This is a genomic window from Actinoplanes sp. CA-051413 (assembly GCF_050955795.1).
Classification (GTDB): Bacteria; Actinomycetota; Actinomycetes; order Mycobacteriales; family Micromonosporaceae; genus Actinoplanes.
In genome coordinates, this window is the sequence record NZ_CP192100.1 from 4,200,392 (window position 1) to 4,313,744 (window position 113,353).

Genomic DNA, 113,353 nt, shown 5'->3' on the forward strand with positions numbered 1-113,353 from the left:
GGCGATACCGGTGCTGTTCGGCGAGTGGAGCGAGGCCTGGGGCCGCCAGGCAGCCGGCCTGCTGCTGGCCGCCGGTGCGGACGTCGACGCGATCTTCTGCGGCAGCGACCAGATCGCCCGCGGCGTCGCCGAGGCACTGCGCGAGGCCGGCCGGGCCATCCCCGGCGACGTCGCCCTGGTCGGCTTCGACAACTGGGACGTCATGGTCGACGGCTGCCGCCCCGCGCTGACCAGCATCGACATGGACCTGGAGGGCATCGGCCGGTCGGCCGCGGAGCTGCTGCTCGCGGCGATCAACGGCGATCCGGTACGCGGCAAGCGCACCCGGCCCTGCCGGCTGGTCCCACGCGCCTCCACAGCCCGCTGACCCGCCGGCCGAAGCGGGATCAACTGATGTGCGGAGTGACCAGACCCGACTCGTAGGCCAGGACCACGAGCTGGGCCCGGTCGCGGGCATGCAGCTTGGCCATCGCCCGGTTGATGTGGGTCTTGGCGGTCAGCGGGCTGATCACCAGGCGCTCGGCGATCTGGTCGTTGGACAGCCCCTGCGCCACCAGGGCGACGGCCTCACGTTCGCGGTTGGTCAGCTCCTTGAGCTGCGCGCCGGCGCCGGCGCCGGCGCGGCGCGGTTCGGTGACGTAGCGGCTGATCAGCTTGCGGGTGATCGACGGCGCCAGCAACGCGTCCCCGCGCGCGGCCACCCGGACGGCGTGCAGGAAGTCCTCCGGCACGATGTCCTTGACGAGAAACCCCGCGGCGCCGGCCCGCAGCGCGTCGAAGACGTACTCGTCCAGACCGTAGTTGGTCAGGATGACCACGTGCACCCCGGCCAGATCCGGGTCCGCGGCGATGCGCCGGGTCGTCTCGATGCCGTCCAGCACCGGCATCTGGATGTCGAGCAGGACGATGTCCGGCCGGTGCTCGCGGGCCAGGGCCAGACCCTGCAGGCCGTCGGCGGCCTCGGCCACCACCTCGATGTCGTCCTCCACGTCGAGCAGCGCGCGGAACCCGCTGCGCAGCAACGGCTGGTCGTCGACCAGCAGGACCCGGATCACGCGGTCCGGTCCACGGGCAGCTCGGCCTGCACGGTGAAACCGCCGCCGGTGCGGGGCTCCGCGCGCAGCCGCCCGCCCAGGGCGGTGACCCGCTCGCGCATCCCGAGCAGCCCGACGCCGGGCGTCGGGGCGCTGCCCGGCGTGGCCCGGCCGTCGTCGTCGACCTGGATCGCCAGCCCGTCCGGGCGGTAGTGGATCCGGACCGACGCGGTCGCGGCGGCGGCGTGCCGGGCGATGTTGGTGAGCGACTCCTGCACGATCCGGTACGCGGTCCGGTCCACCGCCGCCGGCACGTCCTGCCGGGCTCCCTCGATCGTCAGCGTCGCGTCCAGCCCGGACGCCCGGGCCCGCTCCACCAGCTCCGGGACGTGACCGACACCCTGCGGCGGGGTGGTGCCGTCGTCGCGCAACGCCTCCAGGGTCGCCCGCAGCTCCCGGGTCGCCTCCCGGCCGGCCTCGCGGATCGCCAGCAGGGACTCCGGCACCTCCTCGCCCCGCTTGCGGGCCACGTGCACGGCGGCCTCGGCCTGCACCTTGATCACCGAGATCTGGTGGGTGAGCGAGTCGTGCAGCTCCCGCGCGATGTGCAGCCGTTCCTCGTCGGCGCGGCGCCGCGCGGTCTCCTCCCGGGTGCGTTCGGCCTCGTCGGCCCGCCGCTCGGCCTGCCGCAGCGCCTCACCGGCGGCGCCGGCCGCGATCAGCCAGGCCAGCTCCAGCGCACTGCGGGCCCGGGTGAACGCCTCACCCAGGTCGTGCAGGGACACCAGGGCCGCGAACGGCAGCGCGGCCAGCATGGCCACCGACACCACGATCGTGAGCCTGCGGCGTCCGGCCCGGACGGCGGCGTACACGGCGAACAGGTACGCCACGGCGGGCACGTCGAACCCGGCCGCCTGCCAGCCCACCGCGCACAGCCCGGTGACGACCAGCACCGCTACGGGAGCCCGCCGGCGCGCGGCCAGCGCCAGGCCGGCCACGACCAGCAGCACGTAGCCCAGCGGGTCGAGATCCGTGGCGGGCCGGCCGGACAGCCCGCCGGTCAGCAGCGCCCCCGCGATGCCGACGGCGATCGCCCAGTCGGTGACCGCGGCCCGTCTCCTGCTCATGGCCGCACCCTAACCGCAAAGTCGCCGCGAGCGAGTCCTGCCCGGGGACGAGCGGACGACTACCGCAGCCGCGGTACATGCGCCGTTTCTGCTGCGTCCGCGGCAGCCGGCTGCGGCATCGGTGGCACCGCGAAGCGTCTGCGGCTGCCGGACGATCCGCGCCGCTCCCGGCGACAGGATCAGGCCACACCCGCAGAACCCGAGGAGAGCGACGATGCCCACCGAGACCCCACCCGCGGACGGCGCCTTGGCCCGGCTGGCCCGCTTCTGTTTCCGGCGGCGCCGCCTGGTGCTGCTGACCTGGATCCTCGGGGTGCTCGCCGTGTCGGTCCTGGGCTTCGGCTTCGGCGCGGACGCCGACAACGCGTACTCCGGGGGTGGGTCGGACTCGGCCAAGGCCCAGCTGCTGATCGAGCGGCACTTCCCGCAGCAGCAGGGTGACACGCTCACGCTGGCTGTCCGGGCGGACCGGGGGATCGACGACCCGGCCACCCGGCAGCGGATCGAGCGGGTCCTCGCCGAGCTGGACGCCGCCGCGGTCACCGGGCCGGTGGTCTCGCCGTACGCCGACCCGGCGCTGGTGACACCGGACCGCCGGATCGCGCGCACGACCATCCCGCTGACCGGCCGGGAACTGCCCAAGGCCGACGTCGTGCCACTGGTGGACGCGGTCAAGGCGGCCTCCGGGGACGGCCTGACGCTGGGGCTGGGCGGCGAGGCGGCGGAGAAGGCCGAGACACCGCCGCAGGGCCCGGCGGAGGGCGTGGGCCTGCTGGCCGCGGCCGTGATCCTGTTCATCGCGTTCGGGTCGCTGGTCGCGATGGGCCTGCCGATCGTCACCGGGCTGCTGGCCGTGATCGGCGGCGTGGCCCTGATGAAGATCGTGGTACACGTGGTGCCGGCGCCGGACTTCACCGTGCTGGTCGCCGTGCTGATCGGCCTCGGCGTCGGCATCGACTACGCGCTGTTCATCCTGACCCGCTACAAGGACAGCCTGCACGACGGCGACGATCCCGAGCACGCCACGGTCAAGGCCATCACCACCGCGGGTCACGCGGTGCTGTTCGCCGGCACCACCGTGCTGATCGCGCTGCTGGGACTGATCGCCATGGGACAGCGGATGATGACCGGCGTGGCCATCGGCGCCTCGGTGACCGTGCTCGTGACGATGGTCGCCGCGGTGACCCTGCTGCCGGCATTCCTGGGCTTCACCGGCCACAAGATCAACTCATTGCGGCTGCCGCGCCGCACTCTGCGCACCCGCCGTGCCGCGGGTGTCCCGCCGCGGGAACGCCGGGCCCTCGCCGAGCGCTGGGCCGGCGTGGTGCAGCGCCGGCCGGTCGTCGCCGCGCTGTTGGCCGGCGCACTGCTGCTGGTGCTCGCCGCGCCCGCGCTGTCGATGCGGCTCAGCCTTCCCGACGCCAGTGTCCAGCCGCACGACCGCAGCAGCTACACCTCGTACGAAATTGTCTCGGAGGGTTTCGGCCCCGGCTACGGCGCACCCCTGATCTTCGCCACCCGGATCGGCTCGCCGGACACCGACCTGGGTCCCGTCGTCGCGGCGGTCCGCGCGACCGGCGGCATCGCCTACGCCACGCCGCCGCGGGTCAGCCAGGACGGGCAGGCCGCCACCTTCATGGCCTTCCCCCGGACCGGATACCAGGACGAGGCGACCACGGAGCTGGTGCACGAGCTGCGCGACGACGTCCTGCCCCGGGCATCCGGCGGCGGCGAGGTCTACATCGGCGGCCCGAACGCCGCCACCATCGACTTCGCCGAGGAGGTGAGCTCCCGCCTGCCCCTGATGATCGGCGTCGTCATCGTGCTGTCCCTGCTGCTGCTGATCGTGCTGGTCCGCTCGGTCACGATCGCCCTGCAGGCCGCGGTGATGAACCTGCTGTCCATCGGCGCCGCGTACGGCGTCCTGGTCGCAGTCGTGCAGTGGGGCTGGCTGGGCACCGCGCTCGGGTTCCCCACCGGCATGCCGATCACCACCTGGGTCCCGATGATGATGTTCCCGCTGCTGTTCGGCCTGTCGATGGACTACGAGGTCTTCCTAATCTCCCGGATCCGCGAGGAGTACGAGCGCACCGGCGACACCCGCCGGGCCGTGACCCGGGGCCTGGCCCGGACTGCGAAGGTCATCACGGCCGCGGCCGCCATCATGATCGCCGTCTTCACCACCGCCCTGCTCGGCCCGGACGTCTCGGTCAAGCAGATCGGCCTGGGCATGGCCGTCGCGGTGCTCATCGACGCCACCGTCGTCCGGATGGTCCTCGTTCCCGCGGTGATGGAGCTGTGCGGCAACGCCAACTGGTGGATGCCCGGGCGCCGGGCACCGCGGGCGGCCCCGCCGGCACCGGCCGGCATCCGTGAAGACGCCACAGTCTGACCGTCCTGACAGGAGTGATCCAGATGCGCAAGGTCTTCGTCATCAGCAGCGCGTTCGTCGTGATCGCCGTGCTGACCCAGTTCTACCTGGCCGGGGTCGGCGGATTCAGCCGGCCGGCCACCACCGACTCGTGGACGGCCCACCGCGCCGGCGCCCTGGCCGTCATGGGGGTGGTGCTGCTCAACATCGTCGTCGCGGCGCTGGCGCGGGCCGGTGGGCGGGTCGTCGCGTTCGCCGCGCTGCCGCTCGGGCTGGTCGTCGTGCAGTTCGTGCTGGTCGCGCTGAGCAACGCGCTGGGCGGCAGCCAGGACGACCGCACCGGCCTGCCGCTGTACGTGGTCGCCCTGCACGTGCTCAACGGCCTGGCCATCCTCGGCACCGCCGTCACCGGCCTGATGAACGCCCGCCGCCTGGCCGCCGGGGCGGTCACCGGCACCCCGCGGACCCACGCGGCATGAACGTGGTGCTGGTTCTCGACCTGCTCCTGCTGGTCGTCGCGGCCGGCCTGTGGGTGGCGGCCTGGCCGTTGCGCGACGCCCGGGCTGGCACCCCGCTGCTGATGGCGGCCGTGCTGGCCACGGTGGGGCGGGCCGCCGTGGTGGTCGCCCTCGGCCGGGCCGGCTGGTGGTTCCTGCCGGACCGGCTGGTGACCGCGGTCCCGCTGACGCTGCTGGCGGTGGTGGCCGGGATCGCGGTGACCCGCCGCCGGAAACCCGCGGTGCCGGTGCTGATCGCGGCGGCGTACCTGGCGGTCGCCGGCCTGGCGGTGCAGCTGCTGGTCGGATATCCGGTCACGGCCGGCGGGCTCGTGGCCGTCCTCGGCCCCGGCGCGGCGGCTCTGCTGGCCTGGCGGCTGCAGGCCCGAGCGGCCCGGATCGCGGTGGTGGCCGCCGCAGCCGTCGCGCTGCTGGCTGCGGGGGTCACGGCCGCCGCCGGCAGCCGGTTGCCCGACCGGCTCCACCACCATGCCGAGCACGGCGTGTCCGTCGCCGACCTGCGGGGCCCGGCCCGCCCGCCGACCCGCACGTTCACGCTCACCGCCCGCGCCGCGGTGGTCACGCTGCCCTCCGGGACGACGGTGGACGCCTGGACCTTCAACGGCTTGCTGCCGGGCCCCGAACTGCGGGTGACCCAGGGCGACGTCGTCGAGGTGGTCCTGCGCAACGAGTTGCCGGACACGGGGGTCACTCTGCACTGGCACGGCTACGACGTGCCGGCCGGCGAGGACGGCGTCGCCGGGGTCACCCAGGACGCGGTCCCGCCGGGCGGCACGTTCACCTACCGGTTCGTGGCCGAGGACGCCGGCACCTACTGGTACCACTCGCACGAGCTGTCCAGCACGGCCGTCCGCAAAGGGCTCTACGGCACCCTGGTGGTGGACCCCGCTGGGACCCGGCCGGCGGAGACGGATCTCGTCCTGCCCGTGCACCGATTCGACGGCGGCGTGACCGTCCTCGGCGGATCGGACCGGCGTGAGACCCGTGACGTGCCCGCGGGCCGGCCGGTCCGGCTGCGGCTGATCAACACCGACAACAACGCGCACCGGGTGGCGGTCAGCGGGACGTCGTACACCGTGGGGGCGATCGACGGCCGGGACCTCAACGGTCCGGCCTCGCTGACGGCCGAGACCACGCTGCGGCTGCCGGCCGGTGGTCGCTACGACGTGCTGTTCACCATGCCTGCGGGGGCTGTGCACGTCATGGTGGACGGGCGGGAGTCCGAGGGGCTGCTGCTGGGCGCCGGTGCCGCACCCGCGCACCCGGACGGGACCGAGCTGGACATCACCCGCTACGGCACGCCCGCCCGCGGACCGTTCGGCCGCTACGACAAGGACTACACGCTGGTGCTGGACCGGCTGATCCGGTTCCTGGACGGGGTGCCCGGGTACGCGTACACGGTCAACGGCGACGTCTACCCGGACATCGCGCCGCTGCTGGTGGATGAGGGTGATGCCGTACGCACCACCGTGGTCAACCGTGGCACCGACAGCCACCCCATGCACCTGCACGGCCACCACGTGCTCGTGCTGTCCCGCAACGGGCGCGCGGTGAGCGGCAGTCCGCTGTGGCTGGACACGTTCGACGTGCTGCCCGGCGAGGTGTGGCAGGTGGCGTTCCGGGCCGACAACCCCGGGATCTGGCTCGACCACTGCCACAACCTGCCGCACGCCCGGCAGGGGATGGTGCTGCACGTGGCGTACCGGGGAGTGACGTCACCGTTCGCCGTCGGCCGGCGCACCCCGAACCATCCCGAATGAGCCATCCCGGACCGTTACCGTGCGGGGGTGGATGTCGACTTCGCCGATCCCGGGTTCGTGCGCGACCCGTACCCGCGGCTCGCCCGGCTGCGCGAGCAGGCGCCGGTGAGCTGGCACGCCCCGACCGGCCGGTGGCTGGCCGCCGGGCACGCCGCCGTCGAGGGCGTGCTGCGCGACCGCCGCCTCGGCCGGTCCTGGCGCGATCGTGAGCCCGCCGCGGTCTACGAGCCGTTCAACCTGCTGCACCGCAACCAGATGATGGAGAACGAGCCGCCGGTGCACACCCGGTTGCGGTCGCTGGTCGCCCGGGCCTTCACCCGCGGGCACGTCGAGCGGCTCGGCCCGGCCGTCGCCGCCGAGGCCGCTGCCCTGCTGGCCGCCACCGGCCCGGAGTTCGACCTGCTGGCCGAGGTTGCCGAGCCGCTCGCCGTCACGGTCATCGCCGAGCTGCTCGGGGTGCCGCCCGCCGACCGGCACCGGCTGCGGCCCTGGTCGGCGGCGATCGTGCGGATGTACGAGGTGTCGCCGACCCCGCAGACCGAGGCGGCGGCCCTGTCCGCGAGCCAGGAGTCCGCCGACTACCTGCGCGACCTGGCCGAGCGTCGCCGGGCCGAGCCGCGCGACGACCTCGTCAGCCGGCTGGTGGCGGTCCGCGACGGCACTGACCGGCTCTCCGCCGACGAGCTGGTGGCCTCGGCGATCCTGCTGCTCAACGCCGGCCACGAGGCCTCGGTGAACGCGCTCGGCGGCGGCATGGTGGCCCTGCTGCGGCATCCGGACCAGCTCGCGCGGCTGCGCGCCGACCGGGGGCTGCTCCCGGCCGCGACCGAGGAGATGATCCGGTACGACCCGCCGCTGCACATGTTCATCCGCACCGCCGCGGCCGACGTCGAGCTGGCCGGAGTCACGGTTCCCGCCGGCGCCGAGGTGGCCGCGCTGCTCGGCGCCGCCAACCGCGACCCGGCCGTGTTTGCCGACCCGGACACGTTCGACGTGGGCCGCGACCCGAACCCGCACGTGGGCTTCGGCGCCGGCCTGCACTTCTGCCTCGGCGCGCCGCTGGCCCGCCTCGAGCTGCGTACGGCCGTGGCCGCCCTGCTCGACCACGTGCCCCGCCTGGAGCTGGCCGCGGAGCCGGTCCAGCGCCTGACTTTCGTCCTGCGCGGTTACACCGCCGTCCGGCTGACCAAGCGGCCGTAGCCGCACCTGAAGAGAACCGTAAGTGCGCCCGGACATGATCAGTAGGTCAGCACGGCACACCACTGATTCAGGAGAATTCCGATGCGCAAGCTCATCAACTCGACCTACGTCACCCTCGACGGCGTCATCGAGAACCCGATGTGGACCGGGCCCTACTTCGACGACGAGGCCGGCGCCTTCGCCGGCTCGCAGACCGAGCGGGCCGACGCGCTCCTGATGGGCCGGGTCACCTACGACGGCATGTCGGCGGCGTGGCCGGCCATGGACGAGAGCGACCCGAGCACCGGCGCGGCCTACTTCAACAGCGTCAAGAAGTACGTCGCGTCGACCACCCTGACCGACCCCACCTGGAACAACACCGAGGTGTTGCAGGGTGACCTGATCGCCGCAGTCACCGCGCTCAAGGCCCAGGACGGCCAGGACATCCTGCAGTACGGCTACGGCTCGGTCACCGCCCAGCTGGTCGCGGCCGGGCTGGTCGACGAGGTCCGCTTCTGGATCCACCCGGTGCTCGAGGGCGGCGACTCGCTGAGCAGCCCGCTCAAGGACGTCAAGACCTCGTTCGAGCTGATCGACACCAAGGTCATGAAGAGCGGCGTGATCATCGCGTCGTACCGGCCGAAGACGGTCGCCTGACTCAGGCCGCGATGAGGGCCCGGGCGTCGTCCGGGCCCAGCCGGCTGCCCTCGGCGAGCAGCGCCGAGAAGCGTTCCTGGCCCAGCGCGGTCACGACGCGGGCGGTGACCCGATCGGTCTCGTCGCGTTCCGCCGGGGCCGCGGGGGCCTCCAGTGCCGCCCGGGTCGCGGCCGCGGCACCCAGCAGCCGGGCGGCCACCTCCGGTGCGGCCACCGCCGACGCCATGCCCTCCAGGGCCATGACGGCGTCGCGCGGCGCGTCCATCGTCCGCGCGGCCGCGAAGGCCTCCAGGTGCAGCGCCAGCCCGGCCGCCGGGTCACCGCTCTGCTCGGCCGCGTAACCGAGCTCGACCAGGATCATCGGCAGGTACAGGGCCGGCTGCGCCTCGGCCCGGCCCCGCTCGGCGATGGCGCCGAGGTGATGCAGCGCCGGTGCCAGGTCGCCGGTGCGGCGGGCGGCCATGCCGAGGCTCATGCCGGCGAAGACCATCGCGGCCGGCGCGTCCTGCTCCGCCGCCAGCCGGTACGCGCGCTCGCCTAGCTCCCGGGCCCGCGCATAGTCGCGGTTCTGCACCGCCAGCCAGGCCAGCCAGGACAGCTTGCCGCCCACGTCCGGCCACAGCGCCAGCTCCTCGGCCCAGCCCAGACCCTGCTCGTGCAGGGCCGCCGCCCCCTCGTGATCACCCCGCATCTCGAGCAGGCCGCCCAGCCAGTCGTTGGCCTGCAGCTGACCCCAGCGGTCGCCCAGCTCGGCGAACAGCGCGCCGCTGCGGGTCCCGGTGCGCTCCAACTCGGCCAGGTCGCCGCGGACGTGGGCCAGCTTGGCCCGGGTGCTGAGCACCGCGGCCTCGGTCCACCGGTCCTCGAACACCGTGGGCAGCAGCTCCGCCGCCAGGGTGACCTCGCCGCGGTCGAGCACCGCGTTCGCCACGAACCACGCCGCCCGGTCGCCCGGGTGCGCGGCCAGCGCGGCGCGGATCTCCTCGGCCACAACCGGAGCCCCCTGCAACAGCGCGAACCCAACCCGCCAGGCCGCCGCCTGCGCCTGCTCGGCCGCGCTGCCGTCGTGAGCCAGGGCCCGGCGGGCCTCGGTGAGCCGGCCGCGCAGGATCCAGTACCAGGTCAGCGCGTTGGCCAGCCGCAACCCGCCGCCGTGGGCCAGGGCCGCGCGCAGGTTCGCCGTCTCGGCGTCCAGCCGGGCCAGCCACTGCTGCTGGTCGGCGCCGCGCAGGTGCGGGTCGGCCTGTTCGGCCAGTGCGGTGTAGTAGGCCGTGTGCTGGGCCCGTACCGCTTTCAGGTCCGGCAGGCGCTCCAGGCCGAACGCCGCGATGGACTCGAGCAAGCGGTAGCGCGGCTCGGCGCCGCTGTCGTCGGGCACCACCAGCGACCGGTCCACCAGCCGGGCCAGCGCGTCCAGGTCCGCCCCGCAGACCTCCTCGGCCGCCTCGGTCGTGCAGCCGTCGGCGAAGACCGCCAGCCGGGCCAGCACCTGCTGGTCCGCGGCGTCGAGCAGCTCCCAGCTCCAGCCGATCACCGCGGTCAGCGTCCGCTGCCGGTCCGGCCGGTCCCGCTGCGCGGTGCTGAGCAGCCGGAACCGGTCGTCGAGCCGGTCCACCACGCCGGTCACGCCGAGCGACCGCACCCGGGTGGCGGCCAGTTCCAGCGCCAGCGGCAGCCCGTCCAGGCGCCGGCAGAGCTGCGCGACCGCGGGTGCGGTGCGCTCGTCGAGCCGGAAGTTGCGCTGGTGGGCGGCGGCCCGCGCGGTGAAGAGCCGGGCCGCGGCGGACCGGCGGACCGCGTCCAGGTCCCCGCCGTCCGGTACGGCCAGCAGCGGCACCTCCCACAGCACCTCCCCGGTCAGCCCGAGGGGTTCGCGGCTGGTGGCGAGCACCGTGACCCCGGTCGCCTCCCGCAACACCCGGGCGACCAGCGCGGCGGCCGGCTCGATCACGTGCTCGCAGTTGTCCAGCACGATCAGCAGCTGCCGGTCCCGCAGCGCCACGGTCAGCCGGTCGTCGGGGGCGACACTGGCTCCGGTCGCCTCGTGCACACCCAGCGTGGCCAGCACCCGCTCGGCGATGCCCGGGTCACCGGCCGGCAGCGGCGCCAGCTCGACCAGGTGCACGCCGTCGGGGAACGTCTGCTCCCGGGCCACCTCGGTGGCCAGCCGGGTCTTGCCGACGCCGCCCGGCCCGATCAGCGTGACCAGCCGCTGCCCCGGGACGAGCGTGCGCAGCTCGGCGAGCGCCTCGGCCCGCCCGACCAGCTCGTCCAGCCGGGCCGGCAGGCTGTTGCGGATGATGGCGGCCTTCGGCGGCGGGCTCAGCGCGGAATCCTGCTCCAGGATCTTGCGGTGCAGGGCGGCCACCTCGGGGCCGGGGTCCAGCCCCAGCTCGTCGGCGAGACGTTCGCGCAGGTCGGCGTAGCTGTCCAGGGCCTCGGTCTGGCGGCCGGCGGCGTACAGGGCGCGCAGGTGCAGGGCCCGCAGGCTCTCGCGCAGCGGATGGCGGGCGACCAGCTCGGCCAGCTCGGCGGCGACCAGATCGTGCTCGCCGCGGGCCAGCCGCGCGTCGGCGAGCCGCTCGCGCACGGTGAGGCGCTGCTCGGTCAGCCTGGTGGCCTCGGCCCGGACGAACTCCTCGTCCGCCATGTCGGCGTAGGCGTCCCCGCGCCACAGCTTCAGGGCGGAGGTCAGCGTCTCCACGTCGCTCGCGCCGGCCAGCGCGGTGAAGTGGTCCGCGTCCACCTCCGCGGTCCGCAGCACGTATCCGGGGGAGCGGGACTCGACCAGGTCGCGGGCGCCGGGCTCGGCGTCGTTGAGCGCCTTGCGCAGTTGCGAGACGCGCACCTGCAGCGCGCCGAGCGGGTTGGCGGGCACGTCCTCGGCCCACAGGTCGTCGATCAGCCGGTCCGCCGACACCACCTGGTTGCGGTTGGCCAGCAGGTCGGCCAGCAGGACCCGCACCTTGGCGCCGGGCACGACAACCGGCTCGCCGGCGTCGGTGGTGACCGCCAGCGGCCCGAGCACGCCGAATCGCATGGCGCAAACCCTACAAGCGGGCAGCGGACCGCAAGTGAACCGTAGGAGCCGGCCGCCATCGTGAGGACATGGACATCTACCACGAGGAACACGGCGTCGCGGCGGGCCGCCCGGTGCTGCTGATCCACGGCGCGCTCTCCGGCATCGGCACCTCGTTCGGCGCGATTCTGCCGCTGCTGGCCCGTACCCGCCGGGTCATCGCCGTCGAGTTGCAGGCCCACGGCCGTACCCCGGACATCGACCGCCCGTTCACGGTGGAGAGCTTCGCCGCCGACGTGGTCGAGCTGCTCGACCGGCTGGGCATCGCCACCGCCGACGTGTTCGGCTGGAGCATGGGGGCGGCGGTCGCGCTGCGCCTGGGCACCGACCACGCCGACCGGGTCGGCCGGCTGGTCCTGGCCTCGGTGAGTTTCGACGAAGCGGGCCTGCACCCGGGCCTGCTGGACGGCATCCAGGACCTGCGGCCCGAGCACCTGCACGGCTCGGAGCTGCACGACGAGTACCTGCGGACCGCGCCGGACCCGGCGGGCTTCGCCACGCTGGTCACCAAGATGAAGGTGCTGGACGCGGACCTGCCGCGGTGGACCGCCGCGCAGATCCGGGCGCTGGCCGCGCCCACCCTGCTGGTGCTGGGTGACGCGGACATCGTGCGCCCGGAGCACGCGGTGGAGATGTTCCGGCTGCTCGGCGGCGGCGTCGCCGGCGACCTGACCGGCCTGCCGGCCTGCCGCCTGGCGATCCTGCCGGGCACCACCCACACCGGCGTCCCGCAGCGCGCCGAGTGGCTGGCCCCGATGATCGACGAGTTCCTCGACGAGAGCGAGCCGGCCTGTGCCGTGCGCCCGGCAGCCTGACCGGGCGCACGGCGAGGCCGGCCGGCGTCAGCGGCGGAAGGGCCCGGTGACGCAGTAGGTGATGCCGCCCGACGACGATCCGCTGGTGCCGCGCTGCGAGGAGAAGTACAGGCGGTCGCCGGCCGGGGTGAAGGCCGGGCCGGTGATCTCGGAGCCGCTCTGGCCGGTGATCCGCAGGAACGGCGAGACCTTGTCGTCCGGCGTGATCAGGCAGATGTCCATGCTGCCGCCGTCCTCGGCGACGTACAGGTCACCGGCGGTGGTGCCGGTGATGTTGTCCACCCCGGACAGCGGGGCCGTGCCGGGGCTGACGAGGTTGTCGTCGTACGCGAGCTCGTAGGTGCCGGCCGCGAGGTTGACCTGCCAGACCCGGTTGTCGCCCTTGGTGGTGAACCAGACGGTGTCGTCGGCGTAGTGGCAGCCCTCGCCGCCGTTGAAGGACTTGGCCCCGGACACCTGGTAGCGGGTGGCGGTGGGGGAGCCGTCCGGGTCCGGCACGGTCGCCCAGGTGAAGGTGCCGGAGGTGCCGCTGCCGGCCCGGAACACCTGCAAGGTGCCGGTGGACAGGTCACCCCAGGTGGAGGGGACGAAGCGGTAGAACTTGCCGTCGGTCTCGTCCTCGGTGAGGTAGACGACCCGGCGTACCGGATCGGCGGCCGCGGCCTCGTGCTTGAACCGGCCCATGGCCGGGCGGAAGACGGCCGTGCCGCCCAGGGGGTACGTCTCGAAGACCCGGCCCAGGCTGACCTCCTCACAGGACAGCCAGGTGTTCCAGGGCGTCCTGCCGCCCGCGCAGTTCTGGTTGGTGCCGGACAGGATCCGCGACGCGCCGACGACCGCCCCGGCGGAGTTGAACAGGATCCGCGAGGCGCCGCCGCCGGAAGAGGAGCTGACCTCGGAGTTGGAGACGTAGACCCAGCCGGTGCCGTTGGGGATGACCGCGCCGCCGTCGGGGGCGTCGTGCCAGACGTAGGACGTGCCGCTGACGACCTGCCGGGACCGGGCCACGACCGTACTGGTGAACCCGGCCGGCAGCTGGATGCCCCGGGCGTCGGCGCTCTGCAGCGGGCCGTAGGGCCCGGTGGCGTTCTGTGCCGGTGCGCCGTACGCCGCGGACCACGCGGTGAAAGGCAGCGCCATCGCTCCCGCGCTCACCACTGTCGCTCGCAGCATCGTTCGCCGATCCATGGAACCTCCTCGATGGGGTTCCTGGCAGCCTGCGAGCGGTGCGTTGCCGGTCACGATGCGGCGAGTGAACCCGCGGTGGATTCTGGACCGCGACTTGGGCTCAGCTGAACCGGGCGACCGCCCGCAGCGGCGCGTGGCGCATCACGAAGCCGACCGGCACCCACGGCCAGGCCGGCACCTTGGCCTGCGGGCGCTCACGTTCGATGGCCCGGACCATGGCCCGTACGCCCTGCTCGGTGGAGACCATCATCGGCTTGGGCTTGGCCGCCGGGTTCGCCTCCGAGACGATGTAGCCGGGGAAGACCGTGGTCACCTTGACCGCGGTGCCCAGCAGGTCGGCGCGGATGCCCTCGGCGAGCGCGGCGACCCCGGCCTTGGTGGCGGCATAGGTGGTCATCCCGCGGGGCAGGCCGCGCATCGCGCTCATCGAGGAGATCACCACGAGGTGCCCGTGGCCCTGGTCCCGGAAGATCTGCACGGCGGCCTCGCACTGCGCCAGCGCGGCGACGAAGTTGGTCTGGGCGCTGTGCAGGTTGGTGTCGAAGCCGCCGGTGCCGATCGGCCGGCCCTTGCCGCCACCGGCGTTGACGATCACCCGGTCCAGCGTGCCGAACTCGGCCCGGACGGCGTCGAACGCCGCGAAGACCTGGGCGTGCTCGGTGACGTCGAGCTGCCGTACCGTGATGGTGACGCCGGGATGGGCGGCCAGCAGCTCGTCCCGCAGGGCCTCGAGCCGGTCCAGCCGGCGCGCGCAGAGCGCGAGATCGCGGCCGCGCGCGGCGAAGTCGCGGGCCATCTGCTCGCCCAGCCCGGCACTCGCCCCGGTGATCAGGATGTTCTTCCGCACGCCCACGCGCCCGACCTTTCCTCGCCCTGGGTCCAGTCTCCAGCCTGCCGGATCTCCGCCGGTGGCCGGGGCGCGCGCACTGCTACCGAATTTGATCTCGCGCGATATTCGCGACAATGGATCAATGCGCAATGGACGCCGCTCAGTTCGCCCCATAACTCCACCGCAGCCCGGTGAGCAGCGACGATGCGGGTTTCACTGCTCCTTAAATCCCGGCCGGGAATTGTTGAACTGCCGGTCCGGGGGATCCGTGTCATCGGGAGGGTACCGACGGTGACGGCGGTGGGCTGGAGGACACGATCGTGGACATCAGGAGTCGTTCCGCGGCCTGGGCCGCCCGGGTCCGCGGCCGGCACGGCCTGACCGGTCGCCGCCCGTGGCCGGCCGTCCGGTGGTTGCTCGGCCGGGCGGCACCGATCCTCACCTTGCGCGGGCAGCCGCTGGCCCGGCGGCTCACGGTGGTGGCGTTGCTGCCGGCCCTGGTCGCCGCCGGCCTCGGAATTCTGCGGATCCGGGACGCGCGGGACGCCGAGCAGCCGCTGGCCGACGCGCAGCGGTACGCCACGATCAGCCAGGCCGCGATCCGGGCCACCGAGGCGCTCGACGACGAACGGGACGCGGCCGCGCCGGCGGTGGCGGACGAGCGCGCCCGGCCTGACCTCGCCGACGCGTACGCGGCCTCCGACCGTTACCTCGCGGCCCTGCTCACCGCCGTCGCCGAGGTCCGTGACCCGTCCCTGGCCTTCGCCCGCGACGAGCTGCGGACCCGGCTGGCGACGCTCGAGGAGCTGCGCCTCACCGCCTTCACCGACTCGCTGTCCGCGCTCGCGACCGTCAACCGTTACGGCCGGCTCATCCTCGACGTCATCGAGCTAGGCCGGCGCGCGGACAGCCGCGCGGTCCTGCTCGCCGGCGACCCGTCCGTAGCCGGTCGCACCCTGGGCGTGTACGACCTGCTGGTCGCGGCCGGCCTCAACTCGCAGCGCCGCGCCCTCGGTACGGCGCTGCTCTCCCGCGGCACCGAGGCGCGCGGCGAACGGGCGGTGCTCGGCGGCTACGGCATCCTGGTCACCCTGCAGACCGCGTCGTTCCGGTCGGTGGCCGGCCCGGACACCGTCGCCCTGTTCCAGGCGGCCGGGGTCGAGGCGGCCGGGGCCGAGGTCGAGGTGTTCGCCGAGCGCATCACGGCGGCGAGCGAGGCCGGCGCCACGGTCGACCTGCCGGTGCGGCAGTGGACGGAACTGACGACGCTGTATCTGGCCAAGGTCCGGCAGGTCCTGCGCAGTGCCGTCGACCGTGCCCTCGCCGACATCACCGCGCTGCGGGCCGACCGGGCCGCCGGGACCCGTACCGACCTGGCCCTCGTCATCGCCGTGCTGCTCGGCGTCACGTTGCTGGCCGGTCTCGTTGGGGGCGGGTTGACGGTCGAGCTGCGCCGGTTGCGGGACCGGATGTGCGACGTCGGCGAGCACCGGCTGCCGCGGCTGGTCGCGTCGCTGGCGGAGTCACCGGTCGAACGCCTGCCCGCGGTTCCCTTACCCGCCGCGAGCCCGGTGCCCGCCGGCCCGGACGAGATCGGCCAGGTCGCCCGGGCCTTCGAGACCGGGCACCAGCAGGCGATCCGGCTGGCGACCGAGCAGGCCGAGCAGCGGGCGACCACGGCCGGCATCGCCCGCACCCTGACCCGCCGGACCCAGGAGCTCATCGGCCGGCAGCTCAACCTGATCACCGAGCTCGAGCAGCGCGAACTGGACCCGGACAAGCTGAACCGGCTGTTCGGCCTCGACCACCTGGCGACCCGGATCCGGCGGCACGGCGACAGCCTGCTCGTGCTCACCGGCGGGCGGCCCGCGTGGCGCTGGCCCCGGCCCGCCTCCCTGACCGAGGTCGTGCAGGCCGCGGCGGCCGCCACCGAGCAGTACCGCCGGGTCGAGATCAGCCCGCTGCCCCAGACCGGCATCCGCGCCGCCGTCATCGTCGACCTGCTGCAGATCCTCGCCGAGCTCATCGACAACGCCACCCGCTTCTCCCCGCCGGACACCCCGGTGCGGATCACCGCGGGACCGCTCGCCGACGGCGGGCTGCGGGTCGAGGTCCGCGACCAGGGGTACGGGCTGGGCGAGCGCACCGCCGCGGAGCTCAACGCCCGGCTCAGCCGCCCCCGGCCGGACGGGATCGGCGACGAGCCGACGCTCGGACTGCACGTGGCCGGCACCCTGGCGGCGCGGACCGGCGTCGCGGTGCACCTGTTGCCGATCGAGCAGGGTTGTGTGGCGGCTGTGGTCGTACCCCCGCGCTTGCTGACCTCGGAAGCGGCGGAACCGGCCGTCGACCGCGCCGGGCTGCTACCCGCGACCTAACGGTTGATGGGTGCGGTGTCGTCGCGGCGGCGCGCGGCCTTGCCGGCGTACATGTCCGCGTCGGCCAGGCCGATCAGCAGGTCGCGGTCGACCGCCAGGCCCGGCCGGGCCTGCGCCAGGCCGATGGTCACGCCGACCGAGACCACGCCGGCCGGCAGCGGGAACGGCGCTCGGACGGCCTCGATGATCCGGGCGGTGAGCTCGGCCGTCCCGGAACCCAGCGCGCCCCGGCAGAGGATGAGGAACTCGTCGCCACCCAGGCGCCCGACCAGGTCCTCCCGGCGTACGGCGGCGGTCAGCCGGGCGGCCACGGCCTTCAGCACGGCGTCGCCGGCCGGGTGCCCGTACCGGTCGTTGACGGGTTTGAAGCCGTCGAGGTCGCAGAGCAGGATCGTGACCTCGTCGAGGGTGCCCCGGTCGACCTCGGCGAGCGCCCGGTCGATCTCGGCCGCGATGTGCCGGCGGTTGCAGAGCCCGGTCAGCTCGTCGTGGGTGGCGTGGTAGGCCAGGGTCTGCTCGGCGCGGTCGCGCTGGCCGGACAGGTGCCGGATGCGCAGCAGCACCAGCGGGACGACCAGCAGCGTCCCGACCGGAAGCAGCAGGCTGGCCGATTCGGTGCCACGCAGCACCTGCACCGCCGCGATCAGCGGGTTGGCGCTCAGCGCGGCGGCGAGCCAGCCGAGGCGCTGGCTCCCGGCGCCCGGCCCGGCGCTCAGCGGCAGGGTGATCGCCGGCGCGTCCGGATGCAGCGGCGCCGCCGCGAGCGTCAGGTACGCCGCCATCATCACCCCGGTGCTCCAGACGGTGCCCGAGCCGGTGGTCAGCGTGCCCGTGGCCGTGGCGGCCAGCGTCAAGACCCCGGTGACCAGCAGATATCCCAGGGTGCCGCGGCCGGGTTTGGCCATCATGCCGATCCGCAGCACGCAGCCGATGACGCCGCACAGCACCAGCAGGTCGGCCAGCAGCAGCACCTCACCGAAGGGCTGGGCCGCCGCGGGCAGGCGCGGCTGGATGACCCACTCCCAGACCGGGCCGCCCGCGCACAGCCCGAACAGGGTGGCGTCGATGATGCCGCCCGGATCCGAGCTGGCCCGCTTGCGGATCGCTGCGGCCACGCCGACCAGGAAGAACATGTGGGCGGTGGACTGCGTCAGGTCGAGCGCTGAGCCCTGCGCCCGGCCCAGGTGCGGCTCGTTGACCCAGCCGGGGAAGAGCAGCTGACCGGCGCAGAGCAGGACCAGGCCGACGACGGCGAGCAGCCAGGGCCGGCGGTCCGGCAGGTGCCCGCTGGCCAGGGCCGCGAGGAGGGTGAGGATCGGCAGCACCGAGACGAGGGTGTAGACCACCGGGCGCCCGTCCGGCCCGGCCAGGGCGTACGCCACGCCGGCGCCCAGCACGGCGGCCGCGGTCGCGGCGTGCACGGGCCAAGCCGGTGCTGTGGCTCGCGGCCAGCGCATCGGCAGGTCCCCCTTCTCGACGTGTCGCCACCCTGATCGGTCTCGCGCATGCGGATCTGAGCAGAACATGTCCGCGGGGGTCAGCGATACCCTTCGCGGGCCGATCCGGACGAAGAACCCCAGCCGGGCCCACCTTCGGCCGAATCGGCGTCGGTTTCGCGTCGCTTGCTGTCGCCGTACGGCGGGATGCGCGAGGCTGCCGGTATGGCTGATCCTCTGCTGGACCGCGACGCGGCGACCGCGGCGCTCGCCCAGGTGTCCGCGGCCGCCGGGCCCTACCTCGACTCCCTGGCCGAGCGACCGGTGCACGACCCCGCCGCCGCGAAACTGCTCGCCGGCCTGGCCGGTCCGCTGCCGGAGGCCGGTGACGGCACCGCCGCGGCCGTCGCGCGGCTCCTCGAGATCGGCACGGCCACCGCCACGGCGTCGTCCGGGCCCCGGTTCTTCCACTTCGTCACCGGCGGCAGCACCCCGGCCGCGCTGGCCGCGGACTGGACCGCCGGGCTGCTCGACCAGAACGCGTTCGCCCGGGTGTCGTCGCCCTTCGCGCACGAGGTGGAGACGGTGGTGCTCGACTGGCTGCGGCAGCTGTTCGGGCTCCCGGCCGGCTGGGGCGGGGCGCTGGTCGGCAGCGCGACCTTCGCCAACTTCACCTCCCTCGGCTGCGCCACCCAGTGGTGGGGCGAGCGCCACGGCGCCGACACCGTCCGCGACGGGCTGTCCGGGCTGCCGCGGATGCCGGTGCTCTCCGGGGGCTACGTGCACGCCTCCGCCCGCAAGGCCCTGCAGATGCTCGGGCACGGGCGGGACGCGGTCGAGGTCTTCGCCCGTGACGACGTGGGCCGCGTCGACCTCGAGGCCGTCGAGCGGCGGCTGGCCGGGCTCGGTGGCGCTCCGGCGGTGCTCATCGCCAACGCCGGCGAGGTCAACGCCGGCGACTTCGACCCGGTCGACGCGCTGGCTGCCCTGGCCGACCGGTACGGCGCCTGGCTGCACGTCGACGGTGCGTTCGGGTTGTTCGCCGCCCTGTCGCCGCGCAGCGAGCACCTCGTGCGGGGGATCGAGCGGGCGAACTCCATCGCCGCCGACGGGCACAAGTGGCTCAACGTGCCGTACGAGAGCGGGTTCGCGCTGATCCGGGAGCCGGAGCGGCTGGGCACCGCGTTCGGGATGCCGGGGGCCGCGTACCTGCCCGGACCGCAGGACCCGGGCGGCGGCTACGGCCTGTACGGGCCCGAGTCGTCGCGGCGGGCAAGGTCACTGCCGATCTGGGCGACGCTGACCGCGTACGGGCGGCAGGGTCACCGCGCCATGGTGGAGCGGCACCTCGACCTGGCCCAGCACCTGGCCCGGCGGGTCGACGAGGCGCCCGAGCTGGAGCGCCTCGCCGACGTGCCACTGTGCATCGTGTGCTTCCGGGTCGCGGACCCTGGCCTGGCCGAGAAGGTACTGGACCGGTGGAACCGGGCCGTCGGCGAAGCCCTGATCGCCGACGGCCGGGTCTTCTGCGGCACCACCGTCTACGGCGGCCGGGTGGCACTGCGGCCGGCGATCGTGAACTGGCGCACGACCGAGGCCGACATCGACCTGTTCGTCGAGGTGGTCCGGGAGCTCGCCGCCCGCACCCGGCCGGACGTGCCTTCCTCCTAGCGGGTGGCCGCCGCGCTGTCGCGGGCGATGCGGACCAGTTCGAGCAGGCCGTCCGCGTACTCCTGGGATTCGGCGTGGGCTTCGGTGAACGGGGGCTGGAAGCCGACGCCCTCCCACTGCTGGGTGTCCTCGTTCCAGATGTCGTTGCCGACCTCGAAGTCCCAGGCCGCGATGCCCAGTTCGTAGTAGAGCTGGTCGGCCGAGTTGCCCGCCGCCGAGTACAGGACGTCGGCGACCGGGCCCGTGTACGCCGGCCAGGTCACCGTGCCGCGTTCGGCGGAGATCGCCCCGACGATGCGGCGGGCGCTGTCCAGGAAGTACTTCGCCTCGTCGATCGACGGCCGGGGCAGGGTGACCCGGCCCGCCGCCTTGTACGCCCCCGGTGACCACATGAAGTAGCCGCCGTAGCTGTGCACGTTCAGGGCGTACTTGATGTGCGGGTTGGCCTTGGCCAGCGCGATCACGTTGTTGCTCTCGGCCTCCGACAGCTCGCCGGTGCCGGCGTACGTGCCGGACAGGCAGTTCGGGCTGCCACCCACGTAACCGTCGAAGTAGGAGCCGACCGTGTAGTTACGGTTGATGTCGACGCCCCACGAGTTGCGCAGGGCGGGGTCGCGGGATGCGCCCGTGCAGTGGTTGACCAGGTTCTTGCGCTGGAAGTTGAAGTCGTTGAAGGAGTAGTTCGCGCCGTCCGGGTTGACCGTCGGGATGACGAACACCTCGACCGAGTTCAGCAGCTCGCGGGTCGCCGGGTCGGTCGCGTAGTTGGCCAGCAGGCGCTCGGCGAACTCCAGCGTGACCAGCGGCGTCGCCCACTCACGGGCGTGCTCCTGCGAGTACGCCAGCACGCCGACCTTGGAGCCGTCGCGCACCGCGCCGATCCGCAGCGCCTGCACCGTCCACGGCCGTTGCGGCACCTCGCTGCCCGCCAGGCCGTCGTCGAGGCGGGCCGAGCCGGTGACCGGCATCGGCACACCCGCCGAGCCCTCCTCGACGAACGCGGTGAAGCGCTGCGGGTAGCGCGCGGTGATGAAGGCGGCCACGTCGTCGGTCGTGCTGATCACCTTGCCGCCGGCGTCGGTCGCCAGCGACACGGTCAGCACCCGGTCCCGGTACGTCGCACCGAGCGGCCTGTTCGCCCGCCCCGGATCCACCGTGCGCACCTGCACACCGTTCATGCCCTGGTCACCGAACTTGACCGACTCCACCACGACAGCCGCCGCGGCGGGGTCGCCGAGATACGCCGCCGCCGTGCGCCGATATCCCTGGGTGCGGCGCGGCAGGTCGACCACGTCGACCAGGTCGTCGTACTGCCGGCCCAGCCGCTGGATCCGCGCCTTGATGTCGATGGGCGTCATGTACGCGTCGATGAAGTCCTTCTGGTATCCCGTCGGCAGCGGCGGCGGAGTCGCGTTCGGCCAGGCCGTCGGCGTGACCACGCGGGACCGGCCGCCGAGGCTGGAGGTGGCGCTGACCTTGACCGGCTTCGCGGGCAGCCGCTGCGGCACCTCCACGTGGTACTGGTATTCGCCCGAGTCCTCGAAGCGGTAGAGCGGGTAGCTGCCGGTGGTGCCGTCGGCGGTCGTCCAGGTCACGGTGATCTCGACGTCCAGGTCGTCGGAGGCGGACGTGGCGACCTGGGTCTGCAGGAAGGTCCGCCCGTTGCTGGTCCACCAGTACGCCTGGAGGAACTGCAGGGTGTCCTCGCCGGCCAGGCCCGCCGACCGCCGGCCCTCGGCGAGCCGGCGGGCACCGTCGGCCTCGGTCTGGATCACCTGCACGGCCACCGCGCCGCGCCGGGTGAGCGCGGCCAGCTCGGCGGAGGTCACCACGACGTCGGCCATGACCTGCCCGTCGGTGGTGCGCGGCCGGGTGGCGACGTCCGCTCCGGAGGCGACGAGCTGCTGGAACGCGGCCTCGTCGGGCAGCCGGAAACGGATCAGGGCACTCCGGCCGGGGTCGAGGGCGATCACCGGCGCGGCGGCCGGTGCGCCCGGTGGGGCGGCGGCACTCGCACCGGGGTGGGTGAGTAGTCCGACGGTCAGCACGGCTGTAGCGGCGGTGGCCGCCCAGCGGCGTCTGGATGACATCGAGCCTCCTGCGACATCGAAGGATGATGACACCCAGACCAGTCCATCCATCGACCTGTGTCAACTGCCGCCGGCCCGCTCCCGGAAGTAGCCGCGGGCGCTGGCCGGGCGGCTCCCGTCCAGGTCGGTGAAGCCGTACTCCTCGGCGAGCTCGGCCGCCACCAGGCAATGTCCGGTGTGGCGGGTCACGGCGGGGTCGCCGGCCAGGGCCACCACCGCGCGCCCGACGAACTCCGGCGACTCCGAATTGGACAGGTCCATGAACTCCGCCGCGCTCAGGACGCCCTCGGTGCGGACCAGGCCGGGGTAGAGGCTCACGGCGGTGACCTGCCGCGGCCGCAGCTGCTCGGCCATCACCGCGATCATGCGGTCGTCCGCGGCCTTGGCCACGCTGTAAGCAACCTGATCCTCGCCGCTGAGGTAGCTGCCGGGGAAGAAGGACACCGTGACGACCAGGGCGCCCGGGCGCAGCACCGGCACGGCCAGCACGGTGGTGGCGTAGTGGGCGCGGACGCCGCCGGTGAACATGTCGTCCCAGACCGACAGCGGCTGCTCCCAGAACACGCCCTCCATGTCGGTGTGCCTGTCCTCGTGGTAGGGCCGGTAGCCGGCCCAGACGTTGTTGACCAGCAGGTCGAGGCCGCCGCTGCGGTCCCGGATGGCATCGATCACGGCCGCGACCTGGCTGTCGTCGGTGTGGTCGCACACCATCGGGACACCCCGGCCCCCGGCCGCCGTGACCTCCCGCGCGGTCTGCTCGACGCTGCCCCCGACGCGTGGATAGGTGATGCTGCCGTCGGTGGACCGGCCGGTGACGTACACGGTGTGGCCGGCCGCGCCGAGGGCCAGCGCGATGCCCTTGCCGACCCCGCGGCTGGCCCCGGTCACCAACGCGATGCGCTCATCGGTCATGCCGGGATCCTGCCGCGGGGGTACGACAACAACGGGCTATCCGACCGGCTCGGGGACAGCGGGCCGGCTGCCGCTGCGCAGCCTCAGGAACAGCCCGGCCGAGGCGAGCAGGACCACCGCGCTGATGGTGTAGCCGGCCTCGATGCCGTTGCGGGTGGCCTGCCAGCCGATCACCGGGATGACCACCGCACCCACCGCCTGCATGAGCAGTGACTGCACGGACAGCACCGTGGCGCGTTCGCCCGGCTCGACCCGCTCGTGCAGCAGGTGGGCCTGCGCCGGGAAGGCGGCGCCGAGCCCGATGAAGAGCACGCAGTACGCGATCCCGGCGAGCACCATGGCCAGAGTCCCGGACAGCGTCGCGCAGCCCGCCAGCCCGGCCAGGGCCAGCGCCGACACGGTCCAGCCGGCTGTCGCCGCCCGGGCGTGCGAGGCGAAGCGGCGTACCGCCCCGGCGGCGAGCATGCCGCCGATCGCGTCCGCGCCGAAGCCGGCCGCCGCGACCACCGCGTACGTGGCGGCGGCCCGCGGTCCCGTGGAGAGGCCGGCCAGCCAGGCGGGCGTGAGCAGCTCGATCGTGCCCAGGGCCACGCCCGCCCCGCCCGCGGCCAGCATGATCCGGGTCAGGGCCCGGTCGCGACCGGCCACCCGCAGCCCGGTGACCACGGTGGCCGGCACGCCCCGCAGCACGACACCGAGCGCCGGACGCACGTGCGGCGGCTCGGGCAGGCTGGTGGTGAGCACCGCCCGCAGCACCTCGACGCCGGCGGCCATCAGCACCGGCACGGCCAGGGCCGGCAGCGGACCGACCTTGCCCAGGGCCAGCGGCAGCAGCCCGCCGATCAGGGTGCCGGCGCCCAGGGCCAGCGACGCGGCGACCTCGCCGCGGGCCAGGCCGGCGGTCAGGTCGGTCTCGCGTCCCTGCTCGGCGTGCACAGTGTCGACGTACCAGGCTTCGAGCGGGCCGGTGGACAGAGCCCGGGCCGCCCCGCGCAGCACAGCGGAGGCCAGGAACAGGGCCACTGTGTTGGCCAGACCGAGCAGCAGCAGGCCGGCGGCGCCCGCGACCGCCGAGGCGATCAGCACCGGCCGGCGCCCGAGCACGTCGGCCAGCCCGCCGGTGGGCAGCTCCAGCAGGGCGATGGTGAGGCCGTAGGCGACGCCGACGACCGCGATCGTCGACACCGTCAGGCCGCGGTCGAGCATCAGCAGGACCAGCGGCACCAGGTAGAGCCCGGCCGGCAGCCAGAGCAGAGCGTTCAGCAACGCGTAGCGGCGCGCGGCCGCGACGGCGTTCATCGGTCCGCGGCGCGGGGGAACCCGGCCACCACTACTGAGACCACGGCGGTTGCCGGGTCGTCGGAGTCACGGGCGCGCAGTTCGTCGAGGTGGGCGTAGAAGCGGTCCCACAGCTCACTCAGGGACGTCTCGGTCAGCCGTACCTGAAGGTCGCCGATGCCCGCGGCCTCGACCCAGGCCGGGGTGAGCTGGTCCTGCTCGGCCTCGAAGCGTTCGACGTCGCCGATCAGGACCTCGACCTGGCGGCGGCGCATCATCGCGGCCGCTTCCCGGCCGGCGTCGGTGGCCGCGAGCTGGGTGTTGCTCCAGCCGGTGGTGCGGTGCACGGCGGCCCAGCGGCGTTCGCGGGGATGTCGGCGCTCCTGCGGCTCGGCCGGCGCCTCGGCGACGAACCCGTGCTTGGCCAGGATGCGCAGGTGGTAGCTGGTGGATCCGGTCTCGGTGTCGAGCCGGTGGGCCAGCTCGGTGGCGGTTGCCGGGCCGTGCCGGCGCAACAGCGCGAGCATGCGCACCCGCAGCGGGTGGGCGACGGCCTTGAGGTCGGCGGGATCGGTGACGTGGCGGTCCTGCTGGGGGTCGGTCATGGCCTCACCATAGACCATGCAGAGACTTTTATGCAGAGATTATTCTGCAGGGATTCCGACAGGGCGGTGCTGGGCCGCCCACCGCGTCACCGGTACGGTGGCCAGCCCGGCCGCCGCGATCAGGACGCCCAGGATCAGCCAGCCCGTGGCGCCGTACCCGAGGATCAGCCCGGTCAGCGCAGCCGGGCCCAAGATCCGGGCCAGCGGGATGCCGCTGTTGTACATGCCCTGGTAGAGGCCATGGCGTCCAGCCGGGGCCAGGCCGAAGCTGAGCTCCCAGCTCCCGGCGGCCTGCAGCATCTCGGCGAGCACCTGCAGCAGTCCGGCCACCACGAGGACCGCGCAGGTCAGCCCGGGGGAGGGGGTGCTGCCCGTGACCGCGAAGACAGCACAGGCGCCGAGCATCACCAGCCCGGCGGTACGGACGGTGCGCGCCGCCGACGACACATCGGTGACCCGGCGGGCCACCCGCATCTGCAGGAGCATCACGCTGACCGTGTTGAGCGCCAGCACGACCGCGGCCATCCACGTCGGCGCCTCGGTGGCCGCCACGATCCACAGCGGAATCACCAGGCTGAGCAGCGGCATGTAGAGCAGCATCACGGCGTTGAGCAGGGTCAGCACCGCGTACGGGCGGTCCCGCAGGACCGTCAGCGCCCGCTCGCCCCCGGCCACCGGCGCCGGCGCCGTGCCACTCGGCAGCCGGCTCAGCAGCAGCGCGGCGATCCCGAACGCGACGGCGTCGAGGGCCAGCACCGTCACGTACGCCGGCCGGGTGTCCAGGGCGAGAGCGATCGCGCCGACGACCGAGCCGAGGGCCAGCCCGCCGTTGATCCGCGACTGCAGCCGGGCCCGGACCCGGGTACGTTCCGCGGGTTCGACCAGCCGGGTCAGCAGTGCCTGACGGGCGGCGATCAGGCCGGACTGGCAGACGCCGTACGCGCAGATGACCACCAGGAAGGCGGGGAAGCCACGCGCCACGGGCAGCACCGCCACCGCCACCGCGGTGCCCGCCGCCAGGGCGACCGCGGCGCGACGAGGGCCGATCCGGTCGGCGAGGTGGCCCAGCGGCATGCTGGCCAGGAACCCGGCGCCCCAGGCGAGCGACATGCCCAGCCCGAACCGGGTCGCGGACAGCCCGACCACGTGCGTGAAGTACAGCGCGAAGGTGACGTAGAAGGCGCCGTCCCCAATCGCGTTGACCAGATGGGTCCGCGCCAATGTGGTGGCGACCCGGGCAGTGTCGGCGCTCATGGTCTCCACCTTCGGCGTGGATCGGTACGCCGCAGAAGTGCCAATGGCCGCCGAACCGTTCGGGCCAATCCGGCTCACGGGGTGAAGCAGCGGGTCAACCGGCGCAGTGCTTCGGGGAGGCGGTCGGTGGGGATGCTGCCGTACCCGATCACCAGGCCGTCACGTTCCGGCGGCGCCGCGCAGAAGTCCGCCAGGCTCTGCACGCCGACCCCGGCGCGTTCGGCCCGGGCGACCACGGTGGCGGCGTCCACCCCGGCGTCCGCGCGCAGGTGGGCGGTCAGGTGCAGGCCGGCCACCGAGGGCACCGGAACGAGCCGGCGGCCCAGGTCGCCGTCCAGCGCGGTGAGCAGCAGGGCGCGGCGGGCGCCGTACACCTTCGTGGCCGTGCGCAGGTGCCGGCCGAACAGGCCCTCCTCGATGAAGGCCGCCAGGGCCGCCTGGGTGCCGGTGTCGCCGTGCCAGTCGGCGACCTGCCGGGCCAGCCGCAGCGGCGGGAGCAGCGTGGCCGGCGCGACCAGGAAGCCCAGCCGCAGCGCCGGCAGCATGGTCTTGGAGAAGGAACCGACGTAGATGACGTGGCCGCCACGGTCGAGGCTCTGCAACGGCTCCAGCGGCCGCTTCTCGAAGCGGAACTCGCTGTCGTAGTCGTCCTCGACGACGGCGCTGCCGTGCCGTTCCGCCCACGACAGCAGCTCTCTGCGCCGGGCGTGCGACATCGGCACGCCCAGCGGGAACTGGTGCGACGGTGTGGTGTAGACGATCCGCGCCCGCGACGGCAGCGCGTCGACGACCAGCCCTTCGTCGTCCACGGGCACACCGACCACGGTGGCGCCGTGGGACCGGAACAACCGGCGGGCGGGCGGATAGCCGGGCTCCTCCACCGCCACGACGGCACCGGGCTCCACCAGCACCCGGGCGATGAGGTCGAGCGCCTGCTGGGCGCCGTTGGTGACCAGAACGTCGCCGGGCCCGGTGCGCACCGACCGGGAGATGCCCAGCCAGCGGGCCACCGCGGCGCGCAACGCGGGATGACCGGCCGGGTCGGCGTAGCTCCCCGCGGCCAGCGTGCCGGTGCGTAGCTCCCGGTTGACCAGGCGACGCCACGACGGCAACGGGAACAGTGCCGGGTCCGGGGTGCCCACCCGCAGGTCGTACCGGGGCTCCGGGCGCTGCGGAGGCGTCGTGGCGAGCTCCGGCCAGATCCCGCGGGGCTGGAGGCTGCCACCGGGCGCGGCGCCGGCGGGCCGGTCGAGGGCGGCCGTGCCGTCGACGAAGGTGCCCGAGCCGACCCGCGCCGTGACGAAACCCTCCGCCAGCAGCCGCTCGTACGCCGTCGAGACGGTGTTGCGCGACACCGCCGCGTTGCGGGCCAGCTCCCGGGTGGGTGGCAGCCGCTCGCCGGGTCGCAGCCGGCCGTCCAGGATGGCCTCCCGGAGCTGCCGGTAGACCTGGACGACAAGATCACCTGAACCGGTCAGGTGCACCTGGAAGCTCATCTGCCCCGCGATTGGTCTGCTCGGATGGCACCGGATTGGCCCTTGGGAGGTGCCACTCTACCGTCGTAGGCTCAACCGGCAACCAGAGAAGGAGCCGACTTGACCAGGGTGGATTTCTACTTCGACGCGGCCTGCCCGTTCGCCTGGATCACCTCCCGCTGGATCCTGGAGGTCCAGCGGCTGCGCGAGCTGGAGCTGCATTTCCGGCCGATGAGCCTGTACGTGCTCAACGAGCACCGCGAGCTCCCGGAGTGGTACCGCGAGCTGGTCGACCGGTCGCTCGGCCCGGCCCGGGTGGTGACCGCCGCGGCCCAGGAGCACGGCGAGCAGGTGCTGGGCGACCTCTACACGGCGCTGGGCACCCGCATCCACCAGCACCGCCGGCAGGACTTCGACGCGGTGGTCGTTCAGGCGCTGGCCGAGGCCGGACTGCCGGCGACCCTGGCCGCGGCCGCCACCAGCACCGACTACGACGAGGCCCTGCGCAAGAGCCACCACGAGGGCATGGACCCGGTCGGCGACGACGTCGGCACACCCACCATGCACATCGACGGGGTGGCGTTCTTCGGCCCGGTGCTGTCCAGCATCCCGCGCGGTGATCAGGCGGCCAGGATCTTCGACGGTGCCCTGGCGCTGGCGTCCTTCCCGGACTTCTTCGAGCTCAAGCGCACCCGGACCGGCGAGCTGTCGTTCGAGTGAGCCCCGGTCAGCCCAGCCGGTCGAGGATCTCGCGACAGGTCCCCGGCCGGGCCTGACCGAACGCCGTCCCGGCCCACAGGTGCAGCGCCCCGGCGTCACCGGCCCGGGCCGCGGCGGCCCGGATCGGCGCGGTCAGGTGGTGCACCGCCGGGTAGCCGATCGGCGCGTCCGCGGAGTACGTGTCCGTGAACCGGTTGCGCAGCCCGCGGGCCGGTTGCCCGGTGAACGCCCGGGTCACCACGGTCGAGGCGCCGTCGCTGCCCAGCGCCGCCCGATGCGCCTCCCGCGTGCCGGCCTCGGCGGCGAGCAGGAACATCGTGCCGACCTGGACGGCGGTCGCCCCGGCCGCGAGCAAACCGGCGACGTCCGTCGCGCTACCGACCCCGCCGGCTGCCACCACGGGTACGGACACCGCCGCCCGCACCTCGCGGACGAGATCGGCCGTGCCCCGGTCCCCGAGGTAGCTCGCGGGACGGGTCGTCGCGGAGTGCCCACCGGCACTGCCGCCCTGAGCCACCACCGCGTCGGCGCCCGCGGCCACGGCAGCTCCCGCCTCGTCCGCGTCGGTCACGGTGATCAGCACGGTCGAACCCGCCCGGCGCAGCGCGTCGACCACGGCCGCGTCCGGGATGCCGAAGGTGAAGCTCACCCACGCCGGTGCCGCGGCCACGGCCAGCTCGACCTTGGCCGCGAAGTGGTCGTCGTCGTGCAGGCGCAGCGGGGGCAGCTCGACGCCGTACCGCTCGGCCTCGGGAGCCAGCCGGGCGCGGTAGGCCTCCACCGCCGCGGCGTCGGGAGCGATCCCCGACGGCACGAAGATGTTGAGCCCGTACGGGTGACCGGCATCGCGCAGCTCCCGCAGGTGACCCTCGACCACCTCGGGCGTCAGGTAACCGGCGGGCAGGAATCCCGCTGTCCCGGCCTCGGCCGCCGCCCGCACCAGCGCGGTCGTGGAGACCCCGCCGGCCATGGGCGCGACGACGACGGACCGCTCGCAACCGTCCAGCATTCCGCCACTGTAGGACGCCGGGCTCAGGCGCGGTTGAGGAAGACGAGCACCGCCTGGACGCGGCGGTGGTTCTCCTCGTCGGCGGCCAGACCGAGTTTGGCCATGATGGAACCGATGTGGGTCTCCACCGTGCGGTCGGTCAGCCACAGCCGGCGGGCGATGCCGACGTTGGTCCGGCCCTCCGCCATCGCGGCCAGCACCTCACGCTCGCGGGGCGTGAGGGCGGCCAGCGGATCGCCGGCGCCGCGCCCGGCCAGCAGCCGGGTCACCACCTCCGGATCCAGCGCCGACCCGCCGGCCGCGACCCGGCGCAACGCGTCCACGAAGTCGTCCACGTCCAGCACCCGGTCCTTGAGCAGGTAACCGAAGCCGCCGCTGCTGACCAGCTCGACGGAGTGCCGGGTCTCGATGTGCTGGGACAGCAGCACGATCCCGGTCCGCGGATGCCGGGCGCGGACCGTCCGGGCGGCCCGGGCGCCGTCGTCGGTGTGGTCCGGCGGCATCCGGATGTCGATGACGGCGAGGTCCGGCTCGGTGGCGTCCACGGCGGCCACCAGCGAGGGTGCGTCGGCGGCCTTGGCCACGACATCGTGTCCGCTGTCGATCAGCAGGCTGGCCAGCCCCTCCCGGAACAGCGCGGAGTCCTCGCCGATCACGATCCGCACGGCAGTACCGCCTCCACCACAGTGCCGCTGCCCAGCGGGCTCGTCAGCCGCAGACCACCACCGGCGGCGGCGACCCGGTCGCACAGCCCGGCCAGCCCGGCCCCGGCCCGCAGGGTCGCGCCGCCCGGGCCGTCGTCGTGCACCCGTACGGTCAGCGCGTCCGCGTCCAGGGTCAGCCGCAGGCCGATGCTCGCGGCCCGGGCGTGCCGCATCGCGTTCACCACCGCCTCGCTGGCCACGTAGTAGGCGGTGGTCGCCACGACGTCGGGCAGGGTGTCGTTGCGCAGCTCCGGCTGCACGTCCAGGGTGATCGGCACGGGCACCCGGCCGACCAGCATGGTCAGCGCGTTGACCAGGCCGTCGTCCAGGCTGCTGGGGCGCAGGCCGTGGGCGATGCGGCGCAGCTCGGCGACGGCGGTGCCGAGCTCGGCCACCGCGGTGTCGAGCAGGCCGGTGACGTCGGTGCCGCCGTCGTCGAGGTGGCGCTGCCCGACCCGCAACGCCATGCCCAGCGCCACGAGCCGCTGCTGGGCGCCGTCGTGCAGATCCCGCTCGAGGCGGCGGCGTTCCTCGTACGAGACGGTGAGCAGGCGGGCCCGGCTGGACTCGACGTCGCGCAGCGCCCCGGAGAGCTCGATCCGCAGCCGGACCACCTCTACCAGCAGGGCGCAGGCCGTGGCGATCTCCCGGGACAACTCGCGCGAGCCGCGCCGGTGGAGGAGTTCGCCGATGTCCGTACCGCCGAGCACCACCGGGGTGCCCGAGCCCCGCAGCGGCTCGCCGCGGGCGTCGACCAGTCCGGGCGTACCCGGCAGCCGGTAGCCGATGCGCAGGTCCGGATCCCGCAGGGCGACCCGCAGCTCGGCCTCGAGCTGCTCGGGCTGGGCCGTGCCGTCGTGGGTGCGCCGGCGCAGGTCCTCGATCGCCGCCAGCGCCGCCCGGCGTACCGGATAGAGCCGCCGGTCCACCCGGCGCTGCAGCCGGGACCGCAGGGGAGCGAGCGCGGCGGCGCACACAGCGGTGGCCGCGGCGGCGGCCACCGCCGACTCCCGGCCCAGGGCGATGCCGGCCAGGAATGTCGCGGCGGTGTAGAAGGCGAGCAGCGCGGTGGTGACGATGCCGTACGTGACGGTGGCGCTCAGCGCCCGGTCCACGTCGTACAGATCATGGCGCAGCACCGCGATCGCCGTGGCCGCCGGAATGGCGATGTAGGTGGCCGCGAGCCCGAACAGCACCAGGTCCGGGCCGTCCAGGAACAGGTAGCTGACCCAGCACAGCACCAGTGTGGCCGGGATGAACAGGGCGCCCAGCGCGAACCACTTGATCTGGGCGCGGCGCACCGGATCGCTCTCGCGGCGGTGCCGGGTCACCATCGACACGGCGGTGGCGATCAGCAGGCCGAGGAAGACCGGCAGCAGCGCCAGGCCCGCGGCCATCAGCACCGGTTCGAGACCACCGGCGCTCAGCACGTGCGGCAGGCCGGTGAAGGGCGCCGGGAACGGCGCCGGGTCGAACGCCACCAGCACGGTGAAGGCGACGGGTACGGCGATCAGCCCGATCCCCACCCACCGCCACCGCCGGCCCGGCACCCGCCCGTCCGGGAAGGTCAGAGCGAGCAGGGCCGGCGGCACGTAGAGGAACATCCAGTCGCCGGCGTGCAGCGCGACCAGCAGAGCCGAGACCGGGACCACGTCCGGGCGCTGGGCCACCGCCTCGACGTAGACGTCACTGGCGGCCACCTCAATCGGCAGCAGCCCCACCCAGGTGAGCAGAGCACCGACGATGTTGCCGGGCCGCCGGGTGGCCACCACCACGCCGAGGCCCACGGAGACCAGCCCGAGGACCGTCGCGACGACGACATAGGCCACGGCGCCGGGGTCGCCGCTCAGGTGCGCGAAGACCCCGCCCGCCGCCGCCACGACACCGGCCACCCCGGCGATCCCGTACGCGATGAGCGGTCTGACCTGCATGTCCTCACCGTAGGGCCGCGGGGGCCGCAACGGATACGGGCCAGCACGGAGAAACGACCGGCGGCAGCACGGATCCGGCGTGGTGCGGCCCGGCCGGAGACTGCTGGGCATCGCATCCCGCACACTCGGAGGACACCATGCACCGTTCGAAGGGCTTCGTCACCGGACTGGTCATCGCCGGCCTGCTCGGCCTGGGCGACATCATCACGCTGCTGGTCGGCAACGGCGAGACGCCACCGGTGGAGGTGGCGGCCATCGGCGCCGCACTCGGCCTGATCACCGTCGCCGCCCTGGTCCCGGCGTGGCGGGGCAGCCGCGGCGGGGTCATCGCGATCGTCGTCTCCCGGCTGCTGTCCGCCGTGACCGCGCTGCCCGCGTTCTTCGTCGACGACGTACCGGGGGGCGCGGTGGCCGCCGCCGCGGTCGGCCTCGTGATCACCCTGGTCGCGGTGGCGCTGGTCGCCGCCCGGCTGCGCCGGCCCGCCGCCGTGCCGGCCTGACCCGCCTCAGACCTTGGCGGTGCGGACCTCACCGGAGCGGTGCAGCGCGAAACCGGTCAGCACGCCCGCCACCGTGAGCACCGCGAACAGGCCGACGGTGACGGCGGGGGAGAGGTCGAGCAGGGCGATCAGCAGGGCCAGCGGTACGCCGGCACCGGGCCACACCACCGCCCCCCGGATCCGCTGGCCCAGCTGGCCCTGCATGACCGCGGCGCTGAGCAGGTAGCCGGCCGTGGCGATGCCCAGCACCCACCTCGTACCGGCGGTGAGGTGGTCGTCGGCCCCGTGCAGCACCGCGTGTTCGAGCCCGACCGCCACCGCCGCCAGCGAGACGGCCAGCGGCAGGTGCACGTACACGTAGAAGTCGTGCACGCCGTGCTTGGTCGCGTGGTCACCCTCGGCGGCCAGCCGTCGTTTGGCCGCACCGCCGGACAGGTCGAAGTAGATCCACCACAGCGCCGCCGCCACCACGAACGCCGCCACCGCCGTGACCACCACGGCCGGCTTCCACTCGCCGTCGTGCAGGCCGGTCACCACGGCGGCCACGGACTCGCCGAGGACCAGGATGACGAAGAGCCCGAAGCGTTCCGGCAGGTGCTCCAGGTGCAGCGGGACGGCGTCCTTCAACCGGGCCGCGGCGGTCGGCCACACCAGGTCGGCGAACACGCCGACGCCCCACAGCACGTACCGCGCCGGGGTCGGCACGGCCAGCGAGACGAGCCAGACAGCCGCGCCCAGTCCGTGCCCGATCAGGTACAGCCGGGCCGTCGAGCGGGCCTTGGGCACGTGCCGCCAGGCCCGTACGTAGCCGGCGATCAGCGCCAGCCGGATGATGACGTAACCGATGACGAACCAGCGGCCGGTGGGTTCGTCGATCTTGTCCACCGCGGCGGCCATCGCCACCACGCCCGCCATGGCGGTGAGGGTGATCAGCCGGAACACCGCGTCGTCGGTGTCGAACCGGTTGGCGTACAGGGTGGTGCTGGCCCACGCCCACCAGCCCACCGAGAGCACCGCGGCGAACACCGCGGCGCCGGACCAGGTCTCGTCCTTGGCCAGCACGTCGGCGCAGCGGGCGACGAACAGCACGAAGGCCAGGTCGAAGAACAGCTCGAGGCGGGTCGCCGAGCGGTTCGACTCCTGGTTGAGGTCGGGCGGCCGGACGGGTTCGACCTGCTCGGCCTCCTCCTCGTCGAGGTGCTCACGCTCGTCCTTACCGAGCTGGTCCTCCGCGTTCGTCACTGGGCCTCCAACGCCGTGTCGCCGTGCGCTCGCACTACCCCCGGGAGTGTCCGGTCATACCCGTATGTGCACGGTCGGCACGCTCAGGCCACTCACATGGATCTTTGAGGTGGGCGGCCTAGCCTGGGGTGATGGTCATCGACCTCACGGGCGGCAGTGAGCCGGAACGGACCCGCAGGCGGCCCTGGCGCGCGTACGGGAACCGCGGTCTGCTGCCCTGGGCAGCGATTGCCGCCGCGCTGGCGCTCACCGCCGCGATCTTCTTCCGCTGGGGTTCCGCGGGCGATCCGGCACCGGTCGCCGCGCCGCCCAGCCCCTCGGCCTCGGCCACCGCCCTCACCGTCCCGCAGGTCTACCAGACGCTGCTCCCGTCGGTGGTGTTCATCCAGGCCACCGGCGGTTCCTCCGCCGTCACCCGCGGCGTCGAGGGCGGCACCACCGCCGCCGACGTCGCCACCGGCACCGGCGTGGTCGTCAACGCGGACGGCACGGTGCTCACCGCTCTGCACGTCGTCGCGGGCGCCACCGCCATCCAGGTGACCTTCGCCGACGGCACCCGCTCGGCGGCCAAGGTCGCCACCGCCGAGGCCGCCGACGACATCGCGACGCTGACCGTCAGCAAGCTGCCCTCGGTGGTCGTGCCGGCCGTGCTCGGCGGCGCGGGGCTGGGCGTGGGCGACGCCGTGGTCGCCGTCGGCAACCAGCTCGGCCTGCGCAACAGCACCACCGCCGGGGTCGTCTCCGGGCTCGACCGCTCGGTCGGACGGGGCCGGACCGCCGACCTTACCGGGCTCATCCAGTTCGACGCGGCGGTCAACCCGGGCAGCTCCGGCGGGCCGCTGATCAACACCCGGGGCGAGGTGGTCGGCGTCATCGTCGCCCTGGCCAACCCGACCGAGGCCGGCACGTTCATCGGCATCGGCTTCGCCGTGCCGATCGGCACCGCCCTCGGCGGCGACGGCCCCGGCGACGGACCAGCTCTTCCGCTCTGACCACGACCACCGATTCCCGAGGACGGTTCCATGAACGCACCGGTACGCGGCCAGGACTGGACCGACGGCGGCCGCCGGTCCCCGCGCGGCTCCCCGGCCGGACCGGTGGAGCAGGTGCTCTACGAGGTCAAGAAGGTCATCGTCGGGCAGGACGGGCTGATCGAACGGCTGCTGGTCGCCCTGCTGGCCCGCGGGCACATCCTGGTCGAGGGCGTGCCCGGGCTGGCCAAGACGCTGGCCGTCAAGTCGCTGGCCGAGGCGATCGGCGGGCAGTTCCACCGGGTCCAGTTCACCCCCGACCTGGTGCCCGCCGACATCCTCGGCACCCGGATCTACCACCAGCCGACCGGCGAGTTCCAGGTCTCGCTGGGCCCGGTGTTCACCAACCTGCTGCTGGCCGACGAGATCAACCGGGCCCCGGCCAAAGTGCAGAGCGCCCTGCTGGAGGTGATGCAGGAGCAGCAGGTCACCATCGGCCGCGAGACCCACCGGGTGCCGCTGCCGTTCCTGGTGATGGCCACCCAGAACCCGATCGAGTCCGAGGGCACCTATCCGCTGCCCGAGGCGCAGGTCGACCGGTTCATGATGAAGGTCGTCGTGGGCTACCCCAGCGCCACCGAGGAGTTCGTCGTCGTCGAGCGGGCGATCGGCACCGCCGCGGCGATCGTGCGGATCATCGACCCGGACACCCTGGTGGCCATGCAGGGCGACGTCGACCGGGTCTACATCGACCCGTCGCTCATCGAGTACGCGGTCAGCCTCGCCCACGCCAGCCGCGAGCCCGGCACGGTGGGCCTGGCCGACCTGGCCCGTTACGTCACCTTCGGGGCCAGCCCGCGCGCCTCGATCAGCCTGGTACTGGCCGCCCGGGCCCTGGCCTTCGTCCGCGGCCGGGACTACGTCGTCCCCCAGGACCTGACCGACCTGGTCCTCGACGTGCTGCGGCACCGGCTGGTGCTGTCCTACGAGGCGCTGTCCGACGACGTGACCGCCGACGCCGTCCTGCAGAAGATCCTGGCGGCGCTGCCGATCCCGGATCCCGTCGGCCGGGGCCGCTGAGCGATGGCCACTGCCAGCGACCGGTTGCTGCGCCGCCTGGAATGGCAGGTGGTGCGCCGCCTCGACGGCCGGCTGCAGGGCGCGTACCGCACGTTGTGGCACGGCGCCGGCACCGACTTCACCGACCTGCGCACGTACACGCCCGAGGACGACGTCCGGCACATCGACTGGAACGTCACCGCGCGCCTGGACGAGCCGTTCGTGCGGCAGTACTCCGAGGACCGGGACATGACGGCCTGGCTGGTGCTGGACCGCTCGGCGTCGATGCGCTTCGGCGCGGCCGGGCACGGCAAGGACTCGGTCTCGGCCGAGCTGGTCGTCGCCCTGGCCCGGCTGCTCAGCCAGGGCGGCAACCGGATCGGCGCGATCCTGTATGACAACCGGGCGCACCAGGTCATCCCGCCGCGCACCGGACGCAACCAGATCCTGCGGCTCGCGCACGAGCTCACCAAGCCCCAGCCGGCCACCGGGCCCGGGGCGACGACCGACCTCGCCGCGATGCTGCGGCTGGCCGCCGCCACCACCTCGGTACGCCGCAGCCTGGTCTTCGTGGTCTCGGACTTCATCGGTGACCCGGGCTGGGACCGGCCGCTGGGCATGCTGACCCACCGGCACGAGGTGGTGGCCGTGCGGATCGTCGACCCGGCCGAGCTGGAGCTGCCTGACGTGGGTCTGGTGCTGGTCGAGGACGCCGAGACCGGGGAGCAGTTGCTCGTCGACTCCAGCGACCCGTTGCTGCGCCGCCGGCTGGCCGAGCAGGTCGGCGCCCACGAGCAGGCGGTGACCGAGGGCATGCGCCGGGCCGGGGTCCGCCCGCACCGGATCACCACCGACCAGGACCTGCTGCGGGCGCTGGTCGGTCTCGTGCTGCAGTCGGGACGGCGGTGACCGTGCGGTATCCGTTCATGCTGGTGGTGGCGGTGGTGGTCACGGCGGGGGCCGTCTGGGCGTACCTGATCCTGCAACGCCGCCGCACCGCCGCGCTGGCCGCGTTCGGGGTCGGTGGCCCGGGTGGATCGCGCCGTGCGGCCGTGCGCCGGCACCTGCCGTACGCGTTGCTGCTGGCGGCCCTGCCGCTGCTGCTGGGCGGGCTCGCCCGGCCGCAGGCCACGATCGACGTGCCGCGCGTCTCGGGCACGGTCGTGCTGGTCTTCGACGTCTCCAACAGCATGGCGGCCAAGGACGTGGCGCCCAACCGGCTGGCCGCCGCCCAGGCCGCGGCGACGAGTTTCGTCGAGGAGCAACCGGACACCGTGGACATCGGCGTCGTCGTCTTCGGCGACCAGGCGCTGACCACGCAGGCGCCCACCGACGACCACGCGGCGGCGCTGGCCGCGATCAACCGGCTGACCGCGACCGGCGGCACGTCGCTCGGGCAGGCGATCCTGGCCGCGCTGACCACGATCACCGGCAAGCCGGTGACCCTGCCCGAGGCCGGTGCGGCGCCGCCGCAGCTGGGCTACTGGGGATCGGCGAGCGTCGTGGTCCTCTCCGACGGCGAGGACACCGGAGACCCCGCGCAGGCCGAGGCGGCCGCGGACCTGGCCGCCGCGGCCGGGGTACGCATCCAGACCGTCGGCGTCGGCACCACCGCCGGCGCCACCGTGCAGGTCGAGGGCTACCAGCTCGCGACCAAGCTGAACGAGCAGGTGCTGCGCGGCCTGGCCGACGCCACCGGCGGCACCTACCTGACGGCAGGGGACTCCGGCGCGCTGGCCGCCTCGACCCGGTCGATCGACCTGAAGCTGACCAGCCGCAAGGAGCCGGTCGAGCTCACCGGCCCGGTGGCCGGGCTCGCCCTGCTGCTGCTCGCGGCCGGCGCGCTGCTGATGATCCGCTGGCACGGAAGGATCGTCTGATGTCGCTGAGCTGGCCGTGGGCGCTGGCCGCCCTGCTCGTGGTCCCGGTGCTGCTGCTGGCCCGCTGGTGGGCCAACAAGCGACGCAAGCGCGCGGCCCTGCGGGTGTCGAGCGTCGCGCTGATCCGCGCGGCCCTGCCCGGCCGGTCGCAGTGGCGGCGGCGGATCCCGGTGATCCTGTTCCTGACCGGCCTGCTGGCCCTGGCCGGCGCGCTGACCCGCCCGCAGGCGTCGCTGGCGGTGCCGTCGACCGAGAGCACCATCATGCTGGCCATCGACGTGTCCGGCTCGATGTGCGCGACGGACGTGGCCCCGAACAGGCTGACCGCGGCGACCGAGGCGGCCAAGAAGTTCGTCGAGGACCAGGACGGCCGGACCCCGATCGGCCTGGTGGCGTTCTCCGGTATCGCGGCCCTGCTGGTGCCGCCGACCACCGACCAGCAGGCCCTGCTGAAGGCCATCGACGGCCTGACCACAGCCCGCGGCACGGCCATCGGCCAGGCGATCCTGACCGCGATCGACGCGGTGGCCGAGGTGAACCCGGACGTGCCGGCAACCGGCGTCGACCTGGGCGACGGCCCACCGGGAACAACCGTCACCGACTACGAGCCGGACACGATCGTGGTCCTCACCGACGGCGCCAACACCCGCGGCGTCGATCCGGTGACGGCCGCTGAGCAGGCCGCGGCCCGGCGGCTGCGGGTCTTCACGATCGGCTTCGGCACCACGAACCCGAGCCAGATGGTCTGCACGCCGGAGCAGGTGGGCAGCGGATCCCCGATGCGCGGCGACCCCCAGGGCTTCGGCGGAGGCGGCGGCCGCAACCCGCAGATCGACGAGGAAGCGCTGACCCAGGTCGCCGACCTGACGGGCGGCCGCTACTTCCAGGCCGAGGACTCGGAACAGCTGAGCGACGTCCTGGGCGACCTGCCGAGCGAGATCGGCCTGCGCCGCGAGGACGTGGAGATCACCGCGTGGTTCGTGCTGGCCGGGACGCTACTGGTGTTCGCCGGGCTGGGTCTGTCGTTGTGGTGGAACCGGGGGCCCGCAGTCCGTCGCCGTTCCCTCTAGCGGCGATTTCGATCAATCCATTGTGTCTGACCTTTCAGCGCCTCTTTCGGTGTCCTATTTGACGCAGTGTCCGCACCGAAGGAATTGAACTCCTTGAATTCGTTCACTGCTGGGGATAGCGTCCCTACCGGCTAGTGACATCGCGCCTTAACGACCGGGGAGTTAAGATGGCAGCGATTACGAAGCGTTATGCCTTCCTGAAGCCGGACCTGGCTGACGTGGAGGTTTCCTTTCCGAAGGTGACGGCCGGGGCCGGAGTCTGCTCCAGCTTCGCGGTCCTCAAATTCGGCGATATCGAGGTCGAGCTGAACGACTCCAGCGCGGCCATGCTGCCGGAATTCTTCGAGGCCGGATCGGCGGTTCCGGACGGCGAGATCACCCTCGCCACCGGGTGGCCGGTGGCGATCGCACGAATCGACGCCGCCACGGGTGGCGGGATCTGTTTCGGGATCAAGGTGGGCGAGCGGGTGCTGCTCGGCTCGGTGCCGGTCACCATGTCACTGGAGAAGCTCGCCGGTTGGCTGGGCGATCTGCAGATCACCGCGACGAGCGCCGGCCTGACCGTACTTCCGACCCGGGCCACCTGGTCACCCGACCGCCAGGCCAACATCGTGCTCGGGGTGACGTTGCAGTCCGGCCAGTCCAGTCTGCTGGACATCCGGCCGGCCTTCAAAAGTGTCAAGCCGGCCCGCTCCGGGGTGGCGGTCGACGGCGGCTATCTGTCCCGGCAGGGCAGTGCCGACCAGCAGGAATACCTGGTGCTGAGCGCCGCGGACCACGTCGTCTACATCCTCAGCCCATCCGGGCGGGATCTCGACGAGGTGGCCGCACTCGGCTCGAGTGTGACCGTACGCCCGGCCCCGCGCTGACCGGCGTGGAACTCTTCGTCCTGGTCTCGATCCTGAGCACCAGTCTGATCCTGCTGGCCGCGGGCATCCAGCACCTGGCCGCCAACGCCACCTTCCGCTCGCGACTGCGGGCGCACGGCGTGGCCGGGCCGCGAGCGGGCCAGGTGATCGGCGCCGGCCTTCCGATGCTGGAAGTGCTCGTCGCAGCCGGGACCTTCGCAGCCGTCGCGACCTCGAACAGCACGGGCCTCATCGCGTTCCTGCTCGTGCAGGCCGCCCTCTACCTGGCCTTCGCCGGTTATCTGGCCCGGGTGGTGCAAGCGGGGAACGCGGGCGTCCCTTGTGGATGCGGTCCCGCTGAGGTCCCGGTCGGCCGTTCGGCGATCGCCCGCGCGATCTGTCTGGGGTTGTTGTCCGGCGCGTCGGCGGCCGGTGTCGCGGCGCTGGATACCGGCGCCGTGGCCCTGCACGCCGATGCCCGTGGCCTGCTGGCCGCTGCGGCCGGTGTCACCTTCGCGATCCTGCTGGTGATCCTCGCCTCCGCTCGCCGGCTGGAAGCAATCGAGCCCCGTCCCGACGACCTGATCGGATCAGCATGACCACCACGACGGCTGCCCTGGTGCTCGCCTGGATCGCCATAGTTCTGCTCGCCCTGGCCACCGCGGGGCTGCTGCGCCGGGTCGAGCAGCTCAGCGCGCGCGGCACGGTGACCGCGGAGCCGGTCGTCGAACCGGTCCGCGGCCTGCGACTGCCCCTGGACCAGCACCTCGGCGAGCTCGCCGGCGGGTCCGGCGAGGTGCTGGTGTTGTTCGCCTCCACCTCCTGCGCCACCTGCCAGACCGCCGTCGACGGCATCGTCGCGGCGGATCCGGCCGATTTCCGCGTTGCCGTGGCGGTCCGGGAGCCGACCTTCGGGCCGCTCGAGGTGCCGTCCGGGTGGGTGCACCGGACCTCCGCACATGCTCTGTTCCAGATCATGCGCATCCCGGCCACGCCCTACCTGGTCCGGCTCGGGCCGGACGGCACCATCGTCGACTCGGCGATGGTCGTCGGCTCTTTCGACATCAAGCATTGGCTGACCCAGCAACCCGCGGTCGCGAACGCGGCCGGACGGGAAGGAGCCCGAACATGACCATGTCCTATGCCGACATTCCGGTGACCGATGAGAACGTCGCCAAGGCGCGTCTGCGCACCCCGGCCGCGAGCCGCCGGGCTGTTCTCCGTACCGGTGTCGCGGTGGTGACCGGAGCGGCGTTCAGCACCCTCGAAGTGGTGAACTCCGCGGTGGCCAAGGCGGCGTACTTCCAGGACTGGACCAGCACGTCGACCGGCCCGTGCGGCGCCGGCAACTACGCCAGCAGCCACACGGAGAACGGGATCAAGTGCGGGCCGTCCCTGGTGTGCACGGCGTGCTGCTGGACCGCCGCGAACAGCGGAGGCAACCGGAAAGGGTGGCACCGGACCGGCGAGGTACGGCCGGTCGAGTACAGCCAGCGGCCGGACCAGTGCTGGAACGGCACGTACGACTCGTGGCGCTGGCGGTTCAGCGACGGGAAGACGTACCGCTGCTCGGACGGCTACCGCTACACGAACTCGACGGGCACAGTGAAGACCATCTGCCCGTGGTCGGTGTAGATGTCCGTCGGGCCGTACCGGCCGCAGGTGGCTCTGCGGCGGCTCCTCACCGCACCGCTCACCGCCATCGTGCTGCTGGGCGGGCTGACGTCAGCGCTTCTCGTCAACGGCAACCTGCCCTGGGCGATCTCCACCGTGGCCGCCGCCGCGGGGGTGTCACTGTCCGGCTCCGTTTGAGGCTTGAACAGCGCTTGGGCGCTGCGGGCCTCAGGTGGGGGCCGGAGAAGTGCGGTACCGCTCTGGGCGGTGTTCCTGGTGGGGCTGATGTCCGGTGGCGCCCTGTCCGGGGTGGCGGTCGGTCTGCTGGCCGCGTTGCTGCCGTGGACGCCGTCGCCCGGCTCGGCGCTGATCGTCGCGGTGGCCGCGATCGCCCTCACCGTCTATGACCTGTCGGTCAGGAAGGTCAACCTGCCCCAGCGCCGGGAGCTCATCCCGCAGGAGGTGTTCTTCCGCAGCCACGCCCGCGGCTTCCTCCGCTTCGGGCTGGAGTTCGGTTCCGGCACGCGCACCTTCGTGACCTCGGCCTCGCCGTACATCCTGATCGCGATGATGCTGGGTCTGTCGACGTCCTTCACCCAGGTGGTGCTGGTCGGCGCAGCCTTCGGGTTCGGCCGCTCGATCGGGCCGCTGCAGGCGATCCTGGCCGAGGACCGGTTCTGGTCGCAGGACCTGACCGGCACCGCTCGCCTCGTCGAACGGCTGGGCTCGGTGCTCGCCGCCGCGGTGACAGTGGCCTCGGCCGTCGTTTGGTTCAGCTGACGGCCGGGCCCTGCCGATGTCGAGCGCCGCGCCCCGACCGCCTGACGACGGTCAGTCGGGCAGGCTCGCGACGAGAAGCTCGACGACTTCGTGTGCTGTCGCGGCCTCACCGATGACCTGTCCGTAGCTGGCGGTGTAAATCTTGTAGGGCGGGCCGGCCAGGACGATCATCGGCAGATCGTCAGCGGGAGCGTCCGGGAACCGCCAAGCGGACCGGAAGAACCTCAGCGTTCCGTGGGTGGGAAAGCAGAAGAGGGTCCGCAGCGCCGGGTGTTCGGAGGCGGCCAGGAGGACCGGATCGTCCGACCACCAGGCCGGCCGGCCATGGACAAGCTCCCGCCAAGCCTCCGCAGCGTCAGCTGGCTGATCCATCAGGACATTCTTCTACAGTAATGGGCCGCCGGTCTCCACCGGTTCCGAGACGGAGGCGCCGGGGACAGGCCGGCCGTTCGGGTTCGCCGTGGCGGCACTGTCCGGAAGGACGCTCCAGGCGCTGATCCCCATCCGGCCGGTGCTGCCGAGGTCGAGTCCGTCGCCCGGTTCGATGATCTGGGACGGGCGCCCGGCCAGCGGGGCGATGTCGAGGAACTTCACCGTCACCGGTGGCTCCCGGATGTCGTCGTACGTGTTGCGCCAGGCCACGGCCGTGCCGGCCTGCTGTCCCGGCTCCAGGACCACCGACCTGGGCGGGTTGTCCCACGGGATCGCCGTTCCGAGGATTTCTTTGACGCCGTGCAGGATCCGGATTTTCTGCTCTGACCGATCGTCGTCGAGCGGCCGCACCGCCGGGTAGCCCTTGAGCCGGTAGGTCTTCGAGCCGCAGTTGACCAAGGTGATGCTGAGCACCCGGAGCCCCATCGCGGCGTCCCCCTCGCCGACCTGGAACCGGACACCCTCGGGCGGGCAGGTCACCGGTGTCGCCGACGGGGTCGCCAGCCCGGACGGGAAAGGCATCGGGTCGGGGAAGGCGGGTGGCTCGGAGGTGGACGGATCTGCCGGCCGCGCGCACCCGACGAGCAGCGCCGCAAAGGCCAGCGGAACGATGACGCGGCGGCCCCGGGCTTTGATCACCCGACCCATTCTGGCCGTCCCTGACAACCCTTTGCTCCTGACCAGTGAGACTTGCAGGGGAACCGATGATGCTCCGCCCGCGCCTGATCGCTTGGTTCGACAACTCGACCCCGAGGGAGGGGCAATGCACAGCCTGGTCAGGTTGGGCACGATGGTGACGGCAGTGGGCCTGGTGGCCGCGTGTGCCCGCCCGGCGGATCCTGCTCCGGCGGCGTCAACGCCGGTGCCCATCGCACCGGTCGGCGAGCAGCCCGAACTGCCGGGCGGCTGGCGTTGGGAGTCGTTCGGCGGCGTCCAGGTCGGCGTGCCCGGCGACTGGGGGTGGGACAACCAGGCGCTCCGCTTGGACGCGTGGTGCATCAAACCCGGCAACCATCCGCCCGCGGTCTCCCGCCCCGGCGCTCCGACCCCGGCCATCGCTTGCGGCAATGATCGGAAAGGTCCGCCGGGCGGGTTCCTGATCGCGAACACCGGCTGGACGGTCGGCTTCAACCGTACGGAAGAAGGCGACGGCACCGACCAAGAGGGCGACCGCACGACTGTGCGGCTGGATGGTGTCGAGGTGATCATCCAGGCGCCGAAGGAGTGGCGGGAGCGGATCGCCGCCACCGTCCATGGGGTCGAGGTTGACCACGCCGGGTGCCCGACAACCCACCGGATCAGCACAGGGCCTGATCTGCGCCCCAGACCGCCGGCAGACATCGCGAACATGCGGGGCGTGACCTCGATATCGGTCTGCAAGTTCCCCGTACCGGATGGGAGCTCTGCGCGGTTGCCCGCGCCCCGTCTGCTGTCCAGCCTGCGCCTGGACGGCGCGGCGGCCGCGGACGAGATCCGGCAGATCGCCTCGGCACCGGTCGGCGGCGGCCCGGACAACCCGGCGGACTGCGCACCGGAGGTGGCGCTCGGCGACGAGATCATCGTGCTCCTGGTGCGGTCGGCGACCGGAAAGGCGGAAGTCACGATGCGCTACGCCGGCTGCATCCAGAACGGCTTCGACGACGGTACGACGGTCCGCAAGCTGACCACCGCCGGCGTGCGCCCGCTTGTCGCCGGCCCCAACCGCGTGTACGGCGGCTTCACCGGTCACCAGGAGAAGACCGACATGCTCCTCGGTTGAGGTTCGGCCCCTCCGCGTTGGTGCAGCGGGTCTGCTTCCTGGCCGACAAGTCCGGCGCGGGGCCAGGCGGACGAAGCACGCGCTGTCGGCGGCACCCGGGCTCAGGGTCCCGGGATGATTCGGCGGGTCTCGTAGGCCCACATCGCGATCTCCACGCGGTTGCGGGCGCCGAGCTTGGCCATCAGGCTCGCCAGGTGCGTCTTCACCGTGCTCAGGCTGATGTGCAGGGCATCGGCGATCTCGACATTGGTGAGCCCCTGGGCGACGGCCAGCAGCACGTCCTCCTCGCGGGTGGTGACCGGCGAGATCGGCTGAGCGGCGGGCCGCCCGGTCGGTACCTCCGCGAACGCCCGTAGCAGGCGCACTGTGACGCTCGGCGCGATGAGCGCCTCGCCGTCGGCGGCCGACCGGACGGCCTGCGCCAGCAGATCGGGCCCCGCGTCCTTGAGCAGGAACCCGCGTGCCCCTGCGCGCAGGGCGCCGTAGACGTACTCGTCCAGGTCGAAGGTGGTGATCACGACCACGACCATCGGATCGGTGACGCCCGGACCGGCGATCAGCCGGGTGGCCTGCAGCCCGTCGACCTCGGGCATCCGGATGTCGAAAAGGCAGACGTCGGGTCGCAGGTCCCGGGCCAGCCGGACCGCCTCCCGCCCGTCGGCGGCCTCGCCCACCACCTCGACATCGGGCTGGGCGTTCAGCATGATGCGCAGCCCGGTACGGATGACCGGCTGGTCGTCAGCGACCAGTACGCGGATGGACACGGTTGTTCGCCCTTCCCCGCGGCAACTCCGCCTCGACATGCCAGCCCCGGTCGGTACCCGGCCCGGCGCTCAGCTCCCCGCCGAGCAGGGCAGCGCGCTCCCGCAGCCCGGCAAGACCGTACCCGTCGCGACCGCGGTGGGCTCGCGCGCCGTCGTCGCGGACCGTCACCCGTACCCTTTGCGGTTCTCCGGTGACCCGGACCATGACCTCGGTCGCGTCCACCGCATGCCGCATGGCGTTGGTCACCGACTCCTGGACGATCCGGTAGACCGCCGCGTCCACGGCCGGGGGCAGCGAGTCCAGGTCGCCGTCGAGGCCCAGGTCCACCCGCAGCCGGGCAGCCGGGGCGCGCAGCAGGCGCTTCAGGTCGGCGACACCGGCCGCCGGTGCGAGCTCAGCGCCGGCGCCGCTGTCGCGCAGGGTCGCGACCATGGCGCGCATTTCCTCCAGCGTGCGTGCGCCCTCCTCCTCCACCCCCTCCAGCGCCTCGACAGCGGCGGCCGGGTCAGCGCCGGCGACCACCCGACCGGCCTGGGCGCGGATCACCATGGCCGAGACGTGGTGGGCCACCGTGTCGTGCAGCTCCCGGGCGAGCCGCTCCCGCTCATGGGAGCGCACCCGCTCCAGCTGCCGTCCTCGAGCGGTCGCCCAGAACCGTACGGAGGCCCCGATCACCCCGGGCATGAGCAGGAATACGAGGCCCGCGATCTCCTCGCCGACCGGGGTGTCGTCCGTCGCAGCCGAGACCGCGAAGCCCGCGAGGATCACCACGCCGCCCAGCACGACCTCCCGGCCCGATCCCCACCGGGGCAACGCGTACACCAGCACGAGCACAATCAGGCCGGAGTTCAGGCCCACCGGTTCCCGCGGGCCCCACAGCACCGTGGCCACCTGGAGCACGATTATCGCGCCGAACGCCAGCGCGACCATCGCCAGCGGACGGGTCCGCCGCCACAGCGGCAGGACGGCCAGCCAGACGCCCAACGCCGCCGCGACCGGACGCCACACGACGTTCTCCCGCAGCGTGGCCTCCAGCATCACACTGCCCAGGGCTGCGGCGAGCAGCGCCCAGTCCCGCCACGACCGGCCCGGGACATCGGGCGGCCGTGGTTCGGTCCAGAAACTTCGCAGGTCGTCTCGCAGCACGGTCTCAGCCTAGGGAGCCCACGGCGCCGCGCATCGGCCGAAAGAACGGGGCGTCTCTCCGCCCGGGGACGGGCCGATCCGCGGCTCCCGGGCCGATGCCCGGAAGCGCCGCCGCGACGACTCTCGTCATCGGCGGTCGTGCGAAGGCGGCCGACGAGGTGGTTGGAGGACCCCCATGCTCTCGAAAGCCCTCTCCCGACTGGGTGGCAGCGCCGCCCGCCATCCGTGGCGGGTGATCGCGGCGTGGCTGCTCGCCGCCGTGCTGGCGGTCCTCGCCGCAACCGCCTTCGGCGGCCGGACCGCCGACACGATGACCGCTCCCGGACTGGACTCCCAACGGGCCGCGGAGTTGATCGAGCGGGCCGGCACCGGCCAGGAAGGGATGACCGCCCAGGTGGTCGTCACTCCCGTCGACAGCGGGGCGTCGTTCTTCGACGACGGCCCGGCGCGTGCCGCGTTGACGCGGCTGCAGGCCGAGGCGAGGCAACTCCCGCACGTGCTCGGCACCAGCGACCCGGCAGAGGCGCTCGGCCGGGGCGCGGACGCCGCCGTCAGCGCCGGCCTGGTGTCGGCCGACGGACGGATCGCCGTCATCCGCGTGCAGTACCCCGACCAGAGCCGGCTGTCAGCCGACGACCTCGACGCTCTCGTCGACCTCGGGGACCGGCTGCGCGGCGAGCTGCCGCTACGCATCGAGATGGGCGGGGACCTGTTCTTCGCCTTCTCCGGCACCGGCGGCGGCACCGGCGAGCTGATCGGTCTCCTGGCCGCGGCCGCGATCCTGTTCCTGGCGTTCGGCTCGCTCACCGCCGCCGCGCTGCCGATCGGTATGGCGGTCTTCGGCCTCACCGTCGGCGTCGCCACGATGACGGTGCTCGCGCGGGTGACCGAGATCCCGACATTCGCCCCGGTACTCGGCAGCATGGTGGGGCTGGGAGTAGGCATCGACTACGCGCTGTTCGTGCTCGTCCGGCACCGCGAATTCCTGAAGCTCGGGCTCGAGCCCCACGAGGCGGCCGGGCGAGCGGTGGCCACGGCCGGGCGACCCGTGGTCTTCGCCGGCGGCACCGTCGTCGTGTCGATCCTCGGCATGGCGGTCGCGGACGTGCCGTTCATGACAATGGGCGGGCTCGCGGTCTCCATCGTCGTGTTGATCATGGTGGTCGCGTCGGTGACGCTGCTGCCGGCCTTCCTCGGCGTCGCCGGCCCACGCCTGGCCCGGGTCGGGACGCTGGGTCGGCTGTTCGGCCGGGGCCGGCCCGGACAACGGCGGGTCGCGGTGGCGGGCGCCGCGCCCGCGCTTGGCTGGCGGCGCTGGATCGGGCACGTCAACCGGCATCCGATCCCGTACGCGGTCGGCGCGGCCGGGCTGCTCCTGGCCGCGACGCTGCCCGTCCTCGGCCTGCGCGTCGGCCTGCCCGACGACGGCTCGCTTCCGGAAAGCCGCACCGAGCGCCGGGCGTACGACCTCGTCGCCGACGGGTTCGGCCCGGGCACCAACGGCCCCCTCATCATCGCCGTCGACCTCGCGGGCGATCCAGGATCGGCGGACCGGGTCGCCGCAGCGGTCGCCGCCGACCCGGGCATCGCCTCGGTCGCGCCGGCGCGAGTCGATCAGGCCACCGGGATCGCAACCCTCGTGGTGTTCCCCACCACCGGCCCACAGGAGCGGGCCACGGCCGATACCGTCGCCCGGCTGCGCGCCGAGGTGCTGCCCACCGCAGTCGGGCAGGGCCCGTCGAACGCCCACATCGGCGGTGCCGCGGCCAGCCTGTCCGATGTCGGTCGCCGCACCAGCCAACGCCTACCGATCTTCATAGCCGCCGTGCTGGCGCTGTCGTTCGTGCTGCTGATGCTGGCCTTCCGGTCGGTGCTCGTACCGCTGAAGGCGGTGCTGCTGAACCTGCTGAGCATCGGCGCGGCCTACGGCGTCATGGTCGCGGTCTTCCAATGGGGCTGGGGTGGCGCGCTGATCGGGCTGGAGGCGACGGTACCGATCGTGTCGTTCATCCCGATGTTCCTGTTCGCGATCCTGTTCGGCCTGTCCATGGACTACGAGGTGTTCCTCCTGTCCCGTGTACGGGAGGAGTACCTGCGAACCGGCGACAACAACGAGGCGATCGTGCAGGGCATCTCGGGCACCGCCCGGACGATCACCTCGGCCGCCCTCATCATGGTGGCGGTGTTCCTGTCCTTCGCCATCTCCGACGACCCGTCGACCAAGATGTTCGGGCTCGGCCTCGCCACCGCGATCTTCATCGACGCCACGGTGGTGCGGATGGTCCTGGTACCGGCGACCATGACGCTGCTGGGCCGAGCCAACTGGTGGCTTCCGAGGTGGCTGGACCGGGTGCTACCCGGACGCCCGGCCGGCACTGACGCCATGGACGGAAGGCACGCGGATCCACAGGTGCTCGCCCGGATCCACTGACGAAACCCTCGCCCGCGAGGCGCCTCCGCCCGGCCCGGCGGAGGCGCCTGAGCCGGAACCGGCCATGAAACCTGGCAGGACACATCTGACCTTCGTACCTGCGGTCGCCTCAACGCGTGCCCCTTTTTCGGCGGCGACGTACGAACGGTCGTCAGGACGTCTCTGGGCTGCCGCCGGCCGGTGGCGAGGCGCCGGGATCGTCGCGGAAGGCCAGCCCCGCCGCCTCCATCGCCGTTCGCAGCCGGCCAAGGGCGTAGGGCCCGACGCCGTGCAGTGCCTGGACCTCGCGCTCGCTGAGTTCGGCGACCTGTTCGAGCCGGACCACGCCGTGCGCGGTGAGCGCACGTGTCGCGGGAGCACCGATGTGTGGCAGCGGAATGCCCGGCTCCGGTACCGACCGCCCCTGGGCCGGCCGGGGATGACCCTCGAAGTCCAGGACGGCGGCGCCGCGTGCCGAGAGCCGGTAGCCGATGTCGAGCGACTCGGTCAGCCCGCGCTCCTTCAGCTTGCGCACGTTCTGTTTGAACGACGGGGTGTCTCGCCCCATCCGTTGCGCGAGATCAGGTGCCCGCGTCGCCGGCAGTTCGTCGATCAGCAGCAGCGTTGCCCGGGTCCACGGCCCGGTCGGCGAGGCCCGGTCGAGCCGGTCGAGCCACGCGACGATCGCGTCGATCTCGGCAGCGTCGGGTACCGCCTCCCGCAGCGCCTGCCGCGGGTCGACGCCCGCGTACCGCAGCCCGATCCGATACACCGGCCGTTCGCGGTGCACGCGGTCCAACCCGAGGCGGAGTGCGGCCAGCGACGCCGCGCCGGCCCGGCGGGCGTCCGCGACGGTCAACGACGTCACCGGTACGCGGTCAACGGAGGTCACCTCGACCAGCCCGACCGCGGTACGCATCCGGGTACCGACCTTGAGCCGAGGCCGGTCCCACCGACGGAACGCCACATCGACATCGCCGACCCGGATCGCCGCCAGTTCCGCAGGACGCATCAGCACGCACCCAGTTCAACACACCCAACACGATCCATCCGACAGTCGCGCGCCGGCCGCCGCTGAACTTTCGGTCACGAAGGTGCGGACTGCGGCGGGTCCGCAGGCTTGGCCTTCTGTGGGTAGACCGTCTCGTGCCGGGCCAGCATCGCTACGACCTCGCGGATCTTTCGCTCGCGCGTCTCGGCCCGTTTGACACCGTTGACCCGGTGGATGAGAGCGAACCGGTTGGCCTTGGTGAGCACGTCGAACATGCGCTGGGCGTCAGTGTCAGCGGCGATCGCGGCGATGAGGTCAGCCGGCACCTCAGCTTCCGAGGGCGGGGCGTACGCGGCTGCCCATCGCCCGTCTGCTTTCGCGGCTTCCACCGCGGCGCGCCCGAGGGGCAGCATCCGCCCCTGCGTCTCCAGGCGAGCCACATGGGCGACGTTGCGCTGCGACCAGATACTGCGGGCAGTGCGCGGGGTGAACCGGATCCACGAGATGTCCTGATTGCCCTTGCGGGCCTGCCCGTCGATCCAACCGACGCACAACGCCTCGTCAACCGCCTGCTGCCAGGTCAGCGTCGTGACGGTACCGCCCTTCCTGCCCAGGGCCAGCCAAACGCCTGCCGAGGTGGCGTGGTTGCTCAACAACCACACGCGTAGCGCCTCGGCGTCCGCGACGATCAACTCTTCAAGTTCGGCTTTTGCCACAACGGCAGGCTAACCGTCGACAAGCAGCGCGCTAGATCGGCAGTACCGATGCCGACGATTCGCTCAGGGCCGGGGCGTCAAGGCGGTGTCGGCGTGGAGGCATCCGCCGGACTTGCCGACGGCGTGCAGCCCGGCCAGGTCGCCGGCGCCCCAGGTGGCGGCGTCGGCCGTCGGGCGCGCGTACATGATTTCGCGGGGGTCGTTGATGAGCGGGTGGGCCAGGCCCACGGCGTGCCCCAGCTCGTGCAGCAGCGTCATGGTCGAGGACCGGGTGGCGTCGAGGAGAACCATGCCCCTGTCGATGATCAGGGCGCTGCCTCCGGTCTCCGTGAAGCCAGGTATGTAAGTGGCGCCGCCGAGGCCGGCGTGTGCGGCAAGAGGCGTGGGGTCCTGACCCGGTACGGCCCAGGCGATGATGAGGTGCGTACCGGCCGGGTAGTTGCCCGGATCGGGGCCGGGCACGATCCGGGTGGTACCTACGTAGGCAAACGTCAAGCCGCTGGCGTGGGCGACCCGGGCAACGGAGGTCTCGACCTCGCCCAGTGAACCCTGGGGTGCATGGGTCAAGTTGACGCGGTAGTTGATGGTCTCGCAGGGATTCCAGCGTGCGACGAGCTCGTGGCCGCTACGCCGGCTGAGGAACGCGTACGCGTCGGCGTCGCCAGCTGCCGACGACGGACCGAACTGCCCCAGCAGGGGGACACTGATGGCGGCGGCCATCAGCCAACGCAGGGTACGGGCGAGCACGACGGTCCGATCTCCGAGGGCGAGTGAAATGTCCTTCGGCACGGCAGGGCTCGACATGAGCACTACGGGCGGTGGTTGAGCGAGCCGGGCGGGAGACCATGTCCTGGCAAGCGGGAAACGTCCCACAGAGGAGGCGGCGTGACGAGAGCTCCTACGGACGAGGAAGACGACCTTCCCGACTTCGGCCCTGACTCGCCCGCCGTCGACGCGGAGTCACGCCAGGCCTATATCGTGAACCTGCTCGTTGTCGCGGCCGACGACGCCAAGAACGTGACACTGATATCCACCGTTGCGGTTGCTGCCGTCGCCTTCGCCGCCAAGGAACTCGCTCGTCCGCTCAGCCACGAACCCGTCATTCTGAAGCTGCTCGGCCTGCTGGCGGCGGCTTCCCTGCTGGCCGGCGCGGTGTTGTTCTATTTCTACGCGGCGGCGATCAACCATACGAGAATGGGCCTGGTGCACCGCATCGTCTCCCGGGACGCGCGCGGCGCCCAACGCATCTGGGCCGGCAAGGAAACCGGAATCTGGCGCCGCAAGGGAAAGCTGTGGCGGTCGGGAGCGATCATGCTGGTAGCAGGCAGCACATTGGGCTGCGTCGTGGCGGCAATCGTCTTTCTCACGTAGCCCCAGGCTGCGCCGCCGTCAGAGGCTTGAGCGAGGCGGACGAATCAGCGCACGGCGTCGAGCACTCGCTGTATCTCGCTGATGACAAGCTCGGGCTGCTCCGTCTGGATGAAGTGGCCGGACTCGACGTACCGCAGCTCGCCGCGTGGAAATTGTGCGATGAATTCCTGCAGAGCCCGCCTTCTGGCCGCCAGCATGTCGGCCGCCGGCCAGCTCGATGGCAGGTTGCCCAGGCTGGTCGCGGCAAGGAGGAGCACAGGGATGCCCACGGCTTTCGGCACGAGTGACTTCGCCTGCTCGAGCGTGTCGGCAAAGTCCACGTTTTCGGGATTCTGCTCCTCTTCAGCCGTCGCTGCGGCTCGTTCCCGCTCGGGGATCAGATCGTAAAGCTCGGCCTGAGTAGGCAGGGACGGATCGATCAGCACGAGCCCTGCCACCTGGCTGGGATAGGTGCCGGCATACATGGCCGCCAGCAGCCCGCCGAACGAGTGGCCGACCAGAACATAGGGCGCGGGCACAGCGGCGACATCGAGCAACTCGTGCAGGTCACCCACACTGTCCTTGCCGGTGTGCCGCGCAGCCACCCGATCACTCGTGCCCGTGTTCACCCGGTCATAAGCACAGGTCCGGACGGCCGGAAACGCATGAGCGACGCCGGTCTGGAACCACGTCCCCAAATTCCCACCCAACCCACTCTCGAACACAATCGCGGGCGAGCCGCCACCCCGGCAGTTGAGATTGAGCTTGCGCCCACCGATATCCACCCGCGCAGCAACCCACCCGGAAGTGGCCCGAGCCGACGCAACGCCCACCGTGCCCACAGCCCCCGGATCTGCAGGACCGGCCTCACACCCGGCCACAACAGCCACCAGCACGGCCCACGAAACCCACGAGGCCAACACCGGAAACTCGCCTGCGCTCATGATCCTCGGCACAACCAATCCTCCCCGCGGGCCACCCCTCGCCGGCAAAAACGCTCCAAACAAGAACCCGCAGACAAATCAGCATCCCACGCGCAAACCCAGAACGAGTCGATCCAAAACGAGCTGATCCCGAACGAGCCGATCCAGTCCACCATCGCAAAAGGGCGACCTCAGCCAGTCCACCATCGCAAAAGGGCGACCTCAGCCAGTCCACCATCGCAAAAGGGCGACCTCAGCCAGTCCACCATCGCAAAAGGGCGACCTCAGCCAGTCCACCATCGCAAAAGGGCGACCTCGGCCAGGCCGACGTCGCAAAGGGCGACCTCGGCCAGGCCGACCTCCTGCCAAGGCCACCCAACCCGACCGCTACCCCCGCCAGTCTCTGACCGCAACCGGCGAGGTACGTCCGCAAGACCCACCACCCAAGGCCGGCCTGCCCGACAAAATCCCCTGCAAAGACCACAGCGCGGCAGCCAGACCGCCAACAGCAAGGGGATCACCCACGAAGCCCTGCAACCAGCAGCGAGCAACCAAAATCCCGGCCGGAACAGGAAACCATGCAAGGTTGGGGGCCGGGGTGACCAAGAACGGCATAAATGCTCCTCAAGCCGATCTTGGTCACCCCGGCCCCCAACCGCCCACCCGCAAGAAAACCAAGAACCCTAAGAACCAGAAGACAACCGATCCCGAATCTCCCCCTTGAGAATCTTCCCGACCCGGGACCGAGGAAGCTCTTCCCAAACCACAATCTGCTTAGGCGCCTTGACACCGCCCAGCCGCTCCCTGACAAAAGCCGTGACATCCGCCAGGTCGACCGAAAACCCCGGGGAGGGCTGCACGACCGCGGTAACCCGCTCACCCCACTTGTCATCCGGCAACCCGATAACCGCGGCCTCGTACACCGCCGGGTGGTGCATCAGTGCCTGCTCCACCTCGGCCGAATAAACGTTGTACCCACCCGTGATGATCATGTCCTTGGCCCGATCCACGATGAACAGGTAATTGTCCGAGTCGAGGTAGCCGATGTCCCCGGTGTGGTGCCAGCCGTACGCGCCGGCCTCAGCGGTAGCCGCCGGGTTCTTGTAGTAACCGCGCATCACCAGCGACCCCCGGACCACGATCTCGCCGCGTTCCCCCGGCGGCAGCAGGGCACCCGTACCGTCCATGATGGCCACCGTGACCAGCGGCGACGGGTGCCCGGCCGAGCCGAGCCGGTCCACCGCCAGCCCGCCACCCGGGTGCAGATGCTCCGCCGGGGCCATCGTCGAGATCATCATCGGGGCTTCGGACTGGCCGAAGAGCTGGCCCATGACCGGGCCGAACACCTCGATCGCCTCGGTCAGCCGGGCCGTCGACATCGGCGCCGCCCCGTACCAGAAGCATTGCAGGCTTCTCAGGTCTGTCGTGCGCACGTCCGGGTGGGCCAGGGCCAGGTAGATCACCGTCGGTGGCAGGAACGTGTGGGTCACCCGCTGCGCCTCGATCAGGTGCAGGAATTCGCCGACGTCGGGGCGGGCCATGATGACGATGCGGCCACCCAGGGCCATGATCGGGAAGCAGAGCACCCCGGCCGCGTGGGTCAGCGGGGCCAGGGCCAGGTACGTCGGGCGGCCGTTGAACGGGTAGCTCATCAGCGTGATCGCCGACATCGCCTCGAGGTTGCGGTCGGTCAGCATGACGCCCTTCGGCGTGCCGGTTGTTCCCCCGGTGCCGACCAGCATCACGGTGTCGGCGTTCGAGGGCGAGGGAAGAGCGGAGACTGGGGGAGCGGCGGTCCAGTCGGCGAAGGTCACGCCCAGGGGCGTGGGACCGTCGAGGCAGACGTAGACGCGGATCTTCGGCAGCAGCGGCGCGATCTTCTCGACCAGCGGGGCGTACGCGGCCTGGAAGATCAGGCACGTGCAGTCGAAGAGGTCGAGCAACGCCCTGTTCTCCGCGGCCTCGTTGCGCGGGTTGACCGGGCACCACACCGCCCCCAGCCGGGAGATGCCGAAGACCGCGGAGAACGCCACCGGGTCGTTGCCGGACAGGATCGCCACGGATTGGCCGGCGCGCACCCCGCTGCGGTGCAGGGCGCCGGCGACCCGGTGGCTCAGTTGCTGGACCTCGGCGTAGGTCATCGTCTCGGTCCCGGCGACCAGGCACGGCTCGCCGGGGCCGAGCGAGGCCCCCTTGTCCAGGTAGTCGACGAGAGCCATCGCGGAGCTCAGCGGGCGACGGTGACGACGGGTTCGAGGACCAGTCCGAACGTGCGCAGCACGCCGAGCAGCTCGCGGTGCCCGAACGCCTGGCAGGCCGAGGCCAGGCCGGTCCGCCGGGGCGCCTGCTGGACCAGTGACTGCGCGGCCCAGGCCTGCAGCAGGCCGGTCTGCTTGTAGTTGGAGTTGCCGTGGATGACGCAGTGCGCGCGGCCCAGCGGGCCGGAGGCGTACACGGAGTCGACCGAGGTGTTCAGGCGTGGGTTCTCCCGCGGTGGCATGCCGGTCTGCCACTGCTCGGCGATCGCGGCGAGGGCGGGCCCCTGCTGCTCGGCCGGCAGGGTCTTGATCTCGGCCTGCACCATCATGGTGGTCGCCGCGACCGCCTCCATGACGTCGCGGTTCATGACGCCGCCGATCGCCCGGCAGGTGGCGACGCGCGGGTCGTCGGCGAACCAGACCGGGTGGCACATGCCGCCCCAGGGCAGCGCCAGGGAGGTGGCGTGCCGGCCGGGCACGGTGACCTCGAAGCGGGCCGTCGGGTCCCATTGCACGTACTTGTTCTCGGCCAGGTGGAACCAGTCGGCGGCCAGGATCGCGAAGATGGTCTGCGTCGACGCGATGGTGGGCGCACCTTCCCACAGCACCAGGATGTCGAGGGTGTCCATGCCGGGATGTTCGAGGCACAGGTTCGCGGCGATCTCGCCGGTCGTGTACATCTGCGCGACCCCGGGGGAGATCAGCAGGCCCGCGTCGGCGTACGGCCGGCCCCACTTCTCCTTGGCGTGCAGCAGCCAGTCCTGCTCGCCGGTGGTGTCCAGGTAGTGGCAGCCCGCGGCCAGCGCCGCCTCGGCCACCGGGTCGCCGAGCGTGATGAACGGTCCGACGGTGTTGCACACGACGCTCGCGCCGCGGAACAGCTCGGTGAGGGCGCCGACTTCATGCTCGACCTCCGCCACCTCGTAGTCGGCAGTCTCGATGCCCGGCACCCGGTCCAGTACCTCCTGCAGCCGGTCCTTGTCGCGGCCGGCGGCGATGAAGGGCAGGTTGAGCTCGCGCAGGTACTCGCAGATCAGCCGTCCGGTGTAGCCGGAGGCGCCGTAGACCACGACAGGACGCATGGTCACATCCCCATTCCGCCGTCGACGGGCACGCCGGCGCCGGTGATGAACCGGGCCGCGTCGGAGGAGAGGAAGACCACGACGTCGCCCATCTCGCGGGCCTCGCCGAGCCGGCCCATCGGGGTCTGGTCGACGACCGCGGCGATCGCGTGGTCGGTGCTGGCGAACAGTCCGATCGCGGTCACGTCGACGGCGAGCTTCACCCCCATCTCGGTCGGGACCAGACCGGGATAGATGCAGTTCACCCGTACGCCGTAACCGAGCTTGCCGGACTCCATGGCCGCCACCCGGGTCAGCCGGTCGACGGCCGACTTGGACGCCGAGTAGCCGGCGATGCCGGGGAAGGCGATGGTCGCCGCGACCGACGAGATGTTGACGATCGAGCCGCCCCGCCCGGCCGTCCCGCCGGGCCGCATGCTGCGGAAGGCGTGCTTGATGCCCAGGGCCGTGCCGACGACGTTGACCTCGAGCATCCGGGACAGCTCGGCCGGGTCGAAGTCGGCCAGCAGCGCGGTGACCTCGACGCCGGCGTTGTTGACCAGGATGTCGAATCCGCCGAAGCCGGCGACCGTCGTGGCGGTCGCTGCCTGCCAGGACGCCTCGTCGGTGATGTCCAGCCGGGTGAAGGCCGCGGTCGCGCCGGTCTTGGCGATCAGCTCGGCGGTCTCGCGGCCGAGGTCCTCCAGGACGTCGCCGATCATGACCGCCGCGCCGGCCTCGGCCAGGGACTGGGCGATGGCCGCCCCGAATCCCCGGGCACCGCCGGTCACGAGCGCCCGCTTACCGCTCAGATCGATTGAGGTCATGCCTGCCTCCGCTTGTGGTCACGTCGCTGTGCACCGCGGCTCGTGATGCAGGTCACAACGTACGAAGAAAACTGGACGGGTGTCAAGAAATCCTTGGACAACTGTCCAGAAGTGGCGGGCCGGCGTATCGTCCATGGTCAACGGGTCGCGCTCGGGACTGCGGCCAGGGAGGATGGGCGGGTGACCAACGCGCTGAACACCGACCGGCCGGCCGGGACGGCGACCCCGTCCGGGCCACCGAAGGCGGACCGGGTCTCCCGGCGCCAGGTCGACAAGTTCGCCCAGCGCCGCGACCAGCTGGCCGCAGCGGCGCTGCAGACGCTGGCCGAGCTGGGCTACGCGCGCACCAGCCTGCGCGAGATCGCTCAGAACACGGACTTCTCGCACGGCGTGCTGCACTACTACTTCGCCGACAAGGTGGATCTGATCATCCACTGCGTCAAGCACTACAAGGCGATCTGCGTGCAGCGCTACGACGAGATCCTGGCCGCCTCGGCCACCGCCGACGAGCTGGCCGAGGGCTTCGCCGCGGCACTGGCGGTCACGGCCGGCGAGGACGCGACCCTGCACCGGCTCTGGTACGACATGCGCTCGCAGTCGCTGTTCGAGCCGGCGTTCCGCGCCGACGTGCTGGAGATCGACGACAGCCTGCAGCGGATGGTCTGGCGGGTGGTGAGCCGCTACGCCGAGCTCAGCGACCAAGAGCCCACCGTCGTGCCGGCGACGGCGTACGCGATGTTCGACGGCCTCTTCCAGCACGCGCTGCTGCGCCACCTGGCCGGCGCCCCGGACGCCCTGGACACCTTGCGGGCCGAGGCGCTGACGCTGCTGCCCCGCCTGACCCGGGACTGAGCGCACACTCCAGCACCCGGCGATGTGTGAGTCGTGGCCATGTCACAGGTCTGTCATACGGCCGTAACGTCGGCGACATCGACCACCATCGAAGAGTGGAGGCTCTGATGGGTCCGCTCCGCCGTCTCCGCCGCAGTTTGGTCACCGTCCTGCTCGTTGCCGTCGCGGGGCTGGCCGCCCCCGCACCGGCCCTGGCCGCCGGCCTGGAACCGGTCACCTCGTTCGGCTCCAACCCCGGCAACCTGGCCATGTACGTCTACCGGCCCGACGCCCTGCCGGCCGGTTCCCCCGCGGTCGTCCTGCTGCACGGCTGCACCCAGAACGCCGCCGGGTACTTCGCCAACTCCGGCTGGCGCAAGTTCGCCGACCAGGCCAAGTTCGCCCTGGTGCTGCCCGAGCAGCGCACCGCGAACAACTCCAGCTCCTGCTTCAACTGGTTCGCCGCCGGCGACACCGCCCGCGACCAGGGCGAGGCTCTGTCCGTACGGCAGATGGTCGACCGGGCCGTGACCGCCTACGGCCTGGACCGGGGGCGGGTCTTCGTCTCCGGGCTGTCCGCGGGCGGGGCGATGAGCGCTGTCATGCTCGCGACCTATCCCGACGTGTTCGCCGCCGGTTCGGTGGTCGCCGGGCTGCCGTACCGGTGTGCCACCTCGCTGAGCCAGGCCAGCGGGTGCCAGTACACGCCGCCGGACCGGACGCCCGCGCAGTGGGGTGACCTCGTCCGCGGGGCCTATCCGGGTTACGCCGGGGCGCGGCCGCGGGTGGCGATCTGGCAGGGACAGGCCGACTACACCGTGGTGCCCGCCAACGGCGTGGAGCTGCGCGACCAGTTCACCAACGTGCTGGGCGTGCCGGTGCAGCCCACCTCGACCAGCTCACTGCCGGCCGGCACCACGCTGGAGGTGTACGGCGCCGACCAGGTCCGGCTGTACCGGGTGGCCGGCATGGGCCACGGCACTCCGGTCGATCCCGGGTCGGCGGCCGAGCAATGTGGCACGGCCGCCGCGTACTTCCTGGACACGATCTGTTCGGCGTACCGGGACGCGGTGTTCTTCGGCCTTGCCGCCGGCGGGGGCGGGCCCGGCGAGCCCGAGCCGCCGGTCCCGGCCTGCGTGACCACGACCAACTACGCGCATGTGCAGGCCGGCCGGGCGTACGTCAGCGGCGGGTACGCCTACGCGCAGGGCTCGGGCCAGCGGATGGGCCTCTACAACGTCTTCACCTCGACCCAGCTGTGCGAGCAGAGCCCGGGTCACTGGGTGATCGGCTGATCGACCAGCAGGTGCGCGTCCGTGGCGGCGCGCACCTGCGGCAGCGTGGCCCCGGGCGCCAGCTCCCGCAGTGCGAAGCCCGCCGGGGTCACGTCGAGCACCGCCAGATCGGTGATGACGCGCTGCACGACGCCGCGGCCGGTGAGCGGCAACGTGCAGCGTTCGACGAGCTTGGCGGCGCCGTCGCGGCTGCGGTGCTCCATCAGCACGATGATCCGGCCGGCCCCGTGCACCAGGTCCATCGCCCCGCCCATGCCCTTGACCAGCTTGCCGGGCACGGTCCAGTTGGCCAGGTCGCCGCCGGCCGAGACCTGCATGCCGCCCAGGATCGCCACGTCCAGGTGCCCGCCGCGGATCATCGCGAACGACAGGGCCGAGTCGAAGAACGCGGCCCCGGGGAGCACGGTGACCGTCTCCTTGCCCGCGTTGATCAGGTCGGGGTCCTCCTGCCCGGCGTACGGGTAGGGCCCGGTGCCCAGGATGCCGTTCTCGGAGTGCAGCACGACGTGCACTCCCGGCCGCACGTGCGCGGGCACCAGGGTGGGCAGTCCGATGCCGAGGTTCACGTACTGGCCGTCGGTCAGCTCCTGGGCCGCTCGCCCGGCCATCTCGTCCCGCGTCCAGGCCATCACCGGCCTCCCGCGCGGGTCGCCCGGCGCTCGATCCGCTTGTCGCCGGGATCGCGGACCGCGACGACCCGTTGCACAAAGATTCCCGGCAGGTCGACCCGGCCCGGATCCAGCTCGCCCGGCTCGGCCAGCCGCTCCACCTCGGCCACCGTGATCCGCCCGGCCATGGCGCACAGCGGGTTGAAGTTGCGGGCCGCCGCGTGGAAGATCAGATTGCCGTGGCGGTCGCCCACCGCCGCCCGGACCAGCGCGAAATCGCAGACGATGGCTTCCTCCAGCAGGTAGGGGCGCCCGCCGAACTCGCGTACCTCGCGTGGGGGAGAGGCCAGGGCGACCGAGCCGTCACCGCGGTAGCGCCAGGGCAGGCCGCCGTCGGCGAGCAGGGTCCCCGTGCCGGCCGGGGTGTAGAAGGCCGGGATGCCGCTGCCACCGGCACGCAGCCGCTCGGCCAGAGTGCCCTGGGCGACAAGCTCCACCTCCAGCTCACCGGTGAGGTAGCGCCGGGCGAACTCCTTGTTCTCGCCGACGTACGAGCTGGTCATCCGGGCGATGCGGCCGGCGCTGAGCAGCCGGCCCAGGCCCGCGTCGTCGACGCCGCAGTTGTTGGAGACCACCCGCAGGTCGGTGGCCGGCCCCGCGAGCAGGGCGTCGATCAGCTCCGCCGGTACGCCGCAGAGCCCGAACCCGCCCACGGCCAGGCTCGCGCCGGACGGCACGTCGGCGAGCGCACGGGCGGCACTGGTGACTGTCTTGTCCACGATTCCTCCTCGCGAGGCACCGTAAGCGCGCAAGTGATCTCCGGCTATGTGCGCCGGAACCACAAATTGGCGGCGCTGTCTGTACTTACCCCGGAACGGCTGGTGACGCCGCATGGCGGAAGTCGCCAGCAAACGGCCGTCGATTGTGTGCAGAGCCCACATAGCTGGCCGTGAATCCGGCCCATAGTGTCTTGCGTCACAGGGCACCGCCGATCCGCGGTCGTCGCCCCCACTCAGAGGAGGTCAGGATGCCCCCGCCGATCCTCCAGGCCCGCGGGCTCGGCAAGCAGTTCCGCGGGTTCCGGGCCGTCGACGGTGTCGACCTCGACATCGCCCCGGACAGCGTGCACGCCCTCGTCGGCCCCAACGGCGCCGGCAAGTCCACGTTGTTCAACCTGCTCACCGGCTTCCTGCGGCCCAGCGCCGGCCGGATCACCCTGGACGGCGCCGACGTCACCGGGCTGCCGCCCGAGCGGGTGGCCCGGCTCGGGGTGGCCCGCTCGTTCCAGATCACCACCCTGTTCCCGCAGGTCACCGCCCGCGAGCACGTGGAGCTGGCGCTGCAGGCCCGCACCGGGCTGGGCTGGCGGTTCTGGCGCTCGGAACGGCAGCTCGGCCGGTTCCGGGACCGGGCCCTGGAGCTGCTCGACGACGTCGGTCTCACGGACGCCGCCGAGGTGCCCGCCGCCGCGCTGGCGTACGGGCGCAAGCGGGCCCTGGAGCTGGCCGTGGCGCTGGCGCTGGACCCGCGGGTGTTACTGCTCGACGAGCCCACAGCGGGCATGGGTGCCGAGGACATCGACCGCACCATCGCGCTGATCCGCCGGATCCGCCCGGGCCGCACCGTCGTTTTGGTCGAGCACAACATGAGCGTGGTCCGGAACCTGGCCGACCGGGTCACCGTGCTGCAACGCGGCACCGTGCTGGTCGAGGGCGGCTACGCCGAGGTCCGCGCCGACCCCCGCGTCATCACCGCCTACCTGGGAGAGTCGCATGCTGACCGTTGAGGGCCTCGACGCCTGGTACGGCGAGGCGCAGGTGCTGCGCGACGTGAACCTGGTCGTCGCCGAGGGCGAGATCGTGACGCTGGTCGGGCGCAACGGCGCCGGCAAGACGACCCTGCTGCGCTGCGTCATGGGCCTGCACCCGCAGTGCACCGGACGCATCAGCCTCAACGGCGACGCCGCCTTCGGCACCCGGCCCGCGCACCGGCGGGCCCGGGCCGGCATCGGTTACGTGCCGGACGACCGCGGCATCTACGCGACCCTCAGCGTCGAGGAGAACCTGCTGCTGCCGCCGGTCGTCGGTCCCGACCCGTGGTCGCTGGGCCGGATCTACGAGACGTTCCCGGTGCTGCGGGAGCGCCGGCGTTTCGCGGGCACCCAGCTCTCCGGCGGCGAGCAGCAGATGCTGGCGCTGGCCCGGGTGTTGCGCAGCGGCGCCCGGATGCTGCTCTGCGACGAGCCCACCGAGGGCCTGTCGCCGCTGCTGGTGCAGCAGATCGGCGACATCCTGCGCGAGATCAAGGCGGCCGGCGTCACCGTGCTGCTCATCGAGCAGAACCTGCACTTCGCGACCACCGTGGCCGACCGCCACCACCTGCTGGCCGAGGGCCGGGTGGTCGAGACCCTCGACAACGGCGCGGTCCGCGAGCGCGAACACGAACTTCTCGCCTACCTCGGCATCTAAGGAGACCCCCATGAGAACGATCCGGGCGCTGACCGCCGTCCTCGCCACCGGCACGCTGCTCGTCGCCGGCTGCGGTCGCGGCGGCCCGAGCGGTGGCAGCGACGACAAGGTCAGCGGTGGCAAGATCGTGCTGGCTGTCCTCAACGACCAGTCCGGCGTCTACGCCGACCTCTCCGGCCGCAACAGCGTCGAGGCGGTCCGGATGGCCGTCGCCGACTTCCAGACCAAGTACGGCGACCAGGCGCTGACCAAGGACATCGAGGTCGTCACCGCGGACCACCAGAACAAGCCGGACATCGCCAACTCCAAGGCCCAGGAGCTCTACGACCGGCAGCAGGCCGACATCATCCTCGACGTGCCCACCTCGTCGGCGGCGCTCGCGGTGGCCAACGTGGCCAAGGCCAAGAAGAAGCTCTATTTCAACATCGGCGCCGCCACCACCGAGCTGACCGGCAAGCAGTGCAACAAGTACACCTTCCATTACGCGTACGACACGTTCATGCTCGCCAACGGCACCGGCTCGGCGGTGACCAAGGAGGGCGGCAAGAACTGGTACATCGTGTACCCGGACTACGCCTTCGGGCAGGACATGGAGAAGTCGTTCTCCGCCGCGATCACCGCGGCCGGGGGCAAGGTGCTGACCAAGGACCCGACGCCGTTCCCGAACGACAACTTCTCCACCTTCCTGCTCAAGGCGCCCGGGATGAACCCCAAGCCCGACGTGCTGGGCACCATGCAGGCCGGTGGTGACCTGGTCAACCTGGTCAAGCAGTACAACGAGTTCAAGCTGCGGGAGAAGGGCATCAAGCTGTCGGTCGGCCTGATGTTCATCACCGACATCCACTCGCTGGGCCCGGACGCGTTCGCCGGCACCACCTTCACCGACGCCTGGTACTGGAACTTCGACGACCGCAACCGGCAGTGGGCCGACAAGTTCACCGCGAAGACCCAGACCCGGCCGTCGTTCGCGCACGCCGCCAACTACTCGGCCGCGCTGCAGTACCTGGAGGCGGTGCAGCGGGCCGGGACCGACGCGTCCGACGCCGTCGTGGGCAAGCTCGAGGGCTACCAGTACGACGACGTGTTCGCTCGCAACGCCACCGTGCGCGCCGAGGACCACCGGGTCATCCACGACGTCTACCTGGCCGAGGTGAAGCCGAAGAGCGAGGTCAAAACCGACTGGGACTACGAGAAGATCCTGCGCACCATCCCGGCCGCGGAGGCGTTCCGGCCGGCCGGCGCGGGCGGCTGCACGCTGTGAGCGGCTTCCTCCAGCAGTGCTTCAACGGGCTGGTCAGCGGCGGCTTCTACGCGCTGCTGGCGCTGGGGCTGGCGGTCATCTTCGGGATGCTGGGCGTGGTCAACTTCGCCCACGGCGCGTTCTTCATGCTGGGCGCGTTCGGCGCCTACATCGCTCTCGCCGAGTTCGGCGTGCCGTTCTGGGTCGCGCTGATCCTCATCCCGACGGTGCTGTTCCTGCTCGGCGCCCTGCTGGAACGGACCCTCATCCGGCGGCTTGTCCCGTTCGACCCGCTCTACAACTTCCTGCTGACCTTCGGGCTGACGCTGGTCCTGCAGGACGCGGTCAAGCGCGAGTACGGCGTGCAGTCCCAGCCGTACCCGCGCCCCGCGGAGCTGTCCGGCTCGCTGAACCTGGGCCTGTTCGACTACCCGGCGTACCAGGTCTTCGTGCTCGCCGCGGCCGTCCTGCTCTGCGTCGCGGTCTGGCTGATCCTGACCCGGACCCGGGTCGGCATGGTGGTGCGGGCCGCCACCGAGCGCCCGGAGCTGACCCGGGCGCTCGGGGTGAACGTGGGTCGCTGGGTCACCCCGGTCTTCGCCTTCGGGGTGGCCCTGGCCGGGCTGGCCGGTGTGCTGGCGGCGCCGATGCGGGCGGTCAACCCGCTGATGGGCGCCGACCTGATCATCGCGGTGTTCGCCGTGGTGGTGATCGGCGGGCTGGGCTCGGTCTTCGGCTCGGTGCTGGCCGGCTTCGGCATCGGCCTGGTGCAGTCGCTGGGCAACCTCTACGTCCCCGCGCTGTCCCAGACGCTGATCTTCATCATCATGGCCGGGGTGCTGCTGTGGCGTCCCGCCGGGCTGTTCGGCCGCGAGGAGGCCCGCACGTGATCCGGATGTTCCTGCGCCACACCGAGCCGGCCGGCCGCCGCCCGCTGCGCTACGTGTTGCTCGCTGCCGGTCTGCTGGTGGCGCTGGCCCTGCCCTGGCTGATCTATCCGCCGGTGGCCATGGACATCGCCTGCTGGGCGTTGTTCGCCGCGGCCCTGGACCTGCTGCTCGGCTACACCGGCCTGCTCTCCTTCGGCCACGCCGCGTTCTGGGGCACCTCGGCCTACGCCGCGGGTCTGATCGCGATCCACAGCGGACTGCCGTTCCCGGTGGCCGTGCTGGGCGGTGCGGTGCTGGCAGCGGCGCTGGCGGTGCCGATCGGCTACCTGTGCGTGCGCAACAGCGGCATCTACTTCGCGATGGTCACCCTGGCCTTCGCCCAGATGATCTACTTCGTGGCCAACCAGTGGCGCTCGGTCACCGGCGGCGAGAACGGGTTGCAGGGCATCCCGCGCGAACTGCTCGGTCTCGACCTCAGCGACCCGTTCGTCTTCTACTACGCCGGGCTTCCCATCGTGCTGCTCGCGCTGTGGGGACTGTGGCGCATCGTGCACTCGCCGTTCGGGCACGTGCTGGTGGCCATCCGGGACAACCCGGCCCGGGCCCGGGCCATCGGCTACCCGGTGGAGCGGTACAAGCTGCTGGCCTTCGTGCTCTCCGCGGCGCTGTCCGGGCTGGCCGGCGGCCTGTTCGCGATCAGCCACGGCTTCGCCTCACTGCAGGAGGTCAACTGGACCACCTCCGGCAAGGCCGTGATGATGGTCGTGCTCGGCGGCATCGGCTCGCTGTGGGGCAGCACCCTGGGGGCCGCGCTGGTGGTGCAGCTCGAGGACTACCTGTCCACCTCCGGCTTCGACGGCATCGGCATCGTCACCGGCACGGTCTTCGTCCTGGTGGTGCTGCTCTTCCGGCAGGGCCTGTGGGGCGGCGCCCGGCAGCTGGGTGCGGCCGCCGACCGGGCCCTGCGCCGCCGGAGAAAGCCGCCCGAGCCTGACCCCGCCGAGGCGGTACCCGTCCCGTCCACGACCACCCGCGAAGAGGAATCATGGACACCATCGCCCAGGGGCTGAGCGTCCCGCACGAGGTCCTGGCCGGGCGCACCGCCGTGGTCACCGGCGGGGCCGGCGGCATCGGCCGGGCCTGCGCCGAACGGCTGGCCCGGGCCGGCGCCCGGGTGATCGTGCTGGACCGCGACGGCGACGCGGCCGCCCGGGTCGCCGCGGAGATCGGCGGCAGCGCCGAGACGGTGGACCTGTCCGACCTGGCCGCCGTCGACCGGCTGAACCCGGCCGTCGACATCGTGATCAACAACGCCGGGCTGCAGCACGTCGCGCCGCTGCACGAGTTCCCGACGGAGACCTTCTCGCTGATCCTGCGGCTCATGCTGGAGGCGCCCTTCCGGCTGGTGCGCCGGTGCCTGCCGCACATGTACGCGCAGGGCTGGGGCCGCATCGTCAACGTGTCCTCGGTGCACGGGCTGCGCGCCTCGCCGTACAAGGCGGCGTACGTGTCGGCCAAGCACGGGCTGGAGGGCCTGTCCAAGGTGATCGCGCTGGAGGGGGCGCCGCACGGGGTCACGTCCAACTGCGTCAACCCCTCGTACGTGCGTACGCCGCTGGTCGAGGCGCAGATCGCCGCCCAGGCCGCCAGCCACGGCATGAACGAGACCCAGGTCGTCGAGGAGGTCATGTTGGCGCCGGTCGCCCTCAAGCGGCTGGTCGAACCCGAGGAGGTGGCCGAGCTGGTGGCCTACCTGTGCTCGCCGCCGGCCTCCTTCATCACCGGCGCCTCGATGGTCATGGACGGCGGATGGACAGCGCATTGAGCAGCGCGTTCCTGGAGCTGCTGCTGCGGGAGGCGGCGGCCGTCGAGTTCGAGCGGCCGCTGCTGGAGGCCCGCGCCCAGGGCCGTCCGGCGCGGGAGCTGGCCGAGCTTGACGAGCTGAAGGCGCTCGCCCTGCAGGTCCGGGCCCTGCTGGAACGGCGGCGCCGGCGCGAGGCCGAGCTCAGCGCGCTGGTCGACACCGTCGGTGACCTGGCCACGCTGCGTGAGATCGACGCGGTGCTGGAGGCGATCGTGCGGCGGGCCCGCGAGCTGCTGGACGCCGACGTCGCCTACATGACCCTCAACGACGAGGAGCGCGGCGACACGTACATGCGGGTCACCTACGGCTCGGTGTCGGCCCGCTTCCAGCAGCTGCGGCTGCCGCTCGGGGCCGGGCTCGGCGGCCTGGTCGCGCAGACCGCCGCGCCGTACGTCACCGCCGACTACAGCGCCGACGCCCGCTTCCAGCACCTCGACGAGATCGACGGCGGGGTCAATGAGGAGGGCCTGGTCGCGATCCTCGGGGTGCCGATGCGGCTGGGCACCCGGGTGCTGGGGGTGCTGTTCGCGGCCAACCGCAGCGCGCGCCCGTTCACCCGCCAGGAGGTGACGCTGCTGGGCTCGCTGGCCGCGCACGCCTCGGTGGCCCTGGACAACACCCGCCTGCTCGGCGAGACCCGGGCCGCCCTGGAGGAGCTGGGCGCCGTCAACACCGTCGTCCGGCGGCACAGCGACTCGCTGGAACGCGCGGCCGAGGCGCACGACCGGATGACCGAGGTGATCCTGCGCGGCGGCGACCTGGACGACCTGGCCGGCGTGGTGGCCGAGGTGCTCGGTGGCGAGCTGGCCATCCTCGACGCCGACGGGCACTGCCTGGCCGCCGTCGGGGCCATCGCCGAGGTCGCCTCGCTCGCCGGTACGGCCGGGGCCGGCAACGGGCTCGGCCGGGCCACCCGCCACGGTGAGCACTGGGTGCTGGCCGCCGGCGCCGGCAGCGAGGCCCTGTGCACCCTGGTGTTGCACGCGCCCGGGGAGCTCAGCGAGACCGACACCCGGATCCTGGAACGCGCGGGCGTGGTCACCTCCCTGCTGCTGCTGTTCCGGCGCAGCCTCGCGCAGGCCGAGGGCCGGGTCCGCGGCGAGCTCCTCGAGGACCTGCTCAGCCGCGGCGTCGAGGACCCCGTGACGGTCCGGCAGCGGGCCCGGAGGCTGGGCGTCGACCTGGACGCCGCGCATGTACTGGTGGTGCTGACCTGCCCGCCCCGCCAGCGGGAACGCGCTGCCCAGTGGAGCTCCGCGCACGCCGCGGCCTGCGGCGGGCTGGCCGCGCAGCGCGAGGACAACGTGACCCTGCTGGTCGGCGGCGACCATCCCGGCGACGCCGCCCGGCGGATGGCCCGTGAACTGGGTGCCTATCTGGGCGTACCGGTGACCGGGGGAGGGGCGGGACCGGTCGACGGCCCGCAGCGCGTCCCCGAGGCCTACGCCGAGGCGCAGCGCTGCGCCTCGGCGCTGCTGGCGCTGGGCCGCGCCGGCGACGGCGCCAGCGCCGCCGAGCTGGGCTTCGTCGGGCTGCTGGTCGGCGCGGACCGCGACGTCGGCTCCTTCGTCACCGACACCATCGGCGCGCTGCTGGACTACGACCGCCGGCGCGGCACCGCCCTGGTCCAGACCCTGGAGTCCTACTTCGACGCCGGGGCCAACGCCGTACGGGCGGCCGAGGTGCTGCACGTGCACGTCAACACGGTGACCCAGCGGATCGCCCGGATCGCCCAGGTGCTCGGCGCGGAGTGGCAGCGCCCCGACCGCAGCCTGGAACTGCAACTGGCGCTGCGCCTGCACCGGCTGGGCAGCGGCGGTCCCGGCACCCACAACCGGCCGGTCAACAGTGTGGTCCGAGCCCATGGTCCCGGCAACGGGCGCGTCGGAGCATGACGGCATGCTCCCTTCATTTCTGGCCGCCGTACTCGTCATAGCCTTGTCCCCGGCGCCCGCCGCCGGGGCCGGTTGCGCCGCACCCACCGTGCCCGGCGCGGAACGTCAGCAGGCCGCTTGCCTGAGCGACCTCACCACCGCGGGCACCGTGGCTTCCGGCCACACCGACCCGGCCGACTGGGCCGGGCTGACCCCGGCCGGGGCCCGCAACCCCAGCGGCGTGCCCGGCGTCCAGATCGACGGCTACTTCCCGGACACCTCGACCGGCAACACGACCCGCGGCTGGAACCACGACGCGCAGTTCGTGCTCCGGCTGCCGGACCGCTGGAACGGCGGGCTGGTCGTGGCCGGCTCACCCGGGGTACGCGAGCAGTACGCCAACGACTTCGCGATCAGCGACTGGGTGCTGGCCCAGGGCTACGCGTTCGCCGCCACCGACAAGGGCAACGTCGGCGCCACGTTCTACCGCGACGGCCTCCGCCCCGGCGACGCCATCGTGGAATGGAACCAGCGGGTGACCCAGCTGACCCGGGCCGCCCGGGCCGCGGTCAAGCAGCGGTACGGCCACCAGCCCCGGCGCACGTACGCGGCGGGCTTGTCCAACGGCGGCTACCTGGTGCGCTGGCAACTGGAGAACCACCCGGAGCTCTTCGACGGCGGCGTCGACTGGGAGGGCACGCTGTGGCACCCGGCCAAGCCCAGCCTGCTGACGTTCCTGCCGCCGGCGCTGCGGGCTTACCCCCGGCAGGCCGAGGCCGAGATCCTGGCCGCCGGTTTCGCACCGGGCTCGGAGTTCCTCTGGGACTACCACTACCGGGTCTACTGGGACCTGACCCAGCGCATCTACCGCGAGGAGCTCGACCCCGGCTACGACGGCCCGGCTGAGGCGGGCACGCCGTTCTGCGCCTCGGGCACGCCGGCCTGCGACGCCGACTATGACTACGCGACCCGGCCCGCGGGGGTGCGCGCGGCGATCGCCCGGATCGCCCTGACCGGGCGGATCCAGCGCCCGCTGATCACCCTGCACGGCACCCTGGACACGCTGCTGCCGATCACCGAGGACTCCGACGTGTACGCCGCCATGGTCCGCGACCGGCACCGCGACCGGATGTTCCGCTACTACCGCATCGAGGGCGGCAACCACGTCGACGGCCTGTACGACGCCTATCCCGACCGGCTGCGCCCGATCCTGCCGTGTTTCCGTACCGCGTTCACGGCGCTGACCGGCTGGACCGAGCACCGGGCCGTACCCGCGCCCAGCCACACGGTGGCCCGCCCGGAATCGGGCGACCTGGCCAACGCGTGCTCGCTCAGCGGTTGAGCGAGGCGGCCGTCTGATCGGCGGGGCCCGGGACGACGGGCAGGCTCTGCAGTCCGCGCATGATGAGACCCGGGCGCCAGGTCAGCTCGCCGGCCGGCGCCGCCAGTCGCAGCTGCGGGAAGCGGGCCAGCAGCTTGCCGAAGGCGACCTGGGCCTCCAGCCGGGCCAGCGGCGCCCCGATGCAGTAGTGGATGCCGTGGCCGAAGGCGAGGTGCGGATTCTGGGTGCGGTCCAGCCGCAGCTCGTCGGCGTCCGGGAACCGGCCCTCGTCGCGGTCGGCCGCGAGCAGCGCCACCAGCACCGCGTCGCCCGCGTGGACGGTGGTGCCGCCGATCTCCAGGTCCTCGGTCGCGACGCGGAAGGTGGCGGTCTCGACCGGCCCCTCGAAGCGCAGGAACTCCTCGATCGCGCCGGGCAGCAACGCCGGTTCGGCGCGCAGCCGGTCCCACCGCTCGCGCCGGTCGAGCAGCAGCCAGGAGCCGTTGCCGATCAGGTTGACCGTGGTCTCGTGACCGGCGATGAGCAGCAGGAAGACCATCGAGGACAGCTCGTCCTCGGACAGCCGGTCCTGCTCGTCGCGGACGCCGATCAGGCCGGACAGCAGGTCGTCGCCGGGATGCGCGCGCCGCTCGGCGATCAGCCGGCGGATGTAGGCGACCATCGCCTGCATCGCGCCGGGCAGCTGCTCGCGGCTTGCCGAGCCGGCCACGATGGTGTTCGACCAGGTGCGGAAGGAGTCGCGGTCGGCCGCCGGCACCCCGAGCAGCTCGCAGATGACCTGGATCGGCAACGGGAACGCGAACGCGTCGATCAGGTCGACCTGCTCCTGGCCGGCCATCGCTGCCAGCAGTTCCTCGGTGATCTCCTCGATCCGGGGGCGCAGCGCCTCGATGCGCCGGGCGGTGAAGGCCCCGGCGACCAGGCGGCGCAACCGGGTGTGGTCGGGCGGATCGGCCGAGAGCATGTGCCGGGAGATGGCGGCGTTGATCATCGGTGGCAGGGCGCGGTCGGTGGCCTGTCCGACCGGGCGGGCCTTGGACAGCCGCGGGTCGGTGAGGGCCTGGCGGGCGTCCTCGTACCGGGTCACCAGCCAGGCGGTCACTCCGCTGGGGAGCCGGACGCGGCGGACCGGGGTGGTCGCGCGCCATCGGGCGTACACGGGGTGGGGATCGGCCTGGAACGCCGGATCGGCGAAGTCCTCCTGAAGTTCCTGGGTCATCGCGCCGCTCCATCCTATCGGCAACCGTCTATGACGATACCGCTTCGGCCCGCCCGATCAGCGACCCGGTCCGGGGCCCGCGCCGGACGCCGTGGCAGGGTGCCGGTATGCGACTTTCGATCTGGCCCGGCGCCGGGCAGCCCTACGGTGAGGTCCTCGAGGTGGCCCGGCACGCGGCCGACACCGGCTGGGACGGCGTCCACATCGCCGACCACTTCATGCCCAACGCCGGCACCGGCCGGCCGGCCGACGCCCCCGTCCTGGAGTGCGGTTCCCTGGTGGCCGCGCTCGGCGCGGTCGTGCCCCGGGTGCGGATCGGCACGCTGGTCTACGGCAACACCTACCGGCACCCGGCCGTGCTGGCCAACATGGCGGCCACCGTCGACCGGATCACCGACGGCCGGTTCACCCTGGGCGTCGGCGCCGGCTGGCAGATCAACGAGCACGAGCAGTACGGCATCGAGCTCCCGCCGGTCAAGCAGCGCCTGGACCGTTTCGTGGAGGCGCTGGAGGTCCTGCACGGCCTGCTGCGGCAGCCCACGACCACCATCGACGGCGAGTACTACCAGCTCCAGGACGCCGTCTGCGAGCCCAAGCCGGTCCAGGACCCGCTGCCGATCCTCATCGGCGGCAGCGGCGAGCGGCGGATGCTCGGCATCGTGGCCCGCTACGCCGACGCCTGGAACGCGTGGGGCCGCCCGGACCTGATCACGCACAAGTCGGCGGTGCTCGACCGCTTCTGCGCCGAGCAGGGACGCGACCCGAAATCCATCGCGCGCACCGCGCAGGCGCTGACGGTGGTCGACGGGCCCGTGCCCGAGGGGCTGTCCATGCCGGTCATCGGCGGTTCGACCGAGCAGCTGTCCCGTGACATCGCCGGCTACCGCGAGCTCGGCCTGGACGAGCTGATCGTGCCGGACGGCCTGCTCGGCACGGGCGCGGAGCGCCGCAAGGCCATGGACACGATCCTCGCCCTCGCCCGCGGCTGAGAGGGCGGCTCAGCCGAGGTCAGCCAGGAACCGGCGGACGTGCGCGAAGGCCCGCTCGGGGGCCTGGCGGAAGGTTCCGTGCCCGACTCCGGTGATGATCTCGACGGTGACCGTCGCCCGGGTGAGCGAACGGGCCAGCCGCTGAGCGGCGGCGGCCGGTGAGACCGGGTCGTCCTCGCCGGCCAGGATCAGGGTGGGGCAGGTGACAGACGGCAACTGCTCGGCCGGATCCGCCGGTCCGCAGCCGCCCCGGCGGAAGTGTGTCAACACGTCTTCGTTCATGCGGGCCCGGGCGCGCCGTTGCACCAGGTCGGCGGAGGCGGCGGCGCTGCCGTAGAGCGGCAGGCCGTGCTCGCGCCAGGCATCCGTGGCCTCGTCGCTGGTGTCGCCGGTGAGGTAACGCTGCGCCGCCGCACGGGCGACCGGTCCGCCGCGACGGTCGAACACCTCGAGGGTCTCCTCGAGCGAGGTGGGTACGCCCAGCGGGCTGTCCAGGACCAGCCCGGCGACCAGGCCGGGACGGCGGGCGGCGCAGTGCAGGGCGACCAGGCCGCCGCTGGAGGTGCCGACGAGGACGACTCGGGGGATGGCCAGGGCGGCGCAGAACGCCGCGACGTCGTCCGCCCACTGCGTCCACGTCCAGGTGGCCGGCGTGCCGAGATCCGAGCGGCCGGAGCCCCGCTGATCCAGGTAGACGAGCTGGGCGATGTCGGCGAGCTCGGTGAACTCCGGTTTGAACAGGCTGTGGTCGGCGCCCGGGCCGCCGTGCAGCAGCACCAGGGTGGGGCGCTCGCGCATGGTGTCGCCCTCGGGCACCACGGCGCAGCCCTCGACATCGAAGAACAGCGTCACATCACCGACCGAGACTCGCATCCGGTCATCATGGCCGACCGGCGCACGGCCGTCGCCGGAGCGTTTACCCGGATCTGCTCCGGGTAGCCGAGGCCCTGGTGCACCGACAAATCGGCTGGGCGCGGCGCATCCGCGCGCCGGGGCACGGGAGGTACAAGATGCGAGCAATGGTCTACCGCGGTCCGTACCGGGTCCGGGTCGAGGAGAAGGACCGCCCGGTGATCGAGCATCCCAACGATGCGATCGTGCGGGTCACCCGGGCCGCGATCTGCGGCTCCGACCTGCACCTCTATCACGGGATGATGCCCGACACCCGGGTCGGTTCGACCTTCGGGCACGAGTTCATCGGCGTCGTCGACGAGGTGGGTCCGTCGGTGCGCAACCTCAAGCCCGGCGACCGGGTCATGGTCCCCTTCAACATCTTCTGCGGTACGTGTTTCTTCTGCGCCCGCGGTCTCTATTCCAACTGTCACAACGTGAACCCCAACGCCACGGCGGTCGGCGGGATCTACGGCTACTCGCACACCACCGGCGGCTACGACGGCGGCCAGTCCGAGTTCGTCCGCGTGCCCTTCGCCGACGTCGGGCCCACGATCATCCCGGACTGGATGGACGAGGACGACGCGGTGCTGCTGACCGACGCCACCGCCACCGGCTACTTCGGCGCCCAGCTGGGCGACATCGTCGAGGGCGACGTGGTGGTGGTCTTCGGGGCCGGACCGGTGGGGCTGATCGCGGCCAAGTCGGCGTGGCTGATGGGCGCCGGCCGGGTGATCGTCATCGACCACCTGGAGTACCGGCTGGAGAAGGCGCGGACCTTCGCCCACGCCGAGACGTACAACTTCACCGAGTACGACGACATCGTCGTGCACATGAAGAAGATCACCGACCACCTGGGCGCCGACGTGGCGATCGACGCCGTGGGCGCGGAGGCGGACGGCAACTTCCTGCAGCACGTGACGACCACCAAGTTCAAGCTGCAGGGCGGGTCACCGATCGCGCTGAACTGGGCCATCGACTCGGTGCGCAAGGGCGGGACGATCTCGGTGATGGGGGCGTACGGGCCGATGTTCAGCGCGGTCAAGTTCGGTGACGCCATGAACAAGGGCCTCACCCTGCGGATGAACCAGTGCCCGGTGAAGCGGCAGTGGCCCCGGCTGTTCGAGCACGTGAAGAACGGCTATCTCAAGCCCAGCGAGATCGTCACGCACCGGATCCCGCTGGAGCACATCGCCGAGGGCTACCACATCTTCTCGGCGAAGCTCGACAACTGCATCAAGCCGATCATCGTCCCGAACGCCGCCTGACCCGACCGGAGGTTTGTCATGGCTTACACACCGGAGAAGCCGAAGCTGGCCGAGTCGAGCGACCAGCTGCGCGCCCGCATCCCCGGCTGGGGGGTGGACCTGGACCCCAAGGACCGGCCTTCGGTGCCGCGGGAGCAGTTCGATCCGACCTTCAGCGGCGCGCACTGGGAGTTCCCGGAACGCCAGCCGGAGAAGTTCCCCCGGGAACGCTCGATCGAGCACAAGTTCCTCACCCCGGTCTTCGGCACGTCCTGCCCGCCCAAGGGCCTGTCCGGAGTGATCCGCCGGTACGCCTACAAGGAGTACAGCGAGGGCCGGGCCGCGCACTGGCTGCTCCTGCTGGCCGCCGATCGGGTGGACACCGTGGAGAGCACGCTGCGCTCGTTCGCGAGCCTGCACCCGGACAATCCGATCACGGAGACCGGGGTGCTCAGCGAGTTCAGCCACCACGGCATCGCCTCGCGGTTCGGCCGCAAGCGCACCGACGTCAAGCACCAGTGGATCGACCCGATCATCGTCGGCGCGCCGTGGTTGCTGGGCGGGGTGCTGGCGTACCGGATCGCCAAGCGGGTGGCCGGCCGCTAGGACCGCGTTCGCGCAGGTCGGCTACCGTGGGCGGCCATGTCCGAGCAGCCGCCTCCCGCCTGGATCCACTGGCCGATCCGGGTCCTCGCCGTGGTCTTCGTCCTGCCGTTCCGGCTGCTGTGGGAGCTGTCCCGGCTGATCGGCCGGTTCCTGGCCCGCTACGTCGGCCGGCCCCTGGCCTGGCTGTGGCACTACGCGGTGGCGGTCCCGGCCGCCTTCCTGTGGCGCTACCTGGTCGTGGTGCCGGTCGGCTTCCTGTGGCGTTACCTGGTGGCCGTGCCGGCGGCCTGGCTGTGGCAGCGGGCATTGCGGCCGGCGCTGGGATGGTTGGCGCGGTGGTTGATCGTCGTGCCGGCGCAGTGGCTGTGGCGGCACCGGCGGCAGTTGCTGCGGCCCTTCGCGCTGGTGCTGCACTACCTGCTGGTCGTGCCCCTTGTTTGGCTGTGGGCGGTGACCGCGCCGGTGTGGCGTGGAGTGTGGTGGGTGCTCGCCGCGACAGGCCGGGGTATCGCCGCGGTGCTGGCCGCCGGGTGGCGCGGTGCCGGCTGGCTGCTGCGGCAGTTCTACCGGTGGGTGCTGCGACCGGCCGGACTGGCGATTGCCTGGTGCTGGCGGTGGACCGTCGTGCCGGTGTGGCGTGCCGTCGCCGCCGCCGGGCGGTGGGTGCACTCATCGATCCTGCACCCGGCAGCCGACGCGGCCCGGGCCGTTCTGGTCGCCGTGGGCGTGCGCCGCTGACCGGCCCGGCGTTGTTGACACGACGGAAACCTGCGGGCAATCTGTGTTAACGGTCACATCGACCGTCACCGATTGGGAAGCAGGTCGTGATGCCGCTCGGACGCTGCGCGCGGGCCCTCCTCGCCGTTCTTGCCGGGACCGCCACAGTCCTCGCCCTCACCGGGGCGCCGGTGCTCGCGGCGCCGGTGACGGTGGCCAACGGGACCCAGTTCACCGACACCTCCGGGGCTGTGGTGCACGCGCACGGCGGCGGCGTACTCAAGGTGGGTGCGTACTTCTACTGGTTCGGCGAGAACCGCAACGCCGACAACACCTTCCGGTACGTCTCGGCGTACCGGTCGACGGACCTGAAGACCTGGGAGTTCCGCAACCACGTACTCACCCAGTCGTCGGCCGCCGAGCTGGCCAGCGCCAACATCGAGCGGCCCAAGGTGATGTACAACGCGAGCACCCGGCAGTTCGTCATGTGGATGCACAAGGAGACCGCGACCGACTACGCCCAGGCGCGGGCCGCGGTCGCCGTGTCCAGCACTGTGGACGGCGCCTACACGTACCGGGGCAGCTTCCGGCCGCTGGGCACCCACATGTCGCGGGACATCACCACGTTCGTCGACGACGACGGCACCGGCTACATGGTGTCCTCGGCCAACGAGAACCGCGACCTCAACGTCTACCGGCTGACCAGCGACTACACCGGCGTCGCCGCGCTGGTCCGCAGCTGGCCCGGCGACGTCCGCGAGGCGCCGGCGCTGTTCAAGCGCAACGGCGTCTACTTCATGCTCACCTCCGGGGCCACCGGCTGGAACCCCAACCAGCAGAAGTACTCGTCGGCCACCAGCATCACCGGCCCGTGGAGCGCCTGGAGCAATACGGGCGACGCGACGGCGTACGGCTCGCAGACCGCGTACGTCCTGCCGGTCGCGGGCACCGCCGGGACCGCGTACCTGTACCTGGGCGACCGCTGGGGCAACTCGCTGGGCGGCACGGTGAACGACTCCCGTTACGTCTGGGCGCCGCTGCGCTTCCCGAGCGCCACCACGCTGGCCCTGGACTACTTCCCGTCGCTGGTCATCGACACCGCCGCCGGCACGGTCGCCGGGCCGGCGGGCTCCTGGAGCACCGTGGTCGCGCGGCACTCCGGCAAGTGCGTGGACGTGGTCGGCGGCTCGACCGCTGATCTCGCCGAGGCGATCCAGTACACCTGCGGCACCGGTCTGAACCAGCAGTGGCACCGCCGCGACCTGGGCAACGGCTACGTGCAGCTGGAGGCCCGGCACAGCGGCAAGTGCCTGGACGTGGCCGACGCGTCGACCGCCGACAACGCCCGGGTCGTGCAGTACACCTGCGGGGCGGGCACCAACCAGCAGTGGCAGGTGCAGGACGCCGGCGGCGGCTACTACCGGCTTGTGGCCCGGCACAGCGGCCGGTGCCTCGACGTCATCAGCGGCGGGACGGCGGACGGCGTACGGCTCATCCAGTACGCCTGCGGCACGGGCGCCAACCAGCAGTGGCTCAGCCGGGCCGTCTGACATCGGCGGGGGCGTGACGCTCAGATCCGGACACGGGTGGCCGATGGGCAGCAAGGAGGGTGTACACCGCCCCGGTCGCTGAGAAGGGCAAAACGTGTCTGGACGTCGAGCGTCACAGGTGGCCGCGCCCCCGGCCGGTTCGCTGCCGCCCGGGATCGACGCCGCCGTGCTCGCCGCTGCGCTGCCGCACGCCGTCTGGGTGCTCACTGACGCGGGCGAGATCGAGTACGCCAACCGTGGCCCCGGGGACCCGGGCGAGCCGTGGAGCTCCCTGGTGCATCCGGAGGACCTCGCGGCCGTGGAGTCCGCCGCGCGGGTGGCAGACGCGACGCCGTACGAGCTGGAGTGCCGGCTCAAGCGGGCGGACGGCTCGTTCGGCCGGCACAGCGTGCGGTTCACTCCCGTGGACGCGCGGCCCGGCTCGTGGATCGCGACCGGCACGGATGTCGAGGAGCGGGCGGCGCTGCGCGAGGAGCTCACCGGCACCCGGCGCTGCGTCACCGAGACGCTCTCCCTGCTGGAGGCCCTGGAGGCGGCCGCGCCGGCCGGTTTCGGCTTCGTGGACAGCGGCTCCCGGCTGGTCCGCGTCAACGAGACGCTGGCCGCCATGGGCAGTGTCCCGCGCGCCGAGCAGCTCGGGCGGCCGGTCCACGAGGTGCTGCCGGGCGTGTGGCCGCAGATCGAGGCGAACTACCACCGCGCCTGGCAGACCGAGACGGCGATCGTCGGCACGGTGGTCACGGCCCCGTCGCCGGCCGAGGACGACGGTCCCCGTTCCTGGCTCGCCGGCTGTTACCCGGTGCGGGTCGAGGACCGGATGATGGGCGTCGGCCTGGTGCTGGTCGACGTCACCGAACGCGAGCAGGCCCAGGCATTCCGCTCGGTGATCATGGACGACATGGCCGAGGGGCTCTACACGGTCGACGGTGACGGCAAGCTGACCTCGATGAACCGGGCCGCCTCGGAGATGCTCGGCTGGGCGGAGAAGGATCTGCTCGGCCTCTCCGTGCACGCCACGGTGCACGCGGTGCCGTGGCACGGCACGCCGCAGCCGGAGAGCGAATGCCCGCTGCGCCACATCCGCACAGCCGGGCAGTCCGTGCAGACCGTCGACGAGACCTTCGTGCGCCGCGACGGCACCACGTTCGGCGTCGCCTGCTCGGTCGCGCCGCTGGAGACCGGCGGTGGCCAGCCGGGCGCGGTGGTCACCTTCCGGGACATGACCGAGGTACGGCGCGCCGAGCTCGAGGCGCGGCACGACCAGAAGCTGGAGTCCCTGGGCCGGCTCTCGGCCGGGCTGGCCCACGAGATCAACACGCCGATCCAGTTCGTCGGGGACAACACCCGGTTCCTGGCCGACGCGTACCAGGACATGCTCGACCTGCTGCTGGTCTACCGGGAGTGCATGGCGCCCGCGCTGGGGGAGCTGCAGTGGAGCGAGCGCACCGAGCGCGCCCAGCAGGCTGAGGCCAAGGCCGACCTCGAATACCTCTCCGCCGAGATCCCGGCCGCGGTCAGCCAGAGCCTCGAAGGCGTCGAGCGGGTGGCCTCGCTGGTCCGGGCGATGAAGTCGTTCAGCTACAAGGACTCCACCGAGCAGTCGTACGCCGACCTCAACGAGGCCGTCCGGACCACCCTCACGGTGGCCCGCAACGAGGTCAAGTACGTCGCCGACGTGGTCCTGGACCTCGGTGAGCTGCCCGACGTGCTGTGCCACCTGGGCGACCTCAACCAGGTCTTCCTCAACCTGCTGGTCAACGCGGCCGACGCGCTCAAGGACAAGGCCGAGCGGGGTGAGATCCGGATCAGCTCCCGCACGGACGGCCCCACCGCGGTGCTGACCTTCGCCGACAACGGCACCGGCATCCCGGCGGACATCCAGCAGTCGATCTTCGAGCCGTTCTTCACCACCAAGGAGGTCGGCAAGGGCACCGGGCAGGGCCTGGCGCTGGCCCGGGCGGTGCTGGAGAAGCACGGCGGCAGCATCGAGGTGCGGTCCGTGGTGGGTGAGGGGACGGAGTTCATCCTGCGCCTGCCCATCGCCGGCAAGCCGGACGCATCCGCATGAGCAAGGCCCGGGCCCTGTTCGTCGACGACGAACCGCGCATCCTCGACGGGCTGCGCCGCTCGCTGCGGGGCAAGCGGGGCGAGTGGGAGATGGCGTTCGTCTCCGACGGCGCCGAGGCTCTGGAGCTGCTCGCCCAGCAGCCGTACGACGTGGTGGTCTCGGACATGCGGATGCCGGGGATGGACGGCGCCGAGCTGCTCACCAACGTCAGCCGGCGGCACCCCGAGGTGGCCCGGGTGGTGCTGTCCGGGCACATCGAGCCGGAGGCGGCGATCCAGGTGGCCGTGGCCGGGCACCGCTTCCTCACCAAGCCGTCCGACGCCGAGAGCCTCATCGCCGTCATCGAGCAGCTGTTGATCCGGACCTCCAGCGCCCATCAGGACGAGGCGCGGCGGATCGCCGGCGGGGTCCGGGCCATCCCCACCCTGCCCGAGCACACCGACGGGATCATCGGCCTGCTCGCCCCGGACGCCAACCTGTCGTACGCGGTGCAGATGGCCATGCACGACGTCGGGCTGACCGCCAAGCTGCTCCAGCTGTCGAACTCGCGGTTCTTCGGCTCGCGCCCGCGCAACTCCTCGGTCGAGTCGATCGTCAACGCGATGGGCGTGCCGATGGTGCAGGCGGTGGCCGGCGCGGGACACGTGCTGCGCCCGACCTCGGCCTGGGACCCGGCGATCGAGCAGCATCTGCGCACCGCCTGGCGGCACGCGGTGGCCACCGCCTGCCTGGTGGACTTCGTGGCCTCCCCGGCCAACCGGCCGCACGCGCAGGCCGCGGCGCTGCTGCAGGACGTCGGGCGGCTGGTCTGCCTGGCCGCGGTGGGGGACAAGGAGGGGTCCGCGGTCGATCTGGACGCGGAGACCCGTGACGGGGTCCCGTTCCGTGACGTCGGTGTGGAGCTGCTGCATCTGTGGGGGCTGCCGCCGCCGATCGTCGCCGCCGTCGCCCAGCGCGACGCCGAGCAGACGCCGGACCTCTCCGGGCTGGGCGTGGCCGCGGCGGTGCGGGCGGCCCACCTGCTGATCCAGGGCACCGAGTCCGCCTGCCCGGCCGCCGGCCGGCACGAGGAGGAGCTGGCTCAGCTGCTGTCCCACCCCCAGTTGAAGGCCCAGGACGTGGACTGGCGCCGTGCCGCCGACGAGGCGTCGCGTCAGGCCGGGCTCTGGCACAGCCACGGCAGGCACTGAGGCGGGAAGAAGGAACCCATGGCACGCATCCTGGTGGTCGACGACGACCCGGCGATCCGGCAACTGCTCACCGACGTCCTCGAGATGGACGGGTACGAGGTGAGCATCGCCGTGGACGGGCTCGCCGCGGTCCGGGAGGTGCAGGCGGCCGCGCCCGACTTCGTGATCCTGGACGTGATGATGCCGGGCCTGGACGGTTTCGGGGTGCTCAGCACCATCCGTGACCAGCCCGGCGAGCCGGTGCCCGTGCTCATGCTGACCGCAGCCGCCGAGTCCGACGCCAATGCCCGGGCCTGGGCCTGCGGCGTCGACTACTACCTGGCCAAGCCGTTCACGGCGGACGCGGTGCTCGACCTGGTCGACGGCGTGCTGGCGGGGCAGGTGGGTGCCGCCGATTCCTGAGACGTCTTGCTCAAGATGACGCCGGCGTGGTCGATGTTCACGCCACGGACGGAGGCGGCTTTCGCTGCTGACGGCGTCATATAGTTACTCAGAGTGAGAAGGAGTGCGCAGGCCGTGAAAATCACCAGCCTGGCGGGACCGGCCGGCGCCGCCGCCACCAACCGCCGACGCGTCGCGGCAATCGTCGCCGCCGCCCTCGCGGTCGTCGGCCTCCCGGCTCCGTCCGCCGCGCGGGCCACCGCCGCGCAGTGGCACGACGTCGTCGTCACCGGCACGGACGCCGAGGGTGCGGCCCGCGCGGTCCGGGCGGCCGGTGGCCGGGTCGTCACCTCGCTGCCCGTCGTCCGCGGCGTCGCGGCGCAACTGCCGCAGGGCAGCACCCTCGACCCGGCCTGGTCCGTGGCCCCCCAGCGGGAGTTCACCGTCGCCGAGGCGGAGACCCCGGCCGGGACGACGGGTACGGCGACCGTCCGCCAGATGGTCGGCCTGCCCGCCGGCGGCGCCGAGGGCCGCGGCGTCACGGTGGCCGTGGTCGACACCGGCATCGCCGACGTCCCCGACCTCGCCGGCCAGCTGGCCGGCCGGGTCGACCTGACCGGCACCGGCGCCGGCGACGGGTACGGCCACGGCACGTTCATGGCCGGCCTGATCGCCGCCACCGGCAAGGCGTCGGACGGCCGGTACCGGGGCGTGGCGCCCGGGGCGAAGCTCATCGACGTCAAGGTGGCCGACGCGGACGGGCGTACCGACCTGACCACGGTGCTGCGCGGCCTGCAGTGGATCAGTGACCACCGCCGCGACGTGCAGGTGGTCAACCTGTCGCTGTCCTCGAACAGCCCGTTGCCGTACCAGATCGATCCGTTGACCCAGGCCCTCGAGTCGTTGTGGCACCAGGGCGTCATGGTGGTCGTACCGTCGGGCAACGACGGCCCCGGCACCGGCTCGGTGACCTCGCCCGGCAACGACCCGCTGCTGCTCACGACGGGTGGGCTGGACGCCGCCGGCACGGCCGGCCGCGGCGACGACGTGGTCGGCGCCTGGTCCGGCCGGGGACCGACCTGGCAGGGCGACGCCAAGCCGGACCTGGTGGCGGCCGGTGGCCACGTGGTCAGCCTGCGCTCGCCGGGCAGCGTGGTCGACACGGGCAACCCGCAGGCCCGCGTCGGTGACGGCTACTTCCGCGGCTCCGGCACCTCGATGGCCGCCGCGGTCACCTCCGGTGTCATCGCGGACACCCTGGCCGTGCAGCCCAAGCTGCGGCCCGACGCGATCAAGAACCTCCTTGTGAGCACCGCCTACCCGAGTGCCGGGCTGAGCCGCGCGTCCGGTGGCGGCGCCGGCGGCCTGGACGCCGCCCGCGTGCTCGCCGCCGCGCCCCGCTGGAACGCGGGCCAGGCGCAGCAGCAGTACGACGCCGACACCGCCACGGTGGGGCGCGACGCCAAGCGCTGGGCCGACTTCTCCAAGGCCCTGGTCGACGGCGACAAGCCGGCCGCCGACCAGGCGTGGAAGAAGTTGACCCCGGCCTCCCGCGACTGGGCCGCCCGCGCCTGGGCGCAGCTCGACCCGGCCGCGCGGGCCTGGGCCGCCCGGGCCTGGGCCGGCTCGGACTTCACGGCCCGGGCCTGGGCCGACAGCGAGTGGGTGGCGCGGGCCTGGGCGGCCCGGGCCTGGGCCGCGCGGGCCTGGGCGTCCGACGACTGGGCCGCACGGGCCTGGGCCGGCGAGGAGTGGGCCGCTCGGGCCTGGGCCGCCGACGACTGGGCCGCGCGGGCCTGGGCGGCGGACCGCTGGAACGCCCGGGCCTGGGCCTGGCTGCCCAGCTCGTGAGTTCAGCGCAGGCCGACGCCGACCGTCCGGGGATGCCCCGGGCGGTCGGCGCCCTGCGCGCCCAGCTGCGTGATCCGATCCAGCGCCGGGTCGTGGGCGTCGTCCTGGTGGGCGCCGCCCTCGCCGGCCTCGTGGCGTTCGGCCTCGCCGGGCACGGCAGCGTGCTGCGCGGGCTCGGCGTGCCGGCCGCGGCGCTGCTGCCCGGGCTGACCGTGCTGAGCTGCCTGGCCGAGATGACCGTGGTGCGGCTGCGGCACGGCGAGGCCGTCGAGGAACTCAGTCTCTACGAGGCGGCGCTCATCATCGACGTGCTGCTCCTGCCGCCCCGGGACGCCCTCATCGCCGCCGGGGCCGGGCTCGTGCTGGCCAGTGCGCTGCAACGGCGCCCGGTCGTCAAGGCGATCTTCAACCTCGGCACCTACACGGCCGCCACCGCCGTACTGATCCTGATCGTGCACCTGCTCGGTGGCCGGCCCGGTGAGATGACCCTGGGCGTCCTGGTCGGCGTGGTGGTGGGCACGCTGGCCTTCACCGGCGTGAACCTGCTGTGCCTGGCGCAGATCCTGGGCGTGCTCAACAAGGTCGCGCCGTGGCGGATCGTGCGCTCGGAGGCGCGGCTGTCGGCGTACATGGCCGTCGGGACGATGGTGACCGGGCTGACCACCACCGAGATCGCGTTGCACTCGCCGTTGCTGCTGCCGTTCATGGCGATGCCCGCCCTGGCCGTCACCTACGCGTACCGGGCGGCGGCGCGGGAGGCCGACGAGCACGCCCGGTCCGCGTGCCTGCTCCAGCTGTCGCACGCCCTGGCCGAGCGCGAGGACGTGGTGCGCCAGTTCCTGGTGCTGGTGCGGGAGGCGTTCGGCGCCGACCTGGCAGTCGTGGTCCTGGAGAACGACGACGCGGCCCTGTCGGTCGAGGGCACGGACCCCACCACACTGCGGCACGGGCCAATCCCGCGGCACCTCGCCGCCCTCGGCCGCATCGACGGCCCGGTGCACCTGGCCGAGGACCTGCCCGGCGGTCTGCGCCGCATGGTGGTCGTGCCGGTGCAGGGCGGCGGGCGCCGATTCGGTACGGCCGCCTTCGCCACCCGCGACCGCAACCGGGGCTGGATGACCACGGGTGATGTCACCCTGCTGGCTTCCCTGGCCAGCGCGCTCGCCGTGGCCATGCGTGGCGCCGAGCACCTGGACCAGCTGGTGGACGAGACCAGCAAGCTGCAGGCCGTCGTGGAGCAGTCCGCCGAGGGCATCATGGTGATCGACGGCGACGGCACGGTCCAGGTGTGGAGCCGGGCGCTGGCCGACATCACCGGTGTCGACGCCGCCGAGGCGACCGGCCGGCCGCTCGCCACGGTGCTGGACGTGCCGGTGGAGGAAGAACGCCGGCTGCTCATGCCGGTGTCGGTGGAGCAGCCGAAGGCCGTCGCCGAGCTGACCGCCCGCCGCCGGGACGGCGAGCAGCGCCGGCTGCGGCTCGCGCACTCGGCCGTCTTCACCGCCGGGCTGCTGGTCCGCGACGTGGTGGTGATCAGCGACCTGACCCGCGAGTACCGCACCGAGCGGCTCAAGTCGGACTTCATCGCCATGGTCTCGCACGAGCTGCGTACGCCGTTGACGCCGATCATCGGCTACGTCGACCTGCTGCGGTCGCGCGGCGAACGGATGACCCCGCAGAAGCGCCTGGACGCGCTGAACCTGATCGGTGACCGCGCCGGGCACCTGTCCCGGCTGGTGGAGGACCTGCTGCTCGCCTCGCGCTTCGGCGACAACCCCGACGACGTGTCGCTGCAGGTCTCGGCGGGCACCCACGACCTGTGCGCGCTGGCCACCCAGGCGGCCCGGGACCTCGGTTCCGCCCGGGTCGTGCTCGACCTGCCGCCGGGCCCGGTCCTCGCCCACTGCGACGACGGCCGGGCCCTGCAGGTGCTGGCCAACCTGATCGGCAACGGCCTCAAGTACTCCGCCGAGGACGCCGAGGTGGCGGTCGGCATGCGGCTGGACGGGACCCGGGTGCACGTGGACGTCCGCGACCACGGCCGCGGCATCCCCGCCGACCAGCTCGCGAAGGTCTTCGACAAGTTCCACCGGGTCGAGGACCCGATGACGATGAGCACCAGCGGCACCGGCCTGGGCCTGTTCATCGCCCGCCGGCTGGCCCGGGCGATGGGCGGCGACGTCACGGTGGTCTCCGCCCTCAACAGCGGATCGGTCTTCACCCTCTCGCTGACCCGCGTGAACGCCGAACCGCCCGCCGAATAGTGGCGTAATCGATATATTGGGGTGATTCGCACCAGGTTGATCAGACCAGCAGGGAGCCCGCATGACGACGCCGGTCGAACGACCCCGGATCCTGCTGGTCGACGACGAGCCCAACCTCCTCGACGGCCTCCGCCGGCAGCTGCGCCGCGACTTCACCGTCGAGACCGCCGTCGGCGCCGCGAACGGCCTGTTCGCCCTCAAGCCGGACGACCCGTTCGCGGTGATCGTGTCCGACTTCCTGATGCCCGGCATCAACGGGGCCGAGTTCCTGGCCGCGGCGGCGAAGGCGGCCCCCACCAGTACGCGCATGCTGCTCACCGGCCACACCAGCCTCGCCGACGCCGCGGTCACCGTGAACCAGGGCCGGGTGTTCCGGATGCTGCTCAAGCCGGTCGACACCGAGACCATGACGGCCGCCCTGCGCGACTGCGTGACCCAGCACAAGCTCGTGGTGTCCGAACGTGAGCTGCTGGAACGCACCCTGCAGGGCAGCGTCAAGGCCCTGTCGGACGTGCTGTCACTGGCCAGCCCGGCCGCGTTCGGCCGCGCCGCCCGGATGCGCCGGGTGGCCTCCGCGATCCTGGACCAGGTGGCGGTCGAGGACCGCTGGGCCGTCGAGCTCGCCGTCGAGATGGCGCAGCTGGGCATCGTCTCGCTGCCGCCGACCGTGGCCGCCAAACTGGACTCCGGCGCCGAGCTGGCCCCGGCCGAGCAGCAGATGGTGGATCAGCTGCCCGCCGTCGCCGAGCAGCTCATCTCGCCCATTCCCCGGATGGCCCCGGTGGCCGAGTGCATTCACTACTCCCACAAGGGATTCGACGGATCGGGCACACCGGCGGACGGCGTGGCCGGCGACCGGATCCCGTTCGGCGGCCGGCTGCTGCGGCTGGTGCAGGACCACGACGCGCTGCTGCTGCAGGGCATGTCACCGACGGTCGCGCTGGCGACCCTGCGGACCCAGTCGCACCTCTACGATCCCGCCCTGCTGGAGGCCTTCTCGTCCACCGCCGCGGCGGCCGCCGAGACGATCCGCGGGGTGATGCTGGCCGACCTGCAGGCCGGCATGGTGCTGGCCGCCGCCGTCCGCAGCCGGTCGGACGTCCTGCTGGTCAACGCCGGCCAGGAGGTCACCGTCGGTCTCATCACCCGGCTGCGCAACTTCGCCGCGCTCGAGGACGGCGTCGCCGAGCCCCTGATGATCCTGGACGAGGCCGGGGTCAGCGCCGCGAGCGTTCCCGTCGCCATCGGGTGATCACCGCGAGGTCGCGCTCGTCCAGCTGATCCTCGGCCAGCGGCGTCGGGCCGAGCGGTCCGCACACCGGTCCCAGCTCCGCCTCGACCACCACGTGGGCCAGCGCGACGGCGGTGGACGCGTCGGCGACCGCGCCCGGCGGCACCGTCACGGCGTGGCCGGCGACCGCCTCGATCACCGGATCCGGCAGGCCCCAGAACCGCAGCAGGTCGGCGCCCGCGTCGATGTGCGAGAAGCCGATGACCGACGACTCCGTCACGCACAGGAAGGTGGCGTCGGCCGGATCCGCGGCGCGCCACGCCTCCAGCGACCCGGCGAACTCCCGCGGCCGCATCGAGGCGAGAACCAGCTGCCCGACCTCGTGCAGCAGGCCCGCGGTGAAGGCGTTGCTCTCCCAGTCGGTGCCGTCGGCGAACATCCGGCACAGCCGCGACGTCTCGACCGAGTGCAGGGTCAGCGCCTCCAGCCACTCCACCGGCAGCCCGCCGCTGACGTCGAACGTGCGGATCAGGTCGTGCATGAGCACCAGGCCGCGTACCGTCTGCACGCCGAGCAGGGCGGTGGCCTGGCCGACGTCGCTGATCTTGCGCCCCACCGTGTACGCCGACGAGTTGACCAGCTGCAGCACCTTGGCAGTGGCGGCGGGGTCCCGTTCGATGACGGTGCCGATCGAGTACGCCGACGCGTCGTCGGAGTCGAGAGCCTCGATGAGCTCGACGAGGGTGTGCGGCGGGCTCGGCAGCGACTGCACGTCGGCGCGGTCGGGGCGGGCGCCCGTACCGGTGGGAGCCCGCACGTCGATCAGCCGCTCGACCGTGGCCACCAGCTGCTCCGGCGAGCTCGGCTTGGTCAGGAACTCGTGGGCCAGCACCATGATGCTGAGCAGGTTGTCCTCGTTGGTCTGGCCGGAGAGGATCACCCGGGCCGTGCCGGGGTATTCCAGGCGCACGCGTTCCAGCAGCTGCGCACCGTTCATCCCGGGCATCCGGTAGTCGGAGACGATCACGTCGCACGGCCGGTCCCGCAGCGCCGCCAGCGCCGCCTCGGCCCCTTCGGCGAAGGACATGTCCCAGCGGTCCCGGTGGGTCCGCAGCATCCGGCGCAGGCCGCCGAGGATCCGGGGCTCGTCGTCGACGAAGAGGATGTGCGGCCGCGGGGCCACGGCGGGCGCCCCGGTCACAGCGATGCCTCCGCGAGCTGGCCGGCCGGCTGCGGCTCGTCGAAGCCGGCCACGGGCAGCCGCACGGTGAAGACGGTGCCCGCCCCGACCGTGCTGGTGAAGTCGATCGTCCCGCCGTGCCGGTCGGCCACCAGGGTACGGACCAGGGCGAGTCCCTGACCCGTGCCGGTGCCGACCTCCTTGGTGGTGAAGAACGGGTCGAACAGCTTGTCCGCGATCTCCGGGGGCACCCCGGTGCCGGTGTCGGCGACCTCGATGACGGCGTACCCGTCGTCCAGCCGGGTGCTGATCCGGATGGTGCCCCGGCCGCGGTCCGCCGCGCCGATCGCGTGGGCGGCGTTGACCACCAGGTTGAGCACGACCTGGTTGATGTCGCCGAGGTGGCAGTGCACCAGCGGCAGGTCACCGAGGTCGGTCTCGACGTCGGCGGTGTACTTGATCTCGTTGTTGGCCACCACGATGGTGTTCTTGATGGCCTCGTTGAGGTCGGCCCGGCTCTTCTCCTCGGTGCCGGGGTGGCCGAAGGCCTTCATCGCGCGCACGATGTGGGCCACCCGGTTGATGCCCTCCAGGGTCTGCGAGATCGCCACCGGCACCTCCTCCATCACGAATTCGATGTCGACGTCGGTCGCCACCGTCTCCAGCTCGCGCAGCGCGGCCTCGATGTCGCCCTGGGCCTGCGCCGTCGCCACCAGCTCCCGGTACGCGGCGAGCAGCCGGTCCAGGTCGGTGAACGCGGTCTCCAGGAAGCGCACGTTGTCCCCGACGAACTGGATCGGCGTGTTGATCTCGTGCGCGATACCCGCGGCGAGCCGGCCGACCGACTCCAGCTTCTGCGCGTGCCGCAGCTCCAGCTCCAGCCGGTGCCGCTCGGAGACGTCGCGGGCGGTGAAGACGATGCTGCGGGAGCCGTCGTGCTCGCTCACGTACTCGACCAGGGCTTCCACGTCGGTCCACTCGGCGCTGTCCCGGCCGCGGATCCGGCAGGGCAGGGCCGCCGGCCGTTCGAACGACGACGCGACGTCACGCAGCGCGGCCACGTCGTTCTCGTGCACCAGCGACCAGATGTCGCTGCCCAGGAGCTCCTCGTTCGGGCACGCGAGCATCATCTCGGCCGCCGGGTTCACGAAGCGGATCAGGCCCGCCTCGCCGGCCAGGATGAGCGCGTCGGCCGAATGCTCGACCACGATGCTCAGCCGCGACCGGCTCAGCAGCTGGTCGAGGGTGAGCGCCGCCTCGTCGGCCAGGGTCGTCATCGACGCCGACAGGTCGTCGGTCGGCCGCCGGTCCAGCGCCAGCACCAGCATGCCGAAGACGTCGCCGTGCGCCGCCATCGGCGCCAGCATGACCACGGCGTGCGGCGGCAGCCGGAGGACCTCGGTGACCTCGGCGGCGGCCTCGTCGCAGACCATGGCGTAGCCGCCCGGCCGCAGGGCCGCCCGGGTCTGCTCGGGCAGCTTGGCCAGCTCGGTGACCCAGCCGGAGGCCTCGCTGCCCACGTGCCCGGCCGCGGCGATCACGTGCAGGGCCGGTCCGGTGACCGTGAAGATGAGCGCGGCGCTCGCGGCCCGGTCCATGCTGAGCGCGGCGCCCAGGGTCACGTCCATCGCCTCGCCCCGGGTGGTGGAGGCGACCAGCCCGCCGCCGGCCGAGGCCAGGGTGCCCTCCCGGTCGGCCGAACGGTCCCGGGCGCTGCTGCCGCGGGCCAGGACGTGGTTGACGCCGAGAGAGATCAGCGCGGTGCAGCACAGCGGGATCGCCACGCCGGCCGGGATGTCGAACTGCACGAAGCCGAAGCCCATCATCGCGCAGATCACCAGGACCGCGAGGATCTTCTCCCGCAGGCGGCCGTACAGCGACCGGAAGTTGACCCAGACGATGCACAGGCCGATGGTGATGCCGAAGTCCGATCCCGCGGCCACCAGGCCGACGCAGGCGCCTTCGAAGATCCAGCTCCAGGCCGGGAACCGCTGCCGGCGGTACCCGGCGTAGAGCCACCCGACCACGACCAGTGCGGCCACGACGGCCGGAACGGCCAGCGCGGACCGGTGACCGCTGAGACCCCACAGCCCGAACAGCGGCCAGAGCAGCAGAATGCCCAGGAACAGAGTGCGGACCTGCCCCAGCATCGTGTCGGTGCCACGAAGCCAGCGTCGTGCCCACAACGCCCCACCTGCCATGGCCGTCCCTCCAGCCAGACGAAGGACCACCAGTTACCGGACTGATGGCCTATATCAGTCCATAGTCTCAGAAACGATGTGGCCGCCGTGGGCTAAGCCGTGATGCGCCCGGATTGCTCCCGTGCAGGTCAGAGCGTCGAGTGACAGCCCGCGGCCCGGTATCCGGCGGCGGCCGCGGCCAGGTGGGCAGCCCGGTCGAGGCCCAGCGGCGAGCGCTGGCCCGTGGCGAGGTGACGTCCCAGCTCCTCGTGCGCCCGGGCCAGCTCGTACGGCATCCGCAGCTCCTCGGCCAGCCGCGCCGCCCGCGCCCACGCCCGCAGCGCGCGGCCGTGGTGACCGTTGAGCAGGGCCTGCCGGCCGGTGCAGAGCAGAGCCCGCGGCCGGGCCATCGGGAACCGGCTCGCGTAGCGGCGCAACCGGCGCACGGCGACCGCAGCCGTCGCGCGCAACTCCGCGGAGGCGGAGGCCGCGGCCGGAGCTGGGTCGAGCAGGGCCAGGCACACCTCGGCCGGGCCGGCGTGCGCCTCCAGCGAGTACTGCTCGAGCGAAGGCTGCGGGCCCACCAGGTGGTCCGCCGTGCGTATCTCCTGCCAGGCCGCCGCCCGGTCACCAGCCATGAGGGCCAGCCGGGCCCGCACCACGTGCAGCCGGCCGGTGTCGACGCCGAGCACTTCCGGCAGCAGCCGCTCGGCCTCGGCCAGCCACCCGGGCAGGGCCGGATCCGCCGGGTCGGTACGCAGGGCCGTCTCGATCAGGACGAGCAGTCCCCACTTCTGCACGACCGGGTCCCGGCGGTCCCGGCCGGCGGTCATCGCCTCGGTGGCCACGGCGGCCGCCTGCTCGTACCGGGCCGTCAGGTAGTGCGCGACCGAGGTGATCAACAAGGTCTCGTCGGTCCACCGGTGCATGGGGGTGTGCCGGCCCAGTTCGCGGACCGGGCCGGTGACGGCTTCGACCGCTGTCCAGTCGCCGGCCCCGAGCCAGTGCAGGCCGCCCACGATGCCGACCCAGCAGATGGTCACCGGATCGGCGGTCCGCTCGACGGCCGCGGTGACGGCGTCCAGCTGGCGCCGGGCCAGCCGGTGCCGGCCGAGCGTGCCCAGCACCATGCCCAGCCCGGCCCGGCACCGCAGGACCAGGTCGAGGTCCCCGGCGCGCTCGGCGTCGGCGAGGGCCCGCAGCGAGGTCGGCAGGACCGGCATCCGCTCCTGCAGCACCCAGTAGACCTCGATGATGGTGAACCCGGCGGCGGCCCGCTCGTGATCGATCTCCCGCAGGTCGTCGCGGTGCTGCGGGCGACCACCGTCCACGAGCCGGCGCAGCGTCTGCCCCGCGAGCACCCGCAGCCCGGCGGCGGCCGACACCGGAGCCGGCCGGCCCAGCAGTGCCAGTGCCTGCTCCAGGTGGTGCCGCGCCGCGTGCTCCGCGCCGAGCTGCTGGTGGGCCTGGCCGAGCAGGCGCTCCCAGCGGGCCCGGTGCACCAGGGTGATGTCGTCGCGCTGCAACGCCGTACCGAAGACGGTCGTCGCCTCGCGGAACGAGCCCGCTTGCCGGTACAGCCGCCAGAGGCGCAGCAGATGCGCGTCCAGGGTGACCGGATCGGCGTGCGCGAGCAGCCAGTCCGTGGCCGCGCGCAGGTTCTCCGCCTCGATCCCCGCCTCGGCCGGTCCGCTCAGCCGGGCGGCGAAATGCTCGGCGTGCCGGCGGCGCGAGCGCGACTCCTGCGCCGGGTCGGCGGCGAGCTGCTCGGCGGCGTACTGCCGGAGCAGCTCGTGCATGCTGTACCGGCCGTCCGGGCCGACCGTGACCAGCGAGTGGTCGACCAGGGCGGCCAGCAGGGGCAGGCCCGCGTCCGCGACGGCGGTGGCCGCAGCCAGGTCGAAGCCGCCGCGCAGCACCGACAGCCGGCGCAGCACGGCGTGCTCCTCGTCGGTGAGCAGCTCGCAGGACCAGTCGATGACCGTCCGCAGGCTGCGATGCCGGGGCTCGACGTCGGCGGACGTGGTCTCCAGCAGGTCCGGTCCGGCCGCCAGCCGGTCGGCGATGGCCCGCGGTGCGGCGCCGCGGACCCAGCGGGCGGCCAGCTCGATGGCCAGCGGTACGCCGGCCACCAGCCGGCAGATCCGCGCCACGTCCTCGTCGCCGGAACCGGAGGCGTAACCCGGGCGCAGCAGCCGCGCGCGTTCGTCGAAGAGCTGCACCGCCTCGTACCCGGCGGCCCGGGCCCCGGCTCCCGGCGGCGGGCACGGCAGGCCGGGCACCTCGACCAGCCACTCCGCGCCCAGCGCCAGCCGGCGGCGGGAGGTGACCAGGACCTGCGTCGCCGGCGCTCGGCGCAGCAGGCCGGCGATGGTCGCCGCGGCGGCGCTCAGGTGCTCGAGGTTGTCCAGCACAAGCAGCATCTCGCGCTCGGCCAAATGCTCGGTGAGCACCTCCAGCGGGTCGCGGGGCACGGTGCCGGCCGTCCCCAGGGCCCGCGCCAGCGCGCTGACCACGACGTCGGCGGTGTCCTCGGTGCCCACGAAGGACACGAACACCGTGCCGTCGCGGTGGTGCTCCCGCCGGGCGGTCGCGATCTCCACCGCCAGCCGGGTCTTGCCGATGCCGCCCGGGCCGACCAGCGTGACCAGCCGGCACGCGGAGTCGTTGAGCAGCGCGTGCAGCCGGCCCAGTTCGCCCGTCCGCCCGATCAGCGACGTCAGCGGGCGCGGCAGCTCGGGGACGGGCGGGGGACCGGGCAGCTCGGTGAAGCCGGCGGCTGCGGCGATCTTGTCGCGCAGGTCCGAGGTGGCCGCCGAGGGCTCCACACCGAGCTCCTCGCGGAGCAGATAGCGGCAGGTCTCGTACTGGGCCAGGGCGGCGCTGCGCCGGCCCGCGGCGGCCAGGAACCACATCAGGGCCCGGTGCGCCTCCTCGGTGAGCTGGTCCAGCTCCAGCATCCGGCGCGCGACCTCGACGCCGGTGGCGGTGTCCCGCCGGTCGCGGGCGCAGCGCAGCGCGCGCTCCAGCACCGCGAGCATGTCGGCCCGGACGGCGGCGCGGCGCCCGGTCAGCCACTCGTCGAACACCGGTGCGCCGGGCGCGGTGAACCCGTCGAGGAGATCACCGCGGCAGAGCCGGACCGCCGCCGCCAGCTTCGTGCCGTCGTGCTCGGCGGTGGCGGCCCGGGCGACCTCGGCGGCGTCCACCCAGACCGGCTTGTCCGCGGCGAGGGCGACCGTCTGCCGGGTCGCCACCACGTGCTCCGGCAGCGCGCGGCGCAGCTTGGTGAGCACCAGCCGCAGGTTGGCCCGCGCGGTCGGCTCGGGCAGCTCGCTCCAGAGCAGCCCGGCGAGCGCGGAGCGGGAGTGCGGGGTGCCGGTGACCGCCAGGTAGTACACGAGGGCCGCCGCCTTGACGGACGCCAGCTCCGCGAGTGGACGCCCACCCACGGTCAGCTCGGCCGAGCCGAGCACCCGGACCCGCAGCTCCTCAAGCGCCATCGCCACCGCCGTCGTCAGCTGGGACATTACCGCGAACCACGCTGCGCTGACGGTCGGGAAACGGACTGCACACGCTTGCTTCCTACGGTCGCGGTCATGACTCTTTCCAGCACGATCCGCAGTGTCCTGCCCGATGTGGAGACCGGCGGGAGCACCGTGCCCGCGCTCGTCCTGCGGCACGCCGCCCGGCTCGGCGACAAGCCGGCTCTGATCGACGGGGCCACCGGCCGCACGCTCACCTATCGCGATCTCGCCTCCGGCGTCGACCGGATGGCCGCCGGCCTGGTCGCCCGGGGCTTCGCGCCCGGCGACGTCCTGGCCGTGCACCTGCCCAACCTGCCGGAGTACGCCGTGATCGCGTACGGGGCGATGGCCGCCGGCGGAATCGTCACCGGGGCCAGCCCGGCGTCCACCGTCGAGGAGCTCACCGCCCAGCTGACCGCCGCGCGGGCCCGGCTGCTGGTCACCGTGCCGGCACTGGCCGAGCAGGCGGTGGCCGCAGCGGCCCGGGCCGGGGTCGAAGAGGTGTTCGTGCTCGGTACGGCCCCCGGAGCCACCCCCTTCAGTGAACTGATCGGCCACTCCTACCCGCCGGTGCGCGTGCCGATCGACCCGGACCGCGACCTGGCCGCCCTGCCCTTCTCCAGCGGCACCTCCGGCCTGCCCAAAGGGGTCGAGCTGACGCACACCGCGCTGGTCACCAACGTCCGGCAGGGCCAGGCCTCCCTGAGCTTCCACGAGCAGGACGTGGTCGTCGCCGTGGCGCCGTTCTTCCACGCGCTCGGCCTCAACCTGGTGCTGCCGGGCAGCCTCGCCGCCGGCGCCACCGTCGTCACCATGGGCCGCTTCGACCTCGAGGCATTCCTGGCCCTGATCCAGCAGCACCGGGCGACGCTGACCATCGTGGTCCCGCCGATCGCGCTGGCGCTGGCGTACCACCCGATGGTCGACAACTACGACCTGTCCTCGCTGCGGGCGATCGGTGTCGGTGCGGCACCGCTGGGCGCCGACCAGGAACAGCGGTGCGCCGAGCGGCTGGGCTGCGCCGTCGCGCAGGGCCTCGGCATGACCGAGACGTCGGCCTTCATCTCCGGCGGCCCGCTCGACGCCCCCCGGCGCGGCTCGGTCGGCCGGCTGGTGCCCGGCACCGAGGCGCGCATCGTCGACCCCGGCAGCCACACCGACCTGGCCGCCGGCCGCACCGGCGAGCTGTGGGTACGCGGCCCGCAGCTGATGCGCGGCTACCGCGACGACCCGGCCGCGACCGCCCGGACCATCGATGTCGACGGCTGGCTGCACACCGGCGACCTCTGCTACTTCGACCAGGACGGCTACCTGTACGTGGTCGACCGGCTCAAGGAACTCATCAAGTACAAGGGCTACCAGGTGGCGCCGGCCGAGCTGGAACACCTGCTGCTGACCCACCCGGCGGTCGCCGACGCGGCCGTGGTGGCGCGGCCCGACCCGGACGCCGGTGAGGTGCCGGTCGCGTACGTGGCACTGCGCGGTCCCGCGACGGCGGAGGAGCTGCTCGGGTACGTCGCCGAGCGGGTCGCGCCGTACAAGCGGTTGCGGGCGGTGCGGATCACCGAGTCGGTGCCGCGCTCCCCGGCCGGCAAACTGCTGCGCCGCGTGCTCGCCGAGGCGGAACGGGCCCACTGTCCGTGACGACCTTGGTATTTCCGGCGGCCCGGCCGCACTCAGATGTTCGGGTGCGGTCGGCGCCCGCGGCGGGAGGGGCGCCCATGGCACGCGGGGGACTGCTGAGCTGGGTCGTCAGTCTCGGCGCCACGGTGGCGTCGACGTACGCGCTGGACGCGTTCGCCGCCGCGGTGGGCACGGCCGCGGTGGCCTCGGGACTCCTCACCCAGGTGGCGGCGCCGGGACTGGCGGCTCTGCTGCTGCTCAGCTACGTGACCTGGGGGCTGGGCCTGCGGGCCAACGTGCGCGCCAACTGGCTGCTGCTGACCATGACGGGCACCAGCACCAACATCCTGTCCAAGGCGGCGTACGAGATCGCCCGGCGCCGGACCAGCGGTGTCCGCGCCCACCGCACGGCCGCCGCGACCGGGTACGTCGGCACGGAACTCGCCAAGGAGGTCCCGTACTACCTCGGGGCCTTCGGCGCCGCGGCGCTCACCGACTCGATCACCTCCGGCCAGGCGCTGGTCTTCCTCATCGGCGCGAACCTCGGCGCCGCCCTGTACGAGTACCTGCTGGCCCGGGCCACCGGAGCCTTCGTCCGCCGGCGCCGGCCGGCCGAGCCTCCCGCGCGCCGGCCTGTCGCCGCGGAAAGCGGGCGCGGAGATGGCTGACGTGCGGATCAGCCGGCCGCGTCGACGAGCCGGGGCAGCAGCTGCGCGGCCGGGCCGCGCAGGCTGACCGCGGCGACCGGGTCCAGCGGCGTCGGCATCGGGTTGAGCTGCACCACGGCCGCCCCGGCCCGGGCCGCGAGGTGCGGGATCTCCGCGGCCGGATACACCAGCCCGGAGGTCCCGATGGTCAGCAGCAGCTCACAGGCGGCCGCCGCCTCCGCCGCGGCACGCAGGGCCGCCTCCGGCAACGCCTCACCGAACCACACCACCCCCGGCCGGACCGGGCCCGAGCACGCGGTGCACCGGGGCGGCTCCAGGCGTCGGCCGTCCGGCGGCTCGTCGGCCGGGCCCGGCGGCGGCGCCGGCTGTCCGCAGTCGAAGCACCGCGGCGCGAACAGGCTGCCGTGCAGGTGCACCGGTGTCGCGGAGCCCGCCCGCTCGTGCAGGTCGTCCACATCCTGCGTGATGACCACAGTGCCCGGCCGGCGGGCCTCGATCGTGGCCACCGCGATGTGGGCCGGGTTCGGCCGGGCCCGGCTCACGGCGCTGCGCCGCCACTCGTACCAGCCCCAGACCAGGGCCGGGTCGGCGCGGAAGGCCTCCGGGGTGGCCAGCGACTGGGCGTCGAACCGCTGCCAGAGGCCGGTGAGGGCGTCGCGGAAGGTCGGGATGCCGCTCTCCGCGGAGACCCCGGCCCCGGTGAAGACCACCACCCGCCGGGACCGGGCCAGCAGGGCGGCTGCTTCCCGTACGGCTGAGTCGTGATCCATTCGCACAGTATGCAATCACCGTTCTGCCGGCGGCCGTGGCGCGGTTTGCTTGCGGGGTTGCGGGGGATCCCGCCGGCTCGCGGAAGTCGACGCTCGGGGGAGCGACCATGCGCGGTGCAGCCATCGTGGCGCCGACGGCGTCCGTGGCCGGCCCGCCACCTCCCGGCGAGGCGCCACCCACCCACGCGGCCGGACCGCCGTGGCGCGACCGGCTGCTCCGGCTGGTGCCGAGCCTCGTGCCGGGCACCCTGATGCTGGTCGCCGGGCTGGTCAGGGCCGACCGGCCGGTGCTCAGCTGGGACGAGGTGACCACGGCGGACGTCGCCCGGCGCTCACCGGCCGAGATCTGGCATCTCGTGCAGAACATCGACGCGGTCTTCGGCCCCTACTACTTCGTCATGCACGGCTGGACCCGGCTCGCCGGGACGTCGGAGCTGGACCTGCGGCTGCCGTCGATCGTGGCCATGGCGGCGGCGGTCGCGGCGGCCGGTCAGCTCGGCCGCCGCCTGTTCGACCCGGTGGTGGGCACGGTCACCGGCATCCTGCTCTGCGCGCTGCCCAACACTTCCCGGTACGCGGCCGAGGCGCGCCCGTACGCGTTCGCCTGCCTGATGTCGGTGCTGGCGCTGCTCGCCCTGGTCGGTGCGCTGGAACGCGGCCGGCCGGTGCGCTGGGTGGGGTACGGCGTCTGCGTCGTGCTGCTGGGGCTCGGTCACCTCGTCGCGCTCGCCACGCTGGCCGCGCACGCCGCGATGGTGCTGATCCGCGCCCGCCGGGACCGGTCCTGGCGGGTGGTCGCCGCCTGCGGCGTGACGCTGGCGGGCGCCCTCGTGGTGCTGTCGCCGGTTGCCTGGCTGGGCGTCCGGCAGCGGGACAGCCAGCTGGCCTGGGTGGATCCCTTGACGGTGGGCGCACTCGGCTCGGCGCCGGGGCAGATCGTCGGTTCGGTGCCGACGGCCTGGCTGCTGGTGGGGCTGGCGCTGGTCGCGTACTGGCGTCCGGTCTCGGCGGTGGTACCCGTCGCCCTGCTCGCCGCGGCCCCGGTGACCGTTGTGGCCGCGGTCTCGGTCCTGGTCTCTCCTATGTGGGTGGCCCGCTACCTGCTGGTCGTGCTCGTGCCGCTGGCCATGCTGGCAGCGGTCACTGTGGTGGGACAGCTGCGGGTGGACCGCAAGCCGCATGGCCGGGGGCCGGCGGCGCTGCGTCTGGTCTTGGTCCTCGCCGTCGTGGCGGCCACGGCGTATCCCGGCCAGCGCGCGATCCGGGGCCCCACCGCGAAGAACGGCCCCGACTACCGCAGCATCGCGGCCCTCATCCAGCAGTACCAGCAGCCCGGCGACGGCATGGTGTTCGAGGTCCGGTCCCGGGCGATGCGCGCGGGCATGGAGTACTACCTGGACCGGGACGGGACGTTCCCGCGTGACCTGCTGCAACGCCGCTCGGCTGCGGACGCGGGCCGGCTCATGGCCGAGGAGTATCCGGACGCCGCGGCCCGGGTGGCCGGCGTGCCGCGGGTGTGGCTGCTGGTGAGCGGTCCCCGCCAGGACCCGGCCACCGGCTACCCGGCGCTGCGGCCGCTGCTGCGCGACGACTACGAACGCGTCGGCATCTGGCAGGTGAACCGGGGCACGGTCGCCCTGTACCGCCATCGGCGCTGAGCGGACCGCGGATGGCCAGTTAGAAGGCGCCGACCAGGGGTAGGCCTGACCCCACGCGCGACCCGGTGACCCGGCCGCGGCAGGACCTCCGGCGGAAAGGAGCCCGGCGTGCTGGACATCGAGGCCGACGGCTCGGGAATCGTGGACGTTCTCGTGCGCGGAGAACTGGAGATGCAGCACGCACCCCGGCTCCGGGAGTCCATCATGGCCGTGCTCGACCGCGGCGACGTCACCGGCGTCAACATCGACCTGGCCGCGGTGACCCTGCTCGACGCCACCGGCGCGGGCGCGATCATCGTCGTGCACCGCATCGCCACCCACCGCCGGGTGACCCTGCGCATCACCGGCGTGAGCCCGACCGTGGTCAAGATCCTCACCCTGGTCGGCGCGGCCACCCTGTTGCCGTCCGGGCAGCGGTCGCCGCCAGGTGTCACCCGTACGCAGCGGGGTACTGCGGCGCGATGCGAGGGAACAGGAAATGACGATGTCGGGGGTCCGGGCTACGGCCCTGGCGAGGGTGGGCTGGGCGGGCGTGCTGCTGGTCGTACCGGAAGTGGTGTTGCGGGCCGGTGGCCCGGGGCCGGTCCCGGCGGCTGCCGTCACGGTGGCCCGGGTGCTCGCTGCCCGGCACCTCGTCCAGGCGGCCGCGGGCGCCCTGGCGCCGACCGGCCCGGTCGCGGGTCTCGGTGCCGTCGTCGACACGCTGCACGCCGGCTCGTGCGTCGCGCTGGCCGCGATGTCGCCCCGCTGGCGACGTGCCGCGCTGCTGGACGCGGCGGTCGAGGCCGGCTTCGCGGCGGCGGGATGGGCCGGCAGTGGCCCGCCGCGGCGCGGATGATGCGCCGGGAAGGGGGTACCCGCCCATCATGTCCATCACTCCGCAGCCGCCCGGACGCCGGGGCACCGTCGGCAAGCCCTACAGCGCGCTGAACCTGCGGCTGGTGCTGGCCCTGTTCGGTCTGATCACCTCGACCGTCTTCGCCGTCCTGCTGCTGCGCGCGGGGTTCGTGCTGTTCGGCTGGCTGTTCATCCTGCTGGCCGTCATCGCCGCCGTCGACCTGGTGGTCATCGTGCTGCGCCGGCGGGCTCGCCGCCGCGCCCAGGGTGGCGGCCAGTCACTGTTCGAGTGATCATCCAGCCGATGGACCCGCTCAGCGCCGCCGCGCGGCTCGGCCGGGCGGCAGGGACCCCGTAGGCCCCGCCGCCCGGCCGCTGCTCAGGAGTGCGGGCAGGTGTCGCGGTACTCGGAGATCGCGGTGCCCGCCCGCGGCGCCGGGCACAGGAACTGGTCGTAGCGCAGATCATCATCGATGAAGCGCTTCAGCCAGGCGATGCTGTACTTCGCGATCGTGGTGTTCGAGCTGTTCGGCGCGAAGTGGCTCGCGTTGTTCAGCTCCAGGTACGCCTTGTTCAGCGACGCCGGCAGGCTGGTGTAGAACGGCTGGGCGTGCGAGGTCACCGAGGCCACGGTGTCGTTCTCCGCACCGATGATCATGGTGGGCACCGTGACGCCGGACCAGTTCTTGGTCAGGTTCCACGGGGTCAGCGGGATCGCCGCCTGCAACGCCGGCCGGTCGTCGGCTGCCTCCAGGGTGCCGCCGCCGCCCATGGAGTGACCCATGACGCCCAGCCGGGCGGTGTCGATCCGGGTGCGCACGCTGCTGCGCTGGGTCAGGTAGTCCAGCGCGGCCAGCAGCTGGCGGCCGCGGCTGGCCGGCTGGTCCGACCGCGTGAGGGTGTCGATGTTGAAGACCACGAAGCCCTGCGAGGCGATCCGCGGCGCGAGCCAGGCCATGCTGGACCGGCTCGCGGTGTAGCCGGGCGCGATCGCCACCGCGCCGAAGGTGCCGGCGGACGTGCTGGTCGGGTAGTAGATGTCCCCGCCGCCGAAGCCGCTCACGCTGACCGACGAGACGGTCGTCTGGGAGACCGCGAACGAGCCGCGGGTCGCCTCGATGCTCGCGGTGGTGGGGGCCGGGCCGCGCTCGAACGGGTTCGTCGCGGCGTCCGCGCTCGGCATCAGCGCGATGCTGCCGGCGGTCAGCGCGGCGGCGAGGGCCGCGCCGGCGACGGTACGGCCCCGGAACAGCCGGTTGCGGCCGGCCGGTGGTGTCCTGCGGTGCCCCCGTACGGCCGTACCGGGCGTCACGTCAGCTTCTGGCGTCACAAAAGCCTCCAGATCGGTGGTGACGATGCCTGTTCCCGCCGCGGGAAAAGCACCGGGCATCGGGAAACAATGCGCATCGAATGGTGTGTCCGGACATTAGCCAGCCGTGTTCGGGTGGCACCAGTTCCGTGACGATCGTGAGACGGCAGTCGCACGATCACGGCCCTGAGCAGGGACGACCCTCGGAAATACGGCGAACCGGAAACGGCGTCGAGGCGGTCATCAAACCGCGGAAAATGGACCCGTGGAAATTCCGGCCGGACGGGTGACAGGGGTGAGCCGGAATGTCACCGCCGTCGGTACGACGAGCGGATGGAAGGCCCGCGCGGCGTGCCGGAGGATGGACGCATGCCGCCATCGGGCCGGGGGAGGAGCACCGTGACCCCTCGCCGGGTGATCAGCCACGAGGCCGCCGTGGCGGGAGCCGTCCGGCACTTCCTGCGCAACGGCACGGTGGATCTGGACGAGCTCGCCACCGAGCTCGCCGTCAGCCGGGCCACGTTGTACAGGGTGGTGCACAGCCGTGAGCAGCTGCTCGGGCACGTCCTGTGGACCCTGTGCGACCTGCGCCTGGCCGCCGCGCGGAAAGCCCGGACGCGGGACGGCGTCGACGGCGTCCTGGAGGTGACCAGGCACTTCGCCGCGGGCCTGCCCCAGGCGCACGCGCTGATCACCTTCGTCACCACCGAGACCGAGCTCGCCGACCGGGTCATGTACTCCACCGCCGGGGTCGTGCATCCGCGGGTGGTCGCCGCCCAGCGGGAGATCTTCCTGGAGGCGGGCTGCGGTGCCCCGGCCGACCCGGGCGTGGACCTCGACCGGCTGGCGTACCTCTACACCCGGATGGCCGAGGCCGCTCTCTACGCCGGGCTGCTGTACGAGCAGTCCGACCTCGACGCGCCGGAGAAGGCGTTGCGCGCCCTGCTGACCGAGGTCTGGCCGGATCCCGCCGATTGAGCCCGGCGCGGCGGGGGTAGACGGACTGCCACCGGGAGGAGAACGTCATGGCTGAGCGTACGGTCGCGGATCTGCTCGTGGAACGCCTCAGTGACTGGGGCGTGGACCGGGTCTTCGGGTATTCCGGGGACGGCATCGACGGTGTGATGGGTGCGCTGCGCCGGGCCGGGAAACCCACGTTCGTGCAGGCCCGGCACGAGGAGGCGGCCGCGTTCATGGCCGTCGGGCACGCGAAGTACACCGGCGGTCCGGGTGTCTGCCTGTCCACCCAGGGCCCCGGCGCGGTGCACCTGCTCAACGGCCTCTACGACGCCAAGCTCGATTCCAAGCCGGTCGTGGCGATCGTCGGGCAGCAGGCCTCGACGGTGCTGGGCAGCGCGTACCAGCAGGAGATCGACCTGGTCCGGCTGTTCGGCGACGTGTGCGCCCAGTTCGTCCAGGCCGCGCACACCCCCGAGCAGGTGCCGATGCTCATCGACCGGGCGTTCCGGACCGCGCTGGCCACCCGCAGCCCGACCTGCGTGATCCTGCCGCACGACGTGCAGTCGGCGCCCGCCCCCGACCCGGCCGCGCACGAGCACGGCGTCATGGTGACCAGTCCGGGCCTGCGCCCGGCCCGGGTCGTGCCGCGCGAGGAGGACCTGCGGGCGGCGGCCGAGGTGCTGCGGGCCGGCGAGCGGGTCGCGATCATGGTGGGTCAGGGCGCGTACGGCGCGGCCGCGGAGATCGTCGAGCTGGCCGATCGGCTCGGCGCGGGCGTCACGGCGTCGCTGCTGGGCAAGCCGGTGCTGGACGAGGGCCTGCCGTTCCACACCGGGGTGATGGGCCACCTCGGGACGACGGCGAGCGAGCAGCTCCTGCGCAACTGCGACACCCTGCTGCTGATCGGCACCAACGACCCGTGGACCGAGTTCTACCCCGCGCCCGGGCAGGCCCGGGCGGTGCAGATCGACATCGACGGCCGGCAGCTCGGCATGCGCTATCCGATCGAGGTGCCGCTGCTCGGCGACGCCGCCGAGACGGTACGCGGTCTGCTCGCCGAGGTGCAGCCGCGCCCCGAACGCGCCTGGCGCGACCAGGTCGAAGCATGGGTACGCCGGTGGCACGAGATCTCCGCCGCCCGCGCCACCGCACCGGCCGAGCCGATGAACCCCCAGTTCGTGGTCCACTCCCTCGCCGACCGGCTGCCCGCGGACGCCCAGGTGGCGGTGGACGTCGGCTCGATCGTCTACTGGTACGCCCGGCATCTGCGCCTGCCCCGCGGCGTCCCGGCCCATCTGTCGAGCACCCTCGCGTCGATGGGCTGCGGGCTGCCGTACGGGATCGCCGCCAAGCTGGCCGCCCCCGGCCGGCCGGTGATCCTCCTGACCGGGGACGGCGCCATGCAGATGACCGGCCTCGCCGAGCTGGTCACCGTGGCCGCCCGCTGGCGCGACTGGGCCGACCCGCGGTTCGTTGTCTGCGTGCTGAACAACCGGGACCTCGCCGAGGTGAGCTGGGAACAGCGCGAGATGGAGGGCGAGCCGCGGTTCGCCACCTCCCAGCAGCTGCCGGAGGTGCCGTACGCCGGTTATGCCGAGCTGCTCGGCCTGCGAGGGCTGCGGGTCACGTCGCCGGACGACCTGCCGGCGGCCTGGGACACCGCGCTGGCGGCCGACCGGCCCGTGGTCATCGACGCCGTCGTCGACCCGGCCATCCCGCTGCTGCCTCCCGGGCGCCCGTTCGAGAAGGTCAAAGGCATGTACGCGGGCCTGGCCGCGGAGGGCGGGGAGGCGGCCCGCCGGGCCGAGGCCCACCTGCGCCGGGAACGCGCGGACGAGGGCTACGACGACCCGGCCGGCTGACCGTACGTTTCGGATCGCCGCATTCGGGCAACCGGGCACTTCCGCGGCGGAGGGACAGAGCGTGCGCAGGGACATCGTGGTCGTCGGTGCCTCGGCCGGTGGCTTGAAGGCGTTGCAACAGCTGGTGGCCTATCTGCCGGCCGACCTGCCCGCGGCCGTGCTGGTCTCCACCCACCTGGCCCCGACCGCGCCCAGCAAGGTCGCCGCCGTGCTGGCCAAGGCCGGTCCGCTGCCGGCGGTGGAGGCCGCCGACGGCGTGCCGATCACGCCCGGGCGCATCTACACGGCCGTGCCCGACCGGCACCTGCTCGTCGACGATCACGACGTGCTCCGGCTGCGCCGCGGCCCGCGGGAGAACCGCGTCCGGCCCGCCGTCGACGCGCTCTTCCGCTCGGCTGCGCGCTGGTGCGGGCCCAGGGTGACCGGGGTGGTGCTGTCCGGCAGCCTCGACGACGGTGCCGCCGGACTGGCCGCCATCGTCGAGTGCGGCGGCACGGCACTGGTGCAGGATCCCGGGGACGCCATGTTCGACGGCATGCCCCGGGCGGCGCTGCGGGCCGTACCGGATGCCACGGTCCGGCCGGCCGCGCAGCTGGCCCGGGCGATCATCGAGGGGGCCGGCCGTCCGGTGCGGCCCACCGCTACCGGGCCCGCCGAGGCGCTCATCTGGGAGACGGACATGGTTCGCGAATCACTGTCGAAGGTGCCGCAGGCCGGCGCGCCGGTGGGGCTGGGCTGCCCGGAGTGCAAGGGCGGCATGAATGCGGTGGCCAGCGGGAACGCGGTGCACTACGTCTGCCACACCGGGCACTCGTACTCGCCGGAGTCGTTTGTCGCGGCCAGCAACGAGGGCATCGAGGCGGCGCTGTGGACCGCTCTGAGTGCCATGCAGGAGAAGGCCATGGTGCTCGCTCAGGTGGCCGAGCAGGCGGCCCGGGCGGGCGACGAGCTCGCCCGCCGCCGCTACGAGGCCTCGGCAGCCGAGGTCACGCAGGCCGCTGAGGCGTTGCGCAGGCACTTCATCACCGGCGTGCCGGCCGACCGCGCGGAGGCCTGACCGGCGCGGTCACCCCCGTCGGCGCAGGATGCGGCGGACGTGGGCGCCGACCCGCTGCGGTGTCAACGGCACCACGGAGATCATGAGCCGGCCGGAACCCTCCACCGTGCAGGTCAGCGCGGAGAAACGAGCGCCGCGCCGGAGCACCAGCGGCTTCGGACGGCGCAGCGCGGGTGCCCGCACCGCCATCGCGCCCGCCGCGCCGGTGGCGCTCACCGCACCCAGCGCGCGGGTCGCGTCGAACTCTCCGGCCTGCGACGAGACGATCCGGCGCCGGCCGGTCGCCGCAGTGGCGGCGACCAGCTCCGCCGCGGCAAACCTGATCCGTACGGTGGTGCCCGTCCCGTCACTGCCGACGACACTCACCTCGGCCGGCACCTCCTCGGCGCTCACGGCGATCCGGTCGAGGCCGAGGGCGGACAGGTCGGCGACGGGCGTACGCGCGGTGATGGTCAGCACCCGCCGGCCGCGCTCATCGGTCTCAAAGTCGAGCCCGGTCGCGTCGAGGCGGGCGGCCCAGTCCGGGTGCGCGGTCACCTCGAAGCAGGAGTCGGGCAGCCGGCGGTCCGGGTCGCGGAAGCCGGGATAGCGCGCGTACCACCGGCCGTCCTCGACGAGGGTGCCCGGTGCGCCGCGGCGCGCGTCCTGGCGGATGACGGCCAGCAGGTCGTCCAGGTCGCCGTCGCGGGCCACCGCCATCCGGATCCGGGTCTCGGCGCCCAGCCCGGCCGCGATGTCCTCGGTGAGATGGTCGGCGACCAGCCGGCCCACCCCCTCGTGGAGCTGCGCCTGCAGGGTCCGGTCCAGCAGCAGGAAGTCGTCCTCCAGCAGGCGGGCCACCTCGTGGTCGAACCGGCGCAGCAGCACGGCGTCGCGGTGCCGGCCCGGCTCGATCAGCTTCGCCACGAAGGCCACGATCGCCTCGGCGGTCCGCAGCCGTTCCAGGTGCCGGCTGAGGTAGGTGATGTTCGTGGCGCTGAAGCGCCGGACGGCGAAGTAGTAGTCGTAGTCGGCCAGCACCGAGATGCGCCGGGCCCGGTAGCACGCCTCCAGGGTGAACGGCAGGTCGCTGCCGATCCGCATGTCCTCGGGGTAGCGGATGGCGTGCTGCTCGAGCAGTTCCCGCCGGAACAGCTTGGTGTTGGCCAGCGAGCGCGGCAGCGGCGAGTCGAACAGGTCCAGGTCGGGTTCGTCGCGGGCGAAGATGTCCTGGTAGATGTGCCGGCTGTTGACGCCGACCACCCGGCCCAGCACCACGTCGGAGCCGTACGTGTCGGCCGCGGCCACCAGCCGCCGCAGCGCGTCCGGGCCGAGGTGGTCGTCGGATCCGACGAAGAAGACGTAGCGGCCGGTGGCGACCTCGAGCGCCCGGTTGCACGGGCCGGCCGGGCCGCCGGAATTGGCCTGGTGAATGACGGTGAACAGCTCCGGATACCGCTGCGCGAAACGGTCCAGCTCCGCGCCGCTGCGGTCGGTTGAGCCGTCGTCCACGGCGACGATCTGCAGCCGTTCCCGCCCGATGGTCTGCTCCACCAGCGAGTTCAGGCACTGGGTGAGGTAGGGCATGGTGTTGTAGACCGGCACCACGATGCTGACGTCGGGCACGCTCATCGCGCGGTGTTCTCCTTGATCGTGCGGCCGGCCAGCAGGCGCCGGTAGAGCGCGTCGAGCACCTGGGCCTGGGCCGCCCAGGTCCATGCGGGCAGGGGACTGTCCGGTCCGTCGTAGACCCCGCGGTAGCGGCCGGGATCGGCCAGCACGGCCTGGACCGCGCGCGCGAGGTCGGCCGCGTCCCGGGCCCGGAACACCTCGCCCTGGCCGGTGGCCCGGACGGTCTCGGCCATCGTGCGCACGTCGCTGACCACGATGGGCAGCCGCGCGTGGGAGTACTCGAAGAACTTGGTGATCAGCGCGATCTCATGGTTGGGCCAGTGGTGCAGCGGGATCAGCCCGGCGTCGGCCGACGCCAGCAGGGCCGGCACCTGCCGGTGCGGCACGTAGGGCACGGTGTGGACCCGGTCGGCGATTCCGAGCCGGGCCGCGGTGGCGAGCAGTTCCCGCACGTACGGCGTCGAGGCATCCCCGACAACCAGCGCGAGGTGCACACCCTTCAGCCGGGGCAGCGCCGCCACGACGGTGCCGAGTCCACGCTGGACGGTGGCCGACCCGCTGTAGACCAGCAGTGGCGTCGTGTCGTCCAGGCCGCACAGCCGGCGCAGATCGGGCGCCACGCTGCTGTCCTGCGGTGGCGTGGTGACCGCCGGGGCGTTGAGCACGACGGCCGGCAGCTCGGCCAGGCGGTGCTCGCGCTGCAGCAGCTCGGCCAGCATGGGGGAGACGGTCACGACCGCATCCGCGTACGGCACGTGCTCCCGCTCGTAGGCCAGGTGGGCGGGCAGCCACCGCGCGTTGTCCCGTCTCGGCCGGGCGCCGGGCAGGAACTCGTGCGCATCCCAGACCAGTTTGACCGGACGACCGGCGGCCCGGGCCCGGAGCGCCGCCCGCGCACCCACCCCCAGCATCCGGAAGTCGTGCGCGTGGATGAGGTCCGGCGCCAGCTCGTCGATCACCGCACCGAAGGCCCGCTCGTAGTTCCACAGGCCCGGCTCCAGCCGCCGCCAGGCCCGGTCACCCTCGACGGCCCGCCAGAACCACACCTGCGCGTACTCCAGGGGACGCCGGGCCCACCGCGCCGCCCGCAGCAGCAGTCCACCGCGGGCCAGCAGCCGGGCACGCAGGCCACCCGTTCCCGTCGCGGGACCGGTCATCGCGAGCAGGCGGACCTCCGCGTCGCCGAGCCGCCACTGCTCGGCCACCCCGGTCGGTGAACAGCCCAGCAGGACGACGTCCCATCCCGCGTCGGCGGCCGACCGGGCGGTCTTCTGCACCCGGGAGTCGCCCTCGACGCCGTTGTCGACCAGCATCACGACACGCCGGCCGGCCCCGGCCTCGTCGATCGTCACGTACGCCTTCCCCAAGCCTGCCGATCTGCAATACGAATGCCGGCGATTGTATAGGGCCGCCCGGAAAAGGCAATCGGCATTGAGAATTCCGCTGCTATTGGTGCTTCCGCCATTTACCAGTCAGCTGACGTTAACCGGCGTACGTAGTGGACAGCCGCAGGTGCTTTCGCGTTCTACCCGCATTATCCACTGTCTGTTAACCCGCCGGCCGTTCGCGCTCCGTAATTTCCAGGCCGTGTCCCGCGTGCCGCGGGTGCTCGCACTGCGATTCGCTCACGCCAATGCGCTCGTCCGCATTGCGGAGTTGAGAGGTTCACCATGGATGCCCTGCCCGAAGTCAGCGTGGTCATTCCGACGCGTTTCCGCCCGGAGCTGGTGACGCGCGCGGTCCGCAGCGCCCTGACCCAGACGGTGGGCAACATCGAGGTCATCGTGGTGGTCGACGGGCCGGACGAGGCGACGAGCGACGCGCTGGCGTTGATCACCGACGCGCGGCTGCGGGTGCTGGTGCTGCCGCGCTCCGGTGGCGCCCCCAACGCCCGCAACGTCGGCGTCCGCGAGGCCCGCGCACCCTGGACGGCCTTGCTGGACGACGACGACGAGTGGCTGCCCCACAAGCTGGCGGTGCAGCTCGACGCGGCCCGCGACGCCGGGGTGGCGATGCCGGTGGTGGCCAGCCGCCTGATCAACCGCACCCCGCGCGCCGACTCGGTCATGCCGCGCCGGCTGCCGGCGCCGGGCGAGCCGGTCAGCGAGTACCTCACCGTGCGCCGCGGCCTGTTCTACGGCGACGGCTTCATCCAGACGTCGACCATCATGGCGCCGACCGCGCTGCTGCGCCGCGAGCCGTTCACCGTCGGGCTGCGCCGCATGCAGGAGCTCGACTGGGTGCTGCGCGCGGTCAGCCACGACGAGGTCGAGCTGGTCATCGCGGCCGAGGCGCTGGTGCTCTTCCACCAGGACGAGGACCGCCCCCGGATCACGCTGAGCTCGCCCTGGGAGGGACAGCTCGAGTGGCTGCACCGCAGCCGCCACCTGCTCACCCCGCGGGCGTACGCGGCTCTGCTCATGAGCGTGATCAGCTCGATGGCCGCACCGACCCGCAGCGCCCGGATCTTCGGCATGCTGCTGCGCGACGCGCGCCGGCACGGCCGTCCCGGCCCGATCGACTACCTGACCTTCCTGCAGATCTGGCTGATCCCGCCGAAGCTGCGCCACAACCTGCGCGACCTGGTCCTGGGCCGCCGCCGCGAACAGCGCGGCAGCGTCGCGGCGCCGATGACCGCCGAACGGCGAGTGCCGGCGCTCGGGGACCGCATTGGGGAGCTGGCGCATGACGGCGCCCGCCGCTAGGACAGTCGCGATCTGGCGCAGTTGCCTGCTGCCCGGCTCGGAGACCTTCATCCGCCATCAGGCCGGCGCACTGACCCGCTGGCGACCGGCTTATCTGGGCGCCGTGAAGGTCGCGTCCCCGATCGCCGCAGACACCGACGTGATCGCCTTCCCGGAGACCGCCGCCGGCCGGACGGGCTGGTTCCTGCTGCGGCTGACCGGGAGATCCGCCCGGCTCCGCCGCCTGCTGGCCGGACTGCGCCCGGCGCTGGTCCACGCGCACTTCGCCGGCGACGGCTGGCTCATCAGCCGGACGGCCACCCAGCTGGGCATCCCGCTGGTGGTCACCCTGCACGGCCTCGACGTGACGAGCCAGGCCCGCCGGCCCGGCCTGCGCGGCGCCCGGCACCGCCGCCACCTGCGCACGGTCTTCGCCCGCGCCACTCTGATCATCGCGGTGTCGGAGTTCATCCGGGACCGGGCGACGGAGCTGGGCGCCGACCCGGCGAAGGTTCGCGTGCACCACACAGGCGTACCTCTGGCCGGCGTCCCGGCGCCGGTGCCGCCGCGCTGGGACATAGTCTTCGTCGGGCGCTTCGTCGCCAAGAAGGGCATCGACGACCTGCTGGAGGCCGCGGCGATGGTGGGGGAGCTGCGCCCGCGGATGCTGTTCATCGGCACCGGCCCGCTGGAGGACGCGAGCCGCCGCCGGGCCGCCGAGCTGGGCCTGGACGCGACGTTCCTGGGGGCGCAGGACTCCGCTGTGGTGCGGCGGTCGCTGGCGGAGGCCAAGGTGTTCGTCTCCCCGTCGAAGACGGCTCCGGACGGGGACACCGAGGGGCTGCCGACCACGATCCTCGAGGCGGGCAGTGCGGGCCTGCCGACGATCTCCACCTATCACAGCGGCATTCCGGAAGCGGTGGTGCACGGGGAGACCGGCCTGCTCTGTGCCGAGGGTGATCGTCCGGCGCTGGCCGCGGCCATCCGGCAGGTGCTTACCGACGACGAGCTTCGGGGCCGCCTGGGCCGTCAGGCGCGTCGGCACATGGAAGCCCACTTCGATCTGGACAACCAGACCGGCCGGCTCGAGCAGCTGTACGAGGCCGTCTGCGCGCGACCCGCGGCTCCAGCCGGATCCGGTGCGACCCCAGCCGCGTCTGGTGCGTCGCCAGCGGCGTCTGGTGCGTCCCCAGCCGCGTCCGGTGCGATTCCGGCTCGGCCCGGCGCGGATCCGGCCCGGCCCGGCGCCCCGGCCGGATCCGCGCCGGGCCGGGCTGGATCCGGGTTCGGATCCGCGCGGTGACAACAGCGGTTTACGTCGCGCTGGACACCCGCCGGATCGCCGCGGCGGTGCATCACACCGGTGCCCTCGTCGCGGTCGGCACGCGCGTCACCCTGCTAATCACCGACCGGACGGAATGGGCACAGGTCCAATTGCCACCCGCGGTAACGGTGCATCGGCTGGACGCGGGCGCTGCCCGACGGCTGCTGCTCGCTGCCGACGGCCCGTTGCCCGACGACGGCCTGCTGATCGCCGGGGACCCCGAGGCGCTGGCCGTGGCGTGGTTCGTCGGCCGCCGGCGTCCGGGCGTGTCCGTCCGGCTGGAACCCTCGGCGGAGCCCGCGCGGCGTACCGCGCCGGCCGACCTGGCCGTCGTGACGCCCTGGTACCCCTCACCCGACGACCCGTACGCGGGGGCGTTCGTGCAGGCCTCAACCGCCGCGGTGCGGCCGGACCACAACCGGGTCGCGATCCTGCACACGCAGAACTGGTACTACTCGCCGACGGGCGTGACCGGCAACCGCGTCGGAGTCGCCGCGGAACGACAGGCGGCCCGGTCCGGCCAGGCGGTCGTGCTGGACACACCCGAGGGCGAGCTGACCCGCGTGGCGGTGCCGACTGCGGCCGGCCGCGGCTACCCGGCGTTCGCCGAGGCCCAGGTCCGGGCCCTGCGCGCCACCCTGCCGACCGGCCGGATCGAGGCGCCGGTCGTGCACGCCCACACCGGCATGCTGGGCGGGGTCGTGGCGATGCGGCTGGCCCGCCCGGACGCCCGGATCGTGGTGACCGAGCACGCGACCTTCCTGCCCGAGGTCTTCGCCCAGCCCGGTGCCTGCGACCAGTACGCCGAGATGTTGTCCCGCGCCGACGCCCTGCTCTGCGTGGGCCGGCACCTGTTCGACCAGCTAGCCGACTACTTCCCCGAGTACGCCCACAAGCTGAGCATCGTGCCCAACGCCATCGACTTCGACCGGTTCACGGTCCGCGAACGCCCACCCCGCGAGCTGTCACGCTGGCTCTACGCCGGACGGCTGATGGCCCACAAGGGCGTGCTGACGCTGGTCGACGGTTTCGCCCGGATCGCCGCCGAAGACCCGCGGGTCAGCCTGACCCTGGTGGGGACGGGTCCGCTGGCGAACACCCTCGACCGGCGGATCGCCGGCCTGGGGCTCAGCGGCCGGGTCACCCGCCGGCCGGCCGTGCCGCCGGACCAGGTGACCGCGTTGATGCACGAACACGACCTGCTCGTGCACGCCAGCCGGCTGGAAACCTTCGGCATGACGGTGGTCGAGGCGGTCGCCACCGGTACGCCCGTGCTGGTCGCCCGCAGCCAGGGCCCGGCAGAGACGCTGGCCGGGATCGAGCACCAGGCCGGCCTGCTGATCGAGCCGAGCGAGGATCCGGACGTCATCGCCGACGGTTACCGCCGGCTGTGCAAGGAGCTGAACACTCTGGACCTGCCCCGGGCCCGCGCGACCTTGGCGGCTCGCTACGGCTTCGCTGCGGTGGCTAGCCGGCTCCAGGAGGTCTACCACCCCGGCGCGGCCGCCCCTACGCCGCCGACCGCTCCCAAGCACCCGCCAGGAAACCGTCGTCGGTTGTCCCGCCTCGTGCGGTTCTCCGCCGTCACCGTTCCCGACCGGATCCTCGCCGGCGTCCAACGGGCGACGGCGGTGCTGCCGGCCCCAGGACCGGAAGCCGTCGTCCGCTACCTGCGGCGGATCCCGGCGGTCGTCGGCGACCGGATCCTGCGCCGCTGAGCCAGACCATCCTGAGATGAGCCGGACCATCGTCAGGTGAGCCGGACCATCGTCAGGTGAGCCGGACCATCGTCAGGTGAGCCGGACCTTCTTCAGGTGAGCCGGACCTTCGTCAGGTGAGCCGGACCTTCTTGAGGTGAGCCGGACCATCGTCAGGTGAGCCGGACCTCCTTAAGAGCCTGTCCTTGAACTTCAAGATCGGATTCGCGTCGGTCGTACGCTCGCGGTATGACCGATGGCGAGCGGCGTGCTCGGGGTTGGTTGTCGCTGCTGCCGCAGCCGACTGGAACGGCGTCGGCGGAGCCGGCGCCGCGGCGGTGTCCGGTCTGTGGCGGGCTGCTGGCGCGTGGGGCGAAGGCGTCCATGGTCTTCTGCTCGGCGGCGTGCCGGGCGCGGCATTGGCGTACGGTCCGACGCAGCCGGGCCCGGATCGCCGCGGTGAGGCAGCCTCGCAGGGTGGCGTGTCCGCAGTGCGGGGTTGAGTGGGTCGCGGGGCTTGAGCACAACCTGCGCGCATGCCGATCCGTGGTCGACGCGGCGGCACTGTTGCGCGAGGACACCCCGGGCGGCGCGGCCATCGTCGCCTATCTGGTCGGCGAACGGCGACCCGACGAGCTGCTCACAAGCCAACTGGGTAGTTGGCTACCCGCGCCGATGATTCCACGCGTCTACGTCTGGCTGGACGAGATGCCTCTCAACCGCGCGGGCAAGATCGATCGTCGAGCGCTCGCCAAGATGCTCGATCCCGCACTCTCCCACCCGGACGCAATACGCAACCCTCACGTTGTGCCATTCACTTGCGGGGGCGGGACGGCTACGGGAAGCTGTCCCGATGCCTGCTGAGTACACCCAAGGTGACCAGTTCCGTGGTGCCCGCATCCATCTGTGCGACCTCTCTGGTCTCGAGATTCGCGATTGCGACGTCACCGGTCTGAAGATTGTGGACTGCTATGGGGGTAACGTCTCCCTTGGTGGCGGCTTCGAGCGTGTCGTTGTCAATGACGTCGACGTGACCGCCTACGTCGAGGCCGAGCTCGATCGGCTGCATCCCAACCGGGTGCTGGCCCGTGAGGCCACGTCCGCCGCCGAATACCGGGCCGCTTGGGATGCCATCGAGAAGCAGTGGGAGGAGACGCTCGACCGCGCCAGGCGCTTACCCGAGGCGAAGCTGCATGAGCAGGTCGACGGCGAGTGGTCGTTCGTCGAGACGCAGCGGCATCTGCTGATGGCCAGCGATGCCTGGATCGGCAACGCCGTGCTCGAGGAGGATGCGCCGTACCACTCGTTGGGCCTTCCTGGCGGCGGGAAGTCGGCCGAAGCATCGGCGAAGCTCCTCGGGCTCACCCTCGATGCCATCCCGACGCTCGACGAGGTACTCGCGCCGCGGCTCGCCCGCATGGCCACGATGCGCCGGGTCGTCGACGAGCTCACCGAGGCCGAGCTCGACCGGGTATGTGGTCGCAAGCCGGCCGACCACTACCCGGACAAGGACTACGTCGTACGCCGCTGCCTCAGCGTCGTGCTCAAGGAAGAGGCCGAGCATCACCGGTACGCGGTGCGCGACCTCACCGTGCTCGAGGCCGATACCCGAACCGAGTGAAGGCGCGTCCCGGCAATGGACGGCGATCTCGCGATCCTGCGCTTGACCAGCCCATCTTGCTGTCGGAGCCCCTCATCGCACCCGCACTGCCCAGCCAGGGCGCGGTGCCGACCGGCGAGGTAGTCACGACCGGCTACGGAAAGACCAGCAATGCGGGCTTCCCCAACGAACGACGCGAGGTCTTCCTCGATGTCACGCCGCGGTGGACCTGCGAAGGCATCTACCAGTTCGTGAAGCAGATCACGCCCGGAATGAACTGCATCCGCAAATCCGGCCAGACGGCCGGAGCATGCGGCACTGGGTGATGTCGTCATCGGAATCGTCTCCTGAAATATCTCTGGCCAGTGCGGCAACCCGCCCTATCCCACCATGAATAGGAATGTCTCTCAGCACCGAACCTGGATAAGCGGCAACGTGGGGAAGTAGCCGGCGGTTCATCCACCTGCCTTCAGCCGGAACGCGAGGCGGCGGGGCGCCTGCACGCGATAGCTGTCCGTCACCAGCTCGGCAACCTCGACCCAGTCCGTTTCGTCGTCCAGCACGATTCCCACGACATTCACACCCCAGTCGGCCCGGAAGAACGGAGGGCCGGCATGCGCCAGCGCGGCCAACTCCCCGGGCGGCGCCCGGAAGGTCATCAGGATGGCCGGATCGTCCAGATCGATGTACGCCGACCGCCTCTCGTCGGTGGTGTAGACGTGCAGGAACGTCCGCCGGCGAATCCGCCACCGCAGGCCGATCCACGCCGGCTCCTCGTACGCCTCGGGCAGTTCCCCGCAGATCACCCGGAGCCGGCCCACAACGGCGGGTGGAACGTCCGCGATGTCGCTCATCTGTACCTCCCGCGCCCATCCTCCCCGCCGGGTAGGACATCAGCACATCAGAGTCTCCGGGGTTGGCGGGGCCGCGCCGACGTCATAGGACTATCGGGCCCAGCTCGGAGGACCTGTGTGCCTACAGGTCACGTACCTCGACTACCCGCGTGGTGGGCGCGGCATCGCCGATCCCGTCCCGGTAGCCGAGTCGATTTGGGTCGACCATGAAGGACTCGTATCCGGCTCGTGAGCGGAACCGGATCAGCTGTACCTCGGTTGCCGAGTCCGTGCCGCGCATTCGCCGCTCGACCGATCCGCCGTGCCGACCCAGCAGCCCCAACACCGTGTCCTCGTACCGCTGCCCGGCTGCGGCCTGCCCTGGCGACATCTCGACGATGGCGACCAAGAGCAGCTCTCCGGACAGTTCCGTCTCACTCGGCATCGTCACGCTCCGACCGGATTCCATCGAAGACAAGGGATCATGCTGGGATGGATGTACGACGCACTCAATTCGGCCAGATCCGCGCACCCGATCAAGGACAGCCACCTCGCCGGTGCGGCGTTCGGATCGGCGTCACTGTGACGCAGATCCGAACGGCAGAGACCGAGCCGGGAGGAGCGATACTGGCGCTAGCTGCGGAAATAGGTAGAGAGACAGCCACTAAGGTGAGCCTGACCTTCTTGAGGTGAGCCGGACCATCCTGAGGTGAGCTAGACCATTCTGAGGTCGGG

99 protein-coding genes and 3 pseudogenes (2 of these 102 cut by a window edge) are annotated in these 113,353 nt (G+C 72.6%); 61 read left to right on the forward strand and 41 right to left on the reverse strand.

Going from position 1 to position 113,353, the window contains the following annotated elements; translation table 11 throughout:
• Window positions 1-367: the 3' end of a LacI family DNA-binding transcriptional regulator gene (locus ACQP2Y_RS19555; RefSeq protein WP_433730239.1), read on the forward strand. 710 nt of this gene lie to the left of the window's left edge; only the last 367 of its 1,077 coding nucleotides appear in the window; its start codon lies off the left edge, out of view; it ends in the stop codon at window positions 365-367.
• Between the two features lie 19 nt (window positions 368-386).
• On the opposite strand, the gene ACQP2Y_RS19560 is transcribed toward ACQP2Y_RS19555, so the two are convergent.
• A complete protein-coding gene (locus ACQP2Y_RS19560; protein WP_433730241.1) occupies window positions 387-1,055 on the reverse strand; it encodes a response regulator in 669 nt (222 codons plus the stop codon).
• The gene (locus ACQP2Y_RS19565; RefSeq protein WP_433730243.1) at window positions 1,052-2,161 is read right to left on the reverse strand and encodes a histidine kinase; all 1,110 of its coding nucleotides are present in this window, start codon (window positions 2,159-2,161) and stop codon (window positions 1,052-1,054) included. Before ACQP2Y_RS19565 ends, ACQP2Y_RS19560 begins: the two co-directional genes overlap by 4 nt.
• A gap of 214 nt (window positions 2,162-2,375) precedes the next feature.
• Between ACQP2Y_RS19565 and ACQP2Y_RS19570 the strand changes: the two genes are divergently transcribed.
• From ACQP2Y_RS19570 to ACQP2Y_RS19590, 5 genes are all read left to right on the forward strand, one after another.
• Window positions 2,376-4,553 (forward strand): MMPL family transporter, encoded by a 2,178-nt coding sequence (locus tag ACQP2Y_RS19570; RefSeq protein WP_433730245.1) that lies wholly within the window; start codon window positions 2,376-2,378, stop codon window positions 4,551-4,553.
• A 23-nt stretch (window positions 4,554-4,576) separates the two neighbouring features.
• Window positions 4,577-5,011: a DUF6220 domain-containing protein gene (locus ACQP2Y_RS19575; protein ID WP_433730247.1), complete on the forward strand. Its 435-nt coding sequence runs from the start codon at window positions 4,577-4,579 to the stop codon at window positions 5,009-5,011.
• Window positions 5,008-6,810, forward strand: a complete 1,803-nt coding sequence (locus ACQP2Y_RS19580; protein WP_433730249.1) for a multicopper oxidase family protein — start codon at window positions 5,008-5,010, stop codon at window positions 6,808-6,810. Before ACQP2Y_RS19575 ends, ACQP2Y_RS19580 begins: the two co-directional genes overlap by 4 nt.
• Window positions 6,811-6,837: 27 nt before the next feature.
• Complete coding sequence (locus ACQP2Y_RS19585) at window positions 6,838-8,010, forward strand: cytochrome P450 (RefSeq protein ID WP_433730251.1); 1,173 nt, start codon at window positions 6,838-6,840, stop codon at window positions 8,008-8,010.
• Between the two features lie 81 nt (window positions 8,011-8,091).
• On the forward strand, window positions 8,092-8,646 hold the full coding sequence (locus ACQP2Y_RS19590; RefSeq protein ID WP_433730253.1) for a dihydrofolate reductase family protein: 555 nt from the start codon (window positions 8,092-8,094) through the stop codon (window positions 8,644-8,646).
• Window position 8,647: 1 nt separating this feature from the next.
• Here the strand turns inward: ACQP2Y_RS19590 and ACQP2Y_RS19595 are convergent, their stop codons facing one another.
• Entirely contained in the window at window positions 8,648-11,686 is a 3,039-nt protein-coding gene (locus ACQP2Y_RS19595) for a BTAD domain-containing putative transcriptional regulator (RefSeq protein ID WP_433730255.1), read from the reverse strand.
• A gap of 68 nt (window positions 11,687-11,754) precedes the next feature.
• Between ACQP2Y_RS19595 and ACQP2Y_RS19600 the strand changes: the two genes are divergently transcribed.
• Window positions 11,755-12,540, forward strand: a complete 786-nt coding sequence (locus tag ACQP2Y_RS19600; protein WP_433730257.1) for an alpha/beta fold hydrolase — start codon at window positions 11,755-11,757, stop codon at window positions 12,538-12,540.
• Window positions 12,541-12,567: 27 nt separating this feature from the next.
• Here the strand turns inward: ACQP2Y_RS19600 and ACQP2Y_RS19605 are convergent, their stop codons facing one another.
• Both ACQP2Y_RS19605 and ACQP2Y_RS19610 read right to left on the reverse strand, forming a co-directional pair.
• A complete protein-coding gene (locus ACQP2Y_RS19605; RefSeq protein WP_433730259.1) occupies window positions 12,568-13,728 on the reverse strand; it encodes an alkaline phosphatase PhoX in 1,161 nt (386 codons plus the stop codon).
• A gap of 100 nt (window positions 13,729-13,828) precedes the next feature.
• The gene (locus ACQP2Y_RS19610; RefSeq protein ID WP_433730261.1) at window positions 13,829-14,581 is read right to left on the reverse strand and encodes an SDR family oxidoreductase; all 753 of its coding nucleotides are present in this window, start codon (window positions 14,579-14,581) and stop codon (window positions 13,829-13,831) included.
• 296 nt (window positions 14,582-14,877) lie between these two features.
• Here ACQP2Y_RS19610 and ACQP2Y_RS19615 point away from each other — a divergent pair, with 296 nt between their 5' ends.
• Window positions 14,878-16,935, forward strand: coding sequence for a sensor histidine kinase (locus ACQP2Y_RS19615; RefSeq protein WP_433730263.1), 2,058 nt, complete (start codon window positions 14,878-14,880; stop codon window positions 16,933-16,935).
• Here the strand turns inward: ACQP2Y_RS19615 and ACQP2Y_RS19620 are convergent.
• On the reverse strand, window positions 16,932-18,356 hold the full coding sequence (locus tag ACQP2Y_RS19620; RefSeq protein WP_433730265.1) for a GGDEF domain-containing protein: 1,425 nt from the start codon (window positions 18,354-18,356) through the stop codon (window positions 16,932-16,934). The genes ACQP2Y_RS19615 and ACQP2Y_RS19620 overlap by 4 nt on opposite strands.
• A 240-nt stretch (window positions 18,357-18,596) precedes the next feature.
• On the opposite strand from ACQP2Y_RS19620, the gene ACQP2Y_RS19625 reads away from it, so the two are divergent.
• A complete protein-coding gene (locus tag ACQP2Y_RS19625; protein WP_433730267.1) occupies window positions 18,597-20,042 on the forward strand; it encodes a pyridoxal phosphate-dependent decarboxylase family protein in 1,446 nt (481 codons plus the stop codon).
• Here the strand turns inward: ACQP2Y_RS19625 and ACQP2Y_RS19630 are convergent.
• The 6 genes from ACQP2Y_RS19630 to ACQP2Y_RS19655 form a co-directional block, all read right to left on the reverse strand.
• Complete coding sequence (locus ACQP2Y_RS19630; protein ID WP_433730269.1) at window positions 20,039-22,132, reverse strand: M14 family zinc carboxypeptidase; 2,094 nt, start codon at window positions 22,130-22,132, stop codon at window positions 20,039-20,041. The two genes, ACQP2Y_RS19625 and ACQP2Y_RS19630, sit on opposite strands and share 4 nt — an antisense overlap.
• 60 nt (window positions 22,133-22,192) lie before the next feature.
• Window positions 22,193-23,044: an SDR family NAD(P)-dependent oxidoreductase gene (locus tag ACQP2Y_RS19635; protein WP_433730271.1), complete on the reverse strand. Its 852-nt coding sequence runs from the start codon at window positions 23,042-23,044 to the stop codon at window positions 22,193-22,195.
• 36 nt (window positions 23,045-23,080) lie between these two features.
• A complete protein-coding gene (locus tag ACQP2Y_RS19640) occupies window positions 23,081-24,343 on the reverse strand; it encodes an MFS transporter (protein ID WP_433730273.1) in 1,263 nt (420 codons plus the stop codon).
• Entirely contained in the window at window positions 24,340-24,927 is a 588-nt protein-coding gene (locus ACQP2Y_RS19645) for a helix-turn-helix domain-containing protein (protein WP_433730275.1), read from the reverse strand. Before ACQP2Y_RS19645 ends, ACQP2Y_RS19640 begins: the two co-directional genes overlap by 4 nt.
• Window positions 24,928-24,966: 39 nt before the next feature.
• Window positions 24,967-26,181 (reverse strand): MFS transporter, encoded by a 1,215-nt coding sequence (locus tag ACQP2Y_RS19650; protein WP_433730277.1) that lies wholly within the window; start codon window positions 26,179-26,181, stop codon window positions 24,967-24,969.
• A gap of 74 nt (window positions 26,182-26,255) precedes the next feature.
• Window positions 26,256-27,677, reverse strand: a complete 1,422-nt coding sequence (locus ACQP2Y_RS19655) for a PLP-dependent aminotransferase family protein (RefSeq protein WP_433730279.1) — start codon at window positions 27,675-27,677, stop codon at window positions 26,256-26,258.
• 99 nt (window positions 27,678-27,776) lie between these two features.
• On the opposite strand from ACQP2Y_RS19655, the gene ACQP2Y_RS19660 reads away from it, so the two are divergent.
• Window positions 27,777-28,376 (forward strand): mycothiol-dependent nitroreductase Rv2466c family protein, encoded by a 600-nt coding sequence (locus tag ACQP2Y_RS19660; RefSeq protein ID WP_433730281.1) that lies wholly within the window; start codon window positions 27,777-27,779, stop codon window positions 28,374-28,376.
• Between the two features lie 7 nt (window positions 28,377-28,383).
• Here ACQP2Y_RS19660 and ACQP2Y_RS19665 read toward each other — a convergent pair whose 3' ends face one another.
• From ACQP2Y_RS19665 to ACQP2Y_RS19675, 3 genes are read right to left on the reverse strand one after another with little or no spacing between them, the layout of a single operon-like run.
• Entirely contained in the window at window positions 28,384-29,385 is a 1,002-nt protein-coding gene (locus ACQP2Y_RS19665; protein WP_433730283.1) for a nitronate monooxygenase, read from the reverse strand.
• Window positions 29,386-29,408: 23 nt separating this feature from the next.
• Window positions 29,409-30,050, reverse strand: a complete 642-nt coding sequence (locus ACQP2Y_RS19670) for a response regulator transcription factor (protein ID WP_433730285.1) — start codon at window positions 30,048-30,050, stop codon at window positions 29,409-29,411.
• Window positions 30,038-32,020: a sensor histidine kinase gene (locus tag ACQP2Y_RS19675; RefSeq protein WP_433730287.1), complete on the reverse strand. Its 1,983-nt coding sequence runs from the start codon at window positions 32,018-32,020 to the stop codon at window positions 30,038-30,040. Before ACQP2Y_RS19675 ends, ACQP2Y_RS19670 begins: the two co-directional genes overlap by 13 nt.
• 137 nt (window positions 32,021-32,157) lie before the next feature.
• On the opposite strand from ACQP2Y_RS19675, the gene ACQP2Y_RS19680 reads away from it, so the two are divergent.
• Entirely contained in the window at window positions 32,158-32,520 is a 363-nt protein-coding gene (locus tag ACQP2Y_RS19680; protein WP_433730289.1) for a hypothetical protein, read from the forward strand.
• Window positions 32,521-32,526: 6 nt separating this feature from the next.
• On the opposite strand, the gene ACQP2Y_RS19685 is transcribed toward ACQP2Y_RS19680, so the two are convergent.
• Window positions 32,527-33,762, reverse strand: a complete 1,236-nt coding sequence (locus ACQP2Y_RS19685; protein WP_433730291.1) for a low temperature requirement protein A — start codon at window positions 33,760-33,762, stop codon at window positions 32,527-32,529.
• 131 nt (window positions 33,763-33,893) lie between these two features.
• Here ACQP2Y_RS19685 and ACQP2Y_RS19690 point away from each other — a divergent pair, with 131 nt between their 5' ends.
• The 11 genes from ACQP2Y_RS19690 to ACQP2Y_RS19740 all read left to right on the forward strand — a co-directional run bounded on the left by ACQP2Y_RS19690 (window position 33,894) and on the right by ACQP2Y_RS19740 (window position 41,984).
• Window positions 33,894-34,754, forward strand: a complete 861-nt coding sequence (locus ACQP2Y_RS19690; protein ID WP_433730293.1) for a S1C family serine protease — start codon at window positions 33,894-33,896, stop codon at window positions 34,752-34,754.
• Window positions 34,755-34,784: 30 nt separating this feature from the next.
• On the forward strand, window positions 34,785-35,813 hold the full coding sequence (locus ACQP2Y_RS19695) for an AAA family ATPase (protein ID WP_433730295.1): 1,029 nt from the start codon (window positions 34,785-34,787) through the stop codon (window positions 35,811-35,813).
• Between the two features lie 3 nt (window positions 35,814-35,816).
• Window positions 35,817-36,701: a DUF58 domain-containing protein gene (locus ACQP2Y_RS19700; protein WP_433730297.1), complete on the forward strand. Its 885-nt coding sequence runs from the start codon at window positions 35,817-35,819 to the stop codon at window positions 36,699-36,701.
• Window positions 36,698-37,672 carry a vWA domain-containing protein gene (locus ACQP2Y_RS19705; protein ID WP_433730299.1) on the forward strand — a complete coding sequence of 325 codons (975 nt, stop codon included), beginning with the start codon at window positions 36,698-36,700 and terminating at the stop codon, window positions 37,670-37,672. The genes ACQP2Y_RS19700 and ACQP2Y_RS19705 overlap by 4 nt, the downstream gene beginning before the upstream one ends.
• Window positions 37,672-38,742 (forward strand): VWA domain-containing protein, encoded by a 1,071-nt coding sequence (locus ACQP2Y_RS19710; RefSeq protein ID WP_433730301.1) that lies wholly within the window; start codon window positions 37,672-37,674, stop codon window positions 38,740-38,742. The genes ACQP2Y_RS19705 and ACQP2Y_RS19710 overlap by 1 nt, the downstream gene beginning before the upstream one ends.
• 167 nt (window positions 38,743-38,909) lie before the next feature.
• Window positions 38,910-39,611 carry a hypothetical protein gene (locus ACQP2Y_RS19715; RefSeq protein ID WP_433730303.1) on the forward strand — a complete coding sequence of 234 codons (702 nt, stop codon included), beginning with the start codon at window positions 38,910-38,912 and terminating at the stop codon, window positions 39,609-39,611.
• A 5-nt stretch (window positions 39,612-39,616) separates the two neighbouring features.
• Window positions 39,617-40,189 (forward strand): MauE/DoxX family redox-associated membrane protein, encoded by a 573-nt coding sequence (locus ACQP2Y_RS19720; protein WP_433730305.1) that lies wholly within the window; start codon window positions 39,617-39,619, stop codon window positions 40,187-40,189.
• Window positions 40,186-40,722 (forward strand): hypothetical protein, encoded by a 537-nt coding sequence (locus tag ACQP2Y_RS19725; RefSeq protein ID WP_433730307.1) that lies wholly within the window; start codon window positions 40,186-40,188, stop codon window positions 40,720-40,722. The genes ACQP2Y_RS19720 and ACQP2Y_RS19725 overlap by 4 nt, the downstream gene beginning before the upstream one ends.
• Window positions 40,719-41,225, forward strand: coding sequence for a hypothetical protein (locus tag ACQP2Y_RS19730; RefSeq protein ID WP_433730309.1), 507 nt, complete (start codon window positions 40,719-40,721; stop codon window positions 41,223-41,225). The genes ACQP2Y_RS19725 and ACQP2Y_RS19730 overlap by 4 nt, the downstream gene beginning before the upstream one ends.
• Window positions 41,226-41,402: a hypothetical protein gene (locus tag ACQP2Y_RS19735; RefSeq protein WP_433730311.1), complete on the forward strand. Its 177-nt coding sequence runs from the start codon at window positions 41,226-41,228 to the stop codon at window positions 41,400-41,402.
• A 78-nt stretch (window positions 41,403-41,480) separates the two neighbouring features.
• Window positions 41,481-41,984: a hypothetical protein gene (locus tag ACQP2Y_RS19740; RefSeq protein ID WP_433730313.1), complete on the forward strand. Its 504-nt coding sequence runs from the start codon at window positions 41,481-41,483 to the stop codon at window positions 41,982-41,984.
• Window positions 41,985-42,035: 51 nt separating this feature from the next.
• Here ACQP2Y_RS19740 and ACQP2Y_RS19745 read toward each other — a convergent pair whose 3' ends face one another.
• Window positions 42,036-42,356 carry a DUF6193 family natural product biosynthesis protein gene (locus tag ACQP2Y_RS19745; protein ID WP_433730315.1) on the reverse strand — a complete coding sequence of 107 codons (321 nt, stop codon included), beginning with the start codon at window positions 42,354-42,356 and terminating at the stop codon, window positions 42,036-42,038.
• A gap of 12 nt (window positions 42,357-42,368) precedes the next feature.
• Window positions 42,369-43,055, reverse strand: a complete 687-nt coding sequence (locus tag ACQP2Y_RS19750; protein ID WP_433730317.1) for a DUF4232 domain-containing protein — start codon at window positions 43,053-43,055, stop codon at window positions 42,369-42,371.
• 124 nt (window positions 43,056-43,179) lie between these two features.
• On the opposite strand from ACQP2Y_RS19750, the gene ACQP2Y_RS19755 reads away from it, so the two are divergent.
• The gene (locus ACQP2Y_RS19755; protein ID WP_433730319.1) at window positions 43,180-44,175 is read left to right on the forward strand and encodes a hypothetical protein; all 996 of its coding nucleotides are present in this window, start codon (window positions 43,180-43,182) and stop codon (window positions 44,173-44,175) included.
• 101 nt (window positions 44,176-44,276) lie between these two features.
• Here the strand turns inward: ACQP2Y_RS19755 and ACQP2Y_RS19760 are convergent, their stop codons facing one another.
• Together ACQP2Y_RS19760 and ACQP2Y_RS19765 are read right to left on the reverse strand one after the other, a co-directional pair.
• Entirely contained in the window at window positions 44,277-44,939 is a 663-nt protein-coding gene (locus ACQP2Y_RS19760) for a response regulator (RefSeq protein ID WP_433730321.1), read from the reverse strand.
• A complete protein-coding gene (locus ACQP2Y_RS19765) occupies window positions 44,914-46,086 on the reverse strand; it encodes a sensor histidine kinase (protein ID WP_433730323.1) in 1,173 nt (390 codons plus the stop codon). Before ACQP2Y_RS19765 ends, ACQP2Y_RS19760 begins: the two co-directional genes overlap by 26 nt.
• Before the next feature lie 175 nt (window positions 46,087-46,261).
• Between ACQP2Y_RS19765 and ACQP2Y_RS19770 the strand changes: the two genes are divergently transcribed.
• Window positions 46,262-48,517: an MMPL family transporter gene (locus ACQP2Y_RS19770; protein WP_433730325.1), complete on the forward strand. Its 2,256-nt coding sequence runs from the start codon at window positions 46,262-46,264 to the stop codon at window positions 48,515-48,517.
• Window positions 48,518-48,668: 151 nt separating this feature from the next.
• On the opposite strand, the gene ACQP2Y_RS19775 is transcribed toward ACQP2Y_RS19770, so the two are convergent.
• The 3 genes from ACQP2Y_RS19775 to ACQP2Y_RS19785 all read right to left on the reverse strand — a co-directional run bounded on the left by ACQP2Y_RS19775 (window position 48,669) and on the right by ACQP2Y_RS19785 (window position 50,992).
• Entirely contained in the window at window positions 48,669-49,508 is an 840-nt protein-coding gene (locus tag ACQP2Y_RS19775; protein WP_433730327.1) for a hypothetical protein, read from the reverse strand.
• A 74-nt stretch (window positions 49,509-49,582) separates the two neighbouring features.
• Window positions 49,583-50,203, reverse strand: coding sequence for a YdeI/OmpD-associated family protein (locus tag ACQP2Y_RS19780; RefSeq protein ID WP_433730329.1), 621 nt, complete (start codon window positions 50,201-50,203; stop codon window positions 49,583-49,585).
• A gap of 63 nt (window positions 50,204-50,266) precedes the next feature.
• Window positions 50,267-50,992: a M66 family metalloprotease gene (locus tag ACQP2Y_RS19785; RefSeq protein ID WP_433730331.1), complete on the reverse strand. Its 726-nt coding sequence runs from the start codon at window positions 50,990-50,992 to the stop codon at window positions 50,267-50,269.
• Between the two features lie 96 nt (window positions 50,993-51,088).
• Between ACQP2Y_RS19785 and ACQP2Y_RS19790 the strand changes: the two genes are divergently transcribed.
• Entirely contained in the window at window positions 51,089-51,574 is a 486-nt protein-coding gene (locus ACQP2Y_RS19790) for a hypothetical protein (RefSeq protein WP_433730333.1), read from the forward strand.
• Window positions 51,575-51,618: 44 nt separating this feature from the next.
• Here ACQP2Y_RS19790 and ACQP2Y_RS19795 read toward each other — a convergent pair whose 3' ends face one another.
• From ACQP2Y_RS19795 to ACQP2Y_RS19810, 4 genes are all read right to left on the reverse strand, one after another.
• Window positions 51,619-52,509, reverse strand: coding sequence for an alpha/beta fold hydrolase (locus ACQP2Y_RS19795; RefSeq protein WP_433730335.1), 891 nt, complete (start codon window positions 52,507-52,509; stop codon window positions 51,619-51,621).
• A 650-nt stretch (window positions 52,510-53,159) separates the two neighbouring features.
• Window positions 53,160-54,695, reverse strand: a complete 1,536-nt coding sequence (locus tag ACQP2Y_RS19800) for an AMP-binding protein (RefSeq protein ID WP_433730337.1) — start codon at window positions 54,693-54,695, stop codon at window positions 53,160-53,162.
• Window positions 54,696-54,703: 8 nt separating this feature from the next.
• Window positions 54,704-55,816, reverse strand: coding sequence for a DUF5938 domain-containing protein (locus ACQP2Y_RS19805; protein WP_433730339.1), 1,113 nt, complete (start codon window positions 55,814-55,816; stop codon window positions 54,704-54,706).
• 2 nt (window positions 55,817-55,818) lie between these two features.
• Window positions 55,819-56,622 carry an SDR family NAD(P)-dependent oxidoreductase gene (locus ACQP2Y_RS19810; protein WP_433730341.1) on the reverse strand — a complete coding sequence of 268 codons (804 nt, stop codon included), beginning with the start codon at window positions 56,620-56,622 and terminating at the stop codon, window positions 55,819-55,821.
• A 180-nt stretch (window positions 56,623-56,802) separates the two neighbouring features.
• On the opposite strand from ACQP2Y_RS19810, the gene ACQP2Y_RS19815 reads away from it, so the two are divergent.
• Window positions 56,803-57,474 carry a TetR/AcrR family transcriptional regulator gene (locus ACQP2Y_RS19815; protein ID WP_433730343.1) on the forward strand — a complete coding sequence of 224 codons (672 nt, stop codon included), beginning with the start codon at window positions 56,803-56,805 and terminating at the stop codon, window positions 57,472-57,474.
• A gap of 107 nt (window positions 57,475-57,581) precedes the next feature.
• Window positions 57,582-58,748, forward strand: a complete 1,167-nt coding sequence (locus tag ACQP2Y_RS19820; protein WP_433730345.1) for an extracellular catalytic domain type 1 short-chain-length polyhydroxyalkanoate depolymerase — start codon at window positions 57,582-57,584, stop codon at window positions 58,746-58,748.
• Here ACQP2Y_RS19820 and ACQP2Y_RS19825 read toward each other — a convergent pair.
• Window positions 58,730-59,377 carry a CoA transferase subunit B gene (locus tag ACQP2Y_RS19825; RefSeq protein WP_433730347.1) on the reverse strand — a complete coding sequence of 216 codons (648 nt, stop codon included), beginning with the start codon at window positions 59,375-59,377 and terminating at the stop codon, window positions 58,730-58,732. The genes ACQP2Y_RS19820 and ACQP2Y_RS19825 overlap by 19 nt on opposite strands.
• Window positions 59,377-60,135 (reverse strand): CoA transferase subunit A, encoded by a 759-nt coding sequence (locus ACQP2Y_RS19830; RefSeq protein ID WP_433730349.1) that lies wholly within the window; start codon window positions 60,133-60,135, stop codon window positions 59,377-59,379. Before ACQP2Y_RS19830 ends, ACQP2Y_RS19825 begins: the two co-directional genes overlap by 1 nt.
• Window positions 60,136-60,383: 248 nt before the next feature.
• On the opposite strand from ACQP2Y_RS19830, the gene ACQP2Y_RS19835 reads away from it, so the two are divergent.
• From ACQP2Y_RS19835 to ACQP2Y_RS19870, 8 genes and pseudogenes are all read left to right on the forward strand, one after another.
• Complete coding sequence (locus ACQP2Y_RS19835) at window positions 60,384-61,142, forward strand: ABC transporter ATP-binding protein (protein ID WP_433730351.1); 759 nt, start codon at window positions 60,384-60,386, stop codon at window positions 61,140-61,142.
• Window positions 61,129-61,824 (forward strand): ABC transporter ATP-binding protein, encoded by a 696-nt coding sequence (locus tag ACQP2Y_RS19840; protein ID WP_433730353.1) that lies wholly within the window; start codon window positions 61,129-61,131, stop codon window positions 61,822-61,824. Before ACQP2Y_RS19835 ends, ACQP2Y_RS19840 begins: the two co-directional genes overlap by 14 nt.
• 10 nt (window positions 61,825-61,834) lie before the next feature.
• The gene (locus tag ACQP2Y_RS19845; RefSeq protein WP_433730355.1) at window positions 61,835-63,085 is read left to right on the forward strand and encodes an ABC transporter substrate-binding protein; all 1,251 of its coding nucleotides are present in this window, start codon (window positions 61,835-61,837) and stop codon (window positions 63,083-63,085) included.
• Window positions 63,082-63,954 (forward strand): branched-chain amino acid ABC transporter permease, encoded by an 873-nt coding sequence (locus tag ACQP2Y_RS19850; RefSeq protein ID WP_433730358.1) that lies wholly within the window; start codon window positions 63,082-63,084, stop codon window positions 63,952-63,954. The genes ACQP2Y_RS19845 and ACQP2Y_RS19850 overlap by 4 nt, the downstream gene beginning before the upstream one ends.
• Window positions 63,955-63,959: 5 nt before the next feature.
• Window positions 63,960-64,895, forward strand: a pseudogene (locus ACQP2Y_RS19855) (branched-chain amino acid ABC transporter permease); the annotation flags it as partial.
• A gap of 104 nt (window positions 64,896-64,999) precedes the next feature.
• Window positions 65,000-65,779, forward strand: coding sequence for a 3-hydroxybutyrate dehydrogenase (locus tag ACQP2Y_RS19860; protein WP_433730360.1), 780 nt, complete (start codon window positions 65,000-65,002; stop codon window positions 65,777-65,779).
• A pseudogene (locus ACQP2Y_RS19865) lies at window positions 65,764-67,626 on the forward strand (helix-turn-helix domain-containing protein); the annotation flags it as partial. The gene ACQP2Y_RS19860 and the pseudogene ACQP2Y_RS19865, both read left to right, overlap by 16 nt.
• 91 nt (window positions 67,627-67,717) lie before the next feature.
• Window positions 67,718-69,034 carry an alpha/beta hydrolase family protein gene (locus ACQP2Y_RS19870; RefSeq protein WP_433730362.1) on the forward strand — a complete coding sequence of 439 codons (1,317 nt, stop codon included), beginning with the start codon at window positions 67,718-67,720 and terminating at the stop codon, window positions 69,032-69,034.
• Here ACQP2Y_RS19870 and ACQP2Y_RS19875 read toward each other — a convergent pair.
• Window positions 69,024-70,253 carry a cytochrome P450 family protein gene (locus ACQP2Y_RS19875; RefSeq protein WP_433730364.1) on the reverse strand — a complete coding sequence of 410 codons (1,230 nt, stop codon included), beginning with the start codon at window positions 70,251-70,253 and terminating at the stop codon, window positions 69,024-69,026. The two genes, ACQP2Y_RS19870 and ACQP2Y_RS19875, sit on opposite strands and share 11 nt — an antisense overlap.
• A gap of 107 nt (window positions 70,254-70,360) precedes the next feature.
• Between ACQP2Y_RS19875 and ACQP2Y_RS19880 the strand changes: the two genes are divergently transcribed.
• A complete protein-coding gene (locus ACQP2Y_RS19880; protein WP_433730366.1) occupies window positions 70,361-71,242 on the forward strand; it encodes a TIGR03560 family F420-dependent LLM class oxidoreductase in 882 nt (293 codons plus the stop codon).
• Window positions 71,243-71,251: 9 nt separating this feature from the next.
• On the opposite strand, the gene ACQP2Y_RS19885 is transcribed toward ACQP2Y_RS19880, so the two are convergent.
• A complete protein-coding gene (locus tag ACQP2Y_RS19885; RefSeq protein WP_433730368.1) occupies window positions 71,252-72,115 on the reverse strand; it encodes an alpha/beta fold hydrolase in 864 nt (287 codons plus the stop codon).
• A 146-nt stretch (window positions 72,116-72,261) separates the two neighbouring features.
• Between ACQP2Y_RS19885 and ACQP2Y_RS19890 the strand changes: the two genes are divergently transcribed.
• From ACQP2Y_RS19890 to ACQP2Y_RS19935, 10 genes are all read left to right on the forward strand, one after another.
• Window positions 72,262-73,401 (forward strand): zinc-dependent alcohol dehydrogenase, encoded by a 1,140-nt coding sequence (locus ACQP2Y_RS19890; RefSeq protein WP_433730370.1) that lies wholly within the window; start codon window positions 72,262-72,264, stop codon window positions 73,399-73,401.
• 18 nt (window positions 73,402-73,419) lie between these two features.
• Window positions 73,420-73,986: a hypothetical protein gene (locus ACQP2Y_RS19895; RefSeq protein ID WP_433730372.1), complete on the forward strand. Its 567-nt coding sequence runs from the start codon at window positions 73,420-73,422 to the stop codon at window positions 73,984-73,986.
• 36 nt (window positions 73,987-74,022) lie between these two features.
• Window positions 74,023-74,724, forward strand: coding sequence for a hypothetical protein (locus tag ACQP2Y_RS19900; protein ID WP_433730374.1), 702 nt, complete (start codon window positions 74,023-74,025; stop codon window positions 74,722-74,724).
• An 89-nt stretch (window positions 74,725-74,813) separates the two neighbouring features.
• A complete protein-coding gene (locus ACQP2Y_RS19905) occupies window positions 74,814-76,253 on the forward strand; it encodes an RICIN domain-containing protein (RefSeq protein WP_433730376.1) in 1,440 nt (479 codons plus the stop codon).
• A gap of 94 nt (window positions 76,254-76,347) precedes the next feature.
• Window positions 76,348-78,321 (forward strand): PAS domain-containing sensor histidine kinase, encoded by a 1,974-nt coding sequence (locus ACQP2Y_RS19910; RefSeq protein ID WP_433730378.1) that lies wholly within the window; start codon window positions 76,348-76,350, stop codon window positions 78,319-78,321.
• Window positions 78,318-79,511, forward strand: coding sequence for a response regulator (locus ACQP2Y_RS19915; RefSeq protein ID WP_433730380.1), 1,194 nt, complete (start codon window positions 78,318-78,320; stop codon window positions 79,509-79,511). Before ACQP2Y_RS19910 ends, ACQP2Y_RS19915 begins: the two co-directional genes overlap by 4 nt.
• An 18-nt stretch (window positions 79,512-79,529) precedes the next feature.
• Entirely contained in the window at window positions 79,530-79,913 is a 384-nt protein-coding gene (locus tag ACQP2Y_RS19920; protein ID WP_433730382.1) for a response regulator transcription factor, read from the forward strand.
• Window positions 79,914-80,027: 114 nt separating this feature from the next.
• A complete protein-coding gene (locus ACQP2Y_RS19925; RefSeq protein WP_433730384.1) occupies window positions 80,028-81,743 on the forward strand; it encodes a S8 family peptidase in 1,716 nt (571 codons plus the stop codon).
• Window positions 81,740-84,007, forward strand: a complete 2,268-nt coding sequence (locus tag ACQP2Y_RS19930) for a sensor histidine kinase (protein ID WP_433730386.1) — start codon at window positions 81,740-81,742, stop codon at window positions 84,005-84,007. The genes ACQP2Y_RS19925 and ACQP2Y_RS19930 overlap by 4 nt, the downstream gene beginning before the upstream one ends.
• Window positions 84,008-84,068: 61 nt before the next feature.
• Complete coding sequence (locus ACQP2Y_RS19935) at window positions 84,069-85,259, forward strand: HD domain-containing phosphohydrolase (RefSeq protein WP_433730388.1); 1,191 nt, start codon at window positions 84,069-84,071, stop codon at window positions 85,257-85,259.
• Here the strand turns inward: ACQP2Y_RS19935 and ACQP2Y_RS19940 are convergent.
• The 3 genes from ACQP2Y_RS19940 to ACQP2Y_RS19950 all read right to left on the reverse strand — a co-directional run bounded on the left by ACQP2Y_RS19940 (window position 85,225) and on the right by ACQP2Y_RS19950 (window position 92,128).
• Window positions 85,225-86,439, reverse strand: coding sequence for an HDOD domain-containing protein (locus tag ACQP2Y_RS19940; RefSeq protein ID WP_433730390.1), 1,215 nt, complete (start codon window positions 86,437-86,439; stop codon window positions 85,225-85,227). The genes ACQP2Y_RS19935 and ACQP2Y_RS19940 overlap by 35 nt on opposite strands.
• Window positions 86,436-88,604 carry a two-component system sensor histidine kinase NtrB gene (locus ACQP2Y_RS19945; protein ID WP_433730392.1) on the reverse strand — a complete coding sequence of 723 codons (2,169 nt, stop codon included), beginning with the start codon at window positions 88,602-88,604 and terminating at the stop codon, window positions 86,436-86,438. Before ACQP2Y_RS19945 ends, ACQP2Y_RS19940 begins: the two co-directional genes overlap by 4 nt.
• A gap of 143 nt (window positions 88,605-88,747) precedes the next feature.
• Window positions 88,748-92,128 carry an ATP-binding protein gene (locus tag ACQP2Y_RS19950; protein WP_433730394.1) on the reverse strand — a complete coding sequence of 1,127 codons (3,381 nt, stop codon included), beginning with the start codon at window positions 92,126-92,128 and terminating at the stop codon, window positions 88,748-88,750.
• Window positions 92,129-92,197: 69 nt separating this feature from the next.
• Between ACQP2Y_RS19950 and ACQP2Y_RS19955 the strand changes: the two genes are divergently transcribed.
• Window positions 92,198-93,769: an AMP-binding protein gene (locus tag ACQP2Y_RS19955; protein ID WP_433730396.1), complete on the forward strand. Its 1,572-nt coding sequence runs from the start codon at window positions 92,198-92,200 to the stop codon at window positions 93,767-93,769.
• A 77-nt stretch (window positions 93,770-93,846) separates the two neighbouring features.
• Entirely contained in the window at window positions 93,847-94,416 is a 570-nt protein-coding gene (locus ACQP2Y_RS19960) for a hypothetical protein (protein ID WP_433730398.1), read from the forward strand.
• Window positions 94,417-94,424: 8 nt separating this feature from the next.
• Here the strand turns inward: ACQP2Y_RS19960 and ACQP2Y_RS19965 are convergent, their stop codons facing one another.
• Entirely contained in the window at window positions 94,425-95,186 is a 762-nt protein-coding gene (locus ACQP2Y_RS19965; protein ID WP_433730400.1) for an NAD-dependent protein deacylase, read from the reverse strand.
• Between the two features lie 107 nt (window positions 95,187-95,293).
• Here ACQP2Y_RS19965 and ACQP2Y_RS19970 point away from each other — a divergent pair, with 107 nt between their 5' ends.
• The 4 genes and pseudogenes from ACQP2Y_RS19970 (at window position 95,294) to ACQP2Y_RS19985 (ending at window position 97,974) form a co-directional block, all read left to right on the forward strand.
• Window positions 95,294-96,844 (forward strand): glycosyltransferase family 39 protein, encoded by a 1,551-nt coding sequence (locus ACQP2Y_RS19970; RefSeq protein ID WP_433730402.1) that lies wholly within the window; start codon window positions 95,294-95,296, stop codon window positions 96,842-96,844.
• A gap of 171 nt (window positions 96,845-97,015) precedes the next feature.
• A pseudogene (locus ACQP2Y_RS19975) lies at window positions 97,016-97,177 on the forward strand (STAS domain-containing protein); the annotation flags it as partial.
• A 145-nt stretch (window positions 97,178-97,322) separates the two neighbouring features.
• On the forward strand, window positions 97,323-97,682 hold the full coding sequence (locus ACQP2Y_RS19980) for a hypothetical protein (RefSeq protein WP_433732441.1): 360 nt from the start codon (window positions 97,323-97,325) through the stop codon (window positions 97,680-97,682).
• A 28-nt stretch (window positions 97,683-97,710) separates the two neighbouring features.
• Entirely contained in the window at window positions 97,711-97,974 is a 264-nt protein-coding gene (locus ACQP2Y_RS19985; RefSeq protein WP_433730404.1) for a DUF6343 family protein, read from the forward strand.
• An 86-nt stretch (window positions 97,975-98,060) separates the two neighbouring features.
• Here ACQP2Y_RS19985 and bdeA read toward each other — a convergent pair whose 3' ends face one another.
• Window positions 98,061-99,071: a bis(hydroxyethyl) terephthalate hydrolase gene (gene bdeA, locus ACQP2Y_RS19990; protein WP_433730406.1), complete on the reverse strand. Its 1,011-nt coding sequence runs from the start codon at window positions 99,069-99,071 to the stop codon at window positions 98,061-98,063.
• A 318-nt stretch (window positions 99,072-99,389) separates the two neighbouring features.
• On the opposite strand from bdeA, the gene ACQP2Y_RS19995 reads away from it, so the two are divergent.
• The 3 genes from ACQP2Y_RS19995 to ACQP2Y_RS20005 all read left to right on the forward strand — a co-directional run bounded on the left by ACQP2Y_RS19995 (window position 99,390) and on the right by ACQP2Y_RS20005 (window position 102,869).
• Complete coding sequence (locus ACQP2Y_RS19995; RefSeq protein WP_433730408.1) at window positions 99,390-99,968, forward strand: QsdR family transcriptional regulator; 579 nt, start codon at window positions 99,390-99,392, stop codon at window positions 99,966-99,968.
• Window positions 99,969-100,015: 47 nt separating this feature from the next.
• Window positions 100,016-101,812: a thiamine pyrophosphate-requiring protein gene (locus ACQP2Y_RS20000; RefSeq protein WP_433730410.1), complete on the forward strand. Its 1,797-nt coding sequence runs from the start codon at window positions 100,016-100,018 to the stop codon at window positions 101,810-101,812.
• Window positions 101,813-101,873: 61 nt separating this feature from the next.
• Window positions 101,874-102,869, forward strand: coding sequence for a chemotaxis protein CheB (locus ACQP2Y_RS20005; RefSeq protein ID WP_433730412.1), 996 nt, complete (start codon window positions 101,874-101,876; stop codon window positions 102,867-102,869).
• A gap of 9 nt (window positions 102,870-102,878) precedes the next feature.
• On the opposite strand, the gene ACQP2Y_RS20010 is transcribed toward ACQP2Y_RS20005, so the two are convergent.
• Together ACQP2Y_RS20010 and ACQP2Y_RS20015 are read right to left on the reverse strand one after the other, a co-directional pair.
• Window positions 102,879-104,480, reverse strand: coding sequence for a glycosyltransferase family 2 protein (locus ACQP2Y_RS20010; RefSeq protein WP_433730414.1), 1,602 nt, complete (start codon window positions 104,478-104,480; stop codon window positions 102,879-102,881).
• Window positions 104,477-105,793 (reverse strand): glycosyltransferase, encoded by a 1,317-nt coding sequence (locus ACQP2Y_RS20015; protein ID WP_433732003.1) that lies wholly within the window; start codon window positions 105,791-105,793, stop codon window positions 104,477-104,479. Before ACQP2Y_RS20015 ends, ACQP2Y_RS20010 begins: the two co-directional genes overlap by 4 nt.
• A 357-nt stretch (window positions 105,794-106,150) precedes the next feature.
• Between ACQP2Y_RS20015 and ACQP2Y_RS20020 the strand changes: the two genes are divergently transcribed.
• From ACQP2Y_RS20020 to ACQP2Y_RS20045, 6 genes are all read left to right on the forward strand, one after another.
• On the forward strand, window positions 106,151-107,185 hold the full coding sequence (locus ACQP2Y_RS20020) for a glycosyltransferase family 2 protein (protein WP_433730416.1): 1,035 nt from the start codon (window positions 106,151-106,153) through the stop codon (window positions 107,183-107,185).
• Window positions 107,166-108,467 carry a glycosyltransferase gene (locus tag ACQP2Y_RS20025; RefSeq protein ID WP_433730418.1) on the forward strand — a complete coding sequence of 434 codons (1,302 nt, stop codon included), beginning with the start codon at window positions 107,166-107,168 and terminating at the stop codon, window positions 108,465-108,467. Before ACQP2Y_RS20020 ends, ACQP2Y_RS20025 begins: the two co-directional genes overlap by 20 nt.
• On the forward strand, window positions 108,464-110,206 hold the full coding sequence (locus ACQP2Y_RS20030; RefSeq protein WP_433730420.1) for a glycosyltransferase family 4 protein: 1,743 nt from the start codon (window positions 108,464-108,466) through the stop codon (window positions 110,204-110,206). The genes ACQP2Y_RS20025 and ACQP2Y_RS20030 overlap by 4 nt, the downstream gene beginning before the upstream one ends.
• Before the next feature lie 525 nt (window positions 110,207-110,731).
• Entirely contained in the window at window positions 110,732-111,049 is a 318-nt protein-coding gene (locus ACQP2Y_RS20035; protein WP_433730422.1) for a hypothetical protein, read from the forward strand.
• Window positions 111,039-111,806, forward strand: a complete 768-nt coding sequence (locus ACQP2Y_RS20040) for a DinB family protein (RefSeq protein WP_433730424.1) — start codon at window positions 111,039-111,041, stop codon at window positions 111,804-111,806. Before ACQP2Y_RS20035 ends, ACQP2Y_RS20040 begins: the two co-directional genes overlap by 11 nt.
• Window positions 111,803-112,111, forward strand: coding sequence for a hypothetical protein (locus ACQP2Y_RS20045; protein WP_433730426.1), 309 nt, complete (start codon window positions 111,803-111,805; stop codon window positions 112,109-112,111). Before ACQP2Y_RS20040 ends, ACQP2Y_RS20045 begins: the two co-directional genes overlap by 4 nt.
• Before the next feature lie 129 nt (window positions 112,112-112,240).
• On the opposite strand, the gene ACQP2Y_RS20050 is transcribed toward ACQP2Y_RS20045, so the two are convergent.
• The 3 genes from ACQP2Y_RS20050 to ACQP2Y_RS20060 form a co-directional block, all read right to left on the reverse strand.
• Entirely contained in the window at window positions 112,241-112,639 is a 399-nt protein-coding gene (locus ACQP2Y_RS20050) for an MmcQ/YjbR family DNA-binding protein (RefSeq protein WP_433730428.1), read from the reverse strand.
• Between the two features lie 121 nt (window positions 112,640-112,760).
• A complete protein-coding gene (locus ACQP2Y_RS20055) occupies window positions 112,761-113,087 on the reverse strand; it encodes a hypothetical protein (RefSeq protein ID WP_433732005.1) in 327 nt (108 codons plus the stop codon).
• Window positions 113,088-113,332: 245 nt separating this feature from the next.
• Window positions 113,333-113,353: the 3' portion of an N-acetyltransferase family protein gene (locus tag ACQP2Y_RS20060; RefSeq protein ID WP_433730430.1), read on the reverse strand. 504 nt of this gene lie beyond the right edge of the window; 21 of the gene's 525 nt are visible here — the last part of the coding sequence; its start codon lies beyond the right edge, outside the window; its stop codon occupies window positions 113,333-113,335.

Excerpts from the sequence above, each read along its gene's own strand:
- ACQP2Y_RS19650 (WP_433730277.1), bottom strand. The coding sequence starts at position 26,181 with ATGAGCGCCGACACTGCCCGGGTCGCCACCACATTGGCGCGGACCCAT.
- ACQP2Y_RS19700 (WP_433730297.1), top strand. The coding sequence starts at position 35,817 with ATGGCCACTGCCAGCGACCGGTTGCTGCGCCGCCTGGAATGGCAGGTG.
- ACQP2Y_RS19980 (WP_433732441.1), top strand. The coding sequence starts at position 97,323 with ATGACGATGTCGGGGGTCCGGGCTACGGCCCTGGCGAGGGTGGGCTGG.
- ACQP2Y_RS19695 (WP_433730295.1), top strand. The coding sequence starts at position 34,785 with ATGAACGCACCGGTACGCGGCCAGGACTGGACCGACGGCGGCCGCCGG.
- ACQP2Y_RS19665 (WP_433730283.1), bottom strand. The coding sequence starts at position 29,385 with ATGCTGGACGGTTGCGAGCGGTCCGTCGTCGTCGCGCCCATGGCCGGC.
- ACQP2Y_RS20055 (WP_433732005.1), bottom strand. The coding sequence starts at position 113,087 with ATGGAATCCGGTCGGAGCGTGACGATGCCGAGTGAGACGGAACTGTCC.
- ACQP2Y_RS19840 (WP_433730353.1), top strand. The coding sequence starts at position 61,129 with ATGCTGACCGTTGAGGGCCTCGACGCCTGGTACGGCGAGGCGCAGGTG.
- ACQP2Y_RS19575 (WP_433730247.1), top strand. The coding sequence starts at position 4,577 with ATGCGCAAGGTCTTCGTCATCAGCAGCGCGTTCGTCGTGATCGCCGTG.
- ACQP2Y_RS19735 (WP_433730311.1), top strand. The coding sequence starts at position 41,226 with ATGTCCGTCGGGCCGTACCGGCCGCAGGTGGCTCTGCGGCGGCTCCTC.
- ACQP2Y_RS19755 (WP_433730319.1), top strand. The coding sequence starts at position 43,180 with ATGCACAGCCTGGTCAGGTTGGGCACGATGGTGACGGCAGTGGGCCTG.
- ACQP2Y_RS19630 (WP_433730269.1), bottom strand. The coding sequence starts at position 22,132 with ATGTCATCCAGACGCCGCTGGGCGGCCACCGCCGCTACAGCCGTGCTG.
- ACQP2Y_RS19820 (WP_433730345.1), top strand. The coding sequence starts at position 57,582 with ATGGGTCCGCTCCGCCGTCTCCGCCGCAGTTTGGTCACCGTCCTGCTC.
- ACQP2Y_RS19775 (WP_433730327.1), bottom strand. The coding sequence starts at position 49,508 with ATGCGTCCTGCGGAACTGGCGGCGATCCGGGTCGGCGATGTCGATGTG.
- ACQP2Y_RS19710 (WP_433730301.1), top strand. The coding sequence starts at position 37,672 with ATGTCGCTGAGCTGGCCGTGGGCGCTGGCCGCCCTGCTCGTGGTCCCG.
- ACQP2Y_RS19880 (WP_433730366.1), top strand. The coding sequence starts at position 70,361 with ATGCGACTTTCGATCTGGCCCGGCGCCGGGCAGCCCTACGGTGAGGTC.
- ACQP2Y_RS19970 (WP_433730402.1), top strand. The coding sequence starts at position 95,294 with ATGCGCGGTGCAGCCATCGTGGCGCCGACGGCGTCCGTGGCCGGCCCG.
- ACQP2Y_RS20020 (WP_433730416.1), top strand. The coding sequence starts at position 106,151 with ATGGATGCCCTGCCCGAAGTCAGCGTGGTCATTCCGACGCGTTTCCGC.
- ACQP2Y_RS19580 (WP_433730249.1), top strand. The coding sequence starts at position 5,008 with ATGAACGTGGTGCTGGTTCTCGACCTGCTCCTGCTGGTCGTCGCGGCC.
- ACQP2Y_RS19645 (WP_433730275.1), bottom strand. The coding sequence starts at position 24,927 with ATGACCGACCCCCAGCAGGACCGCCACGTCACCGATCCCGCCGACCTC.
- ACQP2Y_RS19870 (WP_433730362.1), top strand. The coding sequence starts at position 67,718 with ATGCTCCCTTCATTTCTGGCCGCCGTACTCGTCATAGCCTTGTCCCCG.
- ACQP2Y_RS19920 (WP_433730382.1), top strand. The coding sequence starts at position 79,530 with ATGGCACGCATCCTGGTGGTCGACGACGACCCGGCGATCCGGCAACTG.
- ACQP2Y_RS19805 (WP_433730339.1), bottom strand. The coding sequence starts at position 55,816 with ATGCGTCCTGTCGTGGTCTACGGCGCCTCCGGCTACACCGGACGGCTG.
- ACQP2Y_RS19590 (WP_433730253.1), top strand. The coding sequence starts at position 8,092 with ATGCGCAAGCTCATCAACTCGACCTACGTCACCCTCGACGGCGTCATC.
- ACQP2Y_RS20000 (WP_433730410.1), top strand. The coding sequence starts at position 100,016 with ATGGCTGAGCGTACGGTCGCGGATCTGCTCGTGGAACGCCTCAGTGAC.
- ACQP2Y_RS19730 (WP_433730309.1), top strand. The coding sequence starts at position 40,719 with ATGACCATGTCCTATGCCGACATTCCGGTGACCGATGAGAACGTCGCC.
- ACQP2Y_RS19690 (WP_433730293.1), top strand. The coding sequence starts at position 33,894 with ATGGTCATCGACCTCACGGGCGGCAGTGAGCCGGAACGGACCCGCAGG.
- ACQP2Y_RS19845 (WP_433730355.1), top strand. The coding sequence starts at position 61,835 with ATGAGAACGATCCGGGCGCTGACCGCCGTCCTCGCCACCGGCACGCTG.
- ACQP2Y_RS19570 (WP_433730245.1), top strand. The coding sequence starts at position 2,376 with ATGCCCACCGAGACCCCACCCGCGGACGGCGCCTTGGCCCGGCTGGCC.
- ACQP2Y_RS19905 (WP_433730376.1), top strand. The coding sequence starts at position 74,814 with ATGCCGCTCGGACGCTGCGCGCGGGCCCTCCTCGCCGTTCTTGCCGGG.
- ACQP2Y_RS20040 (WP_433730424.1), top strand. The coding sequence starts at position 111,039 with ATGCCTGCTGAGTACACCCAAGGTGACCAGTTCCGTGGTGCCCGCATC.
- ACQP2Y_RS20025 (WP_433730418.1), top strand. The coding sequence starts at position 107,166 with ATGACGGCGCCCGCCGCTAGGACAGTCGCGATCTGGCGCAGTTGCCTG.
- ACQP2Y_RS19745 (WP_433730315.1), bottom strand. The coding sequence starts at position 42,356 with ATGGATCAGCCAGCTGACGCTGCGGAGGCTTGGCGGGAGCTTGTCCAT.
- ACQP2Y_RS19935 (WP_433730388.1), top strand. The coding sequence starts at position 84,069 with ATGACGACGCCGGTCGAACGACCCCGGATCCTGCTGGTCGACGACGAG.
- ACQP2Y_RS19640 (WP_433730273.1), bottom strand. The coding sequence starts at position 24,343 with ATGAACGCCGTCGCGGCCGCGCGCCGCTACGCGTTGCTGAACGCTCTG.
- ACQP2Y_RS19655 (WP_433730279.1), bottom strand. The coding sequence starts at position 27,677 with ATGAGCTTCCAGGTGCACCTGACCGGTTCAGGTGATCTTGTCGTCCAG.
- ACQP2Y_RS19825 (WP_433730347.1), bottom strand. The coding sequence starts at position 59,377 with ATGGCCTGGACGCGGGACGAGATGGCCGGGCGAGCGGCCCAGGAGCTG.
- ACQP2Y_RS19835 (WP_433730351.1), top strand. The coding sequence starts at position 60,384 with ATGCCCCCGCCGATCCTCCAGGCCCGCGGGCTCGGCAAGCAGTTCCGC.
- ACQP2Y_RS19715 (WP_433730303.1), top strand. The coding sequence starts at position 38,910 with ATGGCAGCGATTACGAAGCGTTATGCCTTCCTGAAGCCGGACCTGGCT.
- ACQP2Y_RS19985 (WP_433730404.1), top strand. The coding sequence starts at position 97,711 with ATGTCCATCACTCCGCAGCCGCCCGGACGCCGGGGCACCGTCGGCAAG.
- ACQP2Y_RS19770 (WP_433730325.1), top strand. The coding sequence starts at position 46,262 with ATGCTCTCGAAAGCCCTCTCCCGACTGGGTGGCAGCGCCGCCCGCCAT.
- ACQP2Y_RS19915 (WP_433730380.1), top strand. The coding sequence starts at position 78,318 with ATGAGCAAGGCCCGGGCCCTGTTCGTCGACGACGAACCGCGCATCCTC.
- ACQP2Y_RS19725 (WP_433730307.1), top strand. The coding sequence starts at position 40,186 with ATGACCACCACGACGGCTGCCCTGGTGCTCGCCTGGATCGCCATAGTT.
- ACQP2Y_RS19595 (WP_433730255.1), bottom strand. The coding sequence starts at position 11,686 with ATGCGATTCGGCGTGCTCGGGCCGCTGGCGGTCACCACCGACGCCGGC.
- ACQP2Y_RS19895 (WP_433730372.1), top strand. The coding sequence starts at position 73,420 with ATGGCTTACACACCGGAGAAGCCGAAGCTGGCCGAGTCGAGCGACCAG.
- ACQP2Y_RS19605 (WP_433730259.1), bottom strand. The coding sequence starts at position 13,728 with ATGGATCGGCGAACGATGCTGCGAGCGACAGTGGTGAGCGCGGGAGCG.
- ACQP2Y_RS19860 (WP_433730360.1), top strand. The coding sequence starts at position 65,000 with ATGGACACCATCGCCCAGGGGCTGAGCGTCCCGCACGAGGTCCTGGCC.
- ACQP2Y_RS19965 (WP_433730400.1), bottom strand. The coding sequence starts at position 95,186 with ATGGATCACGACTCAGCCGTACGGGAAGCAGCCGCCCTGCTGGCCCGG.
- ACQP2Y_RS19810 (WP_433730341.1), bottom strand. The coding sequence starts at position 56,622 with ATGACCTCAATCGATCTGAGCGGTAAGCGGGCGCTCGTGACCGGCGGT.
- ACQP2Y_RS19890 (WP_433730370.1), top strand. The coding sequence starts at position 72,262 with ATGGTCTACCGCGGTCCGTACCGGGTCCGGGTCGAGGAGAAGGACCGC.
- ACQP2Y_RS19565 (WP_433730243.1), bottom strand. The coding sequence starts at position 2,161 with ATGAGCAGGAGACGGGCCGCGGTCACCGACTGGGCGATCGCCGTCGGC.
- ACQP2Y_RS19960 (WP_433730398.1), top strand. The coding sequence starts at position 93,847 with ATGGCACGCGGGGGACTGCTGAGCTGGGTCGTCAGTCTCGGCGCCACG.
- ACQP2Y_RS19955 (WP_433730396.1), top strand. The coding sequence starts at position 92,198 with ATGACTCTTTCCAGCACGATCCGCAGTGTCCTGCCCGATGTGGAGACC.
- ACQP2Y_RS20015 (WP_433732003.1), bottom strand. The coding sequence starts at position 105,793 with ATGCTGGTCGACAACGGCGTCGAGGGCGACTCCCGGGTGCAGAAGACC.
- ACQP2Y_RS19635 (WP_433730271.1), bottom strand. The coding sequence starts at position 23,044 with ATGACCGATGAGCGCATCGCGTTGGTGACCGGGGCCAGCCGCGGGGTC.
- ACQP2Y_RS20050 (WP_433730428.1), bottom strand. The coding sequence starts at position 112,639 with ATGAGCGACATCGCGGACGTTCCACCCGCCGTTGTGGGCCGGCTCCGG.
- ACQP2Y_RS19675 (WP_433730287.1), bottom strand. The coding sequence starts at position 32,020 with ATGCAGGTCAGACCGCTCATCGCGTACGGGATCGCCGGGGTGGCCGGT.
- ACQP2Y_RS19600 (WP_433730257.1), top strand. The coding sequence starts at position 11,755 with ATGGACATCTACCACGAGGAACACGGCGTCGCGGCGGGCCGCCCGGTG.
- ACQP2Y_RS20010 (WP_433730414.1), bottom strand. The coding sequence starts at position 104,480 with ATGAGCGTGCCCGACGTCAGCATCGTGGTGCCGGTCTACAACACCATG.
- bdeA (WP_433730406.1), bottom strand. The coding sequence starts at position 99,071 with ATGCCCGGTGCTTTTCCCGCGGCGGGAACAGGCATCGTCACCACCGAT.
- ACQP2Y_RS19885 (WP_433730368.1), bottom strand. The coding sequence starts at position 72,115 with ATGCGAGTCTCGGTCGGTGATGTGACGCTGTTCTTCGATGTCGAGGGC.
- ACQP2Y_RS19800 (WP_433730337.1), bottom strand. The coding sequence starts at position 54,695 with ATGGCTCTCGTCGACTACCTGGACAAGGGGGCCTCGCTCGGCCCCGGC.
- ACQP2Y_RS19900 (WP_433730374.1), top strand. The coding sequence starts at position 74,023 with ATGTCCGAGCAGCCGCCTCCCGCCTGGATCCACTGGCCGATCCGGGTC.
- ACQP2Y_RS19625 (WP_433730267.1), top strand. The coding sequence starts at position 18,597 with ATGGCTGATCCTCTGCTGGACCGCGACGCGGCGACCGCGGCGCTCGCC.
- ACQP2Y_RS19950 (WP_433730394.1), bottom strand. The coding sequence starts at position 92,128 with ATGTCCCAGCTGACGACGGCGGTGGCGATGGCGCTTGAGGAGCTGCGG.
- ACQP2Y_RS19875 (WP_433730364.1), bottom strand. The coding sequence starts at position 70,253 with ATGACCCAGGAACTTCAGGAGGACTTCGCCGATCCGGCGTTCCAGGCC.
- ACQP2Y_RS19680 (WP_433730289.1), top strand. The coding sequence starts at position 32,158 with ATGCACCGTTCGAAGGGCTTCGTCACCGGACTGGTCATCGCCGGCCTG.